This is a genomic window from Streptomyces sp. NPDC054883 (genome assembly GCF_053610645.1).
This window is the reverse complement of the sequence record NZ_JBSGYT010000005.1, coordinates 55831-171173: the sequence shown is the minus strand read 5'-3', so window position 1 is coordinate 171173 and position 115343 is coordinate 55831. Positions and strand designations below refer to the sequence as shown.

Sequence of the window (115343 nt, the reverse complement as noted above, 5' to 3'; positions counted from 1 at the left end):
GCTCTTCATGGTGGTGTTCACCGTGAGCAACCTGACCGCCGTGAAGAACTTCGGCGAGTTCGAGTTCTGGTTCGCCGCCCTCAAGATCGGGGCGATCGCACTGTTCCTGGGCCTCGGGGTGCTGGCCGTCCTCGGGCTGCTGCCCGGGACCGCCTCCCCCGGCGCCGCGCACCTCGTCCACGAGGGCGGCTTCCTGCCCCGCGGGGTGGACGGGCTGCTGGTGGGCCTGCTCGCGTCCGTGGTCGCGTACGGCGGTCTGGAGACGGTGACGATCGCGGCCGCCGAGTCGCGGGACCCGGTCGAGGGGGTGGCCCGGGCCGTGCGGACCACCATGTGGCGGATCGCGATCGTCTACGTCGGCTCGATGCTGGTCATCGTCACGCTGCTGCCGTGGAACGACCCGGCGGTGGTCGAACAGGGCCCGTACGCCGCCGCCCTGGACCGCCTGGGCATCCCGGGCGCCGGCCAGATCATGAACGTGGTCATCCTGATCGCCCTGATGTCCGCGATGAACGCCAACATCTACGGCTCCTCGCGGATGGCCCACTCGCTGGTGTCCCGGGGCCAGGGGCCGAGGGCGCTGGGCAAGGCGAGCGGCGGTGTGCCGCGCCGGGCGGTGCTGGCCTCCTCCGGGTTCGGCTTCGTCACCGTGCTGCTGTCGTACTGGTACCCGGACACCCTGTTCGCCTGGCTGCTGAACATGGTGGGCGGGGTGATCCTCGTCGTCTGGGGCTTCATCGGCGTCTCGCAGGCGGTGCTGCGCCGCCGCCTGGAGCGGGCGGCGCCGGGGAAACCGGTCGTGCCGATGTGGGGCTTCCCGTACCTGACGTGGGTGGCGCTGGCCGCGGTCGCCGGGGTGCTGGTCCTGATGGCCGTCGGGGAGGACACCCGGGTCCAGGTCCTCTTCACCGGCGGGCTGACTGCCGTCCTCGCGGTGACCGGCCGGGTGCGCGAGCGCCGGGCCACGGCCGCCGCGCGGACCTGACCCCTCCCGCGCGCCCCCAGGCGCATCCCCGGGCGCGTCCCGTGCGAAGGCACGGGGCGCGCCTTTCGCATGCCGTGGAAGGCGGGTGACCCTTACGTGTGTTCAGGAATAGATACTGCTAGCGTGCAGTTGCGCATGGATTGCAATAAGCAGTTGGCACGCTGAGGGGACCGGATACACGCATGGCCATCTACACGCTTCCTGAGCTTCCGTACGACTACGCGGCACTTGAGCCGGTGATCAACCCGCAGATCATCGAGCTGCACCATGACAAGCACCACGCGGCCTACGTCGCCGGCGCCAACACCACGCTGGAACAGCTGGCGGAGGCGCGCGACAAGGAGAACTGGGGCGCGCTGAACGGCCTGGAGAAGAACCTCGCGTTCCACCTTTCCGGCCACATCCTGCACAGCATCTACTGGCACAACATGGCCAGCCCGAAGACCGGCGAGGGCGGCGGCGAGCCCACCGCCGCCGACGGCCTGGGCGACCTGGCCGACGCGATCACCGAATCCTTCGGCTCCTTCGGCGCGTTCAAGAAGCAGCTGACCTTCGCGGCGTCCGCCACCCAGGGATCCGGCTGGGGCGTGCTCGCGTACGAGCCGATCAGCGGCCGGCTGATCGTCGAGCAGGTCTACGACCACCAGGGCAACGTCGGCCAGGCCTCCGTGCCGGTCCTCGTGTTCGACGCCTGGGAGCACGCGTTCTACCTCCAGTACAAGAACCAGAAGGTCGACTTCATCGAGGCGATGTGGAAGGTCGTCAACTGGCAGGACGTGGCCGGGCGCTACGCCGACGCCAAGGCCAACACCCCGCTGCTGATCCCCGCCAAGGGCTGATCGGCGCCACCGGCCCGTCCGCCTCGTGATCGTCTTCTCAGCCTTCACCGGCGGGCGTGCACAGCGGAAGACCCCCGTGAGGACGTGACTCGCGGGGGTCTTCTGTGCACCGGATCCGGGCGGCGGCTACGCGAAGACGGGGCCCCGGGTACGGGTGCGCTTGATCTCGTAGAAGCCCGGGGTGGACGCGACGAGCAGCGTGCCGTCCCACAGCCGGGCGGCGGCCTCGCCGCGCGGGGCCGGGGTCACGACCGGCCCGAAGAACGCCACCTCGGCGCCGTCGGCGCCGGGTACGGAGATCACCGGGGTGCCGACCTCCTGGCCGACGCGCTCGATGCCGTTGTTGTGCGAGGCGCGCAGCACCTCGTCGTACTCGTCGGAGTCGGCGTAGGCGAGCAGCTCGGCCGGGAGCCCGACCTCCGCCAGCGCCTCCGCGATGACCTCGCGGGTCGCGCCCTTGTCCTCGTTGTGGATGCGGGTGCCGAGGGCCGTGTAGAGCTTGCCCGTGACCTCGTCACCGTGCTTCTGCTGGGCGGCTATGACCACGCGCACCGGCGCCCAGCCCTTGGGGCCGAGGATCTCGCGGTAGCGCTCGGGCAGCTCTTCGAGCTTGTTCTCGTTGAGGACGGCAAGGCTCATCACGTGCCAGCGGACCTCGACGTCGCGCACCTTCTCGACTTCGAGCATCCAGCGCGAAGTCATCCACGCCCAGGGGCAGAGCGGGTCGAACCAGAAATCGACCGGGGTCTTCCCGCGCGCCTGCGTGTCGGCCATGTCTCTCCTCAAGTCGTTCACCCGTATCCGGTCAGCCTGCCCCCTGCCCAACCAGCACCGGGCCGCTCCCATTCCCCCCGTGCGAGGATTCGACGCAAGACCGCGATCACGCACGAAGGAGTGCACGTGCCCGGAGAGAATCTGTCCCGTGACGAGGCCCGCGAACGGGCCGAGCTGCTGTCCGTCGACGGATACGAGGTGTCCCTCGACCTGAGGTCGGCGGTGGACGAGGCCGAACCGGCCGAGGGGCCGCGCACCTTCCGCTCGGTGACGACGATCCGCTTCCGGGCCGCGGCTCCGGCCGCCGCCACGTTCGCCGACCTGATCGCCCCGTCGGTGAACGCGATCACCCTGAACGGGCGCGCCCTGGACCCGGCCGCCGTCTTCGACGGCTCGCGGATCGCGCTGGACGGCCTCGCCGCCGAGAACGTCCTGGTGGTCGACGCGAACTGCGCCTACAGCCGCACCGGCGAGGGCATGCACCGCTTCGTGGACCCGGAGGACGGCGAGGTCTACCTCTACACCCAGTACGAGCCGGCCGACGCCCGGCGGGTGTACGCGAACTTCGAGCAGCCGGACCTGAAGGCGCCCTACCGCTTCGAGGTCACCGCGCCCGAGGGCTGGCAGGTGTGGAGCAACGGGGTCGAGGAGTCCCAGGAGGGCCGGACCCGGCGCTTCGCCGAGACCGCCCCGATCTCGACGTACATCACCTGTGTGGTGGCGGGCCCCTACCACTACGTCACGGACACCTACACGCGCGGGGACCTGACGATCCCGCTGGGCGCGATGTGCCGCAAGGGCCTGGCGAAGCACTTCGACGCGGACGACGTCTTCCTCGTCACGAAGCAGGGCTTCGACCTGTTCCACGAGCTGTTCGACTACCCGTACCCGTTCGGCAAGTACGACCAGGCCTTCGTGCCGGAGTACAACCTGGGCGCGATGGAGAACCCGGGGATGGTGACGTTCCGGGAGGAGTACATCTTCCGCGGGAAGGTCACGCAGGCCTCCTACGAGCGGCGCGCCAACGTCATCCTGCACGAGATGGCGCACATGTGGTTCGGCGACCTGGTCACCATGAAGTGGTGGGACGACCTGTGGCTCAAGGAGTCCTTCGCCGACTTCATGGGCTCGTTCGCACTGGTCGAGGCGACCCGGTTCGACCAGGCGTGGGTGACCTTCGCCAACAACCGCAAGGCATGGGCCTACCGGGCCGACCAGCTGCCCTCCACGCACCCGATCACGGCCGACATCCGTGACCTGGAGGCCGCGAAGCTGAACTTCGACGGGATCACCTACGCCAAGGGCGCGGCGGTGCTCAAGCAGCTCGTCGCGTACGTCGGCCGGGGGGCGTTCCTGGAGGGCGCGCGGCGCTACTTCAAGGCCAACGCGTACGGGAACACCACCCTGGACGACCTGCTGTCGGTGCTCGGGGAGGTCTCCGGCCGGGACATGGCCGCATGGTCGCGGGCCTGGCTCCAGACGGCCGGGGTGAACGCGCTGACGCCGGTGGCGACCTACGACGCGGCCGGCCGGATCACCGAACTCGCGGTGGTGCAGGAGGGCGACCCGCTGCGCCCGCACCGGGTCGCGGTGGGCCTGTACCGGCTGGAGGACGGCGCGCTCGTGCGGTACGCGCGGACCGAGGCGGACGTCGCCGGGGCGCGTACGGCCGTGCCGGACCTGGCCGGGCAGGAGCGGCCCGATCTGATCCTGGTCAACGACGACGACCTCACCTACTGCAAGATCCGCTTCGACGAGGCTTCGCTGGCGACGCTGCGCACGCACCTGGGCGGCGTACGCGATCCCCTCGCCCGGGCGCTGTGCTGGTCGGCGCTGTGGAACCTGACCCGCGACGCCCTGATGCCGGCCCGCGACTTCGTCTCGCTGGTCCTGGCCCACGCGGGCCGCGAGAGCGACCTCGGCGTGCTCCAGATGCTGCACGCCCAGGCGCTGACGGCCGTCACCCACTACGCGGCGCCCGAGTGGCGCGAACAGGGCGGCCGGGCGCTGTCGGCGGTCGCGCTCCAGGAACTGCGGTTCGCGGAGCCGGGGTCCGAGCACCAGCTGGTCTGGGCCCGGTTCTTCGCGGCGGGCGCGACCACGGAGGGGGACTTCCAGCTGCTGCTGGGGCTGCTCGACGGTTCGGCGCGCATCGACGGGCTGGAGGTCGACCAGGAGCTGCGCTGGGACTTCCTGCTGCCGCTGGCCGCGCACGGGGCGGTGGACGAGGGCGCCCTGTCGGCGGAACTGGCGCGCGACGACACGGCGTCGGGGCGCCGCCACCACGTGCGGTGCCTGGCGGCCCGGCCGTCGGCGGCGGTCAAGGACCAGGCGTGGGCGACGGTGGTGGAGTCGGACGCGCTGTCGAACGCGCTGGTCGAGGCCACGATCGCGGGGATGCAGCAGTCTTCGCAGCGGGCCCTGCTGGCGCCGCACGCCCCGCGCTACTTCGAGGCGATCGAGCGGGTGTGGGCACAGCGGTCGATCCAGATCGGGATGGACGTGGTGAAGGGCCTGTACCCGGCCCTGCAGGACTCGCAGGCCACGCTGGACGCGACGGACGCGTGGCTGGCCGGGCACGAGGCGGCCCCGCCCGCGCTGCGACGGCTGGTCATCGAGTCCCGGGACGACCTGGCCCGCGCGCTGCGTGCGCAGGCCTGTGACGCGGGCGCCGGCACCGCCGGATAGCGCGGACGCGCTTCCCGTCCGGACGCTCCCAACAGGTCCGGGCGGGAAGCGAACGGCGGTATCGGCTTTCGAACGGCCGTACTTTAGTGCGGGCTTGTCCCGATTTGCCGACGGGAACGTAACAGGGGTTAGCGGGCCCCCGCCGCGCGGGAATCTCCGCGGCATGAACCACAACACGCCCCTCCCCCTCACCCACCTCACCGGCAGCCGCCCCCGCGTGCTGACCCTCGCCCAGCTGCGCGAGCACGGCGTCAGCGCCTCCGACGCCGCCGGCCGGCCGTGGCAGCAGATCCTGCCCGGGGTGTTCCTGCTCCACTCCGGCGCCGCGACCAGCGAGGAGCGGCTGCACGCCGCCCTGCTGTACGCCGGGCGCCGGGCCGGCGACGAGGCGATGATCACCGGGCTCGCCGCCCTCGCCCTGTACCGGTTCAGCGCGGCCCCCGCACTCACGGCGCTGTCGCACATCGACGTGCTCGTCTCGAACACCCGCCGGCTCCGCTCCACCGGGGGGGTCCGGATCATCCGCGCGCACACCCCGCCCCGGCCGGTGGAGGTGACCGGCCTGCCCGTGGCCCCGGTGGCCCGGGCCGTCGCCGACGCCGTCGCCCGGCTCTCCGACGCCAGTACCGTACGCCGCCTGCTGAGCGAGGCGGTCCGCGCGGGGCACTGCGAACCGGCGGCGCTCGTCCGGGAGCTGACGACGGCCCGGCTGCTGAACCGGCCGCACGTGGTCGACGCCGTCGAGGCCCTGCTCGCCGAGGGCCGGGCCATCGCCGAGGACCGGCTGTACCAGCTCGTACGGGGCTACGAGCTCCCGGAGCCAGTCTGGAACGTGGACCTGCGGCTGCCCGGCGGCCCCCACCTCGGCGGGGTCGACGCGTACTGGCCCGACCACGCCGTCGCCGTCGAGATCGACACCCGGGCGCCCCGCCAGGGCGAGGACGAGCAGTGGTCGGAGGCCGTCCGCAAGCGCGACGCCCTGGAGCGGCTCGGGGTGACCGTCATCCACATCACCCCGCGCAAGCTCCGCGACTGGCCCGAGCAGCAGGCCGCGGTCGTCCGGACCGCCCTGACGGCCTCCGGCGACCGGGAACCCGCGGCCTACCTGGTCGTACTGCCCCGGTGATCCGGGGGCGCCGGATTGGCCGGGGAGTACTCCGGGGCGCTCCACAGCAGCCGTCCCGGATGCAGGCTCTGCACCGCCGACTCCACCACGAAGCGCACCCGCCGCTCGCCGCCGGCCCCGAACTCGGTCCGGGCCCGCCCGCTGAGCTGGAGCACCGCCCCGCTCTCCCAGTCGGGGAACAGCAGTGCGGCCCGGGGGTCGGCGACCAGGTTCCCCAGGGTCATGAACATCGCGTTGCCCGGGTAGTCCGGCCAGGACAGTTCGGCCGGCGAGTGCACCTCCACGAAGCCGGGCAGGCCGCCCCGGTGGCTGGCGTCGGCCCCGTCGCGCCCGGCGGTGGTGGCGATGAAGAACGTGTCGGCGGCCCGGACGGCCCGCGCCTGGCCCGGGGTGAGCGCGCCCCCGCGGCTGACGACACCGCTGCCCGTCCGCTCGCGCAGCAGGGGCTGCCGCTTCTGGAGGTACTTCGGACAGTTGGCGAAGACCTGCTCGGCCGCCACCGCGAACCCGTCCGCAGTGGCCTCCAGGGTGCCGTTGAGGCGCATCCTGCGCCGGGTGCGCGGGTCGAGGGAGAGGGTGCCGACCCGGGTGCCGGTGGTCGCGAGGGCCCCGGCCAGGGGGTCGCCGTGCGGCAGGCCGCCGGCGACTTCGATCCGCCGCCGCCCGGTGGCCCGTACGAAGCCGGGGGCGCCGGTGAGCAGGGAGGCCCACAGCCGGCCCCCGCCGTCGGCGGCGCCGACGACGAGGTGCGGCTGCTGGGCGAGGAAGGCGGCGGCGACGTCGCGGATGTCGGCGCCGATCGAGCGGCCGACGTGCTCGGCGAGTTCCCGGACACCGACCTGTTCCTGTACGGCCAAAGAACCCCAGTGGTACCCGGGCATTAGAAGAATCCGCAGGTCGGGGCTCCGGGGGTGGGTACGGGAGCACCATCGGCGCCGCTGGGGACGGAGATCTCCAGGCGGGTCCCGTCCGGGTCGTGGAAGAAGATGCCGCCCGATGCCGCGCCCTCGCCGTGGGCCACCACGCCGTCGTGGGCGAACTCCACGCCGAGCCGGCGCAGCCGCGTCTCGTACTCCCGCACCTCCTCGATGGTCCCGGCGGACAGGGCCAGGTGGTGCAGGCCCGCGGTGGCGGGCTCGTAGCCGCTCGCGGCCTGCTCCCAGAGCGTGAGGACGAGCTCGCCGCCCAGGCCGAGGAAGGCGAAGCGGCGGCCGTCCTCCTTGCCCTCGCCGAGGAGTTCGAAGCCGAGGGCGTCCCGGTAGAACGCGAGCGAGCGGGCGAGATCGGTGACGTTCAGGCCCACGTGGCCGGTGCGCAGCGTGCTGATGACAGCCGTCACGGCTGCCCCCTTCCGGAGTTGTCCAGCGAGGTTTCTAACCTTCTAACATCAAGTTAGAGGTTAGGCAGGTCGGAGTCAACCGGTCACGTACGCTTGACGGGTTAGCGAAGGCGCGGGAGACGGGCCTCGGACCGGGCAAGGAGGCCTTTCATGACGGCGCAGAGCCCGGCGGATCCGCGTCCGCTGACCGGCGAGCCGGTCTCCCTCGACCTGCTGAACACGCGCTGGATGGCGGACGGCGAGGTCGCGGACCTGTTCGGCGGGGCCTTCGGGCTGACCCGCCTCGAAGGGCTCGCCGTCTGGCTGGAGAGCAGCGGCCTGGCCGGCCGCTTCCGCGCCGACGCCCCGACCCTGGTGCACCTGCTGACCGCCCGCGAGTCGCTGGCCCGCGCGGTGGCGGACCCCGCCGACGCGGGGGCGCGCGCACTCGTCGACGCCGTGCTGGAGCACGGCCGGATCCGGGCCACGCTGACCGCCGAAGGACCGGGCGAGCGGGCCGAGTTCGCCGATCCCGCCTGGGGACCGGCCTGGACCGCGGCCCGCGACTACCTGGAACTGCTGGACTCCGCGCCCGACCGGATCCGCAAGTGCGCTTCCGAGACCTGCGTACTGCACTTCCACGACACCTCGCGCAACGGCACCCGGCGCTGGTGCTCGATGGCCGCCTGCGGAAACCGGGCGAAGGCCTCGCGACACTACGCGCGCACGCGCGAGCGCTGAACGCCCGGAAGTTGTCACACCTGCGGCACGCCCGAACGTCCGCGCAGGCCTGACACGCCGTCGGAATATCGACAAAGCCACTCGCCGACCTCAGCGAGTCGCCCCGCTATGCCCCAGCACGTCCCCGATGGCGCATACTCCGCGGTGGCGGGAGTCCGCCATGTCAGGTATCGGTCAATGACATGTCTCCCCAAACAGCGGTCACTTGCGCAAGGCTGACCGGTCATCCGGCACCGAAATCCGGACCGTATCTTTCACTTAGCCAGGGATGCTGATGACCCTCGAATCCCCCAGCTCCATATCCGGGGCAATACCGGCCTCCAGACGCGTCGCCCGCGTCGCGGCGGCCGCAGGCCTGGTGGCCGCGCTCTGCGCGACCGGGGCGATGCCCGTCTTCGCCGCGACGGGAACCACCGACCCCGGTGCCCCGGCGGCGGTCAAGTCCGCGGACCAGAAGCTCGGTTCGTCCGACGCGGAGCTGCTCCAGGACGCCAAGGCCAAGGGTGACCCGACCGTCACCGTCATGGTGGCCACCGCGCCCGGCCAGACCAAGCAGGTCGCCGACCAGCTGGGCGCCGTACAGGGCGCTTCGGTGGGCCAGACGAACGACAAGCTCGGCTACGTGCGCGCCACGCTGCCCACCGGCAAGGCCGAGGCCGCGCTGAAGGCGGCCGGCAAGCTGTCCTCGGTCCACGCCATGGACCTCAAGCACGAGATCCAGCTGCCGGACCCGCGACCGGACTCGGGCAAGGACGCGGGCGCGAGCCAGAAGACCGCGGCCGAGACCTACCCCGGCCCTGGCAAGGACACCCCCGCGAAGAACCCGTACAACCCGTCCTTCGAGACGGGTGCGGTGGACTTCGTGGCCAAGAACCCGCAGGCCGACGGCCGCGGCGTGACCATCGGCATCCTGGACTCCGGCGTCGACCTCGGTCACCCCGCGCTCCAGAAGACCACCACCGGCGAGCGCAAGATCGTCGACTGGGTCACCGCGACCGACCCGATCACGGACAACGACGCCACCTGGCGCGCCCAGATCACCCCGGTCTCCGGCTCCTCCTTCACCGCCGGCGGTCAGAGCTGGGAGGCCCCCGAGGGTTCCTTCCAGTTCAGCCGCTTCAGCGAGTCGATCACCGCCACGGGTGACGAGAAGGGCGACGTCAACCGCGACGGGGACACGACCGACAAGTTCGGCATGCTCTACGACCCGGTTGCCGGCACCGTCCGCGTCGACACCGACCAGGACGGCGACTTCACGAACAACGAGCCGATGAAGCCGTACAAGGACGGCTACCAGATCGGCTACTTCGGCACGGACAACCCCGCGACCGACGTCGTCGAGCGGGTCCCGTTCGTGATCCAGATCCGCAAGGACGTCCCGATGGACCCGCTGGGTGGTGACTGGGTCGGCAAGAAGGCCGACTTCGTCAACATCGGCATCATCGAGTCCGAGCACGGCACCCACGTCGCGGGCATCACCGCCGCAAACAGCCTCTTCGGCGGCAAGATGAACGGCGAGGCGCCCGGCGCCAAGATCGTCTCCTCGCGCGCCTGCTCCTGGTCCGGCGGCTGCACCAACGTCGCGCTGACCGAGGGCATGATCGACCTCGTGGCGAACCGCGGCGTGGACATCGTCAACATGTCCATCGGCGGTCTGCCGGCGCTCAACGACGGCAACAACGCGCGCGCCGAGCTGTACAAGAACCTGATCGACACCTACGGCGTCCAGCTGGTCATCTCGGCCGGCAACGAGGGCCCCGGCGTCAACACGATCGGCGACCCCGGCCTCGCGGACAAGGTCATCTCCGTGGGCGCGGCGGTCTCCAAGGAGACCTGGGCCGCCAACTACGGCTCCGGCGTCACCAAGAAGTACGACATGTTCCCCTTCTCCTCGCGCGGTCCGCGTGAGGACGGCGGGTTCACGCCGACCATCAGCGCCCCGGGCGCGGCCATCAACACCACGCAGACCTGGCTGCCCGGCTCCCCGGTGAAGGAGGCCGGCTACAGCCTCCCGGCCGGTTACTCCATGCTGCAGGGCACCTCGATGTCCTCGCCGCAGGCGACGGGCGCCAGCGCCCTGCTCCTCTCGGCGGCCAAGCAGCAGCACATCGCCGTGACCCCGGCGAGCCTGCGCGTGGCGCTCACCAGCACCGCGAAGAAGATCGCCGACGTCCCGGCGCACGCCCAGGGCTCCGGTCTGATCAACGTCCTCGGCGCGTGGGAGTCCCTCCAGCGCGGCGCGAAGGCCAACGAGTTCACCGTCAAGGCACCGGTCGACACCGCGATCGACCAGTTCCTGAAGACCCCGGGCTTCGGCACCGGCCTGTACGACCGCGAGGGCGGCCTCAAGGTCGGCCAGAAGAAGGTCTACGACGTCGTCGTCACCCGCACCACCGGCGTCAAGTACGGCACCCGCCACAACCTGACCTGGCGGGGCAACGACGGCACCTTCAAGGTGGCCGGCGGCTACGACTACGTCACCCTGCCGCTGAACAAGCCGGTCACCATCAAGGTCGAGGCCAACGCCAAGTCGGCCGGCGTCCACAGCGGCATCCTCCAGCTGGACGACGAGACCACCGAGGGCATCGACAAGCAGATCCTCACCACGGTCATCGCCTCGACCCCGCTGAGCAGCCCCTCGTTCGCGCTGTCGCAGACCTCTTCGGTGCAGCGCAACAGCACCAAGTCGTACTTCGTCACCGTCCCGCAGGGCGCCAAGACCCTTGAGGTCGCCCTCGGCGGTCTCGCGGCGGGCAGCCAGACGCGCTTCATCTCGATCCACCCGTACGGTGTGGGCGTCGAGGACAGCGCGACGACGCAGTGCTACCCGAACTACGACAACCCGGCGAACCAGTGCCGCCCCGACCTGCGCTCCTACGCCGACCCGACCCCGGGCGTCTGGGAGATCGAGGTCGAGTCGCGCCGTACGTCGCCGCTGCTCGACAACCCGTTCAAGCTGGACGTCTCGGTCCTCGGCGCCTCCTTCGACCCCGCGGTCAAGGTGCTCCCCGAGGTCAAGCAGGGCGCCCCGGCGCCCGTCCAGTGGAGCATCAAGAACGACGCCGCGGCCATCGCCGGCGGCAAGCTCAAGGGCGGCCCGCTCGGCTCCGCGAAGGTCGCCAAGCCGACCATCGCCGCCGGTGAGACCCAGACCACCGAGGTCACGGTCGGCGAGGGCGTCTCGCGCCTCGACGTCGCGATCGGCAAGGTCTCCGACGCCGCCGCCGACCTCGACCTGGAGGTCTACAAGGACGGCGTCAAGGTCGGCTCCTCCGCCGACGGCGACTCCGAGGAGGCCGTGAGCCTGCTCAACCCGGCCGCGGGCACCTACAGCATCAAGGTGATCGGTTACGCCGTCCCGTCCGGCAGCACCACGTACGACTACCGCGACGTGTACTTCTCGGCCGCCCTGGGCTCCGTCCAGGTCGACGAGGCCGCCGCGGTGAACCTCGCCACCGGCGCGAGCGCGCAGGTCTCGGCGAACGTCCTGGTCAGCAGTGCCGCCCCCGAGGGCCGGCAGTTCTTCGGCCAGGTGCAGCTGCTGAACGGCCGCGGTACCGTCGCGGGCACCGGCAGCGTGCAGATCGAGAAGGTCCTGCCGTAGTCCGGCCGCAGTAGGGATCCGGAGGGGCGGTGCGCGGCCGAGCACCCCCCCCCCCGGCGTCCCGGCCGGTTGCTGACCGTGAGGGCCGGGCGGTTGCCCGCCCGCCTTCGGTACCGGCCGGGGCGGTGCTCGACCGAGCACCGCCCCTCCGGGCTTCCCGCCCCCGAGTGGACCTCCCCGGCCCGCCCCTGACCAGGCAGGACGTACTTCCGTGCGGGCTCCGGCCGGCCCGTCCCGCCCCGGTCACCGGGGTTCGCGCCCGGGACACCGTCCGTTCCTCGGACAATGGATTGGACAAGGCTCGTGGGGTCGAACGCATGATGGCCTTACGCGCGCACGCGTCGAACGCACACATGAGGGAGTCACCGTGAGGGTCGGAATCGTCGGAGCCACCGGACAGGTCGGCGGAGTCATGCGCGGCATCCTCGCCGAGCGGAAGTTCCCGGTGGACGAGCTGCGGCTGTTCGCCTCGGCCCGTTCGGCCGGTTCGACCCTGGAGTGGGAGGGCCGCGAGATCACCATCGAGGACGCCTCCACGGCCGACTACTCCGGCCTGGACATCGTGCTCTTCTCCGCCGGTGGCGCCACCTCCAAGGCCCTCGCCAAGAAGGTGGCCGCGCAGGGCGCCGTCGTGATCGACAACTCCTCGGCCTGGCGTCGTGACCCGGAGGTCCCGCTGGTCGTCTCCGAGGTGAACCCGCACGCGGTCAAGAACCGCCCCAAGGGCATCATCGCCAACCCGAACTGCACCACCATGGCGGCGATGCCGGTCCTGCGCCCGCTGCACGACGAGGCCGGCCTGACCGCGCTGATCGCCACCACCTACCAGGCCGTGTCGGGCTCGGGCCTGGCCGGTGTCGCCGAGCTCGACGGCCAGGTCAAGGCCGTGGCCGGCGAGGCCACCGCGCTGGTCCACGACGGCGCGGCCGTCGAATTCCCCGAGCCGGGCGTCTACAAGCGGCCCATCGCGTTCAACGTGCTGCCCCTCGCCGGGTCCATCGTGGACGACGGCTCCTTCGAGACCGACGAGGAGCAGAAGCTCCGCAACGAGTCCCGCAAGATCCTGGAGATCCCGGAGCTCAAGGTCTCCGGCACCTGTGTCCGCGTACCGGTCTTCTCGGGCCACTCGCTCCAGGTGAACGTCCGTTTCGAGCGTCCGCTGAGCGTGGAGCGCGCCTACGAGCTCCTCAAGGACGCGCCGGGCGTCGAGCTCTCCGAGATCCCGACCCCGCTCCAGGCAGCGGGCAAGGACGCCTCGTACGTCGGCCGCATCCGCGCCGACGAGACGGCGGACAACGGCCTGGCGCTGTTCCTCTCGAACGACAACCTGCGCAAGGGCGCCGCGCTGAACGCGGTCCAGATCGCGGAGCTGGTCGCCGAGGAGCTCCGGCAGGACTGAGCCCCGAGCCCGCACGGCTTCCGTTCAAGGGCGGCACCGCTCGGGTGCCGCCCTTCGGCGTGCCGGGAGGCGGCCGCCCCCGCCCCTGTTCGCCCGTGGATTACTCCGGCCCGGTGGTGCGGGCCGCGTGGAAGGATGGGGCGGCAACGTCACCATCAAAGGAGATGACCGCGTGCCAGGCACGAATCTCACCCGTGAAGAGGCTCAGCAGCGGGCGAAGCTGCTCACCGTCGACTCGTACGAGATCGAACTCGATCTCAGCGGTGCGCAGGAGGGCGGCACCTACCGGTCCGTGACCACCGTGCGCTTCCGGTCGGCCGAGGCGGGCGCCGCGACCTTCATCGACCTCGTCGCGCCGGCCGTGCACGAGGTCGTGCTGAACGGCGAGGCCCTCGACGCGGCCGCCGTCTTCCGGGATTCCCGGATCGCGCTGGAGCACCTGGCGGCCGGCGACAACGAGCTCCGCGTCGTCGCGGACTGCGCCTACACCAACACCGGCGAGGGTCTCCACCGGTTCGTCGACCCGGTCGACCAGCAGGCGTACCTGTACACCCAGTTCGAGGTGCCGGACGCGCGGCGGGTCTTCGCCAGCTTCGAGCAGCCCGATCTGAAGGCCACCTTCCGGTTCACCGTGACGGCGCCCGGGGGCTGGACGGTCATCTCGAACTCGCCACGGGAGACTCCGGAAGGGGCCGGGCCCGCGGACGTCAAGGACAACGTCTGGCGCTTCGAGCCGACCCCGCGGATCTCGACGTACATCACCGCCCTGATCGCCGGCCCGTACCACGCGGTGCACAGCTCCTACGAGGGCAAGGACGGGCAGTCCGTGCCGCTCGGCATCTACTGCCGGCCCTCGCTCGCCGAGTTCCTCGACGCGGACGCGATCTTCGAGGTGACCCGGCAGGGCTTCGACTGGTTCCAGGAGAAGTTCGCGTACGACTACCCGTTCGCCAAGTACGACCAGCTCTTCGTGCCGGAGTTCAACGCGGGGGCGATGGAGAACGCGGGTGCGGTCACCATCCGTGACCAGTACGTCTTCCGCTCGAAGGTGACGGACGCGGCGTACGAGGTGCGTGCGGAGACCATCCTGCACGAGCTGGCGCACATGTGGTTCGGCGACCTGGTCACCATGGAGTGGTGGAACGACCTGTGGCTGAACGAGTCGTTCGCCACCTACACCTCGATCGCCTGCCAGGCCTACGCCGAGGGCTCGAAGTGGCCGCAGGCGTGGACCACCTTCGCCAACTCCATGAAGACCTGGGCGTACCGGCAGGACCAGCTGCCGTCCACGCACCCGATCATGGCGGACATCCGCGACCTGGACGACGTACTGGTCAACTTCGACGGGATCACGTACGCCAAGGGCGCCTCGGTGCTCAAGCAGCTCGTCGCCTACGTCGGCATGGACGCCTTCTTCAAGGGCGTACAGGCGTACTTCAAGGCGCACGCCTTCGGCAACACGCGCCTGTCCGATCTGCTGGGCGCCCTGGAGGAGACCTCGGGCCGCGACCTGACCGCCTGGTCGAAGGCGTGGCTGGAGACGGCCGGCATCAACGTCCTGCGTCCGGAGATCGAGACCGACGCCCAGGGCGTGATCACCGCCTTCGCCGTCCGCCAGGAGGCCCCGGCCCTGCCGACGGGCGCCAAGGGCGAGCCGGTGCTGCGCCCGCACCGCATCGCGATCGGCCTGTACGACCTGCGCGACGGACTGCTGACCCGTACGGACCGGATCGAGCTCGACATCGACGGCGGTCTGACGGAGGTGGCCGAGCTGGTGGGCCGCGCCCGGCCCGCGGTGGTGCTGCTCAACGACGACGACCTGTCGTACGCGAAGGTCCGCCTGGACGAGGTGTCCCTGGCGAACGTCACCGCGCACCTGGGCGACTTCACCGAGTCGCTGCCGCGCGCGCTGTGCTGGGCCTCGGCCTGGGACATGACCCGCGACGGCGAGCTGGCGACCCGCGACTACCTGGCCCTCGTCCTCTCGGGCATCGGCAAGGAGTCGGACATCGGCGTCGTGCAGTCGCTGCACCGCCAGGTGAAGCTGGCCGTCGACCTGTACGCCGACCCGGTCTGGCGCGAGCAGGGCCTGGCCACCTGGACCGCGGCCACGCTGGAGCACCTGCGGGCGGCGGCGCCGGGCAGCGACCACCAGCTGGCGTGGGCCCGCGCCTTCGCGGCGACGGCCCGGACCGAGGAGCAGCTGACGTACCTGTCGGCGCTGCTGGACGGCTCGGCGCAGATCGAGGGCCTGGTCGTGGACACCGAGCTGCGGTGGGCGTTCCTGGAGCGCCTGGTGGCGACGGGCGTGGCCGGCGAGCCGGCGATCGCGGCCGAGCTGGAGCGGGACGCCACGGCGGCGGGCGAGCGGCACGCGGCCACCGCCCGGGCGGCGCGCCCGACGGCGGAGGCCAAGGCGGAGGCCTGGGCGTCGGTCGTGGACTCCGGTGACCTGCCGAACGCGGTGCAGGAGGCGGTGATCGGCGGCTTCGTCCAGATGGACCAGCGCGAGCTGCTCGCCCCGTACGCGGAGAAGTACTTCTCGGCGGTCAAGGAGGTCTGGGACACCCGGAGCCACGAGATCGCGCAGCAGATCGCGGTGGGGCTCTACCCGTCCCTCCAGGTCTCGCGGGAAACGCTGGACGCGACGGACGCCTGGCTGGCCTCGGCCGAGCCGAACGCGGGTCTGCGCCGGCTGGTCTCGGAGGCGCGCTCCGGTGTGGAGCGTGCCCTCAAGGCCCAGGCGGCGGACGCGGCCGCCGCGTCCTGAGTCCCGTGTGCCCCGGCCCGCCCCGGCGGCCGGGGCACACGGCTGTCCGGAGCCGGATCAGGTGGGGGGCGCGGCGCGCAGTGCGGCCGCGTCCCGGAGCGCCTCCAGGACGGGGGCCAGCGCGGGGGCCGACTCGGCTCCGCTGCGGGTGGCCGCGATGACGTGCCGGGCCGGGCGGTCCTGGGCCAGCACGCGGACGGCGGTGCCGCAGGCGCGTTCCGTCACCATCCGGGGTACGAGGGCGACCCCCATGCCCGCTTCGACCATGGCCAGGATCGCGCTCCAGCCCGACGCCGAGTGCGCCTGCTCCGGGACGAACCCGGCCGCCTCGCAGGCGGAGCGGGTGATCTCCGACCAGGGGCCGCTGCCCCCGTAGATCCACCGGTCCCCCGACAGGTCGGCCAGCCGCAGGACCGGGGCGGCGGCGAGGGGGTGGTCGGGCGGCAGCGCCACGTCCAGCGGGTCCTCCAGGAGCGTGACCCGGCTGAAGCGGGGGTCGCGGGCGGTCGGCGCGTGGGCCGCGAGGGAGAGGGCGAGGTCGACGACCCCGGCGGAGAGCAGCTCGTAGGACTCGGCTGCCTCGGTTTCGCGCACCCGCACCTCCACCCCGGGCCGGGTCCGGCGCAGGGCGGCGACGGCCGGCACCACCAGGGCGGGCACGGCGGTGGAGAAGGCGCCGATGCGCACCTCGCCCACCTCCCCGGACAGGTATCCGGCGAGCTCGGCGTCGGCGCGTTCCAGCTGGGCGAAGACGGCCTCGGCGTGCCGCAGGACCAGGTGGGCGGCGTCCGTGAGCCGGACCCGGCGCCCCTGGGCCTCCAGCAGCGGCACCCCGAGCTGCCGGCCCAGGTTGGTCAGCTGCTGCGAGACGGCCGAGGGCGTCATGTGCAGCGCCCCGGCCGTCGCGGTCACGGTTCCCCGGTCGGCCAGGGTCCGCAGGATCCGCAGCTTCTTGATGTCCCACTCGGTCATGGGACCGAACCTACCGGCGGGCACTCCCCAGCCCCACGCCCAGCAGGATCAGCGCCATGCACAGCAGCTGCGCCGGGCCGGTCCGCTCGCCCAGCAGCAGCAGTCCGAGGCCGGCGACGCAGACCGGCTGGAGGTAGTAGACGACGCCGGCGCGGGCGGCTCCGATCAGGGAGACGGCCTTGTTCCAGGCGAAGAAGGCGACGGCGGAGGACATCACGCCGACGTAGAGCAGCATGCCGCCGGTGCCGGGGCTGAGCCGGAAGCCGCCCTGGACGGTGACGGACACCGCGTAGGCGGGCGCCAGCATCAGCGCGCCGAGCACGAAGGTGGTGAACAGGAAGGCGAGGCCGCCCAGTTCGGCGGGCTTGCGCTTGAGCAGTGCGCTGTACGTGGCGAAGGAGAGGGCGGCGGCGAACATCCACAGGTCGCCGGCGGTGAAGTCGAAGCCGAGCGAGCCGTCCCCGACCAGGAGCAGTACCCCGAAGGCGGCGAGCAGCATCCCGAGGACGCGGCGGGCGCCGAGCCGTTCGCCGCCGAGGCGGGCGTAGAGCGCCATGACGACCGGTGAGGCCGCCATGATCATGCCCATGTTGGAGGCCGAGGTGGTCAGGCCCGCCTGGTGCACGAGGGTGTTGTACAGGGTGACGCCGAAGAGGGTGGCGAGCGCGATGTAGCGCAGGTGGCGGCGGATCAGGGCCCGCTGCTGCCAGGCCTGGCGGGCGGCGAAGGGGGCGACCGCCAGGGCCGCGACGACCCAGCGCCAGAACACGGCCTGGACGGGCGGTACCGTCTCGGCCATTCCCCGGGTGGCGACGAAGCTGCCGGACCAGACGACCGTCGCGACCAGCGCCAGGAGCACGCCGAGTCCGGCGGCCCCCTTCTTACCCGGTCCGGCGGGCGGGCGGGTGCCGGTGGGCTGTTCGGCGGCTGAAGCGGTCGGTGCGCGGTCCAGGACGGCCACTGGGAGTCTCCCCCTCGGGATTCGGTCGACGGTTCGTGTGGCTACGGTCGCACCGGCTCAGCGATCAGGTCCATCGAAATGTTTCGATCGTTCTTTTCAGCAGAACTGAACGGTTCGGCGGTGCGGGCGGCCCGGGCGGCGAACAGCTGGCCCGCGACGGTGGCCCCGAAGGCGATCGCCATGCCGATGAGCTGGACCGGGGAGAGCGCCTGGCCGAGGACCGCCCAGCCGATGACGGCCGCGGTGAGCGGGGAGAGCGGGCCGAGCAGGGTAACGGAGGTGGCGGAGAGCTTTCCGATGCCGCGGAACCAGAGCCAGTACGCGGTGCCGGTGTTGATGAGCATCATGTAGCCGTAGCCGAGGAAGGCCTTGCCGTCGAGCGCGGGCGGGGCGCCTTCGAGGAGGGCCGCGATCGGAATGATGATCAGCCCGCCGGCGGTGAGCTGCCAGCCGGTCATGGCCAGCGGTCCGACGCCGTCCGGGCGGCCCCAGCGCTTGGTCATCACCGTGCCCGCGGCCATCGAGGCGGAGGAGACCACGCCGGCGACGATCCCGATGAGGTCGAGCTGGGCGGCGGCGGTCAGCACCACCATGCTGACTCCCAGCGCGCCGGTGACGGCGGCGAGCACGGTGCGCAGGCTCGCCCGCTCGCCCAGGACCAGGGCGGCGAGGCCGACGACGAACAGCGGGCCGGCGCTGCCGAGGACGGCCGCGACGCCGCCGGGAAGCCGGTAGGCGGCGAGGAAGAGGAGCGGGAAGAAGGCGCCGATGTTGAGCGCCCCCAGGACGGCGGACTTCCACCACCACTGGCCCTTGGGGAGCCGCCGGGACAGGGCGGTGAGCAGCAGCCCCGCGGGCAGGGCCCGCATGACACCGGTGAACAGCGGCCGGTCGGGTGGCAGCAGTTCGGTGGCGACGGCGTAGGTGGAGCCCCAGGAGATGGGGGCCAGTGCGGTCAGGGCGACGGTGGCGAGGCGGTTCACGGCGACTCCTCGGGACGGGAACGGCGACGAGGGCCGCGGGTCGGCTGCGGAACCCCTCGCTTAGGTTGCTTGTAAGTAGCTTAGCGCTAAGCTACTTTTCGTCAAGCGACTTTTGGTGATCCAACAAGAGGAGGCCGGATACTGTGCTCATGACCGAGGCCAACAAGGACGCCGTCGACGCGATCACCGACCAGTGGCACGCGGTGCGACCGGACCTGAACACCGTCCCGATGGCCGTGTTCGGCCGTATCAACCGGATCGCCCGGGCCGTCAGCGACGAGATGGAACGGACCTACAACCGCTACGGGGTCTCCCTCGGCGAGTTCGACGTCGTCGCGACGCTCCGCCGGTCCGGGGTCCCCTACACGCTCTCGCCGCGCCAGCTCTCGGCCACGCTGATGCTCACCAGCGGCGGCATGACGGGGCGGCTGGACAAGCTGGAGAAGGCCGGGCTGCTCTGCCGCAACCCCGACCCGAACGACCGGCGCGGACTCCAGGTGACGATCACCGAGCGCGGGCTCAAGCTCATCGACGAGGCCGTCGCCGCGGGCCTGGAGGTGCAGCGCGCCGCGCTGTCCGGGCTGGACGGCGAAGAGGTCGAGGCGCTCAGCGGGCTGCTGCGCAAGCTCATGGCCGGCGTGGGCTGAGCCTCCCCGTCGGCGCCGGGCACGACGAAGCGCCGAAGGCCCCGTACCCACCGGCCGCATGCCGGTGTACGGGCCTCCGGCGCCCCGGAAGTTCTATGGGACCGCCCGTGACGGGGCGGCCGGATCAGGCGGTCGGACGCTGCTTGCGCGACTTGTCGCCGACGATCACCAGACCCGCGATGATCAGGAACAGCGCGATCGGCAGGCCCACGTACAGGCCGAGCGTCTCGCCGACGCTCAGGCCCGGACCCGGGTCATCGCCGTCGTCGCGGATCGCCGCGAGGGCGGGAGACGTCATCAGCAGCATCATCAGCGTCGTTCCGGCCGTGACGGCGCCGGCGCGCAGAGCGTTCTTCTTGTCCACGGTGCAAACGTAGCGAACACCTAAAGGGGGCGCGCGCCCGGGGGTGCCGTACGGGTGCGCGCGCTCTCCCGCACGGCGCTCAGCAGGGCGTTCGCGCGGGGTGCGGCCATCAGCGCCTCCAGAGTCACCGGCCGGCCCGCCGCGTCGGCGACCGGCAGCCGCCAGTTGGGGTACTGGTCCCAGGTCCCCGGCAGGTTCTGCGGCCGCCGGTCCCCCACCGCGTCGGGCAGCCACACGCCGACCAGCCGGGCGGGCGTGCGGAGCAGGAAGGCGTACAGGCCCCGGACGGCGGCCTCCTCGCCCTTGGCCTCCAGGCCCAGCCGGTCCAGCACGGCCAGCCACTCGGCGGTGTCGGCGGCGTCCTCGGCCCGCTCCGTGTCCACGGGCCGGGTCAGCAGGCCGAGCCGGTCGCGCAGTTCGACGTGGCTCCCGGCCAGCTTGGCGGCGGTGGGCGGCAGGTCGTGCGTGGTGACGGTGGCCAGGCAGTCCGCCCGCCAGTCCGCCGGCTCCAGCGGCTGGCCGCCGCCCTGCCAGTCCCGCTCGAACCACAGCACGGAGGTGCCGAGCACCCCGCGCCGGGCGAGCGCCCGGCGCACCCCGTGTTCGACCGTGCCGAGGTCCTCGCCGATGACCAGGGCCCCCGCCCGGTGGGCCTCCAGGACCAGCACGGCCAGCATCGCCTCCCCGTCGTAGGAGACGTACGTACCCTCGGCGGGCGGGGTGTCCCGCGGGATCCACCAGAGCCGGAACAGGCCCATGACGTGGTCGATCCGCAGCGCGCCCGCGTACCGGAACACCCCGCGCAGCAGGGCCCGGAAGGGGGCGTAGCCGCCGGCGGCGAGCGCGTCCGGGCGCCAGGGCGGCAGCCCCCAGTCCTGGCCGCGCGCGTTGAAGGCGTCCGGCGGGGCGCCGACGGTGACCGCCTCGGCGTGCGTGTCCGGCGCGGCCCAGACGTCCGCGCCCTCCGGGTGCACCCCGACGGCCAGGTCGTGCACCAGGCCGACCGTCATGCCGGCGTCCCGGGCGGCGCGCTGGGCGGCGGTCAGCTGAGCGTCGGTCAGCCAGGCCAGCCAGCAGTGGAACTCCGCGGCCCGGGCGGTCTCCGGCGCGTCCTCGGCGCCCGCGGGCCAGGCCGCGCGGTCGGTGCCGTACCGCTCGGCCAGCGCGAACCAGGTGGCGTGCCGGGCCAGCGCCGGGCCGCCGGCCGTGCGGAACGCGCGGAACGCGGCGTCCCGGGCGGGCTCGCGCGGAACCGCGTACAGCAGTTCCAGGGCGGCGCGCTTGAGCGCCCACACCGCGTCCCGGTCGATGAGGGCGCCCTTCTCCAGCACCGCGCGGCGCAGCTCACCGGCCCGGGCGGCGAGCCCGGCCAGCACCTCCCGGTCGGGGCAGGCGGCGTACTCCGGGACGTCCTCGACGCGCAGGTAGACCGGGTCCGGGAAGCGGCGCGAGGACGGCCGGTAGGGGGACGGGTCGGTCGGGCTCCCGGGTACGGCCGCGTGCAGCGGGTTGACCTGGAGGAACCCGGCGCCGTGGGTGCGGGCCGCCCAGTCGGCCAGGGCCGCCAGGTCGCCGAGGTCGCCCATGCCCCAGGAGCGTTCGGAGAGCAGGGAGTAGAGCTGGACGAGCAGGCCGTGGGTGCGGCCCGGCGCGGCCGGGGCCCGGTCCGGGGCCAGGATCAGGGTGGCGGTGGCGGTGCGGCCGTCGGGGGCGTCGGCCGTCAGGCGGTGCACACCCAGCGGCAGCCCGGGCCGCCAGGGCAGCTCGCCGCCCTCCTCCAGGGCGACGCGGACCTCGGTGCCGGGCGGGAGCGCGGCCAGCGCGTCCGGGGCCGCTCCGGCCCAGCCGACGAGGACGGGCGGCAGCAGCCGCTGCGCCGCGGCCCGCTCCGCCGCCGCCAACTCGCCCCGTACGGACTCCGGGTCCGCGGCGGACACCCCCAGCCGGCCGAGCACGGCGGCGACGGTGGCCTCCGGGACCCGCAGGGTGACGTCCTCGGAGGGCTGGTAGGCGGTGGCGACGCCGTGCAGGGCCGCGAGCCGGTCGAGGTCGTCCATGTGAGTCCCTGTCTGATCGCTGGGTGGGGGTCAGTCGCCCGCGCGGGTGGCCACGGTGGGCTCGCTCGTCAACGCGGCCTCGTAGGGGAGCGGGGGTTCGCTGGTCAGCGGTGCGTACGCGGTGCAGACGAGCGGGGGTTCGCTGGTGAGGGGGGTGCAGGACACGTCCGCCGGACCGCTCTGGGCGCGGAGGTGGCGGAGCGCGTCGCGGGTGGTCGCAAGGTGGCCGGTGGAGGTGCGGACGGGTCGGGCTTTCATGGAAGCACTCCTTCGCGCGGGTTCGTGGGACCGATGTAACACGCCCCGCGAACACCGCAGCACTACCCCGTCGGACGCCCGGCATTCCTGGCGTATCCGTCCAAGATCACCCGCGGACGTTGACACCCCTGCCGCGCGGGTGGTGGGCTCGGCGGATTCGTACGGGCGGGGGACGACTCGGGACGGGGAGGCTCCGTGCAGCTCAGGAGCAGGAAGCTGACCACGGCGGCGGCGGTGGCCGTGCTCGGGTCGCTGCTCGGCGGCTCCGTCGCCACCGGTCCGCCGGGGGCCTCCGCCGGGGCCTCGCAGCCCGCCGCGGCCGGCCCGCAGGCGCGCCCGCGGCAGCCCGTTCCCGGACCCGTCCTGGATCCCCGCTCCGACGCTCCCCGAGCCGCCGTCGAGGGGCCCCCCGTGTGGCCGCGGCCGCAGGCGATGACCGCCGATGCGGCGCGCGAGGTGCCGTTGGGGGCGCAGGCCGTGCTGGTCGCGCCGGCGGACGCGGACCCGTACGCCGTCGAGGTGGTGCGGGCCGGCCTGCGCGAGGCGGGCGTCACCACCCTGCACGAGCGCGCGCCGGGCGCGGCACTGCCGGAAGGCGGCCCGGTGGTCCGGCTCCAGGGTCCCGACGCGCTGGCCGCGCTGCGGGCGCTGGGCGCGGCCGACGCCGGCGACCTGCCGACCGGGGGATACCGGCTCGCGGTGGGCCGGACCGGCGGCCGGGACACCGTCGCGCTGGCCGGCGTGGGCGACGACGGGCTGTTCCACGCGGCCCAGACCCTGCGCCGGCTGCTGGCACCGGGCACCGCGAAGGTGCCCGGGGTGCTGGTGCGGGACTGGCCGACCGCGCCGGTGCGCGGGATCACCGAGGGCTTCTACGGGCAGCCCTGGACGCTGGAACAGCGCCTGGCGCAGCTGGACTTCATGGGTCGCACCAAGCAGAACCGGCTGCTGCTGGCGCCGGGCGACGACCCGTACCGCACCACGGCCTGGCGCCAGGACTACCCGGCCGGTCAGCGCGAGGAGTTCCGGGCGCTGGCCGAGCGGGCCCGCGCCGACAAGGTGGTGCTCGGCTGGGCGGTGGCGCCCGGGCAGGCGATGTGCCTGTCCTCGGCGGCCGACCGGGCGGCGCTCGCCCGCAAGGTCGACGCGATGTGGGACCTCGGGTTCAGGGCGTTCCAGCTCCAGTTCCCGGACGTCAGCTACACCGAGTGGGGCTGCGACGCCGACCGCGACCGGTACGGGACGGGCCCGGAGGCGGCCGCGAGGGCCCACGCGGAGGTCGCGGGCGACCTGGCCGCCCACCTCGCGGGCCGCTACCCGGGTGCGCCGCCGCTGTCCCTGCTGCCGACCGAGTACCACCAGAAGGGCGCCACCGCCTACCGGACCGCGCTGGCCGGGGCGCTGGACGGGCGGGTCGAGGTCGCGTGGACGGGCGTTGGCGTGGTGCCGCGCACCATCACCGGCGGGGAACTGGCCGGGGCCCGCTCGGCCCTGGGGCACCCGCTGGTCACCATGGACAACTACCCGGTGAACGACTGGGATCCGGGGCGGATCTTCCTCGGTCCGTACGCGGGTCGCGATCCGGCGGTGGCGGGCGGCTCGGCGGGACTGCTGCTGAACGCGATGCCCGAGGCCGCCCTGTCCCGGATCCCGGTGTTCACGGCGGCGGACTACGCGTGGAACCCGCGGGGTTACCGGGCGGGCCCGTCCTGGGCGGCGGCGGTGCGCGAGCTCGCGGGGCCCGACCCGCGGGCCCGGGCGGCGCTGGGCGCCCTCGCGGGGAACTCCGCGTCGTCGGGGCTCAAGGTGGAGGAGTCCTCGTACCTGAAACCGCTGGTCGAGGAGTTCTGGCGGGCCCGCGCCACCGGGGACCCGGCGGCCGGCGTGCGGCTGCGCGCGGCGTTCTCGGAGCTGCGGGAGGCACCGCAGCGGCTGCCGGGGCTGTCGGCGGAGGCCGGCCCCTGGCTGGAGCGGCTCTCGCGCTACGGAGCCGCCGGGGAACTCGCGGTGGACGTGCTCACCGCCCAGGCCCGGGGCGACGGCGCGGCCGCCTGGCAGGCCGCCCGGGCGCTGGCCGTGGCCCGGCAGGAGCCGGCGGAGGCGGAGGGCGCCCGGGTGGACACCGCCGTGCTGGAGCCGTTCCTGGCGCGGGCGGCGGCGGAGTCCGACAGCTGGACGGGCGCGTCCCGGCCGGGCGGGACCGTGGAGCGGGAACCCGGCTCCTGGACCGTCCGGCTGGCTGCCCCCCGGCCCGTGGCGGCGGTCACGGTGATGACGGACCCGCTGCCCGAGGGGGTGCGCGGCGCGGTCGAGGCGCACGTACCGGGCGAGGGCTGGCGCAAGCTCGCCGACGCCGCCGCCTCCGGCTGGACCCAGGCCGACGCGAGCGGCGTACGGGCCGACGCGGTCCGGCTGTCCTGGCAGGGCGCCGCCCCGGCGGTCCGGCACGTCGTGCCGTGGTTCGCGGACGAACCGGAGGCCCGCTTCGAACTGCCCGACGGGGCGCGCACGGACGTGGAGATCGGCGGCGCCCCGCGGCAGGTGCAGGCGGAACTGTCGGCGCTGCGCCCCGGGGAGGTGCGCGGACGGCTGTCGGCGGCGCCGCCGCCGGGGGTACGGGTGCGGCTGCCGGCCGAGGCGAAGGCTCCCCGGGGCACGCGGGTCGCCGTCCCGGTCGAGGTCACCGTCCCGGCGGGAACCCCGGCCGGGGAGTACGCGGTCCCGGTCACGTTCGCCGGGCAGACGCGGGTGCTCACCGTGCGGGCGGTCCCGCGCACCGGCGGCCCGGACCTGTTGCGGGGCGCGCGGGCCACCTCCTCGGGGAACGAGGCCCCGGCGTTCCCCGCCTCGGCGGCGGTCGACGGCGCGGACACCACGCGGTGGTCGTCCCCGGCGGTGGACGGCGCGTGGTGGCAGGCCGAACTGGCCGCCCCGGCGCGGGTGGGCCTGCTGACCCTGCACTGGCAGGAGGCCTACCCCTCGGCGTACCGGGTGGAGACCTCCGCGGACGGCGTGTCGTGGCGCCGGGCCGCGTCCGTGACCTCCCGGGGCGGCGTGGACGCGGTCCGGCTGGACGCGCCGGACACCCGCTTCCTCCGCGTCACGTGCGAGACCCGGGCGACCCGCTTCGGCTGCAGCCTCTGGTCGGCGACGGCCAACGCCGTCACGCCCTAGCTCTCCCGGCCCCTATGACGCTGCCACCCCGATCCGGTCCAGCGCCGCCTCCGCACCGTACGGCGCCAGGTACGGCATCCAGCGGGGGTCGCGGTGGCCGGTGCCGATGATGCGCCAGGCCAGGCCCGACGGCGGGGCCGGCTGGTGGCGCAGTCGCCAGCCGAGTTCCAGCAGGTGCCGGTCGGCCTTCACGTGGTTGCAGCGGCGGCACGCGGCGACCACGTTGTCCCAGGCGTGCTGGCCGCCCCGGCTGCGCGGGACGACGTGGTCGACGCTCGTCGCGACGGCCCCGCAATACATGCAGCGGCCGCCGTCACGGGCGAAGAGCGCGCGGCGGGTGAGTGGAACGGGCCCCCGGTAGGGGACCCGCACGAAGCGCTTGAGCCTGACCACGCTGGGCGCGGGGACGGCTCTCGTCGCGCTGTGCAGGAAGGCGCCGGATTCCTCCAGGGAGACCGCTTTGTTCTCCAGGACGAGGACGAGCGCGCGGCGGAGCGGTACGACGCCGAGCGGCTCGTACGACGCGTTGAGGACCAGGACGTGCGGCACGGACTGCCTCCTTGTACGCCGGCGGCGCGTGGCTCGCGCCGGGACGATCTGCTCTCCAGTCTCCCCTTACGGCTGGTCGAAGCGCCACCACGCGCTCGTAACGGGTCGGAAGTGTTTTCCACCACACCCGTTGCGTCCCCGCGTGAGTCCGGTCTCTCCCGCGAACACGGCAACGGGGTCGGGGCGGCCGCAGCGTTAGTGTGGGTGGGCCGTCCGCTTTTCCCCCGCGGGCGGACCGCTATGCCTGGAGGTTCCCCGCCGTGCCCTCGCCCGCCACATTGCTACCGATGGCAGCGACCACCGACGACGCGACCGAGAGCGTGACGAACGCCGCGGACTTCATCCAGAAGAACTGGGCCGATTGGCTGGCCATGGGCCTGCGGATCCTGCTGATCCTGGTCATCGCCTTCGCCATGCGCTCGGTCATCCGCAAGTCGCTGACCAAGTTGATCAGCCGGATGAACCGGGGCGCCGAGGCCGTCGAGGGAACGGCGCTGGGCGGGCTGCTCGTCAACGCGGAGCGGCGGCGCCAGCGCTCGGAGGCGATCGGTTCGGTGCTGCGCTCGGTGGCCTCGTTCCTGATCCTCGGCACGGCCGTGCTGATGGTGCTCGCGCAGCTCCAGATAGACCTCGCGCCCCTGCTGGCGAGTGCGGGTGTGGCCGGTGTGGCGATCGGTTTCGGTGCCCGGAACCTGGTGACGGACTTCCTGTCCGGCGTGTTCATGATCCTTGAGGACCAGTACGGCGTCGGCGACAAGATCGACGCCGGGGTGGCCTCGGGCGAGGTCGTCGAGGTCGGCCTGCGCGTGACGAAGCTGCGCGGGGACAACGGCGAGATCTGGTACGTGCGCAACGGCGAGATCAAGCGCATCGGCAACCTCAGCCAGGGCTGGGCCACGGCGGGCGTGGCCATCCAGGTCAAGCCGTCGGAGAGCCTCGCCCGGCTGCGCGAGGTGGTCCAGGAGGTCGCCGACCGCATGGCGAAGGAGTCGCCGTGGGACGAGCGGCTGTGGGGCCCGGTGGAGGTACTGGGCCTGGACGAGGTGCTGCTGGCCTCGATGACGGTGAAGGTGTCGGCGAAGACGATGCCCGGCCGGCAGCTCGCCGTGGAGCGGGAGCTGCGCTGGCGGATCAAGGAGGCCTTCGACGCCGCGGGCATCGGCATCATCGGCGGTCTGCCGGCCGCCGAGGGCGAGGAGGAGGCCCCGGACCCCGCGGCCGCCGTCGCACCGCCCTCGGTGCTCGCCAACCCGGCCTCCGCACAGTCCCTGGCCACCAGCCCGATACCGCCGCAACCCGCACCGGGAAACCCCCGCATCACCAAGTAGTGCCGTCGTTCCCTCCCGCTGCCCCGCAGGTCACAACCTGCGGGGCAGCGGCATTGACACGGCTCCGACCACAATAGGAAACTTACCTAACAGTTCACTCCGGTGAGGGAGAGACCAGCCCCATGCCCGCCGCCACCCCCGGAACACCCAGCCTGCTGCGCGCCATGAACGACCGTGCCGCGCTGGAGCTCCTGCTGACGCACGGACCGCTGTCCCGGACCCGGATCGGGCACCTGACCGGACTGTCCAAGCCCACCGCCTCGCAGCTGCTCGCCCGGCTGGAGGCCGCCGGGCTGGTCGTGGCCACCGGCACCGACGGCGGCCGGCCCGGTCCCAACGCCCAGCTCTACGCGCTGAACGCCCGCGCGGCGTACGTGGGCGGGCTCGACGTCACCCCCGAACGGGTCGCCGCGGCCGTCTCCGACCTGGCGGGCGAGGTGGTCGGCAGCTTCGAACTCCCCTACGCGGAGGGCAGCGACGCCGTCGGACAGGTCACCGAGGCGCTGGGCGAGGCCGTCGGGGCCGCCGGGCTCCAGCGCACCGACGTGCACCGGCTGGTCATCGCGACGCCGGGCGCCTTCGACCCGCAGACCGGCCAGCTGCGCTACGCCAGCCACCTGCCCGGCTGGCACTCCCCCACCCTCCTCGACGAACTGGCGGCGGCCCTGCCGATGCCGGTCGAGTACGAGAACGACGTGAACCTCGCCGCGATCGCCGAGCAGCGCCTCGGCGCGGCCCGCGGCCACGAGGACTTCGTCCTGCTGTGGAACGAGGAGGGGCTGGGCGCCGCGCTCGTGCTCGGCGGCCGGCTGCACCGCGGCTGGACCGGCGGCGCGGGCGAGGTGGGCTTCCTGCCCGTGCCCGGCCACCCCCTGGTCCGGCAGGTCACCCGCGCCAACACCGGCGGCTACCAGGAGCTGGCGGGCGTACAGGTGCTGCCCCGCCTCGCCCGGGAGCTGGGGATCGACGCCCCGGCGGGGACCGATGACCCGGACGGCCAGCAGGTCGCCGCCGGGGTCGCCCTGCTGGAGCGGGCCGCCGCCCGGCCCGAGGGCGCGCACCTGCGCTTCCTCCAGTCGTACGCCACCGTCCTCGCGACCGGCCTGGCCTCCCTGGTCGCCGTACTCGACCCGGAGATCGTGGTGCTGTCGGGCTCCGCGATCGGCGCGGGCGGCGAACCGCTGCGCGCGCTGCTGGAAGCCGAACTCGCCGAACTGGCGCCCTCCCGGCCCCGCCTGGTCCCCGGCCAAGTGCGCGAGCGGCCCGTCCTGCGCGGCGCGCTGGAGAGCGCCCTGATCACCACCCGCGACGAGGTGTTCGACACCTCCCGCCGACGCTGACCCGTCCTCCACGCCCCCACCCCGTCCACGGCACCCCCCACGGAAGTTCCTCACCCAGAGAGCGAGCCCCGCCATGCCCAGATCCGGACGCCCGACCACCGCCCTCGCCCTCCTCGCGGCGCTGTCCGCCCTCGCCACCGCCTGTACCGGCCAGAGCGGCACCTCCGCCGACGACGACCCGAAGGCGCAGGTCACGCTCAACTTCTGGCACGGCTGGTCCGCACCCGGAGAGGTGAAGGCGATCGAGGAGAACATCGCCCGGTTCGAGCAGGACCACCCGAACATCAAGGTCCGGGTCACCGCCAACATGACCGACGACAAGATCAACCAGGCGCTGCGCGCGGGCGGGGCCAAGGCCCCCGACGTGGTCTCCTCCTTCACCACCGACAGCGTCGGCAAGTTCTGCAACTCCGGTGCCTTCGCGGACCTGAACCCCTTCCTCCACAAGTCCGGCGTCGACAAGGCGAAGGTGTTCCCCACGACGCTGCTGGAGTACACCCAGTTCAACGGCAACCAGTGCACCCTGCCGCTGCTGAGCGACGCGTACGGCCTCGTCTACAACAAGACCGCCTTCGCGGCGGCCGGGATCACCGAACCGCCCAGGACGTGGAGCCAGTTCACCGAGGACGCCCAGAAGCTCACGGTGGCCCGCGGCGACACCTACGACCAGCTCGGCGTGATGCCCACCTTCCACGGCTACGAGACGAAGCCGGCCCGACTGGCCGCCCAGTGGGGCGGGACCTACTTCGACGCCCGGGGCAAGTCGAACCTGGCGAAGGACCCGGCCTTCGCGAAGATGCTGAGCGCGCAGCGGGACCTCGTCGACAGGCTCGGCGGCTACGAGAAGCTGGAGAAGTACCGCACCACCTTCGGCGACGAGTGGAGCGCCGAACACCCCTTCCACACCGGCAAGGTCGCCATGCAGATCGACGGCGAATGGCGGCCCGCGATGGCGAAGGAGGCCGGCGTCGCCTTCGAGCTGGGCACCGCGCCGCTGCCCGTCCCGGACGAGCAGGTGGCCGACTACGGCAAGGGCTACGTCTCCGGCACGGTCATGGGCATCTCCTCGGCGAGCCGCAAGCAGAACGCCTCCTGGGAGCTGGTGAAGTACATGACCACCGACACCGGCGCGGTGGTGGCCTTCGCCAACGCCATCCACAACGTGCCCTCCACCCTGGAGGCGCTGGCATCGCCGCGGCTCCAGGTCACCCCGGAGTTCAAGACGTTCATCGACATCGCCCGGCACCCGAGGTCCGCCACCACTCCGGCCCAGGCGGACGGCGGCACCTACCAGCTGACCTTCGAGGACTTCGCGTACCGGGTCGAGAAGGGCGACGTGGCCGACGTCCCGGCCGGGCTCGCCCTCACCGACCAGCAGATCGACACCGACATCGCGAAGGCCGAGTGACCCGATGGCCGCCCCGCGCACCGCGCAGGCGAAGCGGCGCCGTTCGGCGCTGCGCACCGCCGCCTTCATGTCGCCCTGGCTGATCGGGTTCGCGCTGTTCTTCGCCTACCCGCTGCTGTCCACCGCGTACTTCTCCTTCACCAAGTACGACGGCTTCCGCCCGCCCGTCTTCAACGGCCTGGGCAACTGGACGTACCTCTTCACCGACTATCCGCTGTTCTGGCCGGCGATGCGCAACACCCTGTGGCTGGTCGTCGTGATGGTCGGCTGCCGGGTCGTCTTCGGCTTCGGCACCGGACTGCTCATCACCAGGATCAAGACGGCGCCCGGGCTCTTCCGGACCCTGTTCTACCTGCCCTACCTGGCCCCGCCGGTGGCCGCGACGCTGGCGTTCGTCTTCCTGCTCAACCCCGGTACGGGACCGGCCGGGGTGCTGCTGGAGGGCATCGGGCTGCCCTCGCCCGGCTGGTTCACCGACGCCGACTGGTCCAAGCCGGCGCTGACCGTGCTCGCGGTGTGGGGGGTGGGCGACCTGATGGTCATCTTCATGGCCGCGCTGCTCGACGTACCGAAGGAGCAGTACGAGGCCGCCGAGCTGGACGGGGCCGGGGCGTGGGCGCGGCTGCGGCACATCACCCTCCCGAACATCTCCCCGATCATCCTGTTCGCCGTGGTCACCGGGGTCATCCAGGCCATGCAGTACTACACGCAGCCGCTGGTCGCGGGGAAGGTGGCGGCCGGGGTGATCGGCGGCTCGGGCCAGCAGTTCGAGCCCGGCTACCCGGACAAGTCCACGCTGACCCTGCCGCAGGTCGTCTACAACCTGGGCTTCCAGCGCTTCGACTACGGCACGGCGTGCGCGGTCGCCCTCGTCCTCTTCGCCCTCTCCATGGCCTTCACCGCGCTGCTGATGCGCCGCCGCGGCGGACTGATCGGATCAGGTGACTGACATGGCCGTGACCACGACGACGGCGGGCGCGCCCGCCGGGCGGGCCACCGCGGCACCGGCGGCGCCCCCGCCCCGGCGCGACCGCGGGGCGCTGCTGCACTGGCTGGCCGTGCACAGCCTGGGGGTGGCCGCCGCCCTGTTCTTCGTCCTGCCCTTCGTCTTCCTCTTCCTGACCTCCCTGATGGGCGACCAGCAGGCGCTGACCCGCGACCTGTGGCCGCAGACCTGGCACTGGGACAACTACGCCAAGGTGTGGCACACCCCCGGCTTCCTGACCTGGTGGCGCAACACGCTGCTGTACGCGGGAGTCGGCACACTGCTGACCGTGGTCTCCTCGGTGCCCGTGGCGTACGCGCTCGCCAAATTCCGCTTCCGCGGGCGGCGGCTGTCGCTGCTGCTGGTGATCGCGATGATGATGCTGCCGCCGCAGGTGGTGGTCATCCCGATGTACCTGTTCTGGGCCAAGCAGCTGGACCTGTCGGGCACGCTGTGGCCGCTGATCGTGCCCATGGCGTTCGGCGACGCGTTCTCCATCTTCCTGCTCCGCCAGTTCCTGCTGACCATCCCCGACGAGTACCTGGACGCGGCCCGCGTGGACGGCTGCGGCGAAGTGCGCACACTGCTGCGGGTCGTCCTGCCGATGGCCAGGCCCGGGATCGCCGCCGTCGCGCTGTTCCAGTTCTTCTACGCCTGGAACGACTACTTCGGCCCGCAGATCTACGCCTCCGACAATCCCGCCGCCTGGACCCTCAGTTACGGACTGGAGTCCTTCAAGGGGGCGCACCACACCGACTGGAACCTGACCATGGCGGCGACCGTGCTGGTCATGGCGCCGGTGATCGTCCTCTTCTTCTTCGCCCAGAAGGCGTTCGTCGAGGGAGTCACCCTGACCGGAGTGAAAGGCTAGCGACGATGAAACTCGCAGTGGTGGGCGGCGGTTCCACCTACACCCCCGAGCTGATCGACGGGTTCGCGCGGCTGCGCGACACCCTGCCCGTCAGCGAACTGGTGCTGATCGACCCGGCCGCCGAGCGGCTGGAACTGGTCGGCGCGCTGGCCCGGCGGATCTTCGCCAAGCAGGACCACCCGGGCAAGGTCACCACCACCGCCGACCTGGACGCGGGCGTCGCGGGCGCCGACGCGGTCCTCCTGCAGCTGCGGATCGGCGGACAGGCGGCCCGGCTCCAGGACGAGACGTGGCCGCTGGAGTGCGGCTGCGTCGGCCAGGAGACCACCGGCGCGGGCGGGCTCGCCAAGGCCCTGCGCACCGTCCCGGTCGTCCTCGACATCGCCGAACGGGTCCGGCGGGCGAGCCCCGACGCCTGGATCATCGACTTCACCAACCCGGTCGGCATCGTCACCCGGGCCCTGCTGGCGGCCGGCCACCGGGCGGTCGGGCTGTGCAACGTCGCCATCGGGCTCCAGCGGAAGTTCGCGGCGCTGCTCGAACTGGCCCCCTCCGAGATCCACCTCGACCACGTCGGCCTCAATCACCTGACGTGGGAGCTGGGCGTGCGCCGGGGCGGCCCCGACGGCGAGGACCTGCTGCCCGGGCTGCTCGCCGCGCACGGCGGGGCCGTCGCCGCCGACCTGCGGCTGCCGCGGGCGGTGCTGGACCGGCTCGGCGTGGTGCCGTCCTACTACCTGCGCTACTTCTACGCGCACGACGAGGTGGTCCGGGAGCTCGGCTCGAAGCCCTCGCGGGCCGCCGAGGTCGCGGCCATGGAGCGGGAGCTGCTCGCCCTGTACGCGGACCCCGCGCTGGACGAGAAGCCGGCCCTGCTGGCCAAGCGGGGCGGGGCGTTCTACTCGGAGGCCGCCGTGGACCTGGCGGCGGCCCTGCTGGGCGACGGCTCGGGCGCCTCCCCGGTCCAGGTCGTCAACACCCGCAACGCCGGTACCCTGCCGTTCCTCCCGGACGACGCCGTCATCGAGGTACAGGCGCGCGTCAACGGCGCCGACGGCCCGGTACCGCTGGCGGTGCCCCGGCTGGACCCCCTGTACGCCGGGCTGGTCTCGCACGTCACCGCGTACGAGGAACTCGCGCTGGACGCGGCGCTGCGCGGCGGCCGCGAGCGGGTGTTCCGGGCGCTGCTGGCCCATCCGCTGGTCGGGCAGTTCGACCTCGCCGAAGGGCTGACGGACCGGCTTCTCGCACACAACAAGGAGCATCTGGCATGGGCGTGAACCCGGCTGCGGCGCGCGCCGCCCCGCCTCCCCGTGCCCCCCTCCCGGCGGCCGTGCTCGCCCTCGACGCCGGGAACAGCAAGACGGACGCGGCGCTGATCGGCGCCGACGGCACGGTGCTCGGAACCGGCCGCTCCGGCGGCTTCCAGCCGCCCCGGACCGGGGTCGAGGCGGCCGTGGACGTGCTCGGACAGGCCGTCGCGGAGGCGGCCGAGGCCGCCGGGCTGCCCCCGCTGCGGCCGGGCCGCCCGTACGCGCGGCAGGTGTCGGCCTGCCTGGCCAACGCCGACCTCCCGGTGGAGGAACGGCGGCTCGCGGACGCGATCAGCGCCCGCGGCTGGGGCGGGGCGACCGAGGTGCGCAACGACACCTTCGCCGTGCTGCGGGCCGGACTGCCCGGGCCCGGAGCCCCGTACGGGGTCGCCGTGGTGTGCGGGGCCGGGATCAACTGCGTCGGGGTGGCGCCCGACGGCCGGACCGCGCGGTTCCCCGCGCTCGGGAAGATCTCCGGCGACTGGGGCGGCGGTTCGGGCCTGGCCGCGGAGGCCCTGTGGTGGGCGGCCCGGGCCGAGGACGGGCGCGGCGGCCCGACGGAGCTGGCGTCGGCGGTCCCGGGACACTTCGGGTTCGCGACGATGGCCGGGCTGATCGAGGCCCTGCACCTGGGCGCGGTGGCGTACGAGCGCACGCACGAGCTGGTGCCGGTGCTGTTCGCGGTGGCCGCGGCCGGGGATCCGGTGGCGTCGGCGGTGGTGGAGCGGCAGGCCCGGGAGGTGGTGGCCATGGCGTCGGTGGCGCTGCGCAGGCTCGGGCTGCTGGCCGAGGAGGTGCCCGTACTGCTGGGCGGCGGGGTGCTCGCCGCCGGGCACGCGCAGCTGAGCGGGGCGATCGGAGCGGGGCTGGCGGAAGTGGCGCCGCTGGCCCGGGTGTCGGTGGTGGTGGCCCCGCCGGTGCTGGGCGCGGGGCTGCTGGGGCTGGACGCGGTGGGCGCGCCGGCCGAGGCGTACGGCAAACTCCGTGCCCATTTCGGGTGAACCTGCCCGCGGGGGCGGCCGGTCTGGAACCGTGGCGGGCGGGCGGACGTATTGACGGTGAAGGGGAGACGGAAGCGGCCGCGGCGCCGGACCGGGGGAAGGATCGTCCAAGATCCGGTACCGGGTGCTGTGGTTGGCCTCCGATGCGGCCATACTGCTGCGACGGGTACTCCCCCGGTGACAGCCGGGGGGACGTCCTCGCCCGGCAGCCGGGGGCAAGTCACGACCGAGGGGGAGGTCACGGTGGCCATCACAGCACGCGCGCCCGCGCCCGGCGGCGGTGTCTCCTCGACGCCGCCCGCCGGACCGCCCGCGCGGGAGCCCGCACCGCCCGAACCGGGCACCGCATGGGCCGAGGGCGTCGCCCGGCTGCGCGCGGCGGCGATGACCGAACCGGGGCGCCTGCGCATCATCGGGGCCGTCCTCGCCGCCCTGGTACTGCTGTTCGGCACCGCGGCGGTGTGGGAGGTCTCCGACCGGGTGACCGCCGCCGAGGACGTGGTGGACCACAGCCAGCCGCTGAGCGCCGACGCGGCCAGCATCTACCGCTCCCTCGCGGACGCCGACACGGCTTCCTCCAGCGGTTTCCTCGCGGGCGCGCAGGAGCCGCGCGAGGTCCGCGAGCGGTACGAGAAGGACATCGCGAACGCGTCCCGCCTGCTGGTGAACGCCGCCGCCAACACCGACGCCGGCGGCGGCTCCCGCAAGGAGATAGCCCTCCTCGGGGAGCAGCTGCCGCGCTACACGGGCCTGATCGAACAGGCCCGGGCCACCAACCGGCAGGGCCTGCCGCTCGGCGGCGCGTACCTGCGCTACGCCAACGAGCAGATGAGCACGGTGCTGCTGCCGGCCGCCCAGCGGCTCTACGAGGCGGAGACCGGCCGGCTCTACGCGGACTACGACGACGCCCGTTCCTGGCCTCCGGCCGCGACGGTCACCGGCCTGCTCGCCCTCGGCGCCCTGGTGTGGGCGCAGCGGCGCAACTACCGTCGGACGAACCGCGTCTTCAACCACGGTCTGGTCGCGGCGACGGCCGCCGCGGTGGTCGTACTGCTGTGGCTGACGGTCGGGCAGACGCTGGTGCGGTCCGATCTGAGCGAGGCCCGGTCCGGCGGGCAGGAGTCCCTGAAGGTGCTGAACGACGCCCGGATCGCCTCCCTCCAGGCGCGGGCCGGCGAGAACCTGACGCTGATCGCGCGCGGCGCCGTACTGGCCGAGGACAGGACCTCCGACAAGTACGACGTGGAGTTCACGAAGAACATGAAGGAGCTGGACGCGGGGCTGGCGACGGCGCTGCGGCTGGCCGATGACGGCAGTGGCCGCCGACCCGTGCAGCAGGCCATCGACGGCGTGGCGCAGTGGAAGCAGCGGCACGCGGCGGCCCGGGAGACCGACCTGCGCGGCGACTACGAGCTGGCGCTGCCCCAGGTCATCGGCGACAAGGACCACAAGGACAGCAGCGGGGCCTCGTTCGACACGGTGGACGCCTCCCTGGACCGGGCCGTGGCCCACGAACAGCAGCAGTTCACTCAGGCGGCCCGGGGCGGACTCGGGGCGCTGGGCGGTCTGGTGCCCGGCTCGGCGGCCCTGGCGGTCGCCGGCGCGGCGGCGGCACTGCTCGGCGTCGGTCGCAGGCTTTCGGAGTACAGGTGAGATCGATGCGGATACGCGCGGGACGGGACCAGGGGTACGGCCGTGACGGGAGCCCGGCCGCCGGGGCCGGGCAGGCCGGGGTCCCCCGGGCCCGTTGGGCCGCGGGCCGGCTGCGCGGCTGGGGCGGCGTCGCCGCGATGGCGGCCGCCTGCGCGCTCACCGCGGCGGCCGTGCTGCTTCCGCTGGCCCAGGCCGCGCCGGAGGGCGTCCGGTCCGGCGCGGGCCACCCTCCCGCGACGATGGCGCTGGCTCCGGCCACCCCGGTCGACACCTGCCAGGACCCGGAGGCCAGCCTGCGCCCCTCCGGGGTGGACGGGCCGGCGATCGAGCGGATCCGCAAGGCGGGCAAACTCGTCGCCGGTGTGGACCAGAACAGCTTCAAGTGGGGCTACCGCAAGCCCGACGGCCACCTGGACGGCTTCGACATCGCGCTGGTCAAGGCCATCGCCAAGGACATCCTGGGCGATGAGAACGCCGTCATCTACCGGGCCATCCCGACCAGCCAGCGCATCCCCGCGCTCAAGGAGAACCGCGTCGACATCGTGGTGCGGACCATGACGATCAACTGCAAGCGGCTGGAGGACGTCGCCTTCTCCACCGCGTACTTCGAGGCCGGGCAGCAGGTGCTGGCCCCCAAGGGCTCCCCGATCACCGGGTACGACGCCTCGCTGAACGGCCGCAAGGTCTGCACGGCCGCCGGTTCCACCGCGGAGGCGGCCCTCAAGACCCAGTCGTACGGCGCGGTCCCGGTCTCCGTGGCCAACCAGCTGGACTGCCTGGTACGGCTCCAGCTGGGCGAGGTGGACGGCATCATCACCGACAACGCCCTCGCGGCGGGCCAGGCCGCCCAGGACCCGTCCGTACAGCTGGTCGGCTCTCCGTTCACCCGGGAGTTCTACGGGGTCGCGATGAACAAGGACGCGGGCGACCTGGTGCGCCGGGTCAACAAGGTGCTGGAGAACTACCGCGCGGGCGGCAACGACAGCCCCTGGATGCAGGCGTACCGCAGCCACCTGGCGGCCGTGCTGCCGAACGTGACCGCGCCGCCCGAGCCCAAGTACCGGGACGGCTGAGGCCGTGGCGGGATCGGGATCGGAGCCCTACATGAGCGGGGAGCACCGCGTGGGCCGAACGCAGCCGGGACCGGCGGTCATGGACCGGGACGAGGTCGACCGGGCGCTGGCCCGCCTGGGGGCGGAGCACGAGGCCGTGGAGACCTCCCTGCTCGCACTCCAGGACCATGCCGGGCGGCGGCTGCTGGAGGGCGCGGGGCTGACCGGGGTGACCAAGGAGCGGTGGACGGCCGCCGACGCGGCGATCACCCGGCTCTGGACGTACTTCGACGCCTACAGCGGTGCGCTGGCCGCCGCCCGGCAGATCCGCGAGCGGCGGCGCTGGCCCAGCCGCGAGGACCTGGTCGAGCTGACCGACCGGCTGCGCGGGCCCGGTGTGGTGATCGCCGGGGCCGGGGCCGAGGGTGCCGCCCTCGCGGAGCGGTTCTCCCTCGCGGAGCTGGTGGTGCGGATGAACGAGCTCTACGCGGGCTCCCTGGACGTGGTGGTCGCCGCCGACGCGGTCTGGTCGGCGCTGCCCGCGCGGATCGACCTGCTCGCCGCCGAGCTGCACCGGACGCGGTCGCTGGCGCGCTCGGTGGGCGTGCGGCCCGGTGAACACCCCTCCGGGGACGACCTGGAGGACATCACGGCCGAACTCTCGCAGCTGCGCGAGCAGGTGATCGCGGACCCGCTGGCGTTCTGGGTCCCGGTGGCGGGGAGCTCCGCCCCGGGCGGCGGCCGTCCGGACACCGCCCGTTACGACCGGGCGGCGCGCGCGCTGGATGACGTACGGCGCGAGATCGAGGCGGTGCTGGCGGTGCGCCAGGACGCCGAGCAGCGGCTGATCGGCGTACGGGACGTCCTCTCGCGGGCCGACCGGACCCTCGCGGAGGCGCGGACGGCGCGCGGCGAGGTACTGGCGAAGATCGCCGCGTCGGAGGTTCCGGCGGTCAGCGGCCCGCCGACGGCGTTGCAGGAGCAGCTCGCGGCGGCGGCCGAGTACCGCCGTCAGGCCCAGTGGCACCGGCTGTCCCCGCTGCTGGAGTCCCTCGAGGTGCGGGCCGAGGACGAACTGCGCCGCGCCCGCGAGTCCTTGACGGCCGTGACGGCGCCGCTCGCGGTCCGGGCGGAGCTGCGGGGCCGGCTCGACGCGTACCGGGCGAAGGTCGCCCGGTACGGCATGGCGGAGGATCCGCTGCTGATGGAGCGCTACGACACGGCCCGGCGGATGCTGTGGAGCGCGCCCTGTGACCTGCGGGCCGCCGAGCAGGCCGTCCTGCGCTACCAGCGGGCGGCGGCGGAGTCGCTGGCGCCGCAGCCGCAGGAGCCGCGGCCGGCCGTGGACGGCGCGGAGAGGGATGACGGATGAGCCTGATCGGAACCGCGTGCGTGCGCCCGGGCTGCCCCGGGACGTACGAGGACATGGGGGGCGGCGAGGTCTACTGCGACACCTGCGGGCTGGCGCCGATCGGGGCCGTCGCGGCGGGCGCGGAGGAACTGCTGTCGCCGCCCACGGGCATGACCAGCGCCGCGCGGCACGGTGATTCCCGGGGCTCGGGGCGCTCGTCGTCGGCGTCGGCCCGCTCCTCGCGCTCCTCGCGTTCGTCCTCGTCGCGGCGCTCGGTGTCCGGACGGCTGTCGCGCTCCCTGCCCGGGGCGGCGTCCAGCCGGTCGGTGTCGGTCCGCAGTTCGGGCTCGGCCGGCTCGGCTTCGGGCCGCGGCCGGCTGGGGGCCGGGCTGGTCACGGTGCCGCAGGTGCCGCGGCCGGACCCGTCGGCGGCGGTGCTGGAGAACCCGGAGGTGCCCGAGCGCAAGCGGTTCTGCTCCCGCTCGGACTGCGGGGCGCCGGTCGGGCGGTCCAGGGGGGAGCGGCCGGGCCGGACGGAAGGGTTCTGCACCAAGTGCGGGCACCCGTACTCCTTCGTGCCCAAGCTGAACCCGGGTGACGTGGTGCGCGGGCAGTACGAGGTGGCGGGCTGCCTCGCCCACGGCGGCCTCGGCTGGGTGTACCTGGCGGTGGACAAGGCGGTCTCCGACCGGTGGGTGGTGCTCAAGGGGCTGCTGGACACCGGGGACCAGGACGCGATGGAGGCGGCGATCTCCGAGCGGCGCTTCCTCGCCGAGATCGAGCACTCCAACATCGTGCGGATCTACAACTTCGTGGAGCACCTGGACCAGCGGACCGGTTCGCTGGACGGGTACATCGTCATGGAGTACGTCGGCGGGAAGTCGCTCAAGGAGATCGCCAACGAGCGGCGGCGGCCGGACGGGCGGCGCGACCCGCTGCCGGTGGAGCAGGCGTGCGCGTACGGCATCGAGGCGCTGGAGGCGCTGGGCCACCTGCACAGCAGGAACCTCCTGTACTGCGACTTCAAGGTCGACAACGCGATCCAGCAGCAGGACCAGCTGAAGCTGATCGACATGGGCGCGGTCCGGCGGATGGACGACGTGGAGTCGGCCATCTACGGCACGGTGGGCTACCAGGCGCCGGAGGTCGCGGAGCTGGGCCCCTCGGTGGCGTCTGACCTGTACACGGTGGCACGCACCCTGGCGGTGCTGACCTTCGACTTCCAGGGCTACACGAACGTGTTCGTGGACGCGCTGCCGGATCCGGAACACATCGAGGTCTTCCGCCGGTACGAGTCGTTCTACCGGCTGCTGGTACGGGCCACCGACCCTGATCCGGGGCGGAGGTTCGCGTCCGCGCAGGAGATGGCGGATCAGCTGACGGGCGTACTGCGGGAGGTCGTCGCGCTCCAGACGGGCCGGCCGCACCCTCAGCTGTCGACGCTGTTCGGGCCGGAGCTGCGGGTTCCGGACACCCGGCTGTACGCGGACGAGCCGGGGACCGACGCGTCCACGCTGGGCGTGCGTACCGATGCCGGCGCCGGGCGGGGCCGGCTGCTCGGCCGGCGGCCGGCGGGTGCCGTCGGGGCGGTGGTGCCGGCGCCGCGGCGGGCCGGGGAGCCGACGGGGGCCGTACCGCAAGTGCGGCACAGCGGCAGCGGGCTCGCGGCGCTGGACGCCCGGGACACGGCGCTGGCACTGCCGGTTCCGCTGGTGGACCCGGCCGACCCGAACGCCGGGTTCCTGGCCGGCCTGCTCACCGCCGCGCCCGCCGACCTCCTGGGGGCGCTGGGCTCGGCACCGGCCGACTCCGCCGAACTGCGGCTGCGGGAGCTGCGGGCCCGGCTGGAGCTCGGCGAACTCCCGCTGGCGGGGCGGGCACTGGCCGAGCTGGAGGTCCTGCACCCCGACGACTGGCGGGTGGTGTGGGCTCGCGGCATCGCCTCCCTGGCCACCGGGGACGACGAGACAGCCGCCCTGTCCTTCGACGCCGTCTACGACGCCTTCCCGGGCGAGCCGGCGCCGAAGCTGGCGCTGGGACTGTGCGCCGAGGTCCTGGGGCAGTTGGACAACGCCGCCGAGTACTACCGGCTCGTCTGGACCACCGATCCCGGCTTCGTGAGCGCGGCGTTCGGGCTGGTCCGGGTACAACTGGCCGCCGGCGACCGGGCGGGGGCGGTACGGACGCTGGAGTCGGTGCCGGAGGTGTCGATCCACTACACCGCCGCCCGGGTGGCGGCGGTACGGGCACGCCTGCGCGACCGGTCCCCGGAAGAGCCCCTGCTGCCGGATCTGGTGGCGGCTGCCGCGCAGGTGGAGGCGCTGGGACGGTTCGGGCTGGACTCGGTGCGGCGGGAACGGCTCTCGGTGGAGGTTCTGGGCTCGGCCCTGGACTGGGTACTGTCGGGTAGCCGGGGTGCCGACCCCGGCCGGGCCTCGCTGCTCGGCAGCCAACTGGACGAGCGGGGGCTGCGCTTCGGCCTGGAGCGCTCGTACCGCGTCCTCGCTCGGCTGGCGCAGCGGGGCGAGGAGAGGATCGAACTGGTGGAGCGGGCAAACCGTTTCCGTCCCCGGACGTGGGTGTGATTGATGTCGATGCATCGGCTGTCGGGCTGCCCCAGCTGCGCGGAGCCCCTGGAAGAGGGTGACCGTTTCTGCGGAGTCTGCGGCTACGCGGTCTCCGCCGGCCCGCCCCCCGGCGGGACCGGCTACTCCGGGGCCGGCACCCCGGCCCCGCCCGGCCCCCCCGGGCCGCCTCCCCGGCCCGGCGCGGGCGGCTACGCCGCGCCCACGGATGGCCATCCCGGGGCCGGAGCCCGGGACGGCGCGGGCCCGGCCGCACCCGACGCCGGTGGCAGCGACGGGGCGGCCCCCGTCGGCCCCGCCCGGGACGGCTGCTTCGCGGCCGGTGCCGCGGAAGGGGACGGCTCCGGCGGGCCGCACGCCCAGCCCGGCCCCGCCGCGGCGAACCCGGGCGCCGGCGGCTACCCCGGCCCGGCGGGCCCGGCCCCCGCGGGACCCGGACCGGCCGGAACGGCCGTCCCCGAGCCCGGTGCACCCAACGGCCCCGGCGGCCAAGGCGGTTACCCGGCTCCGGGCGGGGCGGGGCCCTGGCGGGCCGGCGGTCCCGATGGGCCGACCGCGGCCGGCTCGGGCGGATACGAGGTCCGCGGCCGCTCCGACCAGCCGGAGGCGCCGGCGGGCAGCCACCCCGCCGCCCGGGCAGTACCGGCATCCGCGCCCGGCGCGGGCCCGCCGTACGGTGATCACCCCGAACCGGCCGCGCCCGCAGCCGCGTACGGCTCCGCCGCGCCCGCGCCCGGCTGGGGCAGTGTGACCAGCGCCGCCCCGACGCTGGTCGGGGACGCGGGCGAGTGGTCCGCCACCCCCTCCGACCCGGGCCGCGCCGCCCCCTGGCCATCGGGCCCCGCCGAAGAGGCCCCGTACACCGCCCCGCAGGGCGACGGCCCCGCCCAAGAGGCCCCGTACGACCCCCCGCAGGGTGATGGCAAGACCTGCGTCGCCTGCCGCGCCGGGCGGGTCGACACCGACGGGTACTGCGAGCACTGCGGCCACGCGCAGCCCCGGGAGCGGGACCACCTCGAAGAGGAGCTCGGCAGCGTCGCCGCCGTCAGTGACCGCGGGCTGCGCCACCACCGCAACGAGGACTCCTTCGCGGTGGCCGCCACCGCCCTCCCCGACGGCTCCGCCGCCACCGTGGCCATCGTCTGCGACGGCGTCTCCTCCGCCAGCCGCCCCGACGAGGCCTCGGCCGCGGCCGCCGGCGCCGCCAACGAGGCGCTGCTCGACGCCCTCCCCCGCGGCGCCCACCCCCAGGAGGCCATGCACGAGGCGATCCTGGCCGCGGCCGCCGCCGTGAACGCCCTGGCTCCGGAGGTGCCCGGCGCGCAGAACGCCCCCGCCTGCACCCTCGTCGGCGCCGTCGTCAGCGGTGGCGTGCTCACCATCGGCTGGGTCGGGGACAGCCGCGCCTACTGGGTCCCCGACGACCGCGCCGCCCTCCCCCGCCGCCTCACCGAGGACGACTCCTGGGCCGCCCAGATGGTCGCGGCCGGGCTGATGGGCGAGGCCGAGGCCTACGCGGACGTGCGCGCCCACGCCATCACCGGCTGGCTCGGCGCCGACGCGTACGACCTCGAACCGCACACCGCCAGCTTCAAGCCGGACCACCCCGGCGTGGTCGTCGTCTGCACCGACGGCCTCTGGAACTACGCCGAGTCGGCGCGGGAGATGGCCCGGCTCCTTCCGCCCGACGCGGCGACCCGGCCCCTGCACAGCGCGCAGGTCCTGGTGGGGCACGCCCTCGACGGGGGCGGCCACGACAACGTCACCGTGGCCGTCGTCCCCTTCGCCAAGCCGGCGCCGAGCGCCCCGCCGCGCCCCCCGGCCCACGCGGAAGCGGAAGCGGAAACGGAACCCCGCCCCCAGGCCTGACGCCGCCCCCCGACCCACTTCCTAGGAGTGCCCCCGATGGCGAACTTCGCCAAGCCGAGCGCCCCGCGCTTCAGCGTGGAGGTGTACCAGAACGAGTATCTTCCCGAGGGCGGCCGCGACGTCCACGCCATCGTCACGGTCACCTCCACCGGCGGTGCCACCGCCGCCCGCTCCGCCGCCCTCGCACCCGGCGGCGCCGCCGTAGTGATCATGGTCGACTGCTCCGGCTCGATGGAACACCCGCCGGCCAAGATGCGCGGCGCCCGCGAGGCCACCGCGGCCGCCATCGACACCCTGCGGGACGGCACCTCGTTCGCGGTGATCGCCGGCACCCACGTGGCCCGCGAGGTCTATCCCGGCCAGGGCCGTCTCGCCACCGCCGGCCCCGGCACCCGTGCCGAGGCCAAGGAGGCGCTGCGCGGCCTCGGTTCCGGCGGCGGCACCGCCATCGGCACCTGGCTGCGCCTCGCCGACGGCCTGCTGCGCGGGTCCGGCGCCACCATCCGGCACGGGATCCTCCTCACCGACGGCCGCAACGAGCACGAGGAGCCGGCCGCCCTGCGCGCCGCCCTCGACGCCTGTACGGGCCGTTTCACCTGCGACGCCCGCGGCGTGGGCACCGACTGGGAGGTCAAGGAGGTCACGGGCATCGCGAGCGCGCTGCTCGGCTCCGCCGACATCGTGGCCGATCCCGCGCACCTCAGCGAGGACTTCACGCGCATGATGGAGAACGTCATGGGCAAGGAGGTCGCGGACGTCTCACTGCGCCTGTGGACCCCGGTCGGCGCGGAGATCCAGTACGTGAAGCAGGTCGCTCCCTCCGTCCAGGACCTCACCGGCCGCCGGACCGCGGCCGGCCCGCGCGCGGGCGACTACCCGACCGGTTCGTGGGGTGACGAGTCCCGCGAGTACCACGTGTGCGTACGGGTGCCGGGTGCGCCCGTCGGCCAGGAGATGCTGGCCGCGCGGGCCATGCTGGTCATGCCGGGGCTCCGGGGGGAGCCGCCGGCCACGCTCGCCCAGGGCCTGGTCCGGGCGGTGTGGACGGACGACCTCGCCGCCTCCACCGCCATCAGCCCGCAGGTGGCGCACTACACGGGACAGGCGGAGCTGGCGCAGGCTATCCAGCAGGGCCTGGAAGCCCGCAAACTGGGCGATGTCGACGGCGCCACGGCCAAGCTGGGGCGGGCCGTGCAGCTGGCGAGCGCGTCCGGAAACGCCGACACCGCCGGACTTCTGGCGAAGGTGGTGGATGTCGTGGATGCGGCGGCGGGTACTGTGCGGCTGAAAGCGAAGGTCGCCGATGCCGACGAGATGACCCTTGAAACGCGTTCGACGCAGACCGTCCGAGTGAAGAAGACCTGAGAAGAACCTGACGCGATGACGCAGGGAGAAGGGGGAAGCGTCGCCATGCCGACCTGCCCGAACGGACACCAGTCCGCCTCCGACGACTGGTGCGAGGTCTGCGGCCACCGCATGGCTGCCGCGACGAGCGCTCCCGCGGCGCCCTCCTACGGCTACGGCTACCCTCCCACGGCCGGTGAGCCGACCGCGCAGGCCGAGCTGTGCCCGCAGTGCCGCACCCCGCGCGAGGCGATGGCGCCGTTCTGCGAGGAGTGCCGGTTCAACTTCCTGACGCGCACGCCCACGCCCGCCTCCTTCGCGCCGGAGTCGCCGGCCGGCCAGGGGCACCCGCCCGTGCCCCCGCCGCCGCCCCCGGTACCGGCGCCGCCGGCCTTCTCCCAGGACCACTTCGACTACCAGGGCTCCCGCCCGTCCCGGGTGAACCGCCCGGCCGAGCCGCTGGAGCGCGAGGACGACTGGCTGCTCCCGCCCCCGGCGCACGAGCAGCAGCCGCTGCGGCAGGAGTACGCCCCGCAGCAGCAGCACTACCAGCAGCAGGCTCAGCAGGAGTTCCAGCAGCAGGAGTACGCGCCGCAGCCGGCCCGGCAGCAGCACCAGCCGCAGCAGCCCTTCCCGTCCCAGGGCGGCGGCGGGTCCTGGAGTGCGACGGTCGGTCCGGACCGGTCGTACTTCATGGCGATGATGCAGCGCAGCGGGCCCGAGGCGGCGGCGCTCAACCTCCCCGCCTACTCCCCGGAGCAGCACCTGCCGCTCGCCGGCGGCCAGATCACCATCGGCCGCCGCCGTGCCTCCACGGGCGAGTCCCCGGACATCGACCTCTCGGTGCCGCCGGAGGACCCGGGCGTCTCCCACCAGCACGCCGTCCTGGTCCAGCAGCCCGACGGCAGCTGGGCGGTGGTGGACCAGAACTCCACCAACGGCACCACCATCAACGGCGGCGAGGAGCCGATCCAGCCCTACGTGCCCGTCCCCCTCGCCGACGGCGACCGCGTCCACGTGGGCGCCTGGACGACCATCACCGTCCGGCGCGGCTAGGGGGTCGGGGCCGGGCCCTGCCCCGACCCGTCAGACACGGACCCGTCAGACACCCCCTGAGCGTCACACCGACGCGGCTTCCCCCAGGGGCCACACGTACGGGCCCCGGGGGTCGTCCAGCCAGGACCACTGGCCCTCCGGGGTGACCGTCACGCCGAACCGCTCGCGGCCGGGGCGGCCTTCGCCGCGCCAGAGGTCCAGCGCCTCCCGGGGGTGCAGTGCGCCCCCGCTGAGGATCAGCATGAACTGGAAGCGCTCGTTCTCCACCAGCTCGTACGGGAGCGATTCCTGCGCCGAGGCCGAGCCGGGCGCCGCCGCGGTGGCCCCGCGCAGCGGGACGAAGTAGGCGGGGGTGTGCAGGAACCGGCCCTCGGCGAAGTCGGCGCCCCGGACGGTGAGCGCGATCAGGCCCGTCGAGAGGGGCGCCAGGACGCGCGCGCCGGGTCGGCACTGCCCGAGCCAGGCCGGCGGGATCACCGGCAGCGTGCAGGTCACCAGGATCCGGTCGAAGGGGGCGCGCAAGGGACAGCCGCGCGCCCCGTCACCGGTGACCACGGCCGGCCGGTAGCCGAGCCGGGCCAGGTGGGACCGGGCGGACTCGGTGATCTCCTCGTCCAGGTCCACCGTGGTGACGTGCTCGTCGCCGAGCCGGTGGCAGAGCAGCGCCGCGTTGTAGCCGGTGCCCGCGCCGATCTCCAGCACGTCGTCCCCGTCCCGTACCTCCAGCGCCTCCAGCATCTTGGCCATCAGGGACGGCTGGCTGCTGGAGGACAGCAGCTCGCCGTCGCGCAGCCGGGTCGCGAGGGGCGTGTCCGTGTACACCCCGCGCAGCCAGCGGGCCCGCCGCTCGGGGTCCGGGTCCTCGCCCCACAGCCGCTCGTGCCCGGCGCCGCGGCCGGTCCAGAAGTACGGCACGAAGACGTGCCGGGGCACGGCCGTGAAGGCCGCCCGCCAGGCCGGGTCCTGCAAGACCCCGGCGGCGGTCAGCTCCCGCACCTGGGCGGCGTGCGCGACCTCGCGCACGTCCCGTCCCGCGGTGTGTGCTCCCATGTCTCCACTGTCCTGCCCGCGGGCGGCGAAGGCGAGCGGTGGTCCCCGGCCCGGCCGGTGCCCGGCCGGGAAGTCCTGGGACCCCGGTCCTCCGTCCGGGTGTCTGAGACGATGGTCGGGTGAATGACAATCCGCAGGGCACGGTCCAGGAGCAGACCTTCTACGAGCTGGTGGGCGGCGAGGCCACGTTCCGCCGCCTCGTCCACCGCTTCTACCAGGGCGTCGCCGAAGACCCGCTGCTGCGTCCGATGTACCCGGAGGGTGACCTCGGCCCGGCCGAGGAGCGGTTCGCGCTGTTCCTGATGCAGTACTGGGGCGGCCCGTCCACGTACAGCGAGAACCGCGGGCACCCGCGGCTGCGCATGCGGCACGCCCCGTTCCAGGTGGACGCGGCCGCGCACGACGCGTGGCTGGGCCACATGCGGGTGGCGGTGGACGAGCTGGGACTGGCGCCGGAGCACGAGGCGCAGCTGTGGCGGTACCTGACCTACGCGGCCGCCTCGATGATCAACACGGCCTGATCGGTACGGCTGAGGGGGCTCAGACGGGCCGGACCAGCAGGGCGCCGAGCCCCCCGGTCCGCCCGGGGCGCCGCATGGCGACGGACCCGTACGGGGTGCGCAGCCGCAGCCAGCCCCCGGAGGTGAACAGCGCCACCGGCTCGGGGCGCTCCTGGGCGGCCCGGGCCGGGACGGTGGTGCGGACCGGCCGCAGGAAGCCCAGGGACTGGGCCGCGTGGACGGCGCGCAGCGGCAGTTCGGTGTCGCCGAGGGTCCGGGACCAGATGTCGCGGCCGATCCGGTCGCGTTCGGACCGGGTCCGGTGCTGCGGGGGCAGCGCCTCGTCACGGGAGCGGAACTCCGCGACGGCCCCGGCCACGGCGACCCGCATCGCCTCGGCGCCGGGCAGCCCCGGCACCTGCTCCCAGCCGCCCCGCGGCGGCAGCACACCGGCCCACGGGGGCCCGGTGACCGGCCGCGGCACGACGGCGCCGGCGGCGCCCTCGTCCACGGACTCCAGCAGTTCGCCGGCCGACACCGTCAGGTCCAGCGGCCTGCCGACGGACGCGGCGAGCCGCACCGTACGGACGGCCAGGACGTCGAAGGACGGCGGCCGGCCGAAGACGGCGAGCGCGCCGCCGTCCGCCGGGGCCTGCAGGCGGACGGCGGCGGCGCGGTCGTAGTGCACCAGCCGGCCCAGGAAGGCGGCGAGGTCCGCCGCCTCCCCGGAATCGGCGAAGCGCAACTGCTCGGTCATGCCGCGATGCGCCCTTCGCGGTGCTTCGATGCACCGGCCGGAGCCGGTTCGTCGAGGTACTCCTCCAGGAAGCGCCGCTCCTCGGCCGTGATGCGGCGGGGCCGCCCCTCGGCGAGGTTGAACGGCACGACCACGGTTTCGGCGCGCACGTAGACCGTCTCCGGTGCGTCCTCGGTCGCCTCGTCCTTGACCTCGTAGCGGATGGTCAGGGACGCGGCGCCGATCCGGGTCACCCAGCTCTCGATGAGGACCGGCTCGTGCCGGTGCACGAGGGGCAGCTTGTAGTCGATCTCGTGCCGGGCGACGACGGAGCCGCCCGTGAAGGACTCGCTGCCCTCCCCCGGCGCCAAGCGGAACATGAAGTCGATCCGCGCCTCCTCCAGGTAACGGAGGAAGACGACGTTGTTGACGTGCCCGAAGGCATCCATGTCCGCCCAGCGCAGCGGGCACCGGTAGTGGTGTCTGGCCATGGCCTCAGACCTCAGCCTCGGGTGAGCTTCTTGTAGGTGGCACGGTGCGGACGGGCCGCGTCCGGGCCGAGACGCTCGATCTTGTTCTTCTCGTACGACTCGAAGTTGCCCTCGAACCAGTACCACTTGGACTCGCCCTCGTACGCCAGGATGTGCGTGGCGACCCGGTCGAGGAACCAGCGGTCGTGGGAGATGACCACGGCCGCACCGGGGAAGTCCAGCAGCGCGTTCTCGAGCGAGGACAGGGTCTCGACGTCGAGGTCGTTGGTGGGCTCGTCGAGGAGGAGCAGGTTGCCGCCCTCCTTGAGGGTCAGCGCCAGGTTCAGGCGGTTGCGCTCACCACCGGACAGCACGCCGGCCGGCTTCTGCTGGTCCGGGCCCTTGAAGCCGAAGGCGCTGACGTACGCGCGGGACGGCATCTCGACCTGGCCGACGTTGATGTAGTCCAGCTCGTCCGACACGACCGCCCAGAGGGTCTTCTTGGGGTCGATGTTGGCGCGGCTCTGGTCGACGTACGAGATCTTGACGGTCTCGCCGACCTTGATGCTGCCGGAGTCCGGCGTCTCCAGGCCCTGGATCATCTTGAAGAGCGTGGTCTTGCCGGCGCCGTTCGGGCCGATGACGCCGACGATGCCGTTGCGCGGCAGCGTGAAGGACAGGCCGTCGATGAGGACCTTGTCGCCGAACGCCTTGGAGAGGTTGTTGACCTCGACCACGATCGAGCCCAGTCGCGGGCCCGGCGGGATCTGGATCTCCTCGAAGTCCAGCTTCCGCATCTTGTCCGCCTCGGCCGCCATCTCCTCGTAGCGGGCGAGTCGGGCCTTGGACTTGGTCTGCCGCCCCTTGGCGTTGGAGCGGACCCACTCCAGCTCTTCCTTGAGGCGCTTCTGGCGCTTCTCGTCCTTGCGGCCCTCGACCTTGAGGCGGGCGGCCTTCTTCTCCAGGTAGGTGGAGTAGTTGCCCTCGTAGGGGTGGGCGCGGCCGCGGTCGAGTTCGAGGATCCACTCGGCGACGTTGTTCAGGAAGTACCGGTCGTGGGTGACGGCCACCACGGCGCCCGCGTACTTCGAGAGGTGCTGCTCCAGCCAGTTCACCGACTCCGCGTCGAGGTGGTTGGTGGGCTCGTCGAGGAGGAGCAGGTCAGGCGCCTCGATCAGCAGCTTGCAGAGCGCGACACGGCGCTTCTCGCCACCGGAGAGGTTGGTGACCGGCCAGTCGCCGGGCGGGCAGCCCAGGGCGTCCATGGCCTGCTCCAGCTGACCGTCCAGGTCCCACGCGTTGGCGTGGTCCAGGTCCTCCTGGAGCTTGCCCATCTCGTCCATGAGCGCGTCGGTGTAGTCGGTCGCCATCAGCTCGGCGACCTCGTTGAAGCGCTTGAGCTTGGCCATGACCTCGGCGGCGCCGTCCTGGACGTTCTCCAGCACCGTCTTCGACTCGTCGAGCTTGGGCTCCTGCATGAGGATGCCGACGCTGTAACCGGGCGAGAGGAACGCGTCGCCGTTGGACGGCTGCTCCAGCCCGGCCATGATCTTCAGAACGGTGGACTTACCGGCGCCGTTGGGGCCGACCACACCGATCTTGGCGCCTGGCAGGAAGTTCAGGTAGACGTCATCGAGAATCACCTTGTCGCCGTGCGCCTTGCGCGTCTTGCGCATGGTGTAGATGAACTCAGCCAAGAGAAACCGTCCGGCAGATCGATGGTGGGCAGATACACCCCATCTTGCCTGACGTCCATCCCCCGGGGGAAACCAGTAGGGCGGCGGGCGCCCGGGGCAGGAGGGGCGCGCGCGGGGTCTTCCGGCAGGTCAGAGGAGGCGCAGGACGTCGGGGCCGTGGCCCGCGAAGATCTCCGTCAGGTCGTCGAAGAGGGTGGGGCCGCGGCCCGCGCGGGCCTGGGCGAGCTCCGCGGCGACCCGCTCGCGGTTCGTGGGGTGGCAGCGGGTGAGGACGCCTTCCAGGTAGCGGGCGGTCTCGGGGTGGCCGAGGGCCCGCCGGGAGACTGCGTGCTCGCGCCACTCGAAGACGAAGGAGCCGTCGTCGGGCGTGCCGAAGCCGCCCCGGAGGCAGTCGTTCAGGGCGTCCAGGTTCCTGCCGAAGTAGCCGCCGGGGCCGCTGACGGCTTCGCCGATCACCGTCCAGAAGTCCTGGAGGCCGTGGATGCGGGCGCCGTCGAGCACGTAGGTGGTGGTCACGGGCCGAGCGTAGGGGGTGGGCGCGGTCTTCTCAGTGCGGGCGGTAGACGGTGAGGGCGTGGGGCAGCGCGTCGAGGACGAGGGCCGAGGGGGCGTGGGCGTACTCGCCGTCGTAGGCCAGGGGCGTGCCCTCGGGGATGTCCGCGATGCGCAGGCTGCGCAGCTTGGTCGCGGTGTGGACGGGGGAACGGCTGAGGGGGCCGGCGAAGGCGGCGGCGAGCAGGCGGGGGCCCGGGCGGCCGCCGCCGTAGACCATGCGTACGTCGAGCAGGCCCTCGCCGATGCTGTCCCGGCGGCGGGGGGTGGGGCCGGTGCCGTGGTAAGTGCCGTTGCCCGCGAAGAGCAGCCAGACCTTGCGGGGGCGGCCGGCGAGCCGCAGCGGTACCGGGTGCTCGGCGCGCAGCACCCGCCAGGCCGCCAGCAGCGCGGCGGGGCCGCCGCCGATCCGGGGCGCCCAGCGCAGCCGGTGCCGCAGCAGCTCGGGGTAGGCGCCGACGCTGAAGGTGTTCAGGAAGTACCCGGATTCCGCGGGCCGCCCGGGGGCGCCGTCCTTGGAGCCGGCATCCGGTGGGGTGGGGTGGGGGCCGGGGGTGAAGCGGCCGACGGCGACGCGGACCGCGTGCCCGTCGGCCAGGGCGCGGCAGGTGTCCTCGGCCCCGGCGAGGCCGAGGTCGAGGGCGAAGTGGTTGAGGGTGCCGCCGGGGAAGACCGCCAGCGGGATCCCGGCACGCAGGGCGGCGGTGGCGGCGGCGTTGATGGTGCCGTCTCCGCCGCAGATGCCGAGCACCTTGGCGCCGGCGGCCGCCGCGGCGAGTTCCGCGGCCAGGTCGGGGCCCGCGCACTCGACGAGTTCCGCCTTCGGCAGCCGGTCCAGCACGGAGTCCAGTCCGGCGCGGGCGGCCGTGCCCGAGTCGGTGTTCACCACGACGGTCAGCCCGTCGCCGTCGGGCAGGGCGGGCGCCCCGACCACCTTGCGCTCGTCGCCCGGTACGACCCGCGCCTCCTCCACGCCCCGCGTGAGCCGGTGGACGACCAGTCCGGCGGCGACGCCGAGTGCGGCGCCCGCGACCACGTCGGAGGGGTAGTGCACCCCGGTGTACACCCGGGAGAACGCCACCGAGGCGGCTGCCGGCGCGAGGAGCGCGCCCCAGCCGGGGGCCTCCAGGGCGAGCCCGGTGGTGAACGCGAAGGCGGAGGCGGAGTGGCCCGACGGGAAGGAGGTGGTCCAGGGCTGGGTGCTCAGCCGGCGGACGGCGGGGACCCCGTCCAGCACCGGCCGGGCGCGGCGCACCGACCACTTGCCGACGGTGTTGATGGTCGCCGAGGCCAGCGCGAGCGAGGCCGCGCCGCGCACGGCGGCCTTCCTGGACCGGGTCGAGCCGAACACGGCGATCGCCGCGGCGGCCCCGCCCCACAGCACGCCGTGGTTCGCGGCCCGGCCGAGGCGGGGCAGCACCCGGTCGGCCCCCGGCCAGTGCCGCTGGGCCACCGCGTCGAACAGCCGCCGGTCCCATCGCGCGAGCGCGCCCTGCCAGGTCAGCTCCTGATCAGCCATTGCCACCGCCTACCCGGCGAACGTGATCGCAATCAGCCGCCCTCAGCCCGCCGGCGGCCCCTCCGGCCGTACGGCCGGACCGCCGGCGCGGCGTAGCCGGGCCGTGGCCGCCGGGTACTACAGGTCGTCCTGGGGGCCGGGCTCGTCCTCCAGGGGGCGCTTGCGCAGGAGCAGGACCACCATGCCGCCCAGCACCACCAGGCCGACCGCCAGGCCCGCGATCACCGGGGTTGCCGCCGAGCTGCCGCTGGTGGCGAGGTGCTCCCCGGCGACGGAATCGTCCGGCGACGTCAGCGCCACCGCCGCCGCCCCGCCCATCGGGGCCGCCCCGGGCGCGGGCCAGAGCGCCGTCGCCGTGGCGGCCGTCGCGACGGCGCTGGAGCCTGCCACGATCTGCGCCTGCCCCGGGATCCCGTTGGCGAAGACCCGTCCGACCGGGACCCTGGTGGAGCCCTGGACGACGACCGAGGCTTGCCCGTCCGGTGTGCCCGGGGGCACCTCGAAGTAGAGCCGGGTCCCGTTGCCCGCGGTGGTCAGCGGCCGTCCCTCGGCGTCCACCACCCGCACCCCCATGGCCACCGCCGCCGCGTCCGGGGTGACCGTCACGCTCTGCGCGCCCGTCCGCACCGTGACCGGCCCGAGCCGGGCGCCCGTCGGCCCCGACACCGGACCGGACACCTCCCCGGGGTCCAGCCCCAGCGACGCCGGCGGTTCCGCGAGCCGGCCCGCCTCCCGCTGGAGGTAGTCGGCGAGCTTCTCCGCCGCCGGGTCCGCCGCCTCGACCTGCGCGCCGTCGGCCAGCCGCCAGATCGCCACCTGGGTGCCCGCCGCCGCGCTCTCGGCGGTGAGGGAACCTGCCCCGGCCGCCTTGGCCAGCCCGGCCAGATCGTTGAGCTGCGGGTAGGAGTGCTCCAGCACCCAGCGGATCCGGCCCGCCTCCTGGTTGGCGGCGAGCGGCGTCCCGCCCCATCCGCTCTCGGTGTACCGGGCCTCGGGCTGGGCGTAGCCCGCCACCCCGACTCCGTACGTCTGGAGCATGCCGCCGCCGTCGACGCGCATCTCGCACAGTCCGGCCGGGATCTGCCGCACCGATCCGTCCCCGCCGCGCAGTACCGCCTGCCCGTACGTCTTCAGCCCGTCCAGCACGGCGCTCGCGCCCCCGGGCGCCCGCTCCGGCGCCGAACCGGAGTCGGCCGCGGCCTGTGCTCCGGGCGCGGCGGCAAGTGCCGCCGCCAGCAGCGCCACCGCCAGCGGCCGCCGCGCGGAGGCCCGTACGGAAGCCCGGCCGGCGACCGGAACCGGAATCCGAACCGGAGCACCGCCAGGGCGGACCGGAACACCGTCGGACCCCGGGGCGGGCGGGACCGGTGGCGGACCGGTGACAGGAACAACAGCGGGAGCAGGAACGGAGGATGCGGGAACAGCGATCGACACAGTCTTCCCCTTCGGGCCGAAGGCCCAGGTGCCCGTGAGTACCGGGTGATCTTAGCCGCATCGAACATTCAGACCACCGCCGCCTTCTGAGTGCCCATCAGCGGGACGTCCGTTCCCACGACCCGGCGGAAGGCCGCCGTCCCGCGGTTGAGGTCGTGTCCGATGGCGAAGGCGTCGATGTCCGCCGAGAACCACCGGACGCCGTCCCCGTCGGGCGGGTCCTCCCGGACCCGCAGCCGTCCGTGCACCACCAGCGGTTCGCCGACCGAAACGGAACTCGCCAGGTTGACCGCCAGCGTCCGCCGCGCCCACACCGTGTAGAAGCTGGTCGAGCCGTCGGACCAGGCTTCCTTGCGCCGGTCGAAGTAGCGCGGCGTCACCGCGAACCGGAACCTCGCCGACGGGCCCGTCGGCGTCTCCTTGAAGTCGATCTGGGTCGCCACATGGCCCACCAGCGTCACCAGGGTGTCGTTCATCCCGGCTCCCCTCCCCCGCATCCGTCCCCGTCCGGACCGTCCGCGCGGGGTAGGACCATGCTGGCCCGGCGCCCCGGGTCCCGCTCGGGCCTGTGGATTACTGGCGGGTTGTGGACAACCTGGCCACCGTCGCGTACTGCTCGCGCACCTCCCGGTACCGCAGCAGCTCCGCCGCGACCGGCTCCAGCACCCGGGCCCGCCCGCACCCGGCCGCCGCCTGCCGCAGCCGCTGCTCCGCGTCCTGCCCGTACCGGCGCGCCGGCCCCCGAGCCGCCATCGAGCAGGCCCATTCGACCAGGGGCCCTCCGACGATGCCCGCCACCATCAGCAGCACCGGCGGCATCAGGCGCGGCTCCAGGACCCCGATGATCTGCCCGGTCAGCCACGCCCCGCCGAAGATCTGCAGCAGCGTCATGGACGCCTGCGCCAGTACCGCCGCCGGCCACCACTTGGGCCGCGGCGGCTTGATCTTGGGTACGGCGAGGGCCGTGCCGAGGGTCACCGCGATCTCGTCCAGTGCCTCGGGCAGCCGTTCGGCTCCGCGCACCGCGGTCTCCCGTACCGCCTGCGCCCACGGCGCGGGCAGCCCGACGGCCGCCTCGTCCGCGACGGTCCGCACCGCCTGCTCCACCCGCTGCCGCGCCGTGACCTCCTCCTCGGCCGGCGCCGGACCGACGCCCGGGGAGCGCCCGATCGCCGCGAGGGCGGCCAGGCCCGACAGGGAGCGCGGGGCGCGCCTGCTCTCGTACCAGCGCCACAGCCGCAGCCACGGCGTCCCGCACGCCTTGCCGGCGTTGCGCCGCCAGGCCCGCTCGGCGGCGAGCCCGGCCGCGTACGCCCCGACCGCCTCCGCGAGCCGGTCTTCGAACGCGGCGCGCGCCGCCTCCCCGATCTCGGGCCCGGAGTGCCCGTCGGCGACGTACAGCGGATGCAGCTGCGCCGCGGCCCGGTCGACATCGGCGGAGATCCGCCGGGTCGCGGCGCCCTTCTCCTGGGTGAACTGTCCGAGGAGTTCGCGCAGTTCCCCGACCCCCTCGCCGGTCAGCGCGGACAGGCCGAGGACGGTGGCGCCGGGATCGCCGTGCTCGCCGAGCGCCATGCCGTCCTCGTCGAGCAGCCGCCGCAGATCGTCCAGGACCAGGTCGGCGGCCTCACCGGGCAGCCGGTCCAACTGGTTCAGTACGACGAACGTCACCTCCGCGTGCCCGGCCAGCGGCCGCAGGTACCGCTCGTGCAGCACCGCGTCGGCGTACTTCTCCGGGTCGACCACCCACACCACCGCGTCTACCAGCGCCAGTACCCGGTCCACGTGCTCGCGGTGCGCGACGACCGCCGAGTCCAGGTCGGGCAGGTCCACGAGGACCATCCCGCGCAGCGCCTCGGCCTCCGAGGTCTCCCGCGGCCGGCGTCGCAGCCGGCCCGGGATCTCCAGCCGGTCGAGCAGTCCGGCGGCCCCGTCCGACCAGCTGCACGCGATGGGCGCGGCGGTGGTCGGGCGGCGCAGCCCCGTTTCGGAGATCTGCACTCCGGCGAGGGCGTTGAAGAGGGTGGACTTGCCGCTCCCGGTGGCCCCGGCGATCGCGACGACCGTGTGCTGGGGGGAGAGTCCGCGCCGCGCCGCCGCCTCGTCGAGCACGCGGCCGGCCTCGGCGAGGCTCTTGCCGTCGAGGATGCGGGTCCGCGACAGCCCGACGAGCTGGCGCAGCGCGTCCAGGCGGGTGCGCAGGGCCTGTGCCTCGGGGCTGAGCGGGGGCGCGGGCGCCTTGCCGCCGTCGTTGCCGGCTCCCGAGACGGCCCGGACGAGCGCCTCGTCGCTGTCGTCGCCGTCGCCGTCCGGGCCCTCGCCGGTGGGCCGGGGGCGCGAGCGTGCGATGAAGCCGTCGTCCCAGCGTTCCTCGCTGCGGTCGGTCAAGGCGCTCACCGTGTCACCTCTCCTTCTGCAGTACGGACAACGCGGCGATCAGCTCGGCCTGTGGTTCGGGGGTCACTTCGAGGGCTTCCAACGGGGCGAGCCGGCGGTCCCGTTCGGCGCGCAGCACTTGGTCGAGGTGCTCGCCGACGAGTTCCGCGCCCCGGTCGCGCAGGCGCAGGGCGGCCTGTGCGCCGATCCGCTCGGCGAGCTTCTCCCCGGCCGGCCGGGCCCGTTTGCCGCCGAGGAGGGTGGAGACGAGGAGGGCCGCGACGCCGTCGGGGTCGGGCGCGGGCTGCCGGTCGAGTTGTGCGACCTCCTCCTCCGCGAGTTCCTCCAGCACTCGCCGCCAGCGGCGTACGGCCATGCCGATGCGTTCCGCCGCCTCGTGGTCGGGGGCGGCCAGGGGTACGGCCGCGGCGGCGGGTTCGCGCCGCCAGGCTTCGGCGATCCGCTCGTCGGCGGCGGCGACCGCGCACTGGAGCAGTGCGGCGAGGGATTCGGCCAGCGAGTCGAGCAGTTCGTCGGCGCTGGTGTCGAGGGGGTAGCCGCGCCAGCGGGTCAGGGCGTCACCGGCGAGTACGGCCCCCCGGTCGAGCCGGTTGCGCACCCGCCGGCCCTCGCGCTTGTACGCGTCTTCGACCGCTGCGGTCAGCCGTACGGCGGCGGCGTGCTGGGCGGCGACGGCGGAGGCGAGTTCCGGCATGCGGCGGCTGAGGGAGTCGAGCGCGCCGAGCGCGGTCCGTCCGACGGCGTACTGGCGGGCTGCCGGGTCCGTGGCGTGGTGGCTCAGCCACTCGAACAGCGGCGCGACGGCGCTGGCCGGCAGCAGTCCGCCCCCGCCGGCCGACTCGGGCAGTTCCGGGACGGTGAACCGCGGTACGTCGCCGAGTCCGGCGCGGGTGAGCAGGGCCCCGTACTGCCGTGAGACGTCGGCGAGCACCTGGTGCGGGACCCGGTCGAGGACGGTGACGAGGGTGGCCTTGTACTGCTTGGCGGTACGCAGGAGGTGCCAGGGGACGGCGTCCGCGTACCGGGAGGCGGTGGTGACCATGACCCACACGTCGGCGGCGCAGATGAGCTCGGCGGCGAGCGTCCGGTTGTCGACGACGAGGGAGTCGATGTCGGGGGCGTCGAGGAGGGCGAGGCCGCGGGGGAGGGTGGAGACGGTCTCGATCCGCAGTTCGCGGGTGGCGTGGTGATGTCCGCGCGGATTCGTCCTTCTGGGTGTGGGGCGTACGTCCTCCTCGTCCTGCGGCGCCCATACGCGGGTGAGGTCGGGCAGGACCCGCATGCCGGCGAACCAGTGGTGGTCGTCCGGGTGGCAGACCAGTACGGGGATGCGTGTCGTGGGGCGCAGTACACCGGCTTCACTCACCTGGCGTCCTACGAGGGAGTTGACGAGGGTGGACTTACCGGCCCCGGTGGACCCGCCGATGACGGCGAGGAGTGGCGCCTCGGGCGCCTTGAGCCGGGGTACGAGGTAGTCGTCGAGCTGCGCGAGCAGCTCGGCTCTCGTCTGGCGGGCGCGCGGGGCGCCGGGCAGGGGCAGCGGCAGACGCACGGACGCGACCCGGTCGCGCAGGGCGGACAGGGCATCGAGCAGCTGAGGCCGAACATCCAAGGTCACCACATGCGAAGAATGCCCAATTTAAGGCCATTTTTGAAGCTTATACGCCCTCTGCGCGCCGACCGCGACTCCAGCGGGACATCATGGACACGGCGGACGAGTGGGACGCAGGCATAACGAGTGCACAACACCCAGGGGCGCCTCGGCGCAAAAGCGATGCGAGAATCGCACCTGCCTGCGATTATCGGACCGCTTCACCGAACCTCCACATCGTGGCACGCGGGTGAAGCAACCGGGACAAGGCGACCGGAGCCCTATCCTTGACCCGGCACGGACCACAGTCCCACCCCCACCCAGGGGCTCCAGGCCACCACGGCCACCTTCCGGCCCCCGTAGCTCAGTGGATAGAGCAGGTGCCTTCTAAGCACTTGGCCGCAGGTTCGAGTCCTGCCGGGGGCACTCTCCACTTCCCCACCCCGAAGCCCTCCCCCGTGGAGGGCTTCCGTGCGCGCCGCCGCGGACTGCGCCGGGTGGGCCGCTCGGGCGGCGGGGGTCAGCACGACGCCGTGGCCGGTTCGGGGACCTGGGCGAGCCGGCCGACGGCGAATTCGCGGTTGGCGATCGTCTGCTCGCGATACGCCGGGGGGAGCTCCGGCAGGGTCAGCAGACGGTCGCAGGCTTCGAGCGAAGCGGCGTGGTCGCCCACCCAGTAGGCCGTGATCGAGTACTCGAACAGCAGCCCCCAGCTGTACACCCACGGCTGGATGAACAGCAGGTCGGCCGGCCGCGGCCGGCCGAGCGCGGACCGGACGAACGCGTGCGCCGAGTGGTGCCGGCCCATCCGGCGCAGTCGGGACGCCAGTTCGTAACAGGCTTCGAGGCGCTGGGGGCGGGACTCCCAGGCGCGCGAGAAGGCGTCCATGGCGGACGGCCAGTCACCGGAGTCGGCCCGTAGGATCCCGGACTGCAGGAGCGCGAAGTACACCTCTTCGGCCCAGCCGCCCATCTGCGCGCGCCGCTCGTACAGGGTGATCGCCTCGTCGCTGCGGCCCATGTCGCGCAGGGTCTGCGCCAGGTAGAAGACGGTCCGGGCGTTGGCGGGGTCGCGTTCCAGCTCGGCGCTCAGCAGCCGCTCGTCGCGTTCGAACTTGTCGTGCTTGGAGCCGCCGTCGCCGTAGTCCTCGATGACGAGCGCGTCCAGGTTCTGCTGGGAGTGCTCCTGGTCGGCGGTCAGGTACTCGTGGGTGACGCCCTCGTAGCGCCAGGGCAGGTCGCCGCGGACCAGGCGCTTGATGCGGTACTCGGTCGGGCCTTCGTGGCGGAGCATGTAGGAGTCGGCCGTCAGCGGGGGGAGCGGGCCGTCGCGCCGGATCACCAGATCGGCGTCGAGGAGGAGCAGGTAGTCCGCGCGGCCGCGGGCACGGGCGATGTTCAGGCTCCGGTTGTGACCGAAGTCGCGGAAGGGTTCCTCGTGGAGTTCGCCCGGGATGCCCTCGAGCGCCGCGCGGACGAGCTCCTGGGTTCCGTCGGTCGAGCCGGTGTCGGTGATGACCCAGGTGTCGATGAGGTCCCGGACGGCGGCGAGGCATCGTTCGATGACCTTCGACTCGTTCTTGACGATCATGCAAAGGCAGACGGACGGCTTCACGGCATCACCATTTCGTGCGGATCGGGCCGGGCGACCTGGCGAGATGCGACCTTAGGGACCGGTCCGGAAGGACCACGGGCGCCGCGCCGACCACCCGGGCGGGTTCGCCGGAGGGCACGCGCCCGTTGGAGCTCGCCTTGTAGGCCAATCCGTTAATAGGCCGACAAAAGCCTCAAGTCGCCACAACTGGACTCCGATGACGGCAGGGGAAGCGTGAACCCGCTTCCCGCACCAACCCCTGATCCGGCTCGACAAGGAGCACACGAATGAGTCCTGGGCCCACGAACCGGTCCTGTCTTGGACCGCTTCCCCAACGCGGCAGCCGACTGAAAGGCGGCGTCGTCGCGTCGCTCGCCCTGCTGCTGACGGGAATCGCGAGTCCCGCGATCGCCATGGCGCCGAACGCCGCCACGACCACAGCCGACATCCGTCTGTCGGGTCCGATGAACGGTGGCGACGAAGACCACTGCCAGGGAAGGCCGCCGCACCACCACGACGGACGTCCGGAGGACGGCAGCGGGCAGGAGGAGGGCCACGGTCAGGCCCGACTCGGTCAGCCGGGCGCGGAGAAGGTGGTTCCCGGCCAGCAGGCGGCCAAGAAGGCGGCCCACGGCGACCTGTGCGAGGGCCCGACGGGTCCGACCGGCCCGCCCGGACCGACGGGTGACACCGGACCGACCGGCGACACCGGACCTGCGGGACCGGCGGGCCCGGCGGGACCTGAGGGCGCTGCCGGACCGGCCGGTCCGGCGGGTGCGGCCGGACCGGCAGGACCTGCGGGCCCGGCGGGTGCGGCGGGACCGGCGGGCCCGGCGGGTGCGGCCGGACCGGCAGGGGCGACCGGGGCGACGGGCGCCACCGGCCCGTGCTCCGACATCGACGCGCTCGCGCCCTCGCGCGTCGAGGACTTCCAGGCCGTGCTCACCAACGGCAGGACGTTCGTCGGCAGGGGGCCCTCGCTGGGCGGGACCATCACCTGGCAGGACCTCAGCAACACGACGGGCACCCTGGCCGACCCCGCGAACCCGAACTACCCCGGCGATGTCTGCGGCGTCGCCATCGAGGCGCGGCTCGCCGACGCCTACGTCAAGGTGGTCACGGTGAGCGGGGCCGTGTGGCAGACGCACGGCGACGTGAACGGCACCAATTTCACCTGGGACGAGCCGTGGGTCCAGCAGACGACGCCGACTCCGGTGGACCCGCTCCGGGCCAAGAAACACACGACGGCGATGAAGCCCGCCGCCGGACCCAAGGGCGCCGCGATCCCCATGGCCGCCCCGAAGGGCATGAAGCGCCCCTGACCCGTCGGGTCGTGGCGTACGAGGTACCGAAGCACTGAGGTAGTGCGGTGATGTGTGCTGTGTCCGCCGGCATCCGGGACACAGCACACTGTCGCGTCCGGGGGCGGTTCAGGGGGCGGGGCTGGTGGGGGCGGGGCTGGTGGTGGCGGGGCTGGTGGTGGCGGGGCTGGTGACGGTCGGCACGGCGGTGCCCGGGCCGACGCCGAAGGCCTTGACGGCCTGGTAGTAGGTCCACGCGGTGCTGAGGCAGGAGGCCCTGCGGGCCCCCGCGTAATGGGCGCACACGCGCTTCATGTCGGCGTGGAAGGCGGCGTCCAGGCGCGGCTTGTGCGCGCGGAAGCGGCCTGCCGCGCCGTAGTTGCGGTAGCCGAAGTCGTGGCGGGCGCAGGCCATGCGGAACGGGAAGCCGAACGGGTTGTCCGGGGAGGTGGTGCAGTAGTCCGTCGTCCAGTCGAAGGCGTACGCCGCCCAGTCGCGCCGGTTCGCGCGCGCGGTCGCCCAGGCGTCGTGGCTCGCGGCGCTGGTGCGGGTCCAGTCGTTCAGGACTTGCGGCTTGTCCGCCGGGGGCGTGAGGGCCAGCAGGCCTGCGGCGGCGGTGGCGAGGAGCGGGGCGAAGAGGCGCAAGGCGGTCCTCCGGAGGGCGACGGCGGCGGGGGCGTGCCGGACGGGGGCGGCGGCCGCGGGGACGGCTCCGCTGCCGGCGGGCACCGCTCTTCTAACGCGACCCGGGGGCGCGGGTGTCGCGGAGCGTTGGCGGGCGTACGCCTCAGGTATGACAGCGCGTCACTCGGCGGCGAGGCGAGGGCCAGAGGTGTCGGCCGGTCGGGGTGCGCCGGCGGGCGAGGCCGTGACCGGGGCCGTTCGGCCGGCGCGGGCGTCAAGCACGCGCCGGGGCGCGGGTGGAGGAGGGAGTTCCGCGCAGGGGCGGAGGGCGCTCGGGGAAAGGGCACCGCTCTCAGGTATGAGTCGCGTCAGACTTCCGGCAGATTCTCGGTTCGTTCTGCGGAGGGACGCGCGAACGGGCCCGCCGGGCGAACACTTGTCGTCATGAACCGCCGTCCGCTCGTCCTCGTCGCCGCCACAGCGGGAGTACTGACCACCGCCGCCCTCGCCCTGCCCCACCTCCCGCCGAACCCGGTCTCGGATTCCTTCAACGAGAGCGTGTTCAAGGAGAAGGGGAAGCATTTCGCGACCGCCGCCGATGCGCCCGCGCGCGGTGACCGGGCGTTCGCCCTGCCGAGCTGGGTACCGAAGGACGCCACGGACATACGGGTACGGGTGCGGACCGACGGCCGGGCCCGGCTGATCCGGTTCACGCTCGGCGCGACCCCGCTGGACGGCCCGCAGTGCGCCGCGGGGACACCGAGCAAGGTCCGCGGTCCGCTCCTGAACGCCCGGTGGTGGCCGGGTGACACCCGGCAGGATGCGCGGCCCGAGTGCCGGGACCACTACCAGTACCAGGTCGCGGTGCGCGGCAAGCGGGTCTACGCCTGGACCGACGGAACGCCGTCTCCGGGCGGCCTCATACCCCAGCAGGCGAGCCGGCAGGCATCCCACCAGGCGACCCCGGCGGTGCGGGCGGCGGCCCAGCGGTAGGCCGTGCCGTGCGGTGTCACGACGGCACTGTGCACGGTGTCTCCCCCTGGAACGGTGGGGCGGCGGAGCAGCAGCACGAGGATAACCGGGGCGCTGAGGGCGGTGGCCGCCTCGTCTACCCTCGTCAGGTGACGGTGTACGTGAACCAACTCGGCGGTGACACACCGCGCGTCGGCCCGCCGCCCGAGGGCGGGGGCCTGACCGTGTGGGCCTTGGACACGCGGCGCGGCGTGGTGGCCGGGCACGCGGTGGAAGAGGCCGCGGCGGTACTCGACGCGGCGGAGCGGGAGCGAGCCGGGCGGCTGGTGCGGCCCGCCGACCGGCACGGCTACCTGGCCTCCCACCTGGGGCTGCGGGCGCTGCTCGGCGCCTACCTCGGGACGGCTCCGGCGGACGTCTCGCTGATTCGCGAGGAGTGCCCCTGCTGCGGCGGTCCGCACGGGCGCCCGGCGGTGGCGGGCGGAGGGGTGCACTTCTCGCTGTCGCACACCGCGGGGCTGGCGTACCTGGCGTTCGCCGCGGTGCCGGTCGGGGTGGACGTGGAGGGCACCCCGGGTACGGCGGTGGTGACGGACGTACTGAGCACGCTGCATCCGGCGGAGACGGCGGAACTCACGGCGCTGGCGGAGGCGGACCGGCCGGTGGCACTGGGCCGTCTTTGGGCCCGCAAGGAGGCCATCCTCAAGGCGACGGGCGCGGGCCTCGCGCGGGGCGTGGCCGAACCGTACGTGGGCTCGGGCCCGGCCCCGGCGCAGATGCCCGACTGGACCCTGCGCGACCTTACGGCCCCTTCGGGCTACGCGGCGGCCGCCGCTGTGGCCACTGCCCCGGCCGGGCGGTGAACGGACCCACCGTCGCCCTGGCCGGGCGGCGAACGGGGCCCGCGAGGTACGACTGCCCGCGTACGCGCTCCGCGAGACCGTCACCGCTGCCGTGATCCGGCTGCAGGTCGGGATGCGGTCGGCCGGCCGGGCTTCACAGCCGGCGTCGTGCCGCCTCGACGGTGTCCCCACCGCTGGAGTCGAACGCGCTGGCATCCTGCGGCACATGGCGGTGGATCAGGTCCACGACCTGCTCGAAGGGCGGAAACAGCCCTCGATGCCGTGCTCGCCGGACCGGGGCGGGTCGTAACCGACGATGAGTGCAGAAGGCATGCGGCCGGCCTAGTGCTGTGGCCGGGAAGGTTTGCCGGACAGGCCTTGGCCGTCCCGCAGCCACGGGCGGAGCTTTTCCGGATTGCGGACCGCCCAGATGCGGGTGACGCGGCCGTCGGCGAAGTCGAACGCCGCCACGGTCATGACGACGCCGGCCCGCAGGGCCACCAGGCCGGGCATGCCGTTGACCGAGCGCTCGAGGAGTTCGAGTCCCGGAGCCTTGTCTGCGATGGCGACCATGTACTGGGCGATGCGGGCACCCCCTTCGATCGGGCGGAGTGCGGCACCGACCATGCCGCCGCCGTCGGCGGTCATCACCGCGCCCGGGTCGAGAAGGCCGACGAGGGCCGCGATGTCCTTGGTCTCCCATGCCTCTTTGACCTGCCGCACCGCGCCGGCCTGCCCGGCCGCCGTCACCGGAGCGGGCGTGGGGCGCACCCGCCGCCGGGCGGAGGCCGCGAGCTGCTTGCAGGCCGCGGGGCTGCGGCCGAGGATGCCGGCGATCTCGGCGAAGGGGTAACGGAAGACGTCGTGCAGGACGAACGCCACCCGCTCGGCGGGAGTCATCGACTCCAGGACGACGAGGAAGGCCATGGTCACCGATTCGTCCAGGACCAGCTGGTCGGCGGGGTCGGCGGCCCGGCCGTGGCCGGGTCCCCACTCGGCGTGGTCCGGCAGCGGATCGGGCAGCCACGCGCCGACGTAGCGTTCACGCCGGGCCCGCGCCGAGCCGAGTACGTCCAGGCAGACGCGGCCGGTCACCGTCGTCAGCCAGGCGCCGGGGGACACGATCTCGTCCTGCCGGCTTCGTGGCAGCGCGAACCAGCGCGCGTATGCCTCCTGCACGGCGTCCTCGGCCTCGGTCAGCGAACCGAGCAACCGGTAGGCGATGTTCATCAGTTGGCGCCACTCACCGGCTATGTCGTCGGTGCGTGCCCCAGGCGTCCCCATGCCGCCGACCGCCCCCTCGCCTTACCTTTCGCAGGCCCGCGTCGTCGGGCTGGTGAGACCTTATCGATCTACTGCCCCGGGCGGGAAAGAGGACCGTGACATGACGGACATGGCAACCCGGACGACGGCGCGGCACCGCTTCCCGTTCCTGCGGATCGCGATCGCCCTGCAGACCCTGACCATCTTCCTCCAGGCGGTCTCCGCCGGACTGCTGCTGACGGCGTCCTACGGAGAGACGCTGCACGGGGTCGGAGCCCGTGTGATGTACGGGGCGTCCATGCTGTACGTGCTCGCGGCGGTGCTGGCGTGGAAGCCGGGCGGCGGGCCGGTCCGGCCCGTCTGGCACGCGTCCGGCTTCCTGGTCCTGGCCTCGGTCCAGGTGGTACTGGGCATCGCGCACATACCGTCGGTGCATCTGCCGCTGGGCGTACTGATGTTCGGCCTGAGCGTGCTGGCGCTGGCGCGGCGCTGAGGCCGTTCACGCCCGGGTTCCGGCCCGCCCCGGCCGCCGACGGGCCGTCCGGTGCGGCGAGCCCGCGCGCTCGGCCGTGGGGGGGCGGTAGGGCGGCTGGTGCTGTGACCGGAAAGGTCCACCGGGTCGCGGCGCCCGGCACTGCACCTCGTCCCCCAGCTACCGCTGGGAGGTACCCCCAGCGTTGTCGGACCACGGAAGTACGTCCAGTACGAGCCGCGGCCCTCCGCCGTGCGATGCACCGCACCGAACACCGCAACCCTGCGAACCTTCCCGGCCACAGCACTAGCATCGGCGGTATGGACGTCCGCCGTGCCCGCAGCGTTGCCGAGCTCACCGCCGCCGAAGGGCTCTTCGACGGGCCCGTCCGCGCGGAGTGGGCCACCCGGTTCCTGGACGCGCCCGGGCACCTGATGCTGATCGCCTACGTCGACGGCGTCCCCGCCGGCATGGTCTCCGGCGTCGAGATGAGCCACCCCGACAAGGGCACCGAGATGTGCCTGTACGAGCTCGCGGTGGACGAGGGCTACCGGCGCCGCGGCATCGGCCGGCAGCTCGCCCTGGCCCTCGCCGACGAGGCCCGGGCGCGCGGCTGTTACGGCATGTGGGTGGGGGTCGACACCGACAACGAGGCGGCCCTCGCCACCTACGCCTCGGCCGGCGCGCGCGACGAGGGCGTCTTCGCGATGCGCGGCTGGCCGCTCTAGGGGGCGTCGGCGGGATCAGGGTCCGGCCGTGATCCGCCGGGCACCCCTAACCCCTGCGGCGGCGTGTCGGGGGCCAGTCGGCGCACCCCCCGCGCGGGCGCCCCCCACCCGGCCGAACATCGCCGCATGACCGCACTCACCACGCTGCTCCCGGCCACCGTCCTGCTGGCGACGGCCGCCCTGTCCACGGCTCCGGCCCCCGAAGCCCCCACCGCCCCCTACGTCGTGGTCCTCAAGGACGGCGCCGCACGCGCCCTGGCCGCGACCCGCGCCATGGCCGCGGAGGCGGCGCGGGCCGGCGACGAGGTCGTGGCCGTCTACGACACCGCCCTCAACGGCTTCGCGGTCCGCACCACCGCCGCCCGCGCCTCCGAGCTCGCCGCCGACCCGCGGGTGGCCTCCGTCGAGCCGGACACCGAGTTCCGGACCAGCGACACCCAGCCGCTGGCCCCCTGGTCCCTCGACCGGATCGACCAGGGCGACCTCCCGCTCGACGGTTCGTACACGTACGCCACCAAGGGCGAGGGCGTCACCGTGTACGTCGTCGACACCGGCATCAACACCCCGCACCAGGAGTTCGGGGGCCGCGCCCGGGCCGGCGTCAACACCGTGTGGTTCGAGGGGTCCGGCGACTGCAACGGCCACGGCACCCATGTGGCGGGAACGATCGGCGGGGCGACGTACGGGGTGGCGAAGGGAGTCTCGCTCGTCTCGGTGAAGGTGGCGAACTGCCGGGGCAGCGGACGCCTGTCGTCCCTGGTGAACGGCATCGACTGGATGGTCAAGGACGCCACCAAGGCGGCCAAGGCGGCGAAGGCCGCCAAGGAAGCCGCCACGGGCACCGCCGGCGACCCCGCGCCCCTCACCGCCACCGCCGCCGCGCCCGCCGTCGCCAACATGAGCATGGGCGGCACCCGCAGCTACGCCCTCGACGCGGCCGTCACCCGTGCCGTCGCCGCCGGGATCACCTTCACCGTGGCCGCCGGCAACTCCGGCAAGGACGCCTGCACCGGCTCGCCCGCCCGCGTCCCGGACGCCGTCACCGTCGGCGCCACCGACACCGCCGACCACCGCGCCGCCTTCTCCGCGTACGGGCCGTGCGTCGACCTCTCCGCTCCCGGCGTGGGCATCGCCTCGGCCTGGAAGGGCTCCACCACCGCCCTCGCCCGGGCCACCGGCACCTCCATGGCCGCCCCGCACGTGGCCGGCGTCGCCGCGCTGCTCCTGGCGGACGGCACCCCGCGGACGCCCGCCCAGGTCACCCAGGGCCTCCTGCGCGACGCCACCCCCGGCCGGATCACCGGCCTGCCGGCCGGCACCCCGAACCTCCTCCTGCACACCCCGACCACCCGCTAGCCCCGTCCTCACCCGGCCTGATGGGACATCAATGTGTGTGCGCTTCGGCCCGAGGCAAGTCATTGACTTCTCATCACCGCGACGCGTCAATGTCGGCCTCCGCACCGGCTCGGCCTCCCCCTCACAGCGGGTGGGGGGAGGGTTCGTCTGACGAAGGAGTCGCGACCCAGTGAGTACAACGTTCCGACGAAGAGTGCTGGCCGGGGCGGGCGCGTTGTCCCTGGCCCTGACCGGTGGTGTCGTGGCCGTGACGGGGACGGCCCAGGCCGCGGCCAAGACCACCCCGGTGCCGGTGAAGTGTGTCGCCCCCGCCCCCCAGCCGGGCGCCAACGGCACCCAGGACTACACGATCACGGTGCCGGACACAGCGAAGGCCGGTCAGAGCGTGCCGATCACGATCGACCCGGGCGAGACCCCGGTCATCCCGATGTTCACCATCGACACGGTCAACACCATCAAGGCGAAGCTGCTCGTCGGCGGGGTCGCGCAGACGGTCACCAGCCCCGCCGTCCCCAGCCACCAAGAGGCCAACAAGAAGTCCGACCCGCCCGCCTTCAGCGGGACCGTCACCATTCCCGAAGGCAGCGAGGGTACGACGCTGCAGATCACCATCGACCAGGTGATCACGGACGCCGACCTCGGCGGCACCGTCTACACCACGACCTGCACGCCAGAGCCCCGCCCCAGCGCCTCCGTCGCCTCGATCGCGGTCGAGGCGCTGCCCAAGGACCCGGTGACGACCAAGGTCACGCCCAACAGCGGCAAGGCGGGCACGGCGGTGACCGTGACGGGCGCCAACTTCCCGGCCGGCCCGGTCACCTGCTCCGCACTCCTCGCGGGGGCGGCCACGGGTGACACCGGCAGCGGCACGGCGGACGCGTCCGGCGCCGCGACCTGCAACCTGACGGTCGGCAAGAAGGCCGACGCGATCAGGATCGACGGCTCGGTCACCCCGTACAAGTCGTTCGTGTTCGTGGAGGACCAGGCGGGCGTCAAGAACCCCGTCGACGTCGAGGTGCTGCCCGGGCCGCTGGCCCTCGGCCCGAAGGACGGCCAGCCGGCCGTCAGTTTCGGTGCGGTCACCATCAACGGCAAGGCGCAGTCGGTGTTCGGCGCGTTCAACGCCGCCACCGTGCAGGACTTCCGCGGCGGTTCGCTCGGCTGGGACGTCACGGCGACCCGTACGCCGTTCCTGAACGCGGCCACGGGCCACTCCATGGCCAAGGCGCAGCTCGGCATCCAGCCGTCCTGCACGGTGACCAACCCGGACAGCCCGAGCACCTGCACCGCCGGTGCGCCGGGTGCCATCACGGACACCCCGATGAAGATCGCCTCGCAGGCGGCCGGCGGTGACGAGCTGACCGGCGGCGAGTTCGCGGTGGGCGGCGCGGCGATGCTCCAGCTGCCGCCGTTCATGTTCGCCGACACCTACCAGTCGGTCGTGACCTTCTCGATCGCCTGATCCGCCTCCACCGGGGGTGGTGCGGCGCGTGCCGTGCCACCCCTCGTGGTGCCCCGCCCGCAGACGCGACGTGACTGGAGGACCGACATGCGCCCCCGCACCGCTTCCCCGTACGGTCTGCTCCTCGCCCTGCTGCTGCCGGCCCTCGTGGCGCTCCTGCTCGGCGGGCCCGCCGCGAGGGCCGCGGACAACGGCACGTGGGGGGTCTTCCCGACGCCCCCTTCCGGAGCGGCGATGACGGACCGGGCGTACTTCTTCCACCAGGGCGCCGCCGGGACCACCGTCGCCGACAGCGTGACGATCCTGAACTCCTCCGACAAGGACCTGACCTTCCAGGTCTTCGCCACCGACGCGGTGAACACCGCCGTCGGCGGCGCCTTCGCGCTGCTGCCGGTCGAGACGAAGCCCACGGACATCGGCGCGTGGATCACCCTGCCGCCGGAGACGGCACGGACGGTCACCGTCCCGCCCAAGGGCCGCAAGGACGTCCCCTTCACCGTGCGGGTCCCCGCGGGCGCCGCTCCGGGTGACCACGTCGGCGGGATCGTGGCGCTGAACACCGCGGTGGAGGGGGTGCGGCAGGACGGCAGGGTCCAGGTCGGGGTGAAGCGGTCGGTCGGCGCCCGCCTGTACTTCCGGGTGCCGGGGCCGGTGACCGCGGGGCTGTCCGTGGAGGACGTCAGGGTGCAGCGGGACGCGCCGCTGCTGCCCTGGGCCGGGAGCGCCTCGGCGCGGATCTCGTACAGCCTGGTCAACCGGGGCAACGTGGTGGTCGAGCCGCGGGTGACGGTGACCGCCGGGGGGCTGTTCGGGCGTACGGTACTGGAGCGGCCGGCGCGTGACCTCAAGCTGGTGCTGCTCCCGGGCCGGCGGATCGAGCTGACGGAGCCCTGGCCGGACGCCCCGCAGTCGGACTGGGTGCACGTATACGTCAAGGCCGGTGCGGCCGCCCACCCGGACCTGCGCGCGCAGGGCGGTACGGACTTCCTCGCCGTCCCGTGGCCCGCCGTCGGCGCCGGCCTGCTCCTGGCGGCCGCGGCCCTCGCCCGCCGGGCCCTGCGCCGCCGGCGCCGGCCCGGGCCCCGGCCGGCCGCCCCGGCGGAGGACCTGGCCGCAGCCCGCTGGGGCCGGCGGCGCTCGGCGGAACGGGGCTCGCCCCCCGCGTGAGGGTGCGGGGGGCGAGCGGTCCGGCGAAGCAGGGGAAAGCCGGAGGAGAGAACGTCTCAGTGGTTGCGCGGGAAGCCGAGGTCGACGCCCGCCGGGGCCTCGGAGGGGTCGGGCCAGCGGGTGGTGACGACCTTGCCGCGGGTGTAGAAGTGGATGCCGTCGTTGCCGTAGATGTGGTGGTCGCCGAAGAGGGAGTCCTTCCAGCCGCCGAAGGAGTGGTAGCCCACCGGCACCGGGATCGGCACGTTCACGCCGACCATGCCGGCCTGGATCTCCAGCTGGAACCGGCGGGCGGCGCCGCCGTCGCGGGTGAAGATCGCGGTGCCGTTGCCGAACGGCGAGGCGTTGATGAGCGCCACGCCCTCCTCGTAGGTCTCGGTGCGCAGCACGCACAGCACCGGCCCGAAGATCTCGTCGCGGTAGGCGTCGGAGTCGGTCTTGACGTCGTCCAGCAGCGACAGGCCGATCCAGTGGCCGTTCTCGTTGCCCTCGACCGTGTACCCGGTGCCGTCCAGGACCACGTCCGCGCCCTGGGCCGCGGCGCCCTTGACGTAGGAGGCGACCTTGTCGCGGTGGGCGGCGGTGATCAGCGGGCCCATCTCGGAGGCCGGGTCGCTGCCGGGGCCGATCTTGATCTTCTCGGCGCGCTCGCGGATCTTCTCCACCAGCTCGTCGGCGATCGAACCGACCGCCACGACCGCCGAGATGGCCATGCAGCGCTCGCCCGCCGAACCGTAGGCGGCCGAGACGGCGGCGTCGGCAGCGGCGTCCAGGTCGGCGTCCGGCAGTACCAGCATGTGGTTCTTGGCGCCGCCCAGTGCCTGGACCCGCTTGCCGTGGGCGGAGGCGGTGGTGTGGATGTGGCGGGCGATGGGTGTGGAGCCGACGAAGGAGACGGCCGCGATGCCGGGGTGGGCGAGCAGCGCGTCGACGGCGACCTTGTCACCGTGGACGACGTTCAGGACGCCCGCCGGGAGACCGGCCTCCGTGGCCAGCTCGGCCAGCTTGTTGGCGGCCGAGGGGTCCTTCTCGCTCGGCTTGAGGATGAAGGTGTTGCCGCAGGCGACGGCCAGCGGGAACATCCACATCGGCACCATCGCCGGGAAGTTGAACGGGGTGATGCCCGCGACCACGCCCAGCGGCTGGCGGATGGAGGAGACGTCGACGCGGTTGGAGACCGACGTCGACAGCTCGCCCTTGAGCTGCGTGGTGATTCCGCAGGCCAGCTCGACGATCTCCAGGCCGCGCGCGACCTCGCCCAGCGCGTCCGAGTGCACCTTGCCGTGCTCGGCGACGATCAGTTCGGCGATCGCGTCGCGGTTGGCGTCCAGCAGGGCGCGGTAGGCGAACAGCACCTTCGTACGGGCGGCCAGCGAGGACTGGCCCCAGCTCTGGAAGGCCTCGGCGGCGACCTGAACGGCCGCGTCGACCTCCTCGGCGGAGGCGAGCGCGACCTGCGTGGTGACCTCGCCGGTGGCCGGGTCGGTGACCGGGCCGTAGTTGCCCGACGCGCCCTCGACGGTCTTGCCACCGATCCAGTGGTTGACGGTCTTCATGTGCCTTGCTCCTTCACAGATGGCGACGTCGCTGCGCGGCTTGCCGGTCGTACTCTTCGCGGGCCGAGGCCGCCGCCGCACGGGTCGCGGTCTCGGCCACAGGAACATCCCACCACGCCTGTGCCGGGGGTGGGCCCGACACAGTGTCGGGTGTTCGGGTCTGCGTGTAGACACATGTGGGACGGTCCGACGCCCGGGCCTCCACGAGGGCTTTTCGCAGGTCACGTACGGTCTCGGCACGGATGACGGCCATCCCCAGGGAGGCCGCGTTGGCCGCGAGGTCCACCGGCAGCGGGGCGCCGGTGTACCCGCCGTCGGCCGCCCGGAAGCGGTACGCCGTCCCGAAGCCCTCGCCGCCCACCGCCCCCGACAGGCCGCCGATCGAGGCGTAGCCGTGGTTGTCGAGGATGACGACCTTGACCGGGACGCCCTCCTGCACGGCGGTGACGAGCTCGGTCGGGTTCATCAGGTACGTGCCGTCGCCGACCAGCGCCCACACGGGCCGTCCGGGCGCGGCGAGCGCCGTCCCGATCGCGGCGGGGATCTCGTAGCCCATGCAGGAGTAGCCGTACTCGACGTGGTACTGGTCGGCGGAGCGGGCGCGCCACAGCTTGTGCAGGTCCCCGGGGAGCGAGCCGGCCGCGTTGATCAGGATGTCGGAGGCGTCGACGGTGGCGTCGAGCAGGCCGAGCACCTGCGCCTGCGTCGGGGCGGCGTCCTCGTCGGGACTCGCGCAGGCCTGCTCGACCAGCCGCTCCCAGCCGCGCTTGCCCTCTTCGTACGTCGCCTCGTACGCGGGGTCCACGCGGTACCCGGCGAGCGCGGCCCGGAGTTCTTCCAGGCCCACCCGCGCATCGCCGACCAGCGGCCGGGCGGCGAGCTTGTGGGCGTCGTACGGGTCGAGGTTCAGCCCGACGAAGCGGACGGCCGGGTTCTGGAACAGCGTCGCGGAGGCGGTGGTGAAGTCGGTCAGCCGGGTGCCCGCGGCGATCACGAGGTCGGCGTCCCGGGCGAGGGCGTCGGCGGTGGCCGTGCCGGTGTGCCCGACGCCGCCCACCTCGGCGGGGTGGTCGAAGGGCAGGGCACCCTTGCCCGCCTGGGTGGACGCGACCGGGATCCCGGTCGCGTCGGCGAACTCCGCGAGGGCGGCCTGGGCCGCGCTGTGCCGGATGCCGCCCCCGGCGATGAGCAGGGGGCGCGCGGAGCCCCGTACCGCTTGGGCGGCGGCGGCCAGTTCGTCCCGGTCGGGCCGGGGCCGGCGCACCCGCCAGACCCGCTCGGCGAAGAACTCCTCGGGCCAGTCGTGGGCCTCGGCCTGTACGTCCTGCGGCAGCGCGAGGGTCACGGCGCCGGTCTGCACGGGGTCGGTGAGCACGCGTACCGCCTGGAGGGCGGCGGGGATCAGGGCCTCCGGGCGGCCGATCCGGTCGAAGAAGCGGGACACGGGCCGCAGCGTGTCGTTGACGGAGACGTCACCGGCGTAGGGCAGCTCCAGCTGCTGGAGCACCGGATCGGCGGGCCGGGTGGCGAAGGTGTCCCCCGGCAGCAGCAGCACCGGCAGCCGGTTGACGGTCGCGAGGGCGGCCCCGGTGACGAGGTTGGTCGCGCCGGGCCCGATGGAGGTGGTCACGGCGTGCGCCGACAGCCGCCCCGACTGGCGGGCGTACCCGACGGCCGCGTGCACCACGGCCTGCTCGTTGCGGCCCTGGAGGAAGGGCATCTCCTCCCGGCCGCTCTCCAGCAGGGCCTGGCCGATCCCGGCGACGTTGCCGTGTCCGAAGATCCCCCAGGTGGCGGCGATCAGCCGGTGGCGGTGCCCGTCGCGTTCGGTGTACTGGGCGGCGAGGAACCGTACGAGGGCCTGCGCCACGGTGAGCCGGGTCGTGGTCATGGGCGGTGGTCCTCCGCTCGGTAGAACGGCAGCCGGGGGTCGGTCTCCGCGCCGGCCCAGGTGGACCGGATCCAGCCGTGGTCGGGGTGGTCGCGGATCAGCCACTCCCGCGGGCCCTCGGCGCCGGCCATCACGTTGAGGTAGTACATGTCGTGCCCGGGCGCGGCGATGGACGGCCCGTGCCAGCCGTCCGGGATGAGCACCGCGTCCCCGGTCCGCACCTCGGTGAGGATGTCGGTCTTGCCGGCCGGCGAGGGGGTGACGCGCTGGTACCCGACCCCGGGCGTGCCGTCGTGCGGGGCGATCTCGAAGTAGTAGATCTCCTCCAGCCGGGACTCCTCGCCGGGGCGGTGCTCGTCGTGCTTGTGGGGCGGGTACGACGACCAGTTGCCGCCGGGGGTGAGCACCTCGACCGCGATGAGCCGGTCGCAGGCGAACGCGTCGGCGGCGGCGAAGTTGTTGACCTGGCGGGAGCACTGCCCGGCACCGCGCAGCTCGACCGGCACCCGTTCCGCCGGCCCGTACCGGGCGGGCAGCGCCCGCCCGCAGCGCGCCCCGACGAGCGCGAACCGGCCCCCGCCCGGGGAGCTGATGTCGGCGCGGCCGTCGCGCGGGAGGTAGGCGAAGTCGCTCACGGAGGCGAACACGCCGTCCCGACCGCACAGTTCGATCACTCGCTGGTCGGGGGCGCGGCAGGCGACCGCACAGCCGCCCGCCAGCGGCAGGACGATCCACTCGTGGTCGCCGCAGGAGTGCGCGTACGTCTCGCCGGGGGCGAGGTCGAGCACCCGCAGGGCCGTCGAGGCCATCGCGTGGGAGGCGGTCACCGTCACCGTTCCAGCACCTCCTCGACCTCCTCGGGGTAGGGCATCGCGGTCGAACAGGCCAGCCGCGAGGCGACGATGGCGCCCGCCGCGTTGGCGAACCGCAGCACCCGCTCCGTGTCCCAGCCCGCGAGCAGCCCGTGGCACAGCGCGCCCCCGAAGGCGTCGCCCGCCCCGAGGCCGTTGACGACCTCCACCGGCACCGGCGGCACCTCCACGGCCGTCCCGTCGCGGTGGACGGCGAGGACCCCGGCCGGGCCGCGTTTGACGACGGCCAGTTCCACCCCGGCCGCCAGCAGCGCCCGCGCCGCCGCGTACGGCTCCCGCTCGCCCGTCGCGACCGCGCATTCCTCGGCGTTGCCCACGGCCACCGTGGCCAGGGCGAGCGCCCGCTCGTACCAGGGCCCCGGCTCGTCGCTCCACAGCATCGGCCGCCAGTCGAGGTCGAAGACCGTGGTCCCGGATTTCGACCGGGCTTCGAGCGCGGCCAGGGTGGCGCTGCGGCTCGGCTCCGCGCTCAGGCCCGTACCGGTCATCCAGAACACCCGGGCGGCCCGCACCGCGCCGGCGTCGATCTCGTCGGCCGCGATCTCCAGGTCGGGCGCCTTCGGGAAGCGGTAGAAGTACAGCGGGAAGTCGTCGGGCGGGAAGATCTCGCAGAAGGTGACGGGCGTCGGGTACGCGGCCACCTCGCGCACCCACCGGTCGTCGACGCCGAATCCCCGCAGCTCGGCACGCAGGTACGCGCCGAAGGGGTCGGCTCCGGTCCGGGTGATCACGGCGACCCGGCGGCCGAGGCGGGCCGCCGCCACCGCGACGTTCGTCGGGGAGCCGCCCAGGAACTTGCCGAAGGTGTCCGCCTCGGCGAGCGGTACGCCGGTCTTCAGGGGGTAGAGATCCACCCCGATGCGCCCCATCGTGATCAGGTCGAACGCGTCCCCGTCCCCGCCGTTCACCGGGTCGGACCCGGCCCCGTCCCCGCTGGTCGGTGCCACTGCTCCCACTTCCTCTCCCACTGCTTCCCCGTCCCCTTTCGAGCCTCGCACCCTAAGGTGGCCGCCATGACGTCCTCGCCGTCCTCGCCGTCCTCCACTCCCCCGTCCTCCCCACCCGCGCTGACCCGTATCCGCATCGGTTCCGCTCCGGACTCGTGGGGCGTCTGGTTTCCGGACGATCCCCGCCAGACGCCGTGGGAGCGGTTCCTGGACGAGGTCGCGGACGCCGGGTACGAGTGGATCGAACTCGGCCCGTACGGCTATCTGCCCACCGATCCGGCCCGCCTCGCGGACGAGACCGCCAAGCGCGGGCTGCGGGTGTCCGCGGGCACCGTCTTCACCGGACTCCATCACGGGCCGGGCGTGTGGGAGCAGACCTGGGAGCACGTGTCGCGGATCGCGGAACTCACCCGGGCCATGGGAGCCGCGCACCTCGTGGTCATCCCGTCGTTCTGGCGCGACGACAAGACCGGCGAGGTGCTGGAGGACCGGACCCTCACGGCGTCCGGCTGGCGCGACCTGACCACGCAGACCGAGCGCCTGGGCCGGGAGGTGCGCGAGCGGTACGGGCTGCGGATCGTGGTCCACCCGCACGCGGACACCCACATCGACACCCCCGAGAACGTCGCCCGGTTCCTGGACGCCACCGACCCGGAGCTGGTCTCGCTCTGCCTGGACACCGGGCACTACGCGTACTGCGGCGGGGACAGCCTCCGGGCCGTCGAGACCTTCGGCGAACGGATCGGCTACCTGCACCTCAAGCAGGTGGATCCGCGGATCCTCGCCGAAGTCGTCGCCGGACAGGTGCCGTTCGGGCCCGCCGTGGCGCGCGGGGTGATGTGCGAGCCGCCGGCGGGGGTGCCCGCGCTGGAACCGGTACTGGCCGCCGCTCAGGCGCTCGGCGTGGACCTGTTCGCCATCGTCGAGCAGGACATGTACCCGTGTACGCCGGACCGGCCGCTGCCGATCGCCCGCCGGACCCGCGCCTACCTGCGCTCCTGCGGCGCCCGCTGACACCCGACACACCGAGGGGGACCCCCACATGACCAGCACGCTCGGCATCGCCGTCATCGGCACCGGGAGGATGGGCGCCGACCACGTCCGCCGGATCGGCCGGACGGTCGGCGGGGCGCGGGTGGTGGCCGTGGCGGATCCGGACGGCGACCGCGTCAAGGAGGCCGTGGCGGGCCTGGACGGAGTGAGCGCGCACACCGACGCGGCGGCCGCGATGGCCGCGCCCGGGGTGGACGCCGTACTGATCGCCTCGCCCGGGGCCGCCCACGAGGAGGCGCTCCTGCACGCCCTCGCACGCGAGCTCCCGGTGCTGTGCGAGAAGCCGCTGACCCCGGACCCGGCGGGCGCCCTGCGGGTGCTGGAGGCGGAGCGCAGGCTGGGCCGCAGGCTGGTGCAGGTGGGCTTCATGCGGCGTCACGACGCCGAGTACGAGCGGCTGAAAGCGCTGCTGGACGCGGGCGGGATCGGCCGGCCGCTGTTCCTGCACTGCCGTCACCGCAACGCGGCCTCGCCCTCGTTCTTCACCAGCGACATGCTGATCAGCGATTCCGTGGTGCACGAGGTGGACGCGGCCCGCTGGCTGCTGGGGCAGGAGATCACCGCGGTGACCGTCCTTTCGCCCGCCCCGTCCGCGGCCGCGCCGCAGGGGCTGAGCGATCCCCGCTTCGTACTGCTGGAGACCTCGGGCGGGGCGATCGTCGACGTGGAGATCTTCGTCAACTGCGGTTTCGGCTACCAGGTGCAGTGCGAGGCGGTCGGCGAGTCGGGCAGCGCCCGGATCGGGGACGCCCACGCGATGGTCGTGCAGGCGGCGGGCCGGTGGGGCGGAGAGATCGCCCAGGACTTCCTCACCCGGTTCGCCGACGCCTACGACCGCCAGGTGCGGCGGTGGGTGGCGGCGGCCGCACGGGGCCGGATCGACGGACCCGACGCGTGGGACGGCTATGCGGCCGCCGCCGTCTCCGAGGCGGGGCTCGCCGCCGCGCGCAGCGGTGCCCGGACCCCTGTGGAGCTCGTGGAACGGCCCGCGCTCTACCGCTGAGTCCCGCGACCGAGTCCTGTGACCGGTGTGCCGCACCGGTCACAGAGGTCCCCCGCGTGTCACGCATGTCCGCGTTTCGCGGGTTCTCCGTCACAGCCCGTCGACAGCCCCTCCCCTCCAGTCACCGAAAGTCGTTCCCCGGGCACAACCCCGAGTGATCGTCCGTCCACGCGCCGGCTCCCCCGACGGCCTCCCGGCCGGCTCCGGCGCCGTGGACAAGGAGGTGTCGTGCATGAGCGACCGACAGCTGTGGTCGTACAAGGAGATCGCCGCCCACATCCGGGTCCAGCCGGACACGGTGCGCTCCTACCGCAAGCACGGACTGCTGCCGGCCCCGGACAAGGTGGAACACGGCAAGCCCTACTGGTACGACGATGCGATCCGCGCCTGGGTGGCCCGCCGACCAGGGAACCGGGGCCGCCGCGACGCGTGAACCGCACGGCCTCAACCGCACCGCGCCGCGCTTCCCCTAATACCCCCTGGGGGTACACTGGCAACGGGGACGGGGAGGAGGGTGGAAGACGCCTCCCCGTCTGCGACCGACACGCCCTCGAAGAGGAGAACGACATGAGCGCCGAGACGGACACCCAGACCACCGCCGTCTACCGGGTGACCGGCATGACCTGCGGGCACTGCGAGGGCGCGGTGACCGAAGAGCTCTCGGCGCTGCCGGGGGTGAACTCGGTCAAGGCCGTCGCCGCGACCGGTGAGGTCACCGTGGTCTCCGCCGCCCCGCTCGACGAGGAGGCCGTGCGCGCCGCCGTGGACGAGGCCGGGTACGAGCTGGCCGGCCGGGCCTGAGGCCGGGTAGAACAGCGGAAGGACCCCCGCCGGGTCGTACGGGACCGCTCATACTGGTCCCGTACGGCCCGGCCTTTCCCTTGGAGCCGGAAATGAGCGGCAGCGCAGTGCACGAAGGACCGGTGGCGGTGGCCGCCGTCGCCGAGGTCGAGCTGGCCATCGGCGGGATGACCTGTGCCTCCTGCGCCGCCCGCATCGAGAAGAAGCTGAACCGGATGGCCGGGGTCAGCGCCACGGTGAACTACGCCACCGAGAAGGCCAAGGTCTCGTACGCGGGTGACGTGCGGGTGGCGGACCTGATCGCGACCGTCGTGCAGACCGGCTACACCGCCGAGGAGCCGCCGCCGCCCGCACCGGAGCCCGGCGCCGCCGCAGCGGACAGCGCGGCCGGCCAGGCGCCGGCCGCGCTGCGCCGGCGCCTGGTGGTCAGCGCCGCCCTGGCGCTGCCGGTCGTGGTCCTGGCCATGGTCCCGGCCCTCCAGTTCGACAACTGGCAGTGGCTCTCGCTGGTCCTGGCCGCACCCGTCGCCGTGTGGGGCGCCCTGCCCTTCCACCGGGCCGCATGGACGAACGCGACGCACGGCGCGGCCACCATGGACACCCTGGTCTCGCTCGGCACGCTCGCGGCGTTCGGCTGGTCGCTGTGGGCGCTGTTCTTCGGCCACGCCGGGACGACCGGGATGCGGCACGGCTTCGACTTCACCGCGTCCCGCACGGGCGACTCCCTCTACCTGGAGGTCGCCGCCGGCGTCGTCACCTTCATCCTGCTGGGCCGCTACCTGGAGGCCCGCTCCAAGCGGAAGGCCGGCGCGGCCCTCAAGGCGCTGCTGGAGCTGGGGGCCAAGGACGTCGCCGTCCTGCGCGGCGGCCGCGAGGTGCGGATCCCGGTGGACGCGCTCGCCGTCGGCGACCGGTTCGTGGTCCGGCCCGGCGAGAAGATCGCCACCGACGGCACGGTGGCCGAGGGAAGCTCAGCCGTCGACGTGTCCTTGCTGACCGGCGAGTCCGTCCCCGTGGACGTGGGCGTCGGCGACCCCGTCACCGGCGCCACCGTCAACGCCTCCGGGCGGCTGCTCGTCGAGGCGACCCGGGTCGGCGCGGACACCCGGCTGGCCCGGATCGCACGGCTGGTCGAGGAGGCGCAGAACGGCAAGGCCGAGGTGCAGCGCCTCGCCGACCGGATCTCCGCCGTCTTCGTGCCCGTCGTCCTGCTGCTCTCCCTCGGGACGTGGGTGACCTGGCTGCTGATCACCGACGATGCGACGGTCGCGTTCACCGCCGCCGTGGCGGTCCTGATCATCGCCTGCCCCTGCGCCCTGGGTCTGGCCACCCCGACGGCGCTCATGGTCGGTACCGGCCGGGGGGCCCAGCTCGGCATCCTGATCAAGGGGCCGGAGGTGCTGGAGTCGACCCGCCGGGTGGACACCGTCGTGCTGGACAAGACCGGCACCGTCACGACCGGCCGGATGACACTGACCGGAGTGCACTCCGCCCCGGGCGTGGACGAGCCGGAGCTGCTGCGGCTGGCCGGCTCCCTGGAGCACGCCTCCGAGCACCCCGTCGCCCGGGCCGTCGCGGAGGGCGCCGCCGAACGGGTGGGCGCCCTGCCGGTCCCCGAGGACTTCGAGAACTTCCCCGGGCTCGGCGTACGGGGCGTGGTCGACGGGCGCCCGGTACTGGTGGGCCGGGCGCGGCTGCTGGCTGAGCGGGGCGTCGCCGCCCTGCCGGCCGCCCTGGCCGGGGCCCTGGCCGCCGCCGAGGCCGCGGGCGCCACGGCGGTGCTGGTCGCCTGGGACGGGCAGCCGCGCGGGGTGCTGAGCGTCGCCGACGCGGTGAAGGGGACCAGCGCCGAGGCGGTGGCCCGGCTGCGGGCCCTCGGACTCACCCCGGTGCTGCTGACCGGCGACAACCGGGCCGTGGCCGAGGCCGTGGCCCGCGAGGTCGGCATCGACGAGGTGATCGCCGAGGTGCTCCCGCAGGAGAAGGTGGAAGTCGTGCGCCGCCTCCAGGCCGAGGGCCGCACGGTCGCCATGGTGGGGGACGGCGTCAACGACGCGGCGGCCCTCGCCCAGGCGGATCTGGGCCTGGCCATGGGGACCGGCACGGACGCGGCGATCGAGGCGGGCGACCTGACGCTCGTCCGGGGCGACCTGCGGGTGGCGGCGGACGCGATCCGCCTCTCCCGCCGGACCCTGGCCACCATCAAGGGCAACCTCTTCTGGGCCTTCGGCTACAACCTGGCCGCGCTGCCGCTGGCGGCTTCCGGGCTGCTCAACCCGATGATCGCCGGGGCGGCCATGGCCTTTTCTTCGGTCTTCGTGGTGACCAACAGCCTGCGGTTGCGGTCCTTCCGCTAGGGGATTCCCTTCGCACCGCACACACAGGTCCTTCACAGGAGACGCAGATCACAGTGATTCGAACGTAACCATCCGGCGGATGCGCGGGTCTAATGGGGTGATGCCAGGAACGTCTTGGGGGACGTTCGCGGGAGGTCTTGGGGGACGTCCCGGGCATCAGCCGGCCGGGACACGTGCGCCCCGGGGAGCTTTGAGCGGCCCTCCCGACCCGTGCGGGTCCCGGCAGAACCCCCGTCGGAGTGCTTCACGTCCGCACTCCTCGCCGACACCCCGGTCCGGGTCCCGTGGGGGGAATCCGTTCCGGGGAAAGGAAAGCGCCCCGACCGTCGACCCGTGGGGGGATCGACGGCGGGGCGCTTTTCGTGTGCGCGGGCCTTTTCAGGCGCGAGGCGACTCGGGTCAGCGGGCCTCGACCGGGACGAAGTCGCGCAGGACCTCGCCGGTGTAGATCTGGCGCGGGCGGCCGATGCGGGAGCCGGGCTCCTTGATCATCTCGTGCCACTGGGCGATCCAGCCGGGGAGCCGGCCGAGCGCGAAGAGCACGGTGAACATCTCGGTCGGGAAGCCCATGGCCCGGTAGATGAGACCGGTGTAGAAGTCCACGTTCGGGTAGAGGTTGCGCGAGACGAAGTACTCGTCGGCCAGCGCGTGCTCTTCCAGCTTGAGCGCGATGTCGAGCAGCTCGTCGCTCTTGCCGAGCGCCGAGAGGACGTCGTGCGCCGCGGCCTTGATGATCTTCGCCCGGGGGTCGAAGCTCTTGTAGACGCGGTGTCCGAAGCCCATCAGGCGGACGCCGTCTTCCTTGTTCTTCACCTTGCGGATGAAGGCGTCGACGTCGCCGCCGTCGTTCTTGATGCCTTCCAGCATCTCCAGCACCGACTGGTTGGCGCCGCCGTGCAGGGGGCCCCACAGGGCCGAGATACCGGCGGAGATCGAGGCGAACATGTTCGCCTGCGAGGAGCCGACCAGACGCACGGTGGAGGTCGAGCAGTTCTGCTCGTGGTCCGCGTGCAGGATCAGCAGCTTGTCGAGCGCGGAGACCACGACCGGGTCCAGGTCGTACTCCTGGGCCGGCACGGAGAAGGTCATGCGCAGGAAGTTCTCGACGTAGCCGAGGTCGTTGCGCGGGTAGACCACCGGATGGCCGACGGACTTCTTGTACGCGTACGCCGCGATCGTCGGCAGCTTGGCCAGCAGCCGGATCGTCGAGAGGTGGCGCTGCTTCTCGTCGAACGGGTTGTGGCTGTCCTGGTAGAACGTCGACAGCGCGCTGACCACGGAGGAGAGCATCGCCATCGGGTGCGCGTCGCGCGGGAAGCCGTCGTAGAACCGCTTGACGTCCTCGTGCAGCAGCGTGTGCTGGGTGATCTCGTTGCGGAACGACGCGAGCTGGTCGACGGTCGGCAGCTCCCCGTTGATCAGCAGGTAGGCGACCTCGATGAAGGTCGAACGCTCGGCCAGCTGCTCGATCGGGTAGCCGCGGTAGCGCAGGATCCCCTGCTCGCCGTCGAGGTAGGTAATCGCGGACTTGTAGGCGGCGGTGTTGCCGTAGCCGCTGTCCAAGGTGACGAGCCCGGTCTGGGCCCGCAGCTTCGAGATGTCGAAGCCCTGGTCACCGACGGTGCTCTCGACCACCGGGTAGGTGTATTCACCGTCCGCGTACCGGAGTACTACAGAGTTGTCGCTCACGTCATCCCTCACCGACGTAGTGCCTCTTCTTCGAGGTGCCCTGACTGCCTCTACCTTCCCCCATTTGGCGCAGGAGAGTGCACTCGGGGTCGGCCTTTGGTGCTTCTGACGGCACTGAGTGCCTTCAATTTGAATATCCTGCCCCCTGCGCGCACTGCCGGGAACCCCAAATGATCGATCATTTAGGTGATGTTTCCCACCGGTATCCGGCCGGACAGCCTGGGGGCGACCGCCGTGTACCTCCTGCCTGCGGAAACGGTACGCACCGCCTGGCCGAGCGCCTTGCGTGACCCGACCAGGACGACCAGTTTCTTCGCCCTGGTCACCGCGGTGTAGAGCAGATTCCGCTGGAGCATCATCCAGGCCCCGGTGGTGACCGGGATCACGACGGCCGGGTACTCGCTCCCCTGCGAGCGGTGGATGGTGACGGCGTACGCGTGGGCCAGTTCGTCGAGCTCGGAGAACTCGTAGGGGACCTCCTCGTCCTCCTCCGTGCGCACCGTCAGGCGCTGTTCGTCCAGGTCGAGGCCGGTGACGACGCCGACCGTGCCGTTGAAGACGCCGTTGGCGCCCTTCTCGTAGTTGTTCCGGATCTGGGTCACCTTGTCACCCACCCGGAAGACCCGGCCGCCGAACCGCTTCTCGGGCAGGCCGGGGCGGGCGGGAGTGACCGCCTGCTGGAGCAGGCCGTTGAGGTTGCCGGCCCCGGCGGGGCCCCGGTGCATCGGGGCGAGCACCTGGATGTCGCGGCGCGGGTCGAGGCCGAATCTGGCTGGAATGCGCCGTGCGGCCACGTCCACGGTGAGCCGGCCGGCCTCCTCGGTGTCCTCTTCGGGAAAGAGGAAGAAGTCCGGCAGCCCGTCGGTGATGGGTGGCACACCGGTGTTGATCCGGTGGGCGTTGGTGACCACGCCCGACTGCTGGGCCTGGCGGAAGATCCGCGTCAGCCGGACGGCGGGTACCGGCCCGCCCTCGGCGAGCAGGTCCCGGAGCACCTCGCCCGCGCCCACGGAGGGCAACTGGTCCACGTCCCCGACCAGCAGCAGGTGCGCACCGGGCGCCACCGCCTTGACCAGTTTGTTCGCCAGCAGCAGATCGAGCATCGAGGCTTCGTCCACCACGACGAGATCGGCCTCCAAGGGCCGGTCTCGGTCGAAGGCCGCGTCCCCGCCCGGTTTGAGCTCCAGGAGCCGGTGCACGGTGGAGGCGTCGGCCCCGGTCAGCTCCGAGAGCCGCTTCGCGGCCCGGCCGGTGGGGGCGGCCAGCACCACCTTCGCCTTCTTGGCCCGGGCCAGTTCCACGATCGACCGCACTGTGAAGGACTTGCCGCAGCCGGGGCCGCCCGTGAGGACGGCGACCCGGCGGGTGAGGGCCAGCTGGACGGCGTCCCGCTGCTCCGGGGCGAGCGTGGCGCCGGTGCGGGTGGCCAGCCAGGCCAGGGCCTTGTCCCAGTCCACGTCCTGGAAGGCGGGCATCCGGTCCTCCTCGGCGGTCAGCAGCCGCCGGACCTGGCCGACCAGCGACAGCTCGGCCCGGTGGAAGGGGACCAGGTACACGGCGGTGAGCGGCGGGCCGCCCTGCGGATCCGGCACGGACTCCCGGACGACTCCCTCCGGGTCCGCGGCCAGTTCGGCCAGGCATTCGATGACCAGCCCGGTGTCGACCTGGAGCAGCTTGACCCCGTCGGCGATCAGCCGTTCCTCCGGGAGGAAGCAGTGGCCCTGGTCGGTGGACTGGGACAGGGCGTACTGGAGCCCGGCCTTGACCCGCTCCGGACTGTCGTGCGGGATGCCCACGGCCTGGGCGATGCGGTCGGCGGTGAGGAAGCCGATGCCCCAGACGTCGGCGGCGAGCCGGTAGGGCTGGTTGCGGACCACGGAGATGGAGGCGTCCCCGTACTTCTTGTAAATGCGGACCGCGATGGAGGTGGAGACGCCGACGCCCTGGAGGAAGACCATGACCTCCTTGATGGCCTTCTGCTCCTCCCAGGCTGCGCCGATCAGCTTGGTCCGTTTGGGGCCGAGACCCGGGACCTCGATCAACCGCTTCGGTTCGCCCTCGATCACGTCGAGGGTGTCGGTGCCGAAGTGGTCGACGATGCGCTCGGCGATCTTCGGACCGATGCCCTTGATGAGACCGGAGCCGAGGTAGCGCCGGATGCCCTGGATGGTGGCGGGCAGGATGGTGGAGTAGTTCTCCACGCTGAACTGCTTGCCGTACTGGGGGTGGGAGCCCCAGCGGCCCTCCATCCGCAGCGACTCGCCGGGCTGCGCGCCGAGCAGCGACCCGACGACGGTCAGCAGGTCTCCGGCGCCCCGGCCGGTGTCGACCCGGGCGACCGTGTAGCCGCTCTCCTCGTTGGCGTAGGTGATGCGTTCCAGCACCCCCTCGACCACCGCGAGTTGCACTGCCCCGTTGCTCGTCATGCCAAGAAAGTACCGGGCGCCGCCGACAGCGCGCCGCGCCTGTGGACGATCCGGGAGGGACCGGCGGCGAACCGAAAAGGGGCCCGGCCTTCCGGCCGGACCCCCTCACGGTTACCCCTCCCGTGCCGGACTTCCCGATCCCCCCAGATCCCCTCCCGGAAGTACCGACGCTCCATACGACCCGCCACCGCCGCCGGTGGTTGCACCCGGGCCCAGGTCTTTACTTCTCCATTACCCAAGGCGCCCGCCCGTACGACGACCGGCGCGTCCGGAGTGCCGTCGAACCGGGTCACACGTAGCGTTTCCGGCACGAGCGCATCCTCCTTCCGGGACGATGCGCTGAACGAGCTCGGCGACGACCGGCTGAACGAGATCGCCGGCCTGCTCGGTACGGACACCGACCGCGCGCGCGAAACGCTCACCACCACGGTCGGCGCCATGACGAAGGCCGCGCGGTGCGCCAGGCGTCCGCCGAGGCGGGCGGGGCGCAGGGGCCGGGAGCGACGGCAAGAGCCCCGCTCCAGGGCGTGGCCACCCTGGGCGTCGGCCTCGGCGGCCTGCTCGGACAGCTCCTGGGCGGCGGGAAGAAGTAGCGGGCCCGAGCGGCGGCGCCTCGCTGTCCTCGGGCCATGAGGCCCCCTGGAGACCCGCCGGCCGGACCGGTGCGGCCGCGCGGCCCGGAGCCCGGCGAGCCGGGCTGGATCGTGCAGCGGCACGGCGCGGTTGCGGCCGCTCCTGGTCGAGCCGCGGGCGCGCGGCCACGGCGTCGGCGCCGTGCTCGTCGGCGCCGTCGTCGCCTTCGCCCGCCCGGTGGGCTACCGCGAGCTGGTGCTGTGGACCAACGACGGACTGGAATCGGCCCGTTCCCTCTGCGAGCGGGCCGGCTTCACGCTGGTCGCGGAGCATCCGCACCGGTCCTACGGCGTCACCCTCACGGGGCAGGACTGGCGGCTGCCGCTGCGGCAGGAGCCGCCGGGCTGACGGCCGTCGTACGGGTCTTCGACCGCGCGGGGGCGAGTGACGTCAGGCCCACGCCGCCGACCAGCAGGGCGGCGGCCAGCCAGCGCGGGCCCGAGACGCCCTCGCCGAGCACCAGCGCGGCCGACGACATGCCGAACACCGGGACCAGCAGCGAGAACGGGGCCACCGCGGAGGCCGGGTAGCGGCGCAGCAGGTAGCCCCAGGCGCCGAAGCCGAACACCGTCGACACCCAGGCGACGTACCCGATGACGGCGACCCCGGACCAGTCCAGCGCGCGCAGCGCGGCCAGGTCCCGCCCGGGCCCCTCCAGCAGCAGCGACAGCGCGACCAGCGGCAGCACCGGCACGGTGCACACCCACACCATGAAGTTCAGCGCGTCGGGCGGCGCGGCCCTGCGGGTCAGCACGTTGGACACGCCCCAGCAGGCGGCGGCCGCCACGACGAGCGTGAAGCCGGTGACCGGCCCGGAGGCGCCCTCGTCCACGGCGGCGACCGCGATCCCGGCGAGCGCCACGCCCATGCCGAGCACCCGCAGCGGCCCGGGCCGCTCGCGCAGCACGACGGCGGCGAGGACGGCGGTGAAGACGGCCTGCACCTGGAGGACGAGCGAGGACAGCCCGGCGGGCATCCCGGCGGCCATGCCGGTGAACAGCAGGCCGAACTTGGCGATGCCGAGGGCCACTCCGACGCCCGCGATCCACTTCCAGGCCACCTTGGGGCGGCCGACGAAGAACACGGCGGGCAGCGCGGCGACGAGGAACCGCAGGGCGGACAGGAGCAGCGGCGGGAAGTGGCCGAGGCCGATCTGGATGACGACGAAGTTGAACCCCCATACGGCGGTGACCAGTACGGCGAGTGCGGTGTGTACGGGACGCATGCGTCGAGCATCGGCGGCCGGACCGTGTAGCACCAGCGCGGATCTCTTCCGGTATGGATGAAGCAACGCTTACGCGTCCAGGACGGTCGGCGCTACCATCGCGGCATGCTCGACCTGTCCCGGCTCCGCGCCCTGCACGCCGTCTCCGTCCACGGCTCCGTCGCGGGCGCGGCGGCCGCCCTCGGCTACACCCCCTCGGCCGTCTCGCAGCAGATCGCCAAACTGGAGCGCGAGACCCGCACCACGCTGCTGGAGCGGCGCGGGCGCGGGGTAGCCCTCACCGAGGAGGCCCGCCATCTCGCCGACACCGCACGGGAGTTGCTGGCGATCGTGGAGCGGGCCGAGACGACGCTGGAGGAGCGGCGCGGGCAGCCGAGCGGGCTGCTGACGGTGGCCGCCTTCGCCTCGGCGGCGCGCGGGCTGCTGCCCGGGGTGCTGGCCGAGCTGGCCGCGCGGCATCCGGCGCTGGACGTCCGTCTGACGGAGGTGGACCCGCACCTGTCCGTCGACCTCGTGGCGCGCGGGGTCACCGACCTGGCCGTGGCGCACGACTGGGACATCGCCCCGCTCCCGGCCCCCGAGGGCGTCGAGCAGGCGGTGATCGGGGAGGACCACTGCGACCTGGTGGTCCCGGCCGGGCATCCGTTCACCGCGCGCGCCGTGGTCCGCCGGGCGGACCTGGGCGGCGAGCGGTGGGTGTGCCAGCCCCCGGGGCGGGTCTGCCACGACTGGCTGGTGCGGACCCTGCGCACGGCGGGGTTCGAGCCCGACATCGCGCACGTCGCCGAGGAGAACCACACCATCGTCGCCCTGGTGGCGGCGGGGCTCGGGGTGGCGGTCGTACCGCGGCTGGGTACGGGCCCGCTGCCCGAGGGGGCGGTGGCCGTGCCGCTGGAACCGGGGCCGGTCCGGCGGCTGTACGCGCTGTGGCGCACCGGAGCGGCCCGCCGCCCGGCGATCACCGCGGCGGTCCGCGCCCTCCAGGCGCACTGGACGGGCCGGGCAGACGGCCGGACCACTGCTCCCGAGGGGCCACTTCCGGGGGACGGCGCGAGTGTCCGCGGCCGCGGGGACGCCGCCCGGCAGTAGGGTCCGGCGCGTGCCGAACCACGCCTCCCGCCGGTCCCTGCTCACCGCGGCCGCCCTGGCCGCCGTCACGGCCACCGGGGCGGCCTCCTCCGCCTCGGCCGTCCGCACCGGCCCTGACGGCGCCGGCGACGACCCGCGCCCCCCGGACTCCGGACCCGGAGGCGCGCCGGGGCGGTACCCGGACCGGGCGGAGCTGCGCCGGCTGCTGGACGGGATGAGCCTGGCCGAGAAGGTCGGGCAGCTGTTCGTGTCCCGGGCCTACGGGCATTCCGCGACCGCTCCCGACCCGGCGGACGCGGAGGTGAACCTGGCGCAGTTCGGGGTGCGCACCGCCGCCGAGCTCGTCGCCCGCTACCACCTGGGCGGGATCATCTACTTCGGGTGGGCCCACAACACCCGCGACCCGCAGCAGATCGCCGCCCTGTCGCAGGGGCTCCAGCAGGCGGCCGCCGGCTCCGGCTCCGGCGTCCCGCTGCTGCTGTCCACGGATCAGGAACACGGCGCGGTCGCCCGTATCGGCAAGCCCGCGACCCTGCTGCCGGGAGCGATGGCGCTCGGCGCCGCCCACCGCGCGACGGGTTCGACCGCCGAAGCCCGCCGGGCCGCGCGGATCGCGGGCGCCGAGCTGGCCGCGATGGGCATCCGGCAGGACTACGCGCCGGTCGCGGACGTGAACGTGAACCCGGCGAACCCGGTGATCGGCGTACGTTCCTTCGGCGCCGACCCGCAGGCGGTGGCGGCGCTGGCCGCCGCCCAGGTGCGCGGCTACCAGGGCGCGGGGGTGGCGGCCACCGCCAAGCACTTCCCCGGGCACGGGGACACGGAGACCGACAGCCATGTGGGGCTCCCGGTGATGCGGCACACCCGCGCCCAGTGGGAGCAGCTGGACGAGCCGCCGTTCCGGGCGGCCGTCGCGGCGGGCGTGGACGCGATCATGACGGCGCACATCGTTTTCCCCGCGCTCGATCCCTCGGGGGACCCGGCGACCCTCTCGCGGCCGATCGTGACCGGCATCCTGCGCGAACGCCTGGGCTTCGCCGGGGTGGTGGTCACCGACGCGCTGGACATGGCCGGGGTCCGCCAGAAGTACGGCAACGACCGGGTCCCGGTGCTCGCGCTCAAAGCCGGCTGCGACCAGCTGCTCAACCCGCCGGACCTGGCGCTGGCATACCGGAGCGTGCTGGCCGCCGTCGAGTCGGGCGAGCTGACGGTGGCCCGGATCGAGGAGTCGGTGCTGCGGATCCTGGAACTGAAGGCGCGCCGGGGCCTGTTCGCCGCGCCGTACACGGCGGCGCCGGACCTGGCGGACGTGGTCGGCCCGGCCGGCCACCTGGCGGCCGCCGACGAGATCGCGGCCGGGACCACGACCCTGCTGGCCAACCGGGCCGGGCTGCTGCCGCTGGACGCCGCGGCCGCGCCCCGGGTACTGGTGACGGGCGCCGCCCCGCCCTCCCCCAGCGGTACCACCGGTCCCCCTACGGAGGTACTGGCGCGGGAGCTGACGGCCCTGGGCTGCCGGGCCTCGGCGGTGGCTCCCGAGGGGGCGGTGGCGGCCGCGCCGGGTCACGCGGCGGTGCTGGTGTGCACCTACAACGTTCCGGAGGGCGACAGTCCGCAGCGGGCGCTGGTGGCGGACCTGCTGGCGACCGGGGTACCGGTGGTGGCCGTCGCGGTCCGCAACCCCTACGACGGCGCCCGGCTCCCGGAGTGTGCCGCGGAGGTGGCCACGTACTGCTGGACGGACGTGGAGATGCGGGCGGCGGCCCGGGTGCTCACCGGTGCGCGGCGCCCCGCGGGCCGGCTGCCGGTCGCGGTGCCCGGCCGCTACCCGCTGGGCCACGGGCTGGCGTACGACTGAGCGCGTACGCCGGCCCGCGGCCGCGCTGCCCCGGGGCTACGGGCGCAGCTGCGCCTCGCGCGGGAGGTCCTGCTGGTCGAGCTGCGGGTCGGGCTTGGCCAGCGGCGCCGCGCGGCCCGCGTCGGCGAGGGCGGCGGCCGGTGCCACTCCGGCCCACTGGAGGATCCGCGCGGTCGCGAGGGTCCGCTCGCCGTCCTGGAGCTTGGCGACGTTGGCCCCGTGGTTGGCGCCCGGCGCGATCATCACGTAGCTGTCCTTCACCCCGTAGCCGAGGTGGAACGGTTCGGCGCCCCACGGGTCGTTCTGCCCGTACACGAACAGCATCCGGTCCGCGTGGGTGCGCACCCAGGCGTCGACGTCGGCCATGGCCCCCGGCTGGAAGGCCATCGGGATGTCACGCGGCACGAAGTCCCTCGGCGGCTGGTAGCCGTAGCGGCTCAGCCCCTTGAGGTGCGGCTGCTTGATGTCGGGCGAACCGAGCTGCGTACCCGCCTGGTAGTAGTACGGCGTGTACGTCTCCAGCCCCTGGTCGGTGTAGGCCGAGAAGCCGGAGACGGTGTCGACGGTGTCCCAGATCTCCTGGTCGGAGGCGGTCGCCGCGGCGGGGATGCCGGCGCAGTCGGCGAGCAGGCTGTACTGCCAGAAGGCCCAGGTGTAGTCGAGCACCACCGCCTCGTACGCCTTGTCGAGGCTGCCGACGGTGGTGAATGTCCAGCCGTTCTCGGCGGCCGCGGCGGCGTACTTGGCCTCCAGCGGCTCGCGGCGGACGAGCGCCTCGCGCTGGACGGCGTTCAGCTTGTCGCGGCACTCCTTGGTGCCGACCTTGGCGAGGAACCGGTCGTAGGCCGAGTCCTCCTTGTTGTTGACGTCGTTCGGCGCGACGTAGGCGACGACGCCGTCCATGTCGCGCGGGTAGAACCGCTCGTAGTACGTCGCGGTCATGCCGCCCTTGCTGCCGCCCGTGGCGAGCCAGTTCTTGCTGTAGATCTTCTTCAGCGCGCTGAAGATGCGGTGCTGGTCGCTGGCGGCCTGCCAGATGTCCAGGTTCGCCCAGTTGGCCGGGTCGGGCCGGGAGGGCGTGAAGAATCGATACTCCAGGGACACCTGGTTGCCGTCGACGATGGTGGTCGGCTCACTGCGGCGCGGGCCGGTGTTGACGTTGTAGCCGGAGGTGTAGAAGACCGTGGGCCGGGAGGTGTCCTTGTGCAGCAGGGTCAGGCGCTGCTTGAAGGTCCCCTTCGAGGGCCGGCGGTGGTCGACCGGCTGCTCGTAGTCGAGCACGAAGAAGCGGTACCCGGGGTACGGCTTCTCCTCGATCAGGCTCATCCCCGGGATGCCGAGGATCTGGTCCTTGATGTCCGCGGCGGCGGCCGGCCCCGCGGCGGTGGCCGCTTGTGCCGTGGCGCCGGCCGCGCCCATGGTGCCGATGAGCACCACGAGCGACAGCAGCCATCCGAGCGTCTTGCGCATTCGCCCTCCCCTTGCGTTCACTTCGGTCGCCGTGAACCTAGCGGGGCCAACGCGCCTCTGAACAGACCAAGTTGGGCCGCGGGGAACTCGTCAGCACAGGATCCAGCCGGAATCGGCCGATCCGGCCGCTACGTTCCCCCTTACATACACGCACCGGCTGATCGCGCCGACGGTGACGGGGCCCGCGTAACGGGTGAACCGCCCCGCATCGGCGACCGGGACACCGCCACGCGGCTGAACGCTCACCGCCATCCGGCGGCGCTCGCCCGGCTGCGCCGCGACCGTCAGGGCGCACACCCGGGCGCGGCTCTTGTACACGCGCACTTCCCCCTCGCCGGCCGGGAGCGGCAGCACCTTGACCAGCCGGCCCGTGCAGAGGTCGTCCTCGGCCGCGGCCCGCGCCGGGGGCGCGGTGAGCAGCGCGCCGCCGGCGAGCGACAGCGCCGCCGCGAACACCCCCAGGGGCAGGGCGCGCCCCCGGCCGCGCCCCTCGCTCCCCCGCTTCCACGCCTGCGTCAACATCCCGGCCCCCCGATCAGTCGTACGTAACACGTACGCCCGTACGACGCCCCGGGTCCCCGGAAGGTTGCACCGGGCCCTCGGGCGGCGGTCTCAGGCGGCGGCCCGCTCGTCCTCTCCCGCGAAGGCCCGCCACAGTGCGGCGTACCGGCCGCCGCGCGCCAGGAGCTCGGCGTGCGTGCCGTCCTCCACGACCACGCCGCGGTCGAGGACCACCACCCGGTCGGCGCGGGCGGCGGTCGTCAGGCGGTGGGCCACGACGAGGGTGGTGCGCTTGCCCGCGAGCCGGTCGGTGGCGAGGTTGACCTGCGCCTCGGTGGCCAGGTCGAGCGCGGCCGTGGCCTCGTCCAGCAGCAGGACGTCCGGGTCCACGAGCTCGGCGCGGGCCAGCGCGATCAGCTGGCGCTGCCCGGCCGAGAGGTTGCGTCCGCGCTCGGCGACGGTGTGCAGGTAGCCGCCGTCGAGGGTGGCGATCATGTCGTGGGCGCCGACCGCGCGGGCGGCGCCCTCCACTTCGGCATCGCTCGCCGCGGGCCGCCCGTAGGCGATGGCGTCACGGACCGTCCCCGGGAAGAGGTAGGCCTCCTGGGGGACGACGCCCAGCCGGTGGCGGTACGCCGTCAGGTCCAGCTCCCGCAGGTCGGCGCCGTCGGCGGTGACCCGGCCGGAGGTGGGATCGTAGAACCGGGCCACCATCTTGACCAGCGTGGACTTTCCGGCGCCGGTCTCGCCGACGAAGGCGACGGTCTGCCCGGCCGGTATGTGCAGGCTGATCCCGGCCAGCGCCTCCCCCTTCTCGCCGCGCTCCTCGGCGGTGCCGTAGGCGAAGCGCACGTCCTCGAAGGCGACCTCGCCGCGCAGCTCCTCCACCGGGCGCGGGTCGGCGGGCCGGGGGGTGGTGGTCGGCTCGCGCAGCAGGTCCTGGATCCGGCCGAGCGAGACGGTGGCCTGCTGGTACCCGTCGAAGACCTGGGAGAGCTGCTGGACCGGCGCGAAGAACAGGTCGATGTAGAGCAGGTAGGCGACGAGCGCGCCCGTGGTGAGCGTCTGGGCTTCCACCCGGCCGGCGCCGACGATCAGCACGGCGGCGGCGGCGCCCGAGGACAGCAGCTGCACGAAGGGGAAGTAGACGGATATCAGCCACTGGCCGCGCACCCGGGCCGAGCGGTAGGAGTCGCTGCGTCCGGCGAAGCGGACGGCGCCGTCGCCCTCGCGGCGGAACGCCTGGACGATGCGCAGCCCGGCCACCGACTCCTGGAGGTCGGCGTTGACGCCGCTGACCCGGTCGCGGGCGAGTTCGTACGCGGCGACGGACTTGCGGCGGAAGACGACGGTGCCGATGACCAGGAGCGGCAGCGTGGCGAAGACGATCAGCGCCAGTTCCACGTCCAGGACGAGCAGGGCGATCAGGATGCCGAAGAAGGTGAAGACGGAGACGACGGCGGTGACCAGCCCGGTCTGCAGGAAGCTGGACAGCGCGTCCACGTCGGTGGTCATCCGGGTCATGATCTTGCCGGTCAGTTCGCGCTCGTAGTAGTCGAGCCCGAGGCGCTGGAGCTGGGCGAAGATCTTGACGCGCAGGGCGTACAGGACGCGCTCGCCGGTCCGCCCGGTCATCCGGGTCTCGGCGAACTGGGCGGCCCACTGGCCGATGACGACGGCCAGGGCCAGCCCCGCGGCCACCCAGACCGCCCCGAGCGCGGCCTGTTCGACGCCCTTGTCGATGCCGTGCCGGATCAGGATCGGCAGCAGCAGCCCGGAGCCCGCGTCGACGGCAACGAGACCGAGGCTGACGGCGAGCGGCGCCCAGAAGCCGTGGAGCAGCCGGCGCAGGCCGTAGCTCTCCTCGGCGGACGCGGCCCGGTCCTCGTCCACGTCGGGCAGGTCGTCGGCCGGCGGCAGGGCGGCGACCTGTGCGAGCAGCTCCGGCGTGGCGGGGCTGCCGGCGGCGGCGGGGGCGTCGCCCTTCGATGCGTCCTCGCGGCGCCAGAGCTCGGGGGTGATCCCGCCCGATACCCGGCGCTTGGAGTTGACCGGCTCGGAGTCGATCTCCGCCTCGATCTCGATGTCCCGTTCGAGGTCGCTCTCGAACTCGGCCATCGCGGCGGCCTCGGGGGTGCGCGGCGAGGCGGCGCCGAGGGCCTCGGGGTCGGTCAGCAGCCTGCGGTAGAGGGGGGAACGGCGCTCGAGCTCTTCGTGGGTGCCGATGTCGGAGAGACGGCCGTGGTCGAGTACGGCGATCCGGTCGGCCAGCGCGAGCGTGGAGCGGCGGTGCGCGATGAGCAGGGTGGTGCGGCCGGCCATGACGGCGCGCAGCGCCTCGTGGATCTCGTGCTCGACGCGGGCGTCGACGGCGGAGGTGGCGTCGTCCAGGAGCAGCAGCCGGGGGTCGGTGAGGAGGGCGCGGGCGAGCGCGATGCGCTGGCGCTGGCCGCCGGAGAGGGTCAGGCCCTGTTCGCCGACTTTGGTGTCGTACCCGGCGGGCAGGGCCTCGATGAACCCCTCGGCCTGGGCGGCGCGCGCGGCGGCCCGGATCTGCTCTTCGTCGGCCCCGGGGTGTCCGTAGGCGATGTTGGCACGGATGGTGTCGGAGAAGAGGAACGAATCTTCGGGCACCAGGCCGATCGCGCCGCGCAGCGAGGCGTAAGTCAGCTCGCGCACGTCGCGGCCGCCGACGCGGACGGCGCCCGCGTCGGCGTCGTAGAAGCGGGGCAGCAGCAGCGAGACGGTGGACTTGCCGCTGCCGGAGGAGCCGACGAGGGCGACGGTCTCGCCCTCCGCGATCCGCAGCGAGAACCCGTCGAGGACGGGCCGCTCGGCGTCGTAGCCGAAGCGGACGTCCTCGAACTCGACGGTGGCGGGCGCGTCGGCGGGGAGTTCCGTGGTGCCCTCCTCGATCACCGGCTCGGTGTCGATCAGCTCGAAGACGCGCTCCACGCCGGCCCGGGCCTGCTGGCCGACGGTGAGCACCATGGCGAGCATGCGGACGGGGCCGACGAGCTGGGCGAGGTAGGTGGAGAAGGCGACGAAGGTACCGAGGGTGACCTGACCCCGGGTGGCCATCCAGCCGCCGAGGGCCAGCATGGCGACCTGTCCGAGCGCGGGCACGGCCTGGAGGGCGGGGGTGTACTTCGAGTTGAGCCGGATGGCCCGCATCCGGCCGGCGAACAGGCGGCGGCCGGCCTCGCGGAGCTTGCCGGTCTCCTGCTCCTCCTGCCCGAAGCCCTTGACGACGCGGACGCCGGTCACGGCCCCGTCGACGACCCCGGCGACGGCGGCGGCCTGGCTCTGGGCGTACCAGGTGGCGGGGAACAGCTTCTTGCGGCTGCGCTTGGCGATGTACCAGAGGGCGGGGGCCATGAGCAGGGCGACGAGGGTCAGCACCGGGGACAGCGCCAGCATGATGCCGAGGGATATCCCGAAGAGCAGGAAGTTCCCGATGGTCATCGGGAGCATGAAGAGCAGGCCCTGGATCAGCTGGAGGTCGCTCGTGGCCCGGCCGACGACCTGGCCGGTGGACAGCTCGTCCTGGCGGCGGCCGTCGAGCCGGGTGATGGCCGCGTACATCTCGGTGCGCAGGTCGTGCTGGACGTCGAGCGCGAGGCGTCCGCCGTAGTACCTGCGTATGTAGGTGAGGACGTAGACGAGGAGGGCCGCGCCTATGAGCATGCCCGCCCAGGGGCCCATGGGCTTGCTCTTGTCGCCGATGACGTCGTCGATGATGGTCCGTGTCACGAGCGGCACGAGCGCCATGACGGCCATGCCGGCCAGCGAGGACCCGAGCGCGAGCAGCACGTTGGCCTTGTACCGCCAGGTGTAGCCGGCCAGCCGCTTGCCCCAGCCCCGTTTTCCGCCTGCTTCCGTCTCCGCCGCCGCCACGTCATGCCTCCCCGTCGATCCTGCCCTGCCGGAAGCCCCAACGCCGCGACCGGCGGATTTCATCCCGCGGAAACAATCGAACGGGTTTACGCGCCGGTGGGCGAGCCGCGCGGGCCGTCCGGGTCACGGCGCGTCGAACGCGTACTCCAGGACGTAGGCGGAGGCGTCGAGCACCATCTCGTTGACCTCGACCACCCGGCCGTCGGCGGCGAAGGCGGTACGGCGGACGAGTACGACGGGGGTGCCCGCTCCGAGGCCGAGCCGGGCGGCCTCGTCGGGGCCGGGCATCCGTGCGCGGACCTCCTCGCGGAACCGGGCGGGTGCGACGCCGAGCTCGGCGAGGCGGGCGTAGATCCCGCCGGGGCCGGTGTCGGGCTCGGTGACCGGGGTGCCGGCGACCAGGTCGGCGTCGAGGTAGGAGGTGGCCAGCATGACGGGCTTCCCGTCGACCAGGAACCTCCGCCGCCGCACGCAGGCCACGGCGCCGGCCGCCGGCCCGAGCACCCCGGCGACGGCCTCGGGCGGCGCCTCCTCGGTGACCCCGAGCAGCTCGACCTCGGTGTCACGGCCCTCGGTGTCGGCCGCCCAGATGGACCGGCCCGCACCCCAGACCCCGGTACCCAGCCGCTGGATACCGCGCCGCCGGACGCCGGCCGGCACCTCGCGTCCTTCGGCGGCCTCGTCACCCTGCACGCGATCCTCAGCCATTCGAGGGGTTCCCTCTCTGTCCCGGGTGCCATGCAGGCGAGCAGCTACGCGTTCCGGTGCATGACGAACCAACCGATATGGGTATTTAACCGGAGGTTCGGCCGTGCGCGACGCTGCCGCCGCTCGGCGAGACGGCCCGGGTGGCCGGCCCCGCCGCACGACCCGTCAGAGGTGGGTCGGGGCGAACATCTTGAGGGTGGTCGGGAGAACCAGGACCGAGGGGCCCGGGGAGGCGAGGGCCGTCGCCAGGTCCTCGCGGAGGGTGGCGGCCGAGGTGATCGCGGCCGGGACGCCGAAGGAGGCCGCCAGGGCGACGAAGTCCGGGCCGGTGAGGTCCGTACCCGTCGCACAGCCGTACTCGCGCAGGATGCCGTAGCCGCCGTCGTCCACGATCAGCCAGGTCACGTCCAGCTCGTGCTGCTTCGCCGTGGCCAGCTCCGCGACCGAGTACATGGCGCCGCCGTCGCCCGAGACGGCCAGCACCGGCGTGCCCGGTTCCGCGACGCACGCCCCGAGGGCCGCCGGGAAGGCGTAGCCGAGACCGCCCGCGCCCTGCGCCGAGTGCATGGTGTTGGGGTGCTTCGCGTCGAAGGCGGACCATGCCCAATAGGACAGGATCGTCATGTCCCAGAACGACGGCGAGCGCGGCGGCAGGGCCGACCTGACCGAGGCCAGCAGTTCCTGCTCCAGCGCCACGTCCTGGTCGGCCAGGCGGGCCGCGATCTCGTCCAGGACCATCCGGACGCGGGCCGGGGCGGAGGGGTCGTGCCGCTCCGCGACCGTCTCCAGCAGGGCCTGCAGCGCCGTCCGGGCGTCCGCGTGGATGCCGAGGCCGGGGTGGTTGGACTCCAGCTTCCCGAGGTCCGCCTCGATCTGGACGACCCGGCCCGTGGGGAAGAACGTGTGGTAGTTCGAGGAGAGTTCCCCGAGCCCCGAGCCCACCACCAGCAGGACGTCCGCGTCCTCCAGGAAGTGCGTCATGTGGCGGTCCTCCAGCCAGGACTGGAGGGACAGCGGGTGGGTCCAGGGGAAGGCGCCCTTCCCGCCGAAGGTGGTGACCACGGGCGCGTCCAGCCGCTCCGCGAGCTGCCTCAGCTTGCCCGCCGCGTCCGCGCGCACGACCCCGCCGCCCGCGATGATCACCGGGCGGGCGGCCTCGGACAGCCAGTGCGCCGCGAGGGCCGTCAGCTCCGGGCGCGGGACGAGCTCGTGCGGGGTCGCGTCCACTCCCGTGACCTGGGGGATCATCGTCTCCGCGCGCAGGACATCCTCGGGGATCTCGATCCAGACCGGCCCGTGCGGGGCGCTCAGCGCCGACTCCCAGGCCGCCGCGATGACGGACGGGATCTGGGACTGGGTCCGGGCGGTGTGGACCGACTTCACCACGTCCCGGAACGACGCCGACTGGTCCCGCAGCTCGTGCAGGTGCCCGCGCCGCCCACCGCCCAGTCCCGTGCTCGGCACCTGCGAGGAGATGGCCAGCACCGGGGCGGAGGCGGCCGCCGCCTCCGCCAGCGCCGGCAGGGCCATCAGCGCGCCCGGACCGGTGGACAGCAGCAGCGGGACGGCCTCGCCCGTGAGCCGGCCGTACGCGTCGGCCGCGAACCCGGCGTTGCTCTCCGTGCGCAGGGCGACCAGCCGCAGATCGGAGCGGCCCACCGCGTCGAACACGGCCAGCGCGTGCTGCCCGGGCAGCCCGAACACCGTGGTGGCGCCGAGCGAGCGCAGCGTTTCCACGACCAGGTCCCCGCCCGTCCGCCCGGGCGGCGGCGCCAGCGCGGCGGCCGTCTGGGCTTCGGTGGGACGGAGTACCAGGTCGTGGTCGTGCGTCACGTGCGCTTACTCGCCCTTCTCGGGTCCTACTTCGTCTTCGACGCCGCGATCTGCCGGCTCATGATCGTGGTCAGCTCGTACGCGGTGTGCGACGCCGCGACCGAGGTGATCTCGGCGTGATCGTACGCCGGGGCGACCTCGACCACGTCCGCGGAGACCAGGTTGCAGGAGGACAGACCACGGATGATCTCCAGCAGCTCGCGGGAGGTCATGCCGCCCGCCTCCGGCGTACCGGTGCCGGGCGCGTGCGCCGGGTCCAGCACGTCGATGTCGATGGAGATGTACAGCGGGCGGTCGCCGATGCGCTGGCGCAGCTGGTCCGCGACCTCGTCGGCGCCGCGCCGGTAGACGTCGGCCGAGGTGACGATGCCGAAGCCCATCTTGGCGTCGTCGTCCAGATCCTGCTTGCCGTAGAGCGGGCCGCGCGTGCCGACGTGCGAGAGCGCCTCGGTGTCGAGGATGCCCTCCTCCACGGCGCGCCGGAACGGGGTGCCGTGCGTGTACTCGGCGCCGAAGTAGGTGTCCCAGGTGTCCAGGTGGGCGTCGAAGTGCAGCAGCGCGACCGGGCCGTGCTTCTTGGCGACCGAGCGCAGCAGCGGCAGCGCGATGGTGTGGTCGCCGCCGAGGGTCATCAGGCGGGAGCCGGCGCCGAGCAGCTCGTCGGCGGCGGCCTCGACCGTCTCGACGGCCTCGTTGATGTTGAAGGGGTTCACGGCGATGTCGCCGGCGTCCGCGACCTGGGCGAGCGCGAACGGGGAGGCGTCCTGCGCCGGGTTGTACGGGCGCAGCAGGCGCGAGGCCTCGCGGATGGCGTTGCCGCCGAAGCGGGCGCCCGGCCGGTAGGAGACACCGGAGTCGAACGGGACGCCGACGACGGCCACGTCGGCCGAGCCGACCTCGTCCAGGCGCGGCAGCCGGGCGAAGGTCGCCGGGCCCGCGTAGCGCGGGATGCGGGAGGAGTCGACGGGTCCGCGCGGCTGCGTGCTCATGGGGTGCCTTCCGGAGGGGGGTGTGCGGTCCTTCGAGCGTAAGGGGACACCTCGGGGTCGCGAAGTGTACGTTTCCTCCACCAGGCAGCTCACATATGTACGGAGTATCCATGCCGGACCAGCCGCCGACTCCGGGCGTCGCGCTCTCCGCCCTGCTCGCCGACCGGGAGCTCGGCCTGCGGGGGCTGTACGCGGCCGGGGAGGTCGCCGTGCACGCCGTCCACGCCTCCGAGATGGCTGATCCCTCGCCGTACCTGCTGGGCGGGGAGCTGCTGCTCACTGCCGGGGCGCAGCTCGGGCCGGACGCCGACGGGTACGTGGCCCGGCTCGTCGCGGCGGGCGCGGCGGCGCTCGGCTTCGGGGTGGCGCCGGTGTACGAGGAGGTGCCGCCGGAGCTGGCGGCGGCCTGCGCGCGGCACGGGCTGCCGCTGCTGGAGGTCCCGCCCGGGACCCCGTTCACCGCCGTCGCCCGGACCGTGTGGCGGCTGATGGCGGAGGCCCGGACGCGCGAGTTGCGCCGGGTCACCGAGGCGCAGCAGGCGCTGGCGGCGGCGGCCGCGCGGCCGGATCCGGTTCCGGCGGTGCTGCGCCGGCTGGCGGCGAGCCTGGGCGGCCGGGTCGTCCTGCTGCCCGGGGGGCGGGAGGCGGGCCGGGAGCTGCCGCCCGGGGCCGGGGCGGCCCAGGAGGCGCTGCTCGCGCGGGTCGCCGCGCCGGGCGGGCCGGCCACCGCGACCGACTCCGCCGCGGGCTGGCAGCTGGCGGCGTACGCGCTGGGCGGCGGCCCGGGCCCGGGTCCCGGCCCGGTGCTGGGCGTCGCCGTTCCGGAGCGCACCGCCGGGGACCACGCCATCACGGCCATCGCCGCCGTGCTGCTGGGCCTGCTCACCACGCACCGCCCGGCCGCGGCGGAGGCCGCCGCGCTGACCCGGCTGCTGCTCGACGGGGACCCGGCCGCGGCGCTGGCGGCCGGCCCCTGGCAGGTGGTGCACGCCCGGGGCGGGGGTGATCCGCAGGCCCTCGCGGGCGCGCTGGGCACCGTACTGCTGGACGCGCGCGGCCCGGAGCTGCGGCTGCTCACCGACCGGGACCCGGCGCCGCAGCCCGGGTGGCGGCTCGGGGTGAGCGCCCCGGCCGCCCCCGGGGCGCTGGCGGCGGCCGACACCCAGGCCCGCCGGGCGCTGGAGCGCGCCGAGGCGGCCCGGGCCCCGCTGGTCCGGCACTCCGAGGGCGGTCTCCCCGGTCTTCTGGACCCGGCGCGGGCCCGCGCGCACGCCGAGGCCCTGCTCGCCCCGCTGGCCCCGGCCCAGGCGGCGACCCTGCGCGGCTGGCTGGCCCACCACGGCAGCTGGGACCGCAGCGCCGCCGCCCTAGGCGTCCACCGCAACACGGTCCGCCAGCGCATCGCCCGCTGCGCCGCCCTCCTCGGGCGCGACCTGGACGACCCGGACACCCGGATGGAACTGTGGTTCGCGCTACGCACCCTGGACAGCGGCGGCAACTCGCCGGTAACTTAATCTGAGCAAGCGCTTAGACGTATGCCATCGAATCGAGCCACCACGACGGCGCGCGACCACCTCCGCACGAGCGGGCGGCGGTTTAGCCGCAGAGGGGAGCCGGCCGTGCGCCGCACCGTTTTCAACGAGGACCACGAGGCGTTCCGCGAGACCATCCGCGCCTTCATCGAGGCCGAGGTCGTCCCCGTCTACGACGAGTGGTTCCAGGCCGGCCAGGCGCCGCGCGACTTCTACTACAAGCTCGGCGAGCTCGGCGTCTTCGGCATCAACGTGCCCGAGGAGTTCGGCGGCGCGGGCCTGGACACCCACAAGTTCGAGGCCGTCCTCTACGAGGAGACCTCGCGCGCGGGCGTCAACTTCGGCGGCTCCGGCGTGCACGTGCTGCTCGCCCTCCCGTACATCAAGATGCTGGCCGGCGACGAGCAGAAGAAGCGCTACCTGCCGAAGTTCGTCACCGGCGAGGAGATGTGGGCGCTGGCGATGACCGAGCCCGGCACCGGCTCCGACGTCGCGGGCATGAAGACCACCGCCAAGCTCTCCGAGGACGGCACGCACTACGTCCTCAACGGGGCCAAGACCTTCATCACCGGCGGTGTCCACGCCGACCGGGTGATCGTCTGCGCCCGCACCTCCGCCCCGCGCGAGGACGACCGCCGCTTCGGCATCTCCCTCTTCGCCGTGGACACCAAGTCCGAGGGCTACTCCATCGGCCGCAAGCTGGACAAGCTCGGTCTGCGCACCTCCGACACCGCCGAGCTCGCGTTTGTCGACGTCAAGGTGCCGGTCGAGGACCTGCTCGGCGAGGAGAACAAGGGCTTCTACTACCTGGGCGCGAACCTGCCCTCCGAGCGCTGGGGCATCGCGTTCGGCGCGTACGCCCAGGCCAAGGCCGCCATACGGTTCGCCCAGCAGTACGTGACGGAGCGCACCGTCTTCGGCAAGCCGGTCGCGCACTTCCAGAACACCAAGTTCGAGCTGGCCTCCTGCCAGGCCGAGGTGGACGCTGCCGAGGCCGTCGCCGACCGCGCGCTGGAGGCCCTGGACGCCGGTGAGCTGACGGCCGCCGAGGCCGCGTCCGCGAAGCTGTTCTGCACCGAGGTCGCGCACCGCGTGATCGACAAGTGCCTCCAGCTGCACGGCGGGTACGGCTACATGAACGAGTACCCGATCGCCCGCCTGTACGCCGACAACCGCGTGAACCGCATCTACGGCGGCACCAGCGAGGTCATGAAGTCCATCATCGCCAAGTCCATGGGCCTGTGAGGAGCGCAGTCCCACTCCCATGAACGAGGCACTGGTGACGCTCCTCGACCTGCTCGACCTGGAGCAGATCGAGGAGGACATCTTCCGCGGTACCAGCCGTCCGTCGCTGGTACCGCGGGTCTTCGGCGGGCAGGTCGCGGCCCAGGCGCTGGTCGCGGCCGGCCGCACCGTGCCCGCCGACCGGGCCGCGCACTCGCTGCACTCGTACTTCCTGCGCGCCGGCGATCCCGGCGCGCCCATCGTGTATTCGGTCGACCGGATCCGCGACGGGCGCTCCTTCACCACGCGCCGGGTCGTCGCCGTCCAGCACGGGCAGCCCGTCTTCCACCTCTCCGCGTCCTTCCAGACGTACGAGGAAGGGCTCGACCACCAGGCGGCGATGCCGGCCGCGCCCGACCCGGAGACCCTGCCGACGGCCGCCGACTCGCTCCCCCTGTACCGCGAGGTCTTCCGCGACCCGGGCACGGTGGAACGGCTGATCGACGCCCGCGGCGCGGTGGACCTGCGGTACGCGACGACTCCCCCGTGGGGATCGGTCGGGCAGCCGCGCGAGCCGCACTCGCAGGTGTGGTTCCGTACGGCCGAGAAGCTCGACTCCGACGACCCGCTGCTGCACACCTGCCTGGCCACGTACGTCTCCGACATGACGCTCCTCGACTCGGTGCTGCTCGCCCACGGCCGGGGCGGCTGGGCCGTCGGGGACGTGGTCGGCGCCTCCCTGGACCACGCCATGTGGTTCCACCGGCCCTTCCGCGCCGACGAGTGGCTGCTGTACGACCAGGAGTCGCCCACGGCGGCCGCGGGCCGGGGCCTCGGCCAGGCCCGCATCTGGACGCAGGACGGCCGGCTGGCCGTGACGGTCATCCAGGAGGGTGTCGTGCGCGTCCCGCACGGATAGCCGCGCCTACCGTCGCTGCATGGCCTCAGAAGCACCCGGACCACCCGGGCCCCCGGAAGCGACCGGAGCGGCGCAGTCGGAGAGCGTCGGGACGGTCGTCGTCGCGGTCGTCACCAATCTCGGCATCGCCGCCGCCAAGGCGGTCGGCGGGATCGTCAGCGGGTCGAGCGCGATGCTGTCGGAGGCGGGGCACTCGGTGGCCGACACCGTCACCGAGGTGATGCTGCTGGCGGCGCTGAAACGCAGCGCGCGGCCGGCGGACGAGGCGCATCCGCTGGGGTACGGGCCGGAGCGCTACATCTGGGCGCTGCTCGCCTCGGTCGCGACCTTCGTCGGCGGCGCGGTCTTCGCCGTGTACGACGGCATCCACACCCTGGTGCAGGGCGAGGACCCGGGCGACCCGGCGGTCTCGTACGTCATCCTCGCGGTGGCCTTCCTGCTGGAGGGCTACTCGCTGCTCGTGGCCTGGCGGCAGGTGCGGGGCGAGGCGGCGCGGCTGCGGACGCCGCTGGGCCGGTACGTGAAGCACACCCCGGACACGGCGGTGAAGGCCGTCCTGCTGGAGAACGTCGCCGCCCTGATCGGGCTGGTCCTGGCGGCCGGCGGGCTGCTGGGGGCGCAGCTGACGGGTTCGGGCGTGTACGACGGCGTCGCGTCGCTGCTGATCGGCCTGCTGCTGGTGTGGGTGGCGTGGGAGCTGGGCCGCTCCAACGCGCAGTACCTGATCGGGCGGCCGCTGCCGGCGGCGACGCGCGCGCAGGTACGGGAGGAACTGCTCTCGGTGCCGCACATCGAAGGGGTGGTGGAGCTGACCACACTGGTGCAGGGCCCCGACGAGGTGCTGATCGCGGCGAAGATCGACTTCCACGACCTGGCCTCGGCCCGACAGGTGGAGGCGGCCTGCGAGGACGCGGAGTCGCAGCTGCGCGAGCGCTGGCCGTCGATCCGCCGCGTGTACCTGGACCCGACGCCGTCTACCCCCGGGCCGCGGGACGGGACTTGAGTTTGGCCCAGATGCCTTCCAGAGCGGCGATGTCCGCGTCGTCGAGGAGGTCGTCGAAGACCTCGGCGAGGACCTCGCGGCGGGTGGCGTCGGCCTCCTCGAAGGCGCGGCGGCCCGCTTCGGTGAGGGCGATCCGGACCGAGCGGGCATCGGTCGGGGACGGTATCCGCTCGACCAGGCCGCGCGCCTGGAGGGAGTCGGCGACCCGCGAGACCTGGCTGCGGCTGAGCAGGGTCATCGCTCCCAGCTCGGACGCGGCGACCGGCTCCGGCTGCGCCCGGAGCCACAGCATGACCTCGAACCACGACAACGGCAGGTCGTGGCGGCGCGCGAGGGCCTGGTCCACGCGGGCGCTGAGCGTCGAGCCCGCCCAGACGAGACCGTAGAAGGCGTGGTCGCGGGGGGTGAGGTCGCCCAGGGTGAGGTTGTTCTGCGCCATGGGGAGCAGCCTACCGGCAGGAAGGTTGCGTGCACACGCACACAAAGATAATGTGTGTGCACACGCACCTATGCAGCGCCCCACGCCCCACGGAGATCCCCATGACCACCACCAAGACCGTCCTCATCACCGGCACCTCCTCCGGCATCGGCCTGGCCGCGGCCGTCGGCGCCGCCCGGGTCGGCTGGCACACCGTCGCGACGATGCGCGACCCGCGCCGGGCGGACGCGCTGCTGACGGCCGCCCGCGAGGCCGGTGTCGCCGACCTCGTCCAGGTCAAGCGGCTGGACGTGACCGACGCCGGGTCCGTGGCCGGGTGCGTGGCGGAGGTCGTCGCCGAACACGGCCGGCTGGACGCGGTCGTCAACAACGCGGGCGCCGGGTTCGCCGGCACCGTCGAGCAGCAGGGCATGGGCCCGGTCCGGGCCGCGATGGAGGTCAACTACTTCGGGGTCGTGGAACTCACCCTCGCGGCGCTGCCCCACCTGCGGGCGTCGGGCGGCCGGCTCATCACGGTGACCAGCGTCGGCGGAGTGGTCGGCCAGCCGTTCAACGAGGCCTACTGCGCGGCCAAGTTCGCCGTGGAGGGGTTCATGGAGTCGCTCGCGCCGGTCGCGGCGAGCGTCGGCGTCCGGGTGGCCGTGGTCGAACCGGGCGCCGTGACCAGCGAGTTCGTGACCAACCAGCAGCTCGACGTGCCCGCGATGGTGGAGGCGGCCGGTCCGTACGGCGGCGCGCTCCGGGCGTACGTCGAGCGCACGATGAAGTCGTACGGGGCCGATACCTCGCAGACCTCGGCGGAGGCGGCCGAACCCGTGGTCGCCCTGCTGGACGCGGCGCAGGTGCCGTTCCGGGTCCAGACCTCCGACTGGGCCCGGGACTTCGTCGCCCCGAAGCTGGCCGACCTCGACGGCTCGGCCGTGCAGGCCGTCACGGGCGGCTGGCTCCGCTGACGGGGCGGCCGGCTCCACTGGCGGCCGCCGGAACCCGGCCCGGACCCGCCGCCGGGGCCGTTACCGCAGGCCCGCCGCCGCGAGCAGGTAGGCCACCATCGGGTCGTAGTAGCGCGGGTCACGGACGTGGTCGTCCAGCGGGACGGCCACCTGGAGGGTGCCCTCCGCCTCGCCGAGGAACAGCGCGGGGTCGTTGCAGTCCGCGTAGCCCACGGCGTCGATCCCCCGCTGCGCCGCGCAGCCCGCCCAGCCGTGGTCGGCCACGACCAGGTCGGGCTGCGGGCGGCCGGCCGCCGCCAGGCCGTCCAGGATCGCCGCCATCGGCGCCGGGGAGTGGGTGTGCCACAGCGTGGCCCCGCGCTCCAGTACGGCCACGTCCGCGAACTGCCACACCGAGCCCTCGTCGGCCGTCAGGCCCGGCGGGACCACCACGATCTCGCAGCCCGCCCCGCGCAGCGCGGCCGCCGTCGCCCGGTGCACGTCCAGGAGGCCGCCCGGGTGGCCGGTGGCCAGCAGCACGCGCTGGCGGTCCAGCGCCGCCTTGCGCAGCCGGGCCGCCATCCGGTCCAGGGCGGCGACCGTCAGTTCCGGGTCGATGGTGTCCTGCCCGTACCGGTGCTCCGCGTCGTCCACGACGCCGCACCGCTCGGCCATCACGGCCAGGACGTCCTGCTCGTCCGTCCAGCGGTCGCCGAGTTCCAGGCCCAGCCAGTAGTGCCGGTCGCCGTTGGCGAGCTTGCGGTAGTGGGAGAGGTTGTTCTCGCGGGCCGTGGCCACGTCGCCCGCTATCCGGGTACGGACCAGGTGGTCGACGAGTTCGGCGCGGCTGGGAGTTCCCTCGGGCTGGGCAGGCGTCTCTATCGGCTTAGGCATACGGGTCATTCTGCCGCCGCCCGGGCGGAGCCGTCTGTTCCATCCCGGCCAGCGGACACCCGGTGTCACCCCGACAGCGCTCCGAACGCCCCGTTGGCGAGCCGCCGCAGCAGCGACTCGGTGGCCTCCCGGCCCGGGGCCGCCAGGTGCGGGGTGGAGTTCAGCAGGCCGAAGACCGCGTGCACGGAGACCCGCACCTCCGACTCGCCGACCTCCGGGTGGAGCTGCCGGACGACCTCCACCCACAGCTCGACGTACTGCCGCTGGAGCTGGCGCACGAGCTTGCGGTCGGCCTCGCGCAGCCGGTCCAGCTCCCGGTCGTGCAGGGTGATCAGCGCGCGGTCGTCGAGCGCGAAGTCGATGTGCCCTTCCACCAGGGAGGCCAGCACCGCCGCCGGGTCCCCGGCGGCCTCCTCCACCCGGCGCCGGCCACCGGTCAGCAGCCGTTCGCTGATCCCGACGAGCAGCTCGGCGAGCATCGCGTCCTTGCCCGCGAAGTGGCGGTACAGGCCGGGTCCGCTGATGCCCACCGCGGCCCCTATCTCGTCCACGCCGACGCCGTGGAAGCCGCGCTCGGCGAAGAGTCGAGCGGCCTCACTGAGGATCTGCTCGCGACGGGTCGGGGCGGCCGCTCTGGTGCTCATGGGAATCCATTCTAGACAGGGCCGTTAGCGCTCGTTAACCTAAGCCTCACAAGCGTTAACGCTCATTAACAGCGTGACCGGTTTACGTGGACCGAGCAAGGGAGCTCGACCGATGCAGCAGGCACCAGTGCTGACGAGCGCCGCGGACCCGGCGTCCGAGGCCTGGCGGACCAACGAGGCCGCCCACCGGGAACTCGCCGAGGGCCTGCGCGCCCGGCTGGAAGCGGCCCGCCTTGGCGGCGGCGAGAAGGCCCGCGCCCGCCACACCGCCCGGGGCAAGCTGCTCCCGCGCGAGCGCGTGGACACCCTCCTCGACCCGGGCTCCCCCTTCCTGGAGCTGGCCCCGCTGGCCGCCGAGGGCATGTACGGGGGCGCGGCCCCGGCCGCCGGGGTCATCGCGGGCATCGGCCGGGTCAGCGGCCGCGAGTGCGTGATCGTCGCGAACGACGCCACCGTCAAGGGCGGCACGTACTACCCGATGACCGTCAAGAAGCACCTGCGGGCGCAGGAGGTGGCGCTGGAGAACCGTCTCCCCTGCCTCTACCTGGTCGACTCGGGCGGTGCCTTCCTCCCGATGCAGGACGAGGTCTTCCCCGACCGGGACCACTTCGGCCGCATCTTCTACAACCAGGCCCGCATGTCCGGCGCCGGCATCCCGCAGATCGCCGCCGTCCTCGGCTCCTGCACCGCGGGCGGGGCCTACGTACCGGCGATGAGCGACGAGGCCGTCATCGTCCGCGGCCAGGGCACGATCTTCCTGGGCGGTCCGCCGCTGGTGAAGGCCGCCACCGGCGAGGTCGTCACGGCGGAGGAGCTCGGCGGCGGTGAGGTCCACTCCCGGATCTCCGGCGTCACCGACCACCTCGCGGAGGACGACGCGCACGCGCTGCGGATCGTACGCAACATCGTGGCGACCCTCCCCGCGCGCGGGGCCCTGCCCTGGTCGGTCGAGGCGCCCGAGGAGCCGAAGGCGGACCCGTACGGGCTGTACGGCGCGGTCCCCGTCGACTCGCGCACGCCCTACGACGCCCGCGAGATCATCGCCCGGATCGTGGACGGCTCCCGCTTCCAGGAGTTCAAGTCGGAGTTCGGGCAGACGCTGGTCACCGGCTTCGCCCGGATCCACGGCCACCCGGTCGGCATCGTCGCCAACAACGGCATCCTCTTCTCCGAATCCGCCCAGAAGGGCGCCCACTTCATCGAGCTGTGCGACCAGCGCGGCATCCCGCTCCTGTTCCTCCAGAACATCTCGGGCTTCATGGTCGGCCGCGACTACGAGGCCGGCGGCATCGCCAAGCACGGCGCCAAGATGGTCACGGCCGTGGCGTGCGCGCGGGTCCCGAAGCTGACGGTGGTCGTCGGCGGCTCGTACGGGGCGGGCAACTACTCGATGTGCGGGCGCGCGTACTCGCCGCGCTTCCTGTGGATGTGGCCGAACGCCAAGATCTCCGTGATGGGCGGCGAACAGGCCGCTTCCGTCCTCGCGACCGTCAAGCGCGACCAGATCGAGGGCGCCGGCCAGGAGTGGCCGGCGCAGGACGAGGAGGCCTTCAAGGCACCGGTCCGCGCGCAGTACGAGGAGCAGGGCAACGCCTACTACGCCACCGCGCGGCTGTGGGACGACGGGGTGATCGACCCGCTGGAGACCCGGCAGGTGGTGGGACTGGCCCTGACCGCGTGCGCGAACGCCCCGCTGGGCGAACCGCAATTCGGCATCTTCCGTATGTGACGTGAGGACCACACTGATGTTCAGCACTGTTCTGGTCGCGAACCGGGGCGAGATCGCGGTACGCGTCATCCGCACCCTGCGGGAGCTCGGCATCCGCTCCGTGGCCGTCTTCAGCGACGCGGACGCGGACGCGCGGCACGTACGGGAGGCCGACACGGCCGTCCGGATCGGCCCGGCGGCGGCCGCGGAGAGCTACCTGTCGGTGGAGCGGCTGCTGGACGCCGCCCGGCGCACCGGCGCCGAGGCGGTTCACCCCGGCTACGGCTTCCTCGCGGAGAACGCGGCCTTCGCGGCGGCCTGCGCGGAGGCCGGGCTCGCGTTCATCGGGCCGCCGGCTTCGGCGATCTCGCTGATGGGCGACAAGATCCGGGCGAAGGAGACGGTGAAGGCGGCCGGGGTCCCGGTCGTCCCCGGCTCGTCCGGGAGCGGCCTGAGCGACGCCGAACTGGCCTCGGCCGCCGAGAAGATCGGCATGCCGGTGCTGCTGAAGCCCTCGGCGGGCGGCGGCGGCAAGGGCATGCGCCTGGTGCGGGACGCGGACCTGCTCGGCGAGGAGATCGCGGCGGCCCGCCGCGAGGCCCGCTCCTCGTTCGGTGACGACACGCTGCTCGTGGAGCGGTGGGTGGACCGGCCGCGGCACATCGAGATCCAGGTACTGGCGGACGCGCACGGCAACGTGGTGCACCTGGGCGAGCGCGAGTGCTCGCTCCAGCGGCGCCACCAGAAGGTCATCGAGGAGGCCCCCTCGGTCCTGCTGACGCCGGAACTGCGGGCGTCGATGGGCGCGGCGGCGGTGGAGGCGGCCCGCTCCTGCGGGTACGTCGGCGCGGGCACGGTGGAGTTCATCGTGCCGGGCGGCGACCCGTCCTCGTACTACTTCATGGAGATGAACACCCGGCTCCAGGTCGAGCACCCGGTGACGGAGCTGATCACCGGGCTGGACCTGGTGGAGCAGCAGCTGCGGGTGGCTGCCGGGGCCGAACTGGGCTTCACGCAGGCCGAGGTCACGCTGACCGGCCACGCGATCGAGGCCCGGATCTGCGCGGAGGACCCGGCGCGCGGGTTCCTGCCGTCGGGCGGTACGGTGCTGGCGCTGTCGGAGCCGTCGGGCGGGGCGGTCCGTACCGACTCGGGCCTGGTGGCCGGGGTCGACACGGGGTCGACGTACGACCCGATGCTGTCGAAGGTCATCGCGTACGGGCCGGACCGGGCGACGGCCCTGCGGGTGCTGCGCGGCGCGCTGGCGGACACCGTGATCCTGGGCGTCCAGACCAACGCGGGCTTCCTGCGGCGCCTGCTGGCCCACCCGGACGTGGTGTCGGGCGACCTGGACACGGGCCTGGTCGAGCGCGACCTGCCGTCCCTGCTGCCGGACGGCGTCCCGCCGGAGGTGTACGCGGCGGCCGCGCTGCTGAACCTCCCCCACCCCGCCCCTTCCCGAAACCCTGCCGGGGGCCCGGGCTGGGTGGATCCGTTCGACGCCGCCACCGGCTGGCGCCTGGGCGGCACCCCTGCCTGGACGGTCCACCACTTCCGCCTCCCGGGCCAGGACCCGGTACAGATCGACACCCGACCGGTCGGGCCAAACCCGGCCCCGCGTGGGGGTACCCCCGGACGGAGTCCGGGGGAGTTCGAGGCGCGGGGTCTGGGGCAGAGCACTCGGCCCGCACCCGGCCACGGCGTCGCGGCGACTCCAGCGGCACCGGCCCGCGGCCGCACGGTCGCCCGCACCAGCGACACCGTCACCATCGAACTCGACGGCGTCACCCACCGCTTCACCCATGCCGCCTCCCCGGACGGGGTCTGGCTCGGCCGTGACGGCGACACCTGGCACGTCCAGACCCACGACCCCGTCACCGCGAACCTCAGCGGAGCAGGCCGCGCGGGGGCCGACACCCTCGCCGCCCCCATGCCCGGCACCGTCACCGTCGTCAAGGTCGCCGTCGGCGACCGCGTCACCGCCGGCCAGAGCCTCCTCGTGGTCGAGGCGATGAAGATGGAGCACGTCATCTCCGCCCCCCACGCCGGAACCGTCACCGAGCTCGACGTCTCCCCCGGCACCACCGTCGCCATGGACCAGGTCCTGGCCGTCGTCACCCCCGACGCGGAGGGAGAGGGCGCATGAACGGCCTCCCCATGACCGTCCCCGCCACCGGCCTCCCCAGCCGGGTCCGCATCCACGAGGTCGGTGCCCGCGACGGCCTGCAGAACGAGCAGACCACGGTCCCGACCGCCGTGAAGGCCGAGTTTGTCCACCGCCTCGCCGCGGCCGGGCTGACCACCATCGAGGCCACCAGCTTCGTCCACCCCAAGTGGGTGCCCCAGCTGGCGGACGCCGAGCAGCTGTTCCCCCTCCTCGCCGGCCTCGACGCGGCCCTGCCCGTCCTCGTCCCCAACGAGCGCGGGCTCGACCGCGCGCTCGCCCTCGGCGCCTCGCGGATCGCGGTGTTCGGTTCGGCCACCGAGACCTTCGCCGCCCGCAACCTCAACCGGACCGTCGCCGAGTCCCTGGCCATGTTCGAGCCCGTCGTGGCCCGTGCCAAGGACCAAGGGGCTCACGTCCGCGGTTACCTGTCCATGTGCTTCGGCGACCCCTGGGAGGGCGCGGTCCCGCTCCCCCAGGTGGTCCGCACCGCCAAGGCTCTGCTCGGCCTCGGCTGCGACGAACTCAGCCTCGGCGACACCATCGGCGTCGCCACCCCCGGCCACGTCCGGGCGCTGCTGTCCGCCCTCAACGCGGAAGGCGTCGCCACCGAGCGGATCGGGGTGCACTTCCACGACACCTACGGCCAGGCCCTCTCCAACACCCTCGCCGCGCTGGAGCACGGCGTGACCACGGTCGACGCCTCCGCCGGCGGCCTCGGCGGCTGCCCGTACGCGAAGAGCGCCACCGGCAACCTCGCCACCGAGGACCTGGTGTGGATGCTCGACGGCCTCGGCATCGAGACCGGGGTCGATCTGGCCGCCCTCACCGCCACGAGCGTGTGGATGGCCGAGCAGCTGGGCCGGCCGAGCCCTTCCCGTACCGTCCGCGCCCTCTCCCACAAGGAGTAACGAGAACCATGTCCCTCGACCACCGGCTCACCCCCGAGCACGAGGAACTCCGCCGTACCGTGGAGGAGTTCGCCCACGACGTCATCGCGCCCAAGATCGGCGACCTGTACGAGCGGCACGAGTTCCCGTACGAGATCGTCCGCGAGATGGGCCGGATGGGCCTGTTCGGCCTGCCGTTCCCCGAGGAGTACGGCGGCATGGGCGGCGACTACCTCGCCCTCGGCATCGCCCTGGAGGAGCTGGCCCGCGTCGACTCCTCGGTCGCCATCACCCTGGAAGCCGGGGTTTCCCTCGGCGCCATGCCGATCTTCCGGTTCGGCTCCGAGGAGCAGAAGCGGGAGTGGCTGCCGCGGATGTGCTCCGGCGAGATCCTCGGCGCCTTCGGCCTGACGGAGCCGGGTGCGGGCTCGGACGCGGGCGGCAGCCGCACGACCGCCGTCAAGGACGGTGACGATTGGGTGATCAACGGCTCGAAGTGCTTCATCACCAACTCGGGTACGGACATCACCGGCCTGGTGACCGTCACCGCCGTCACCGGGCGCACCGAGGACGGCCGGCCGCGGATCTCCTCGATCATCGTCCCGTCCGGCACCCCGGGCTTCACGGTCGCGGCGCCGTACTCCAAGGTCGGCTGGAACTCCTCGGACACCCGGGAACTGGCCTTCGACAACGTGCGCGTCCCGCTCGCCAACCTGGTGGGCGAGGAGGGCCGCGGCTACGCCCAGTTCTTGCGCATCCTGGACGAGGGGCGCGTGGCGATCTCGGCGCTGGCCACCGGTCTGGCGCAGGGCTGCGTGGACGAGTCGGTGAAGTACGCGAAGGAACGGCAGGCCTTCGGCCGGCCGATCGGGGGCAACCAGGCCATCCAGTTCAAGCTGGCCGACATGGAGATGCGCGCCCACATGGCGCGGGTGGGCTGGCGTGACGCGGCGTCGCGGCTGGTGGCGGGCGAGCCGTTCAAGAAGGAGGCGGCGATCGCGAAGCTGTACTCCTCCACCGTCGCCGTGGACAACGCCCGCGAGGCGACGCAGATCCACGGCGGCTACGGCTTCATGAACGAGTACCCGGTGGCGCGCATGTGGCGGGACTCCAAGATCCTGGAGATCGGCGAGGGCACGAGCGAGGTGCAGCGCATGCTCATCGCCCGCGAACTGGGCTTCGCGGGCTGACTGGCGGTCCGCTCGCGGACGCGTGACGGGCGAGGGGGGCCGAGGAAGTTAGGGCCCCCTTACTCATTTTGAGGAAGGTTAGGCTAACCTTCCCTCGAACGGCCTTCGTGGCCGCCCGGCACGCACCACGCACGAAAGCGGACATCGACATGCCCAAGTCCCCGGCCTCCCCCTTCACCCGCCGCGGTCTCATCGCCGCCGGCGGCGCCCTCGGTCTCGTCGCGGCGCTCACCGCCTGCGGCGGCGCCGACCAGGCCGAGGACGGAGCGGGCGCATCGGACAAGGGCGCCGCCGCCTCCGGTTCCTGGAGCTTCAAGGACGACCTGGGCAAGGAGGTCACCGCCAAGTCGACGCCGAAGAGCATCGTCGCCTTCACCGGCACCGCGGCCGCGCTCTCGGACTACGGCGTCAAGGTGAAGGGCGTGTTCGGCCCGACCAAGACGGCCGACGGCAAGCCCGACGTCCAGGCCGGCACGATGGACATCTCCAAGGTCGAGATCCTGGGCAACGTCTACGACGAGTTCAACGTCGAGAAGTACGCGGCCCTGCGGCCCGACCTGCTCGTCACCAACACCTGGGACGGCAGCTACTGGTACGTCCCCGAGGCCTCCAAGGACAAGATCCTCAAGCTGGCCCCGGCCGCCGCGGTCTCGGTCGGCGGCGACGCCTCCCTCGACAAGTCCCTGGAGCGCACGGCCGCCCTCGCCAAGGCCCTGGGCGCCGACCTGAACTCCAAGGCCGCCGTCGACGCCAAGGCCCGCTTCGAGGCCGCCTCCGCCAAGGTCCGCGAGGCCACCAAGGCCAACCCGGGCATCAAGGTGCTCGTCGGTTCCGGCGCCGCCGACCTGTTCTACGCCTCCACCCCCAAGACCTCCGCCGACCTCAAGTACTTCGAGTCGCTCGGCGTCGAGTTCGTCATCCCGGAGAAGCTGGACCAGGGCGGCTTCTACGAGAGCCTGAGCTGGGAGAACGCCGGCAAGTACAAGGCCGACGTCATCCTCCTGGACAACCGGACCGGCACCCTCCAGCCGGAGGAGCTCAAGGCCAAGCCGACCTGGGCCGAGCTGCCCGCCGTCAAGGCCGGCCAGGTCACCCCGCGCGTCACCGAGCCGATCTACTCGTACGACAAGTGCGCCAAGATCCTCGAAGACCTCGCCAAGTCGATCCAGGACGCCAAGAAGGTCAGCTGACCCGCCCGCCTTCCGGCACCGCCGATCAACTCCCAGGGGGGAACCGCCGCATGACCGCCACCCACGCCGACAGCGACACCGACACCGACACCAGCGTCGCGCACTTCCGCTTCTTCGCGCTCGAAGTGCTCCGCACCCGCCGCCTCGGCCACTCGTTCCTGCGGGTCACCTTCGGCGGCGAGTCCCTCGCCGGCTTCCGCTCGGGCGGCTACGACCAGAGCCTCTCCCTCTTCCTCCCGCCCCCGCACCGGGAACACACCGAGCTCCCGTCCACCGACGAGGACACCTGGTTCGGGGCCTGGCGCGCCGTGCCGGAGGCCGAGCGCCCGGTGATGCGTTCCTACACCGTGCGCGAGCAGCGGCGTACGCCGCAGGGCGTGGACGAGGTCGACGTCGACTTCGTCCTCCACGGGGACACGAGCCCCGCCTCCGCGTGGGCCGGGCGGGCGGTCACCGGCCGGCGGATCCTGGCGATCGGGCCGGCCGTCGCGGAGAACAAGTCAGTACGGTTCCAGCCGCCGGCGGACGCCGACCTGATCCTGATGTACGCGGACGAGACGGCCCTGCCCGCCGCGGCCGCGATCTTGGACCGGCTCCCGTCCGGTACCCGTGTCAAGGCCTGGTTCGAGGTCCCGCACGAGGACGACCGGCTCGCGCCGGCCACCTCCGCCGACGCCGACATCACCTGGGTGGTGCGCGGCGCGGGCGCCGGCCGGGAGCGGACCGGGCACCTGCTGGAGGCCGTCCGGGCAGGCGGACCACCCGCCGCCGAAGCCCCGTACGCCTGGATCGCGGGCGAATCCGGCACGATCCGCGCGGTACGCCGCCACCTGGTGCAAGAACGCGGGATCGACCGGCGCCGGGTGCGGTTCACCGGCTACTGGCGGCTCGGCGCGAGCGAGGAGGAGCTCCTCGCGGAGGCGTACTCCGGCCGGGCTCCCAGCGAGGACCCGAGCGCGGAGCTGTAGCCCCAACTCGCTTCGTCCACACCCCCGTTCCAGCGAGGGCCCCGGCCGGTCGGCCGGGGCCCTCGCTGTTTGGCGACCAAGTTAGGTTAGGCTAACCTAATCAGCACAGTCCACCCCCACTTCCCCTTGTCCGGAGGAAAGTTGATGCGTTCGCATCTGCTCAACGAGACGACCGCGGACCTCTACCGGCGTTCCGTCACCGAAGGCGTCGACCGCGTCGCCGCCAAACTGGCCACCACGGAACGGCCCCACACCGGTATCTCCGTCGACGAACTCGCCCCGGTCATCAACGGGATCGACCTCGACAAGCCGCTGGAAGACCCGGCTGCCGCCCTCGACGAGCTCGAAGAGGTCTACCTGCGGGACGCGGTGTACTTCCACCACCCCCGCTACCTCGGGCACCTCAACTGCCCCGTCGTCATCCCCGCCGTGCTCGGCGAGGCGATCCTCTCCGCCGTCAACTCCTCGCTGGACACCTGGGACCAGTCCATCGGCGGCACCCTCATCGAGCGGCGCCTGATCGACTGGACCGCGGGGCGCATCGGCCTCGGTCCGCGCGCCGACGGCGTGTTCACCTCCGGCGGCAGCCAGTCCAACTTCCACGCCCTGCTGCTCGCCCGCGACGAGGCCTGCCGCATCGCCGCGCAGCGGGTCCGCGCCGAGGGACGGGACCTCACCAAGGCCGCGCTGCTGCCCCGGCTGCGCATCCTGGCCTCCGAGGCGAGCCACTTCAGCGTCCGCAAGTCCGCCGCCATGCTGGGACTCGGCTACGAGGCCGTCATCTCGGTGCCCGTCGACCGGAACCGCCGGATGGACACCTCCGCCCTCGCCCTGGAACTGGAGAACTGCGCCCGCGAAGGCCTGATCCCGATGGCCGTCGTCGCCACCGCCGGCACCACCGACTTCGGGTCCATAGACCCGCTCCCCGAGATCGCCCGCCTGGCCGCCGAGCACTCCACGTGGATGCACGTGGACGCCGCCTACGGCTGCGGACTGCTGGTCTCCCCCACCCGCCGGCACCTCCTCGACGGCATCGAGCACGCCGACTCCGTGACCGTGGACTACCACAAGTCCTTCTTCCAGCCCGTCAGTTCCAGTGCGGTCCTGGTCCGCGAACGCGACACCTTGCAGCACGCCACGTACCACGCGGACTACCTCAACCCGCGCCGCATGGCGCAGGAGCGGATCCCGAACCAGGTCGACAAGTCCATCCAGACGACGCGCCGCTTCGACGCCCTCAAGCTCTGGATGACCCTGCGCGTGATGGGCGCCGACGCCGTCGGCTCGCTCTTCGACGAGGTCATCGACCTGGCCGCGGCCGGCTGGGAGCTGCTCGACGCCGACCCGCGCTTCGAAGTCGTCGTACGCCCGCAGATCTCCACCCTCGTCTTCCGCTACGTCCCCGTGGGCGAGGACCTTCGGCCCGATCTGGTGGACGAGGCCAACCTGCACGCCCGCAAGGCGCTGTTCGCCTCCGGTGAGGCCGTCGTCGCCGGCACCAAGGTCGACGGCCGGCAGTACCTGAAGTTCACCCTCCTCAACCCGCAGACCACGACGTCCGACATCTCGGCCGTCCTCGACCTCCTCGCCGCACACGCCGAGCAGTACCTGGGAGAATCCCTTGCCGTCCACTCGTGAACCCCATGACTTCATCGGCATCGGCCTCGGCCCCTTCAACCTGGGACTCGCCTGCCTCACCGCGCCGATCGACGAACTCGACGGCCTCTTCATCGAGTCGAAGCCGCACTTCGAGTGG

The 115343-nt window shown here is 73.3% G+C and carries 94 protein-coding genes, 1 tRNA gene and 1 pseudogene (2 of these 96 only partly in view); 56 read left to right on the top strand and 40 right to left on the bottom strand.

The genetic code is table 11. From position 1 onward, the window contains the following. Both ACWGH1_RS06420 and ACWGH1_RS06415 read left to right on the top strand, forming a co-directional pair. Positions 1 to 985 carry the 3' portion of an amino acid permease gene (locus ACWGH1_RS06420; protein WP_453356115.1) on the top strand. The gene continues 425 nt to the left of window position 1, outside the view, so 985 of the gene's 1410 nt are visible here — the last part of the coding sequence; its start codon lies beyond the left edge, outside the window; the stop codon is at positions 983 to 985. Between the two features lie 182 nt (positions 986 to 1167). After that, positions 1168 to 1824, top strand: a complete 657-nt coding sequence (locus ACWGH1_RS06415) for a superoxide dismutase (protein ID WP_453353690.1) — start codon at positions 1168 to 1170, stop codon at positions 1822 to 1824. 126 nt (positions 1825 to 1950) lie between these two features. On the opposite strand, the gene ACWGH1_RS06410 is transcribed toward ACWGH1_RS06415, so the two are convergent. Beyond that, positions 1951 to 2598, bottom strand: coding sequence for a mycothiol-dependent nitroreductase Rv2466c family protein (locus ACWGH1_RS06410; RefSeq protein WP_453353691.1), 648 nt, complete (start codon positions 2596 to 2598; stop codon positions 1951 to 1953). A 126-nt stretch (positions 2599 to 2724) separates the two neighbouring features. On the opposite strand from ACWGH1_RS06410, the gene pepN (ACWGH1_RS06405) reads away from it, so the two are divergent. Both pepN (ACWGH1_RS06405) and ACWGH1_RS06400 read left to right on the top strand, forming a co-directional pair. Further along, entirely contained in the window at positions 2725 to 5286 is a 2562-nt protein-coding gene (pepN, locus tag ACWGH1_RS06405; protein ID WP_453353692.1) for an aminopeptidase N, read from the top strand. A gap of 163 nt (positions 5287 to 5449) precedes the next feature. Further along, entirely contained in the window at positions 5450 to 6412 is a 963-nt protein-coding gene (locus ACWGH1_RS06400; protein ID WP_453353693.1) for a hypothetical protein, read from the top strand. On the opposite strand, the gene ACWGH1_RS06395 is transcribed toward ACWGH1_RS06400, so the two are convergent. Then, on the bottom strand, positions 6388 to 7293 hold the full coding sequence (locus tag ACWGH1_RS06395) for a pyridoxamine 5'-phosphate oxidase family protein (RefSeq protein WP_453353694.1): 906 nt from the start codon (positions 7291 to 7293) through the stop codon (positions 6388 to 6390). The genes ACWGH1_RS06400 and ACWGH1_RS06395 overlap by 25 nt on opposite strands. Next, positions 7293 to 7751 (bottom strand): VOC family protein, encoded by a 459-nt coding sequence (locus ACWGH1_RS06390; RefSeq protein ID WP_453353695.1) that lies wholly within the window; start codon positions 7749 to 7751, stop codon positions 7293 to 7295. Before ACWGH1_RS06390 ends, ACWGH1_RS06395 begins: the two co-directional genes overlap by 1 nt. Before the next feature lie 150 nt (positions 7752 to 7901). On the opposite strand from ACWGH1_RS06390, the gene ACWGH1_RS06385 reads away from it, so the two are divergent. From ACWGH1_RS06385 to pepN (ACWGH1_RS06370), 4 genes are all read left to right on the top strand, one after another. After that, positions 7902 to 8471, top strand: a complete 570-nt coding sequence (locus ACWGH1_RS06385) for a CGNR zinc finger domain-containing protein (RefSeq protein ID WP_453353696.1) — start codon at positions 7902 to 7904, stop codon at positions 8469 to 8471. 274 nt (positions 8472 to 8745) lie between these two features. Further along, positions 8746 to 12075 (top strand): S8 family serine peptidase, encoded by a 3330-nt coding sequence (locus ACWGH1_RS06380; RefSeq protein WP_453353697.1) that lies wholly within the window; start codon positions 8746 to 8748, stop codon positions 12073 to 12075. Between the two features lie 367 nt (positions 12076 to 12442). After that, complete coding sequence (locus tag ACWGH1_RS06375) at positions 12443 to 13474, top strand: aspartate-semialdehyde dehydrogenase (RefSeq protein WP_453356573.1); 1032 nt, start codon at positions 12443 to 12445, stop codon at positions 13472 to 13474. A 172-nt stretch (positions 13475 to 13646) separates the two neighbouring features. Continuing rightward, positions 13647 to 16244 carry an aminopeptidase N gene (gene pepN, locus ACWGH1_RS06370; protein WP_453356572.1) on the top strand — a complete coding sequence of 866 codons (2598 nt, stop codon included), beginning with the start codon at positions 13647 to 13649 and terminating at the stop codon, positions 16242 to 16244. A gap of 57 nt (positions 16245 to 16301) precedes the next feature. Here pepN (ACWGH1_RS06370) and ACWGH1_RS06365 read toward each other — a convergent pair whose 3' ends face one another. Genes ACWGH1_RS06365 through ACWGH1_RS06355 form a run of 3 tightly spaced genes read right to left on the bottom strand, consistent with a single transcriptional unit; the run spans position 16302 to position 19160 of the window. Beyond that, a complete protein-coding gene (locus ACWGH1_RS06365; RefSeq protein WP_453356269.1) occupies positions 16302 to 17216 on the bottom strand; it encodes a LysR family transcriptional regulator in 915 nt (304 codons plus the stop codon). Positions 17217 to 17226: 10 nt separating this feature from the next. Further along, positions 17227 to 18177 carry a DMT family transporter gene (locus ACWGH1_RS06360; RefSeq protein ID WP_453356270.1) on the bottom strand — a complete coding sequence of 317 codons (951 nt, stop codon included), beginning with the start codon at positions 18175 to 18177 and terminating at the stop codon, positions 17227 to 17229. Between the two features lie 41 nt (positions 18178 to 18218). After that, on the bottom strand, positions 18219 to 19160 hold the full coding sequence (locus tag ACWGH1_RS06355; protein ID WP_453356271.1) for an EamA family transporter: 942 nt from the start codon (positions 19158 to 19160) through the stop codon (positions 18219 to 18221). Positions 19161 to 19309: 149 nt separating this feature from the next. Between ACWGH1_RS06355 and ACWGH1_RS06350 the strand changes: the two genes are divergently transcribed. Continuing rightward, complete coding sequence (locus ACWGH1_RS06350; RefSeq protein WP_453356272.1) at positions 19310 to 19807, top strand: MarR family winged helix-turn-helix transcriptional regulator; 498 nt, start codon at positions 19310 to 19312, stop codon at positions 19805 to 19807. Positions 19808 to 19931: 124 nt separating this feature from the next. Here ACWGH1_RS06350 and ACWGH1_RS06345 read toward each other — a convergent pair whose 3' ends face one another. The 3 genes from ACWGH1_RS06345 to ACWGH1_RS06335 are packed head-to-tail and all read right to left on the bottom strand — an operon-like array spanning position 19932 to position 22486. After that, positions 19932 to 20171: a hypothetical protein gene (locus ACWGH1_RS06345; RefSeq protein WP_453356273.1), complete on the bottom strand. Its 240-nt coding sequence runs from the start codon at positions 20169 to 20171 to the stop codon at positions 19932 to 19934. A 20-nt stretch (positions 20172 to 20191) separates the two neighbouring features. Then, positions 20192 to 22228, bottom strand: coding sequence for a 4-alpha-glucanotransferase (gene malQ, locus ACWGH1_RS06340; protein ID WP_453408474.1), 2037 nt, complete (start codon positions 22226 to 22228; stop codon positions 20192 to 20194). 30 nt (positions 22229 to 22258) lie between these two features. Further along, positions 22259 to 22486 (bottom strand): hypothetical protein, encoded by a 228-nt coding sequence (locus tag ACWGH1_RS06335; RefSeq protein WP_453357389.1) that lies wholly within the window; start codon positions 22484 to 22486, stop codon positions 22259 to 22261. A gap of 195 nt (positions 22487 to 22681) precedes the next feature. On the opposite strand from ACWGH1_RS06335, the gene ACWGH1_RS06330 reads away from it, so the two are divergent. Continuing rightward, entirely contained in the window at positions 22682 to 25660 is a 2979-nt protein-coding gene (locus tag ACWGH1_RS06330; protein WP_453408473.1) for a beta-N-acetylglucosaminidase domain-containing protein, read from the top strand. Positions 25661 to 25672: 12 nt separating this feature from the next. Here the strand turns inward: ACWGH1_RS06330 and ACWGH1_RS06325 are convergent, their stop codons facing one another. Then, positions 25673 to 26209 carry an HNH endonuclease gene (locus ACWGH1_RS06325; RefSeq protein ID WP_453357045.1) on the bottom strand — a complete coding sequence of 179 codons (537 nt, stop codon included), beginning with the start codon at positions 26207 to 26209 and terminating at the stop codon, positions 25673 to 25675. A 287-nt stretch (positions 26210 to 26496) separates the two neighbouring features. Between ACWGH1_RS06325 and ACWGH1_RS06320 the strand changes: the two genes are divergently transcribed. The 10 genes from ACWGH1_RS06320 to ACWGH1_RS06275 all read left to right on the top strand — a co-directional run bounded on the left by ACWGH1_RS06320 (position 26497) and on the right by ACWGH1_RS06275 (position 38532). Continuing rightward, positions 26497 to 27537 carry a mechanosensitive ion channel family protein gene (locus ACWGH1_RS06320; RefSeq protein WP_453357046.1) on the top strand — a complete coding sequence of 347 codons (1041 nt, stop codon included), beginning with the start codon at positions 26497 to 26499 and terminating at the stop codon, positions 27535 to 27537. Positions 27538 to 27659: 122 nt separating this feature from the next. After that, positions 27660 to 28877, top strand: a complete 1218-nt coding sequence (locus ACWGH1_RS06315) for an ROK family transcriptional regulator (protein ID WP_453354380.1) — start codon at positions 27660 to 27662, stop codon at positions 28875 to 28877. Positions 28878 to 28950: 73 nt separating this feature from the next. Further along, positions 28951 to 30285: an ABC transporter substrate-binding protein gene (locus ACWGH1_RS06310; RefSeq protein WP_453354381.1), complete on the top strand. Its 1335-nt coding sequence runs from the start codon at positions 28951 to 28953 to the stop codon at positions 30283 to 30285. A gap of 4 nt (positions 30286 to 30289) precedes the next feature. After that, a complete protein-coding gene (locus tag ACWGH1_RS06305; RefSeq protein ID WP_453354382.1) occupies positions 30290 to 31234 on the top strand; it encodes a carbohydrate ABC transporter permease in 945 nt (314 codons plus the stop codon). Position 31235: 1 nt separating this feature from the next. After that, complete coding sequence (locus ACWGH1_RS06300; RefSeq protein ID WP_453354383.1) at positions 31236 to 32141, top strand: carbohydrate ABC transporter permease; 906 nt, start codon at positions 31236 to 31238, stop codon at positions 32139 to 32141. Between the two features lie 5 nt (positions 32142 to 32146). After that, on the top strand, positions 32147 to 33421 hold the full coding sequence (locus tag ACWGH1_RS06295; RefSeq protein WP_453354384.1) for a 6-phospho-beta-glucosidase: 1275 nt from the start codon (positions 32147 to 32149) through the stop codon (positions 33419 to 33421). Then, complete coding sequence (locus tag ACWGH1_RS06290; RefSeq protein ID WP_453354385.1) at positions 33412 to 34455, top strand: N-acetylglucosamine kinase; 1044 nt, start codon at positions 33412 to 33414, stop codon at positions 34453 to 34455. The genes ACWGH1_RS06295 and ACWGH1_RS06290 overlap by 10 nt, the downstream gene beginning before the upstream one ends. 384 nt (positions 34456 to 34839) lie before the next feature. Continuing rightward, positions 34840 to 36108 carry a hypothetical protein gene (locus tag ACWGH1_RS06285; RefSeq protein WP_453354386.1) on the top strand — a complete coding sequence of 423 codons (1269 nt, stop codon included), beginning with the start codon at positions 34840 to 34842 and terminating at the stop codon, positions 36106 to 36108. A 137-nt stretch (positions 36109 to 36245) separates the two neighbouring features. Then, positions 36246 to 37181, top strand: a complete 936-nt coding sequence (locus ACWGH1_RS06280) for a glutamate ABC transporter substrate-binding protein (protein ID WP_453408481.1) — start codon at positions 36246 to 36248, stop codon at positions 37179 to 37181. 31 nt (positions 37182 to 37212) lie between these two features. Continuing rightward, entirely contained in the window at positions 37213 to 38532 is a 1320-nt protein-coding gene (locus tag ACWGH1_RS06275; RefSeq protein ID WP_453355990.1) for a hypothetical protein, read from the top strand. A 70-nt stretch (positions 38533 to 38602) separates the two neighbouring features. On the opposite strand, the gene ACWGH1_RS06270 is transcribed toward ACWGH1_RS06275, so the two are convergent. After that, positions 38603 to 38908: a hypothetical protein gene (locus tag ACWGH1_RS06270; RefSeq protein ID WP_453355989.1), complete on the bottom strand. Its 306-nt coding sequence runs from the start codon at positions 38906 to 38908 to the stop codon at positions 38603 to 38605. A 10-nt stretch (positions 38909 to 38918) separates the two neighbouring features. On the opposite strand from ACWGH1_RS06270, the gene ACWGH1_RS06265 reads away from it, so the two are divergent. From ACWGH1_RS06265 to ACWGH1_RS06250, 4 genes are read left to right on the top strand one after another with little or no spacing between them, the layout of a single operon-like run. After that, positions 38919 to 41096 (top strand): tetratricopeptide repeat protein, encoded by a 2178-nt coding sequence (locus ACWGH1_RS06265; RefSeq protein WP_453355988.1) that lies wholly within the window; start codon positions 38919 to 38921, stop codon positions 41094 to 41096. A 3-nt stretch (positions 41097 to 41099) separates the two neighbouring features. Beyond that, a complete protein-coding gene (locus ACWGH1_RS06260) occupies positions 41100 to 42965 on the top strand; it encodes a protein phosphatase 2C domain-containing protein (RefSeq protein ID WP_453408472.1) in 1866 nt (621 codons plus the stop codon). A gap of 36 nt (positions 42966 to 43001) precedes the next feature. Then, positions 43002 to 44330, top strand: coding sequence for a vWA domain-containing protein (locus ACWGH1_RS06255; protein WP_453355595.1), 1329 nt, complete (start codon positions 43002 to 43004; stop codon positions 44328 to 44330). Positions 44331 to 44345: 15 nt separating this feature from the next. After that, on the top strand, positions 44346 to 45365 hold the full coding sequence (locus ACWGH1_RS06250) for an FHA domain-containing protein (protein ID WP_453355596.1): 1020 nt from the start codon (positions 44346 to 44348) through the stop codon (positions 45363 to 45365). Positions 45366 to 45428: 63 nt separating this feature from the next. On the opposite strand, the gene ACWGH1_RS06245 is transcribed toward ACWGH1_RS06250, so the two are convergent. Then, positions 45429 to 46415, bottom strand: coding sequence for a methyltransferase domain-containing protein (locus ACWGH1_RS06245; protein ID WP_453355597.1), 987 nt, complete (start codon positions 46413 to 46415; stop codon positions 45429 to 45431). A 119-nt stretch (positions 46416 to 46534) separates the two neighbouring features. On the opposite strand from ACWGH1_RS06245, the gene ACWGH1_RS06240 reads away from it, so the two are divergent. Then, positions 46535 to 46936 carry a globin gene (locus ACWGH1_RS06240; RefSeq protein WP_190182506.1) on the top strand — a complete coding sequence of 134 codons (402 nt, stop codon included), beginning with the start codon at positions 46535 to 46537 and terminating at the stop codon, positions 46934 to 46936. A gap of 19 nt (positions 46937 to 46955) precedes the next feature. Here the strand turns inward: ACWGH1_RS06240 and ACWGH1_RS06235 are convergent, their stop codons facing one another. The 9 genes from ACWGH1_RS06235 to ACWGH1_RS06195 form a co-directional block, all read right to left on the bottom strand. Beyond that, positions 46956 to 47672, bottom strand: a complete 717-nt coding sequence (locus tag ACWGH1_RS06235; RefSeq protein ID WP_453408471.1) for a hypothetical protein — start codon at positions 47670 to 47672, stop codon at positions 46956 to 46958. Continuing rightward, complete coding sequence (locus tag ACWGH1_RS06230) at positions 47669 to 48142, bottom strand: acyl-CoA thioesterase (protein WP_453355759.1); 474 nt, start codon at positions 48140 to 48142, stop codon at positions 47669 to 47671. Before ACWGH1_RS06230 ends, ACWGH1_RS06235 begins: the two co-directional genes overlap by 4 nt. 11 nt (positions 48143 to 48153) lie before the next feature. Further along, the gene (gene ettA, locus ACWGH1_RS06225; protein ID WP_453355758.1) at positions 48154 to 49818 is read right to left on the bottom strand and encodes an energy-dependent translational throttle protein EttA; all 1665 of its coding nucleotides are present in this window, start codon (positions 49816 to 49818) and stop codon (positions 48154 to 48156) included. A gap of 129 nt (positions 49819 to 49947) precedes the next feature. Beyond that, on the bottom strand, positions 49948 to 50334 hold the full coding sequence (locus ACWGH1_RS06220) for a barstar family protein (protein ID WP_453355757.1): 387 nt from the start codon (positions 50332 to 50334) through the stop codon (positions 49948 to 49950). A 31-nt stretch (positions 50335 to 50365) separates the two neighbouring features. Next, the gene (locus ACWGH1_RS06215) at positions 50366 to 51889 is read right to left on the bottom strand and encodes a phosphatase PAP2 family protein (RefSeq protein ID WP_453355756.1); all 1524 of its coding nucleotides are present in this window, start codon (positions 51887 to 51889) and stop codon (positions 50366 to 50368) included. A gap of 117 nt (positions 51890 to 52006) precedes the next feature. Continuing rightward, positions 52007 to 53134, bottom strand: coding sequence for a TQXA domain-containing protein (locus ACWGH1_RS06210; RefSeq protein ID WP_453408470.1), 1128 nt, complete (start codon positions 53132 to 53134; stop codon positions 52007 to 52009). Positions 53135 to 53391: 257 nt separating this feature from the next. After that, positions 53392 to 53799, bottom strand: a complete 408-nt coding sequence (locus ACWGH1_RS06205; protein ID WP_453355281.1) for a single-stranded DNA-binding protein — start codon at positions 53797 to 53799, stop codon at positions 53392 to 53394. A gap of 97 nt (positions 53800 to 53896) precedes the next feature. Then, positions 53897 to 55720 (bottom strand): GTPase, encoded by a 1824-nt coding sequence (locus ACWGH1_RS06200; RefSeq protein ID WP_453355280.1) that lies wholly within the window; start codon positions 55718 to 55720, stop codon positions 53897 to 53899. A gap of 4 nt (positions 55721 to 55724) precedes the next feature. Continuing rightward, positions 55725 to 57341, bottom strand: coding sequence for a dynamin family protein (locus ACWGH1_RS06195; RefSeq protein WP_453355279.1), 1617 nt, complete (start codon positions 57339 to 57341; stop codon positions 55725 to 55727). Positions 57342 to 57664: 323 nt separating this feature from the next. On the opposite strand from ACWGH1_RS06195, the gene ACWGH1_RS06190 reads away from it, so the two are divergent. Next, positions 57665 to 57737: transfer RNA gene (locus ACWGH1_RS06190), tRNA-Arg, on the top strand. A 94-nt stretch (positions 57738 to 57831) separates the two neighbouring features. On the opposite strand, the gene ACWGH1_RS06185 is transcribed toward ACWGH1_RS06190, so the two are convergent. Then, positions 57832 to 58926: a glycosyltransferase gene (locus ACWGH1_RS06185; protein ID WP_453355278.1), complete on the bottom strand. Its 1095-nt coding sequence runs from the start codon at positions 58924 to 58926 to the stop codon at positions 57832 to 57834. A 266-nt stretch (positions 58927 to 59192) separates the two neighbouring features. Here ACWGH1_RS06185 and ACWGH1_RS06180 point away from each other — a divergent pair, with 266 nt between their 5' ends. After that, entirely contained in the window at positions 59193 to 60227 is a 1035-nt protein-coding gene (locus tag ACWGH1_RS06180; RefSeq protein WP_453408469.1) for a hypothetical protein, read from the top strand. 108 nt (positions 60228 to 60335) lie between these two features. On the opposite strand, the gene ACWGH1_RS06175 is transcribed toward ACWGH1_RS06180, so the two are convergent. Continuing rightward, entirely contained in the window at positions 60336 to 60851 is a 516-nt protein-coding gene (locus ACWGH1_RS06175) for a phospholipase (protein ID WP_453353334.1), read from the bottom strand. 423 nt (positions 60852 to 61274) lie between these two features. Between ACWGH1_RS06175 and ACWGH1_RS06170 the strand changes: the two genes are divergently transcribed. Both ACWGH1_RS06170 and ACWGH1_RS06165 read left to right on the top strand, forming a co-directional pair. After that, positions 61275 to 61823 carry a hypothetical protein gene (locus ACWGH1_RS06170; RefSeq protein ID WP_453353332.1) on the top strand — a complete coding sequence of 183 codons (549 nt, stop codon included), beginning with the start codon at positions 61275 to 61277 and terminating at the stop codon, positions 61821 to 61823. A gap of 128 nt (positions 61824 to 61951) precedes the next feature. Beyond that, complete coding sequence (locus tag ACWGH1_RS06165) at positions 61952 to 62665, top strand: 4'-phosphopantetheinyl transferase family protein (RefSeq protein WP_453353331.1); 714 nt, start codon at positions 61952 to 61954, stop codon at positions 62663 to 62665. A 321-nt stretch (positions 62666 to 62986) separates the two neighbouring features. Here ACWGH1_RS06165 and sigJ read toward each other — a convergent pair whose 3' ends face one another. Further along, positions 62987 to 63928 carry an RNA polymerase sigma factor SigJ gene (gene sigJ, locus ACWGH1_RS06160; RefSeq protein ID WP_453353330.1) on the bottom strand — a complete coding sequence of 314 codons (942 nt, stop codon included), beginning with the start codon at positions 63926 to 63928 and terminating at the stop codon, positions 62987 to 62989. A 109-nt stretch (positions 63929 to 64037) separates the two neighbouring features. Between sigJ and ACWGH1_RS06155 the strand changes: the two genes are divergently transcribed. The 5 genes from ACWGH1_RS06155 (at position 64038) to ACWGH1_RS06135 (ending at position 69092) form a co-directional block, all read left to right on the top strand. Then, positions 64038 to 64400, top strand: coding sequence for a hypothetical protein (locus ACWGH1_RS06155; protein WP_453353333.1), 363 nt, complete (start codon positions 64038 to 64040; stop codon positions 64398 to 64400). Between the two features lie 299 nt (positions 64401 to 64699). Further along, on the top strand, positions 64700 to 65107 hold the full coding sequence (locus ACWGH1_RS06150; protein WP_453353329.1) for an N-acetyltransferase family protein: 408 nt from the start codon (positions 64700 to 64702) through the stop codon (positions 65105 to 65107). 126 nt (positions 65108 to 65233) lie between these two features. Continuing rightward, on the top strand, positions 65234 to 66463 hold the full coding sequence (locus ACWGH1_RS06145; RefSeq protein ID WP_453353328.1) for a S8 family peptidase: 1230 nt from the start codon (positions 65234 to 65236) through the stop codon (positions 66461 to 66463). A 169-nt stretch (positions 66464 to 66632) separates the two neighbouring features. Then, the gene (locus tag ACWGH1_RS06140) at positions 66633 to 67925 is read left to right on the top strand and encodes a hypothetical protein (RefSeq protein WP_453353327.1); all 1293 of its coding nucleotides are present in this window, start codon (positions 66633 to 66635) and stop codon (positions 67923 to 67925) included. A gap of 87 nt (positions 67926 to 68012) precedes the next feature. Next, the gene (locus tag ACWGH1_RS06135) at positions 68013 to 69092 is read left to right on the top strand and encodes a WxL protein peptidoglycan domain-containing protein (protein WP_453353326.1); all 1080 of its coding nucleotides are present in this window, start codon (positions 68013 to 68015) and stop codon (positions 69090 to 69092) included. 56 nt (positions 69093 to 69148) lie between these two features. Here the strand turns inward: ACWGH1_RS06135 and ACWGH1_RS06130 are convergent, their stop codons facing one another. From ACWGH1_RS06130 to iolC, 4 genes are read right to left on the bottom strand one after another with little or no spacing between them, the layout of a single operon-like run. After that, positions 69149 to 70648 (bottom strand): CoA-acylating methylmalonate-semialdehyde dehydrogenase, encoded by a 1500-nt coding sequence (locus ACWGH1_RS06130; RefSeq protein WP_453353325.1) that lies wholly within the window; start codon positions 70646 to 70648, stop codon positions 69149 to 69151. 13 nt (positions 70649 to 70661) lie between these two features. After that, positions 70662 to 72539, bottom strand: a complete 1878-nt coding sequence (gene iolD, locus ACWGH1_RS06125) for a 3D-(3,5/4)-trihydroxycyclohexane-1,2-dione acylhydrolase (decyclizing) (RefSeq protein WP_453408468.1) — start codon at positions 72537 to 72539, stop codon at positions 70662 to 70664. Continuing rightward, entirely contained in the window at positions 72536 to 73348 is an 813-nt protein-coding gene (iolB, locus tag ACWGH1_RS06120) for a 5-deoxy-glucuronate isomerase (RefSeq protein ID WP_453355556.1), read from the bottom strand. The genes iolD and iolB overlap by 4 nt, the downstream gene beginning before the upstream one ends. Positions 73349 to 73368: 20 nt before the next feature. After that, positions 73369 to 74280, bottom strand: coding sequence for a 5-dehydro-2-deoxygluconokinase (iolC, locus tag ACWGH1_RS06115; RefSeq protein WP_453355555.1), 912 nt, complete (start codon positions 74278 to 74280; stop codon positions 73369 to 73371). A gap of 144 nt (positions 74281 to 74424) precedes the next feature. On the opposite strand from iolC, the gene ACWGH1_RS06110 reads away from it, so the two are divergent. The 5 genes from ACWGH1_RS06110 to ACWGH1_RS06090 all read left to right on the top strand — a co-directional run bounded on the left by ACWGH1_RS06110 (position 74425) and on the right by ACWGH1_RS06090 (position 79572). Beyond that, positions 74425 to 75372: a sugar phosphate isomerase/epimerase family protein gene (locus ACWGH1_RS06110; protein ID WP_453355553.1), complete on the top strand. Its 948-nt coding sequence runs from the start codon at positions 74425 to 74427 to the stop codon at positions 75370 to 75372. A 28-nt stretch (positions 75373 to 75400) separates the two neighbouring features. Beyond that, positions 75401 to 76414, top strand: a complete 1014-nt coding sequence (locus tag ACWGH1_RS06105) for a Gfo/Idh/MocA family protein (protein ID WP_453355552.1) — start codon at positions 75401 to 75403, stop codon at positions 76412 to 76414. Positions 76415 to 76646: 232 nt separating this feature from the next. Further along, complete coding sequence (locus ACWGH1_RS06100; RefSeq protein ID WP_453355551.1) at positions 76647 to 76847, top strand: helix-turn-helix transcriptional regulator; 201 nt, start codon at positions 76647 to 76649, stop codon at positions 76845 to 76847. 134 nt (positions 76848 to 76981) lie between these two features. Then, the gene (locus tag ACWGH1_RS06095; RefSeq protein WP_453355550.1) at positions 76982 to 77215 is read left to right on the top strand and encodes a heavy-metal-associated domain-containing protein; all 234 of its coding nucleotides are present in this window, start codon (positions 76982 to 76984) and stop codon (positions 77213 to 77215) included. Between the two features lie 92 nt (positions 77216 to 77307). Further along, a complete protein-coding gene (locus ACWGH1_RS06090) occupies positions 77308 to 79572 on the top strand; it encodes a heavy metal translocating P-type ATPase (protein WP_453408467.1) in 2265 nt (754 codons plus the stop codon). A 399-nt stretch (positions 79573 to 79971) separates the two neighbouring features. Here ACWGH1_RS06090 and ACWGH1_RS06085 read toward each other — a convergent pair whose 3' ends face one another. Next, positions 79972 to 81261: a citrate synthase gene (locus ACWGH1_RS06085; RefSeq protein WP_030229520.1), complete on the bottom strand. Its 1290-nt coding sequence runs from the start codon at positions 81259 to 81261 to the stop codon at positions 79972 to 79974. Between the two features lie 182 nt (positions 81262 to 81443). Next, positions 81444 to 83687, bottom strand: coding sequence for an SF1B family DNA helicase RecD2 (gene recD2 / locus ACWGH1_RS06080; RefSeq protein WP_453352233.1), 2244 nt, complete (start codon positions 83685 to 83687; stop codon positions 81444 to 81446). Positions 83688 to 84142: 455 nt separating this feature from the next. Between recD2 and ACWGH1_RS06075 the strand changes: the two genes are divergently transcribed. Continuing rightward, entirely contained in the window at positions 84143 to 84280 is a 138-nt protein-coding gene (locus tag ACWGH1_RS06075) for a hypothetical protein (protein ID WP_453352234.1), read from the top strand. A gap of 121 nt (positions 84281 to 84401) precedes the next feature. Further along, a pseudogene (locus ACWGH1_RS06070) lies at positions 84402 to 84668 on the top strand (GNAT family N-acetyltransferase); the annotation flags it as partial. On the opposite strand, the gene ACWGH1_RS06065 reads toward ACWGH1_RS06070, so the two are convergent. Continuing rightward, on the bottom strand, positions 84619 to 85545 hold the full coding sequence (locus tag ACWGH1_RS06065; protein ID WP_453352235.1) for an EamA family transporter: 927 nt from the start codon (positions 85543 to 85545) through the stop codon (positions 84619 to 84621). The pseudogene ACWGH1_RS06070 and the gene ACWGH1_RS06065 overlap by 50 nt on opposite strands. Positions 85546 to 85650: 105 nt before the next feature. On the opposite strand from ACWGH1_RS06065, the gene ACWGH1_RS06060 reads away from it, so the two are divergent. Next, positions 85651 to 86634: a LysR substrate-binding domain-containing protein gene (locus tag ACWGH1_RS06060; protein WP_453352236.1), complete on the top strand. Its 984-nt coding sequence runs from the start codon at positions 85651 to 85653 to the stop codon at positions 86632 to 86634. A gap of 10 nt (positions 86635 to 86644) precedes the next feature. Next, on the top strand, positions 86645 to 88492 hold the full coding sequence (locus ACWGH1_RS06055; RefSeq protein WP_453352237.1) for a glycoside hydrolase family 3 protein: 1848 nt from the start codon (positions 86645 to 86647) through the stop codon (positions 88490 to 88492). Between the two features lie 36 nt (positions 88493 to 88528). Here ACWGH1_RS06055 and ACWGH1_RS06050 read toward each other — a convergent pair whose 3' ends face one another. The 6 genes from ACWGH1_RS06050 to speB form a co-directional block, all read right to left on the bottom strand. Beyond that, positions 88529 to 89962, bottom strand: coding sequence for a S28 family serine protease (locus tag ACWGH1_RS06050; RefSeq protein ID WP_453352238.1), 1434 nt, complete (start codon positions 89960 to 89962; stop codon positions 88529 to 88531). 90 nt (positions 89963 to 90052) lie between these two features. After that, a complete protein-coding gene (locus ACWGH1_RS06045; protein WP_453352239.1) occupies positions 90053 to 90484 on the bottom strand; it encodes a hypothetical protein in 432 nt (143 codons plus the stop codon). Between the two features lie 90 nt (positions 90485 to 90574). Further along, the gene (locus tag ACWGH1_RS06040; protein WP_453352240.1) at positions 90575 to 94360 is read right to left on the bottom strand and encodes an ABC transporter ATP-binding protein; all 3786 of its coding nucleotides are present in this window, start codon (positions 94358 to 94360) and stop codon (positions 90575 to 90577) included. 123 nt (positions 94361 to 94483) lie between these two features. After that, on the bottom strand, positions 94484 to 95068 hold the full coding sequence (locus tag ACWGH1_RS06035) for a GntR family transcriptional regulator (RefSeq protein WP_453352241.1): 585 nt from the start codon (positions 95066 to 95068) through the stop codon (positions 94484 to 94486). A 165-nt stretch (positions 95069 to 95233) separates the two neighbouring features. Further along, complete coding sequence (locus ACWGH1_RS06030) at positions 95234 to 96901, bottom strand: thiamine pyrophosphate-binding protein (RefSeq protein WP_453352242.1); 1668 nt, start codon at positions 96899 to 96901, stop codon at positions 95234 to 95236. Between the two features lie 26 nt (positions 96902 to 96927). After that, a complete protein-coding gene (gene speB / locus ACWGH1_RS06025; protein WP_136216469.1) occupies positions 96928 to 97890 on the bottom strand; it encodes an agmatinase in 963 nt (320 codons plus the stop codon). Positions 97891 to 98000: 110 nt separating this feature from the next. Here speB and ACWGH1_RS06020 point away from each other — a divergent pair, with 110 nt between their 5' ends. From ACWGH1_RS06020 to ACWGH1_RS06005, 4 genes are all read left to right on the top strand, one after another. Beyond that, positions 98001 to 99404, top strand: coding sequence for a helix-turn-helix domain-containing protein (locus tag ACWGH1_RS06020; RefSeq protein WP_453408466.1), 1404 nt, complete (start codon positions 98001 to 98003; stop codon positions 99402 to 99404). A 105-nt stretch (positions 99405 to 99509) separates the two neighbouring features. Next, positions 99510 to 100667, top strand: coding sequence for an acyl-CoA dehydrogenase family protein (locus ACWGH1_RS06015; protein WP_453357459.1), 1158 nt, complete (start codon positions 99510 to 99512; stop codon positions 100665 to 100667). A gap of 19 nt (positions 100668 to 100686) precedes the next feature. Then, the gene (locus ACWGH1_RS06010) at positions 100687 to 101565 is read left to right on the top strand and encodes an acyl-CoA thioesterase (protein WP_453408465.1); all 879 of its coding nucleotides are present in this window, start codon (positions 100687 to 100689) and stop codon (positions 101563 to 101565) included. A 19-nt stretch (positions 101566 to 101584) separates the two neighbouring features. Beyond that, on the top strand, positions 101585 to 102568 hold the full coding sequence (locus ACWGH1_RS06005) for a cation diffusion facilitator family transporter (RefSeq protein ID WP_453408464.1): 984 nt from the start codon (positions 101585 to 101587) through the stop codon (positions 102566 to 102568). On the opposite strand, the gene ACWGH1_RS06000 is transcribed toward ACWGH1_RS06005, so the two are convergent. After that, the gene (locus ACWGH1_RS06000; protein WP_453355659.1) at positions 102540 to 103007 is read right to left on the bottom strand and encodes a MarR family winged helix-turn-helix transcriptional regulator; all 468 of its coding nucleotides are present in this window, start codon (positions 103005 to 103007) and stop codon (positions 102540 to 102542) included. The two genes, ACWGH1_RS06005 and ACWGH1_RS06000, sit on opposite strands and share 29 nt — an antisense overlap. Before the next feature lie 101 nt (positions 103008 to 103108). On the opposite strand from ACWGH1_RS06000, the gene ACWGH1_RS05995 reads away from it, so the two are divergent. Then, positions 103109 to 103960 carry an SDR family NAD(P)-dependent oxidoreductase gene (locus tag ACWGH1_RS05995; protein WP_453355658.1) on the top strand — a complete coding sequence of 284 codons (852 nt, stop codon included), beginning with the start codon at positions 103109 to 103111 and terminating at the stop codon, positions 103958 to 103960. A 60-nt stretch (positions 103961 to 104020) separates the two neighbouring features. Here ACWGH1_RS05995 and ACWGH1_RS05990 read toward each other — a convergent pair whose 3' ends face one another. Together ACWGH1_RS05990 and ACWGH1_RS05985 are read right to left on the bottom strand one after the other, a co-directional pair. Further along, positions 104021 to 104842 (bottom strand): phosphatase, encoded by an 822-nt coding sequence (locus tag ACWGH1_RS05990; protein WP_453355657.1) that lies wholly within the window; start codon positions 104840 to 104842, stop codon positions 104021 to 104023. A 56-nt stretch (positions 104843 to 104898) separates the two neighbouring features. Next, positions 104899 to 105477, bottom strand: coding sequence for an SACE_7040 family transcriptional regulator (locus ACWGH1_RS05985; RefSeq protein ID WP_453355656.1), 579 nt, complete (start codon positions 105475 to 105477; stop codon positions 104899 to 104901). A gap of 112 nt (positions 105478 to 105589) precedes the next feature. On the opposite strand from ACWGH1_RS05985, the gene ACWGH1_RS05980 reads away from it, so the two are divergent. The 8 genes from ACWGH1_RS05980 to ACWGH1_RS05945 form a co-directional block, all read left to right on the top strand. Continuing rightward, the gene (locus ACWGH1_RS05980) at positions 105590 to 107206 is read left to right on the top strand and encodes a carboxyl transferase domain-containing protein (RefSeq protein ID WP_453355655.1); all 1617 of its coding nucleotides are present in this window, start codon (positions 105590 to 105592) and stop codon (positions 107204 to 107206) included. 16 nt (positions 107207 to 107222) lie between these two features. Beyond that, positions 107223 to 109331 (top strand): ATP-binding protein, encoded by a 2109-nt coding sequence (locus ACWGH1_RS05975; RefSeq protein ID WP_453408463.1) that lies wholly within the window; start codon positions 107223 to 107225, stop codon positions 109329 to 109331. Beyond that, positions 109328 to 110260: a hydroxymethylglutaryl-CoA lyase gene (locus tag ACWGH1_RS05970; protein WP_453356314.1), complete on the top strand. Its 933-nt coding sequence runs from the start codon at positions 109328 to 109330 to the stop codon at positions 110258 to 110260. Before ACWGH1_RS05975 ends, ACWGH1_RS05970 begins: the two co-directional genes overlap by 4 nt. Positions 110261 to 110268: 8 nt before the next feature. Next, positions 110269 to 111429 carry an acyl-CoA dehydrogenase family protein gene (locus ACWGH1_RS05965; protein ID WP_453356315.1) on the top strand — a complete coding sequence of 387 codons (1161 nt, stop codon included), beginning with the start codon at positions 110269 to 110271 and terminating at the stop codon, positions 111427 to 111429. Between the two features lie 149 nt (positions 111430 to 111578). Continuing rightward, the gene (locus ACWGH1_RS05960) at positions 111579 to 112619 is read left to right on the top strand and encodes an ABC transporter substrate-binding protein (protein ID WP_453408462.1); all 1041 of its coding nucleotides are present in this window, start codon (positions 111579 to 111581) and stop codon (positions 112617 to 112619) included. A 50-nt stretch (positions 112620 to 112669) separates the two neighbouring features. Continuing rightward, a complete protein-coding gene (locus ACWGH1_RS05955; RefSeq protein WP_453357660.1) occupies positions 112670 to 113587 on the top strand; it encodes a siderophore-interacting protein in 918 nt (305 codons plus the stop codon). Between the two features lie 144 nt (positions 113588 to 113731). Then, the gene (locus ACWGH1_RS05950) at positions 113732 to 115225 is read left to right on the top strand and encodes a pyridoxal phosphate-dependent decarboxylase family protein (protein ID WP_453353755.1); all 1494 of its coding nucleotides are present in this window, start codon (positions 113732 to 113734) and stop codon (positions 115223 to 115225) included. Beyond that, positions 115209 to 115343, top strand: the 5' portion of a protein-coding gene (locus ACWGH1_RS05945; protein ID WP_453353754.1) for a lysine N(6)-hydroxylase/L-ornithine N(5)-oxygenase family protein. It continues 1167 nt past the right edge of the window; 135 of the gene's 1302 nt are visible here — the first part of the coding sequence; its start codon is at positions 115209 to 115211; the stop codon falls past the right edge of the window. The genes ACWGH1_RS05950 and ACWGH1_RS05945 overlap by 17 nt, the downstream gene beginning before the upstream one ends.

Excerpts from the sequence above, each read along its gene's own strand:
- ACWGH1_RS06415 (WP_453353690.1), top strand. The coding sequence starts at position 1,168 with ATGGCCATCTACACGCTTCCTGAGCTTCCGTACGACTACGCGGCACTT.
- ACWGH1_RS06410 (WP_453353691.1), bottom strand. The coding sequence starts at position 2,598 with ATGGCCGACACGCAGGCGCGCGGGAAGACCCCGGTCGATTTCTGGTTC.
- ACWGH1_RS06400 (WP_453353693.1), top strand. The coding sequence starts at position 5,450 with ATGAACCACAACACGCCCCTCCCCCTCACCCACCTCACCGGCAGCCGC.
- ACWGH1_RS06395 (WP_453353694.1), bottom strand. The coding sequence starts at position 7,293 with ATGCCCGGGTACCACTGGGGTTCTTTGGCCGTACAGGAACAGGTCGGT.
- ACWGH1_RS06385 (WP_453353696.1), top strand. The coding sequence starts at position 7,902 with ATGACGGCGCAGAGCCCGGCGGATCCGCGTCCGCTGACCGGCGAGCCG.
- ACWGH1_RS06380 (WP_453353697.1), top strand. The coding sequence starts at position 8,746 with ATGACCCTCGAATCCCCCAGCTCCATATCCGGGGCAATACCGGCCTCC.
- ACWGH1_RS06365 (WP_453356269.1), bottom strand. The coding sequence starts at position 17,216 with ATGACCGAGTGGGACATCAAGAAGCTGCGGATCCTGCGGACCCTGGCC.
- ACWGH1_RS06350 (WP_453356272.1), top strand. The coding sequence starts at position 19,310 with ATGACCGAGGCCAACAAGGACGCCGTCGACGCGATCACCGACCAGTGG.
- malQ (WP_453408474.1), bottom strand. The coding sequence starts at position 22,228 with ATGGACGACCTCGACCGGCTCGCGGCCCTGCACGGCGTCGCCACCGCC.
- ACWGH1_RS06335 (WP_453357389.1), bottom strand. The coding sequence starts at position 22,486 with ATGAAAGCCCGACCCGTCCGCACCTCCACCGGCCACCTTGCGACCACC.
- ACWGH1_RS06320 (WP_453357046.1), top strand. The coding sequence starts at position 26,497 with ATGGCAGCGACCACCGACGACGCGACCGAGAGCGTGACGAACGCCGCG.
- ACWGH1_RS06315 (WP_453354380.1), top strand. The coding sequence starts at position 27,660 with ATGCCCGCCGCCACCCCCGGAACACCCAGCCTGCTGCGCGCCATGAAC.
- ACWGH1_RS06310 (WP_453354381.1), top strand. The coding sequence starts at position 28,951 with ATGCCCAGATCCGGACGCCCGACCACCGCCCTCGCCCTCCTCGCGGCG.
- ACWGH1_RS06305 (WP_453354382.1), top strand. The coding sequence starts at position 30,290 with ATGGCCGCCCCGCGCACCGCGCAGGCGAAGCGGCGCCGTTCGGCGCTG.
- ACWGH1_RS06300 (WP_453354383.1), top strand. The coding sequence starts at position 31,236 with ATGGCCGTGACCACGACGACGGCGGGCGCGCCCGCCGGGCGGGCCACC.
- ACWGH1_RS06295 (WP_453354384.1), top strand. The coding sequence starts at position 32,147 with ATGAAACTCGCAGTGGTGGGCGGCGGTTCCACCTACACCCCCGAGCTG.
- ACWGH1_RS06290 (WP_453354385.1), top strand. The coding sequence starts at position 33,412 with ATGGGCGTGAACCCGGCTGCGGCGCGCGCCGCCCCGCCTCCCCGTGCC.
- ACWGH1_RS06285 (WP_453354386.1), top strand. The coding sequence starts at position 34,840 with ATGACCGAACCGGGGCGCCTGCGCATCATCGGGGCCGTCCTCGCCGCC.
- ACWGH1_RS06280 (WP_453408481.1), top strand. The coding sequence starts at position 36,246 with ATGGCGGCCGCCTGCGCGCTCACCGCGGCGGCCGTGCTGCTTCCGCTG.
- ACWGH1_RS06275 (WP_453355990.1), top strand. The coding sequence starts at position 37,213 with ATGAGCGGGGAGCACCGCGTGGGCCGAACGCAGCCGGGACCGGCGGTC.
- ACWGH1_RS06260 (WP_453408472.1), top strand. The coding sequence starts at position 41,100 with ATGTCGATGCATCGGCTGTCGGGCTGCCCCAGCTGCGCGGAGCCCCTG.
- ACWGH1_RS06255 (WP_453355595.1), top strand. The coding sequence starts at position 43,002 with ATGGCGAACTTCGCCAAGCCGAGCGCCCCGCGCTTCAGCGTGGAGGTG.
- ACWGH1_RS06250 (WP_453355596.1), top strand. The coding sequence starts at position 44,346 with ATGACGCAGGGAGAAGGGGGAAGCGTCGCCATGCCGACCTGCCCGAAC.
- ACWGH1_RS06245 (WP_453355597.1), bottom strand. The coding sequence starts at position 46,415 with ATGGGAGCACACACCGCGGGACGGGACGTGCGCGAGGTCGCGCACGCC.
- ACWGH1_RS06235 (WP_453408471.1), bottom strand. The coding sequence starts at position 47,672 with ATGACCGAGCAGTTGCGCTTCGCCGATTCCGGGGAGGCGGCGGACCTC.
- ACWGH1_RS06230 (WP_453355759.1), bottom strand. The coding sequence starts at position 48,142 with ATGGCCAGACACCACTACCGGTGCCCGCTGCGCTGGGCGGACATGGAT.
- ACWGH1_RS06215 (WP_453355756.1), bottom strand. The coding sequence starts at position 51,889 with ATGGCTGATCAGGAGCTGACCTGGCAGGGCGCGCTCGCGCGATGGGAC.
- ACWGH1_RS06205 (WP_453355281.1), bottom strand. The coding sequence starts at position 53,799 with ATGAACGACACCCTGGTGACGCTGGTGGGCCATGTGGCGACCCAGATC.
- ACWGH1_RS06180 (WP_453408469.1), top strand. The coding sequence starts at position 59,193 with ATGAGTCCTGGGCCCACGAACCGGTCCTGTCTTGGACCGCTTCCCCAA.
- ACWGH1_RS06170 (WP_453353332.1), top strand. The coding sequence starts at position 61,275 with ATGAACCGCCGTCCGCTCGTCCTCGTCGCCGCCACAGCGGGAGTACTG.
- sigJ (WP_453353330.1), bottom strand. The coding sequence starts at position 63,928 with ATGGGGACGCCTGGGGCACGCACCGACGACATAGCCGGTGAGTGGCGC.
- ACWGH1_RS06155 (WP_453353333.1), top strand. The coding sequence starts at position 64,038 with ATGGCAACCCGGACGACGGCGCGGCACCGCTTCCCGTTCCTGCGGATC.
- ACWGH1_RS06150 (WP_453353329.1), top strand. The coding sequence starts at position 64,700 with ATGGACGTCCGCCGTGCCCGCAGCGTTGCCGAGCTCACCGCCGCCGAA.
- ACWGH1_RS06145 (WP_453353328.1), top strand. The coding sequence starts at position 65,234 with ATGACCGCACTCACCACGCTGCTCCCGGCCACCGTCCTGCTGGCGACG.
- ACWGH1_RS06135 (WP_453353326.1), top strand. The coding sequence starts at position 68,013 with ATGCGCCCCCGCACCGCTTCCCCGTACGGTCTGCTCCTCGCCCTGCTG.
- ACWGH1_RS06130 (WP_453353325.1), bottom strand. The coding sequence starts at position 70,648 with ATGAAGACCGTCAACCACTGGATCGGTGGCAAGACCGTCGAGGGCGCG.
- iolD (WP_453408468.1), bottom strand. The coding sequence starts at position 72,539 with ATGACCACGACCCGGCTCACCGTGGCGCAGGCCCTCGTACGGTTCCTC.
- iolB (WP_453355556.1), bottom strand. The coding sequence starts at position 73,348 with ATGGCCTCGACGGCCCTGCGGGTGCTCGACCTCGCCCCCGGCGAGACG.
- iolC (WP_453355555.1), bottom strand. The coding sequence starts at position 74,280 with ATGGGGCGCATCGGGGTGGATCTCTACCCCCTGAAGACCGGCGTACCG.
- ACWGH1_RS06110 (WP_453355553.1), top strand. The coding sequence starts at position 74,425 with ATGACGTCCTCGCCGTCCTCGCCGTCCTCCACTCCCCCGTCCTCCCCA.
- ACWGH1_RS06105 (WP_453355552.1), top strand. The coding sequence starts at position 75,401 with ATGACCAGCACGCTCGGCATCGCCGTCATCGGCACCGGGAGGATGGGC.
- ACWGH1_RS06100 (WP_453355551.1), top strand. The coding sequence starts at position 76,647 with ATGAGCGACCGACAGCTGTGGTCGTACAAGGAGATCGCCGCCCACATC.
- ACWGH1_RS06095 (WP_453355550.1), top strand. The coding sequence starts at position 76,982 with ATGAGCGCCGAGACGGACACCCAGACCACCGCCGTCTACCGGGTGACC.
- ACWGH1_RS06090 (WP_453408467.1), top strand. The coding sequence starts at position 77,308 with ATGAGCGGCAGCGCAGTGCACGAAGGACCGGTGGCGGTGGCCGCCGTC.
- recD2 (WP_453352233.1), bottom strand. The coding sequence starts at position 83,687 with ATGACGAGCAACGGGGCAGTGCAACTCGCGGTGGTCGAGGGGGTGCTG.
- ACWGH1_RS06065 (WP_453352235.1), bottom strand. The coding sequence starts at position 85,545 with ATGCGTCCCGTACACACCGCACTCGCCGTACTGGTCACCGCCGTATGG.
- ACWGH1_RS06060 (WP_453352236.1), top strand. The coding sequence starts at position 85,651 with ATGCTCGACCTGTCCCGGCTCCGCGCCCTGCACGCCGTCTCCGTCCAC.
- ACWGH1_RS06050 (WP_453352238.1), bottom strand. The coding sequence starts at position 89,962 with ATGCGCAAGACGCTCGGATGGCTGCTGTCGCTCGTGGTGCTCATCGGC.
- ACWGH1_RS06045 (WP_453352239.1), bottom strand. The coding sequence starts at position 90,484 with ATGTTGACGCAGGCGTGGAAGCGGGGGAGCGAGGGGCGCGGCCGGGGG.
- ACWGH1_RS06035 (WP_453352241.1), bottom strand. The coding sequence starts at position 95,068 with ATGGCTGAGGATCGCGTGCAGGGTGACGAGGCCGCCGAAGGACGCGAG.
- speB (WP_136216469.1), bottom strand. The coding sequence starts at position 97,890 with ATGAGCACGCAGCCGCGCGGACCCGTCGACTCCTCCCGCATCCCGCGC.
- ACWGH1_RS06020 (WP_453408466.1), top strand. The coding sequence starts at position 98,001 with ATGCCGGACCAGCCGCCGACTCCGGGCGTCGCGCTCTCCGCCCTGCTC.
- ACWGH1_RS06010 (WP_453408465.1), top strand. The coding sequence starts at position 100,687 with ATGAACGAGGCACTGGTGACGCTCCTCGACCTGCTCGACCTGGAGCAG.
- ACWGH1_RS06005 (WP_453408464.1), top strand. The coding sequence starts at position 101,585 with ATGGCCTCAGAAGCACCCGGACCACCCGGGCCCCCGGAAGCGACCGGA.
- ACWGH1_RS06000 (WP_453355659.1), bottom strand. The coding sequence starts at position 103,007 with ATGGCGCAGAACAACCTCACCCTGGGCGACCTCACCCCCCGCGACCAC.
- ACWGH1_RS05995 (WP_453355658.1), top strand. The coding sequence starts at position 103,109 with ATGACCACCACCAAGACCGTCCTCATCACCGGCACCTCCTCCGGCATC.
- ACWGH1_RS05990 (WP_453355657.1), bottom strand. The coding sequence starts at position 104,842 with ATGACCCGTATGCCTAAGCCGATAGAGACGCCTGCCCAGCCCGAGGGA.
- ACWGH1_RS05985 (WP_453355656.1), bottom strand. The coding sequence starts at position 105,477 with ATGAGCACCAGAGCGGCCGCCCCGACCCGTCGCGAGCAGATCCTCAGT.
- ACWGH1_RS05980 (WP_453355655.1), top strand. The coding sequence starts at position 105,590 with ATGCAGCAGGCACCAGTGCTGACGAGCGCCGCGGACCCGGCGTCCGAG.
- ACWGH1_RS05975 (WP_453408463.1), top strand. The coding sequence starts at position 107,223 with ATGTTCAGCACTGTTCTGGTCGCGAACCGGGGCGAGATCGCGGTACGC.
- ACWGH1_RS05970 (WP_453356314.1), top strand. The coding sequence starts at position 109,328 with ATGAACGGCCTCCCCATGACCGTCCCCGCCACCGGCCTCCCCAGCCGG.
- ACWGH1_RS05965 (WP_453356315.1), top strand. The coding sequence starts at position 110,269 with ATGTCCCTCGACCACCGGCTCACCCCCGAGCACGAGGAACTCCGCCGT.
- ACWGH1_RS05960 (WP_453408462.1), top strand. The coding sequence starts at position 111,579 with ATGCCCAAGTCCCCGGCCTCCCCCTTCACCCGCCGCGGTCTCATCGCC.
- ACWGH1_RS05955 (WP_453357660.1), top strand. The coding sequence starts at position 112,670 with ATGACCGCCACCCACGCCGACAGCGACACCGACACCGACACCAGCGTC.
- ACWGH1_RS05950 (WP_453353755.1), top strand. The coding sequence starts at position 113,732 with ATGCGTTCGCATCTGCTCAACGAGACGACCGCGGACCTCTACCGGCGT.